Here is a 115,343-nt window from a genome sequence, read left to right on the forward strand (position 1 = left end):
TATTTCAAGCTTATTTTCTGGAAACGGATGGAAATTAGATAATGGCTCCATCATCAAAACCATTACCCATGCTGGTATTCGAGAAAAAATTGCATTGGCCACCGATCCTGCAGTTATTAGCCAATTAGAAGAAAATATTTTCTATATTAATATCGCTCGTTTCTTGCTTATTGGTTTGTTCATTTTTATTAGTTCACTGGTTTATATTGCATTCCAGAAAAGAAGACGTGAAGGAAGAGCTACTCTATAATTTTAAAAACCCACAAATATGAATACAGAAGCTTTAATCACAATGGTATTGACACAAGGGATTGTAATTTGCTTTACAGCCTATTTTTTCTATAAAGTGTTAACTATTAAACCAAAATCAGAACCAGATTCATTTTCAGAAAATGATGACGAAGATTTAGATCAACGCCAGTAAACAACCTAAAACCAAAACCCAACCGTAAACCAAGTGTGATGATCCTTAGTTTCAGGCGACCAACTATGTTTAACTTCAATTGGTCCAATTATCGTCTCCAAACCATAGCCTAAAGCATAACCTGAATATCGAGGACTTTGATACCAATCATCTGAATCAAATAAATTGTTGCCAACATTGGCATAGTTTGCCGAAAAGTTCAAATGGTTTTTCTTGAAGAGTTCATAATCAAGCGTAAAAGTGCTTTTTAGAAAACTATCACCTACGATACTCAGCGGTTCATACCCATAAAAATGCTTGAAATTATTGATTTTATTGAAACCATATCCTCCTAAAACAAAATCCAAGAAAGGATTAGTTTCTTCGCCAATAACAAAACCACCTTCCGCACGAAGCACAAATGTTAACTTGTTTACAAGAGTTCGAGCAAATCCAAAATCCCCTTTCACATACGAAAACCGACTGAAATCCTGCTCCAAATTCGAAGAATAAATAAAACTTTGAATGTCTCCCGAAAAATACCATCCATCTGAAGGAAAATAAAAATCATCAAGTGAATCATATTTTATATAACCTAGAGCATTGAAATAGCGGTTATTCTCCAAATCTTTCGAGGCTTCTTCAAGTGTTTGAGATTTGATTTTGATGTTTTTTAATTCTACTCCCACACCAACGATGAATTTTTGCTTGAATATTGTTTGGAAATAAACCTGATTTGTGAAATCTTCAAAATCAACATTCAAAGAACTCAAATCAGAATCTCCAAAAACATTTTCAACACTTTCATCATTAAACACATTTCGATTAAAAGAGTTGTATCTCGATCTAAATCCGAAACTCCAATAAAAACCATTGTCGATATAATAATCAAAATTGTAGCGGAAGTTATCTCCTAAAATCACATCCAAAGCTGCGACATCATTCTTAAAAAGCAACTTCTTTTTAGTAAAATTTACCAATACAGCACTTTTGTATAAATCATCATAATGAAGTCCGAATCGCAAAAAAGTCTTGGTTGAATTTTCCACCAATTTTAAATCAAAAACATCTTTGCCGTCTTTTTCCTCAAAAGAATAGCCCATCGAACTAAAGTTTTGGGTGGCATTCAAATTATCAATTCCTATTTTCAAATCCTTATAGGTAATCTTACTATTTGCTTTAAATCCAAGTTTTCCTAGTACATAAGCACGAGTATAATTTTCGAGTTTGTTGACCTTAATATCACCAATTGTCAAGGTATCAATAACGCATTTTTGGATTTCCTTATTATCCCTTTTATAATCCGTTCCAAGTTCTTTAATTTTTTCATAGACCGAAAAACTCGCTTCTTCTCCTCGTTGAATAATATCCTTTCCTTCATCAAAAGAAATTACAGTAAAGTTTTTTATGTCGGGTTTTATGTAAATATCCGTCTGCTGTTTTTTCTTATTCATTTTATCAATCATTTGAAGATTAGATATTTGAATCAATATTCGTGTAGCATTATTGAGCGACTTTCTGTCCTTTAAATCATCTTGAACATCCACACCAATGATAATATCAGCCCCTAATTTTCGCACCTCCTCAATTGGATAATTATTAGCCACACCTCCATCAATCAACATTTTATCATCAATCAAAACAGGAGAAAACAACGATGGAAATGTAGCACTAGCCAACATAGCTTGGGGAAGATAACCTTTGCCTAAAATTACCTGCTGACCATTCTCAATATCCGTTGCGATACACAAAAAAGGAATTGGAAGATTTTTGAAATCCCTAACGTGTCGCACATTATGAGTGAGTTGATTTAAAAGATTATAGATGTTTTGCCCTTTCGAATAAGCATTTGGAACACCTATTTTGAAATTCTCAAATGGAAGCGAAATCGCGTATGTTTCATCGTTTTTTTTCTCATAAAAATTCTTGGAAGATCTTGGAATATAATCCCTAACAACGGCATCAAAATCTGTAATTTCAAAGATAGAATCAATTTGATGAGCCGTGTAACCTGATGCATACAAGCCACCAATAATGGCTCCCATACTCGTTCCGCCAATGTAGCTAATTTCTACTCCAGCTTCTTCAATTACTTTCAAAACACCAATATGAGCGAGACCTTTTGCCCCACCACCACTCAAAACCAATCCTACTTTTGGCTTTTTATCATTCTCCTTTTTTTGCGCAAATGCTGTCAAGCAACTGCAAAAAAGGAAAATAAAAAGTATGCTTTTTTTCATCGTATAGACTTAATTATTAGTGGTTTGGTAAAAGTCTGAAATTTTTTTGGCTTTTGAAAGTCCTACTACTTCAGATATTTCTTTTTCAGTAGCCAATTTCAATCTTTTAACAGACTTGAAATGTTTAATTAACGTTTGCATTGTTTTCTCTCCAATTCCAGGGATACTTTCGATAGACGAGTTCAAAGCCGCTTTGCTACGTTTGTCACGATGAAACGTGATGCCAAATCTATGGGCTTCGTTTCTCAATTGTTGGATAACCTTCAATGTTTCGGACTTTTTGTCCAAATATAAAGGAACGGAATCGCCTGGATAGAACAATTCTTCGAGACGTTTTGCAATTCCGATAATGGCAATTTTACCTCTCAAATTCAAATCATCTATACTTTTCAAAGCCGATGAAAGCTGTCCTTTTCCTCCGTCGATAATGATGAGTTGAGGCAATGGCTGATTTTCATCCAAAAGACGTTTGTATCTTCTATGCACTACTTCTTCCATCGAAGCAAAATCATTCGGTCCTTCAACGGTTTTGATATTAAAATGACGGTAATCTTTCTTACTTGGTTTTCCGTCTTTAAAAACTACGCAAGCCGCTACGGGATTTGTTCCTTGAATGTTCGAGTTGTCAAAACATTCGATGTGGCGAGGTTCTTCGTGAAGTCGCAAATCCTTTTTCATCTGTGCCATAATCCTGTTGGTATGGCGATCTGGATCTACTATTTGCATCTGTTTCATCTGGTCCATCCTGAAAAACTTTGCATTTCGGATCGATAGTTCCAAGATTTGTTTCTTGTCGCCCAATTGCGGAACAGTCACTTTAATGTTTTCACCCAAATCCACTTCAAACGGAACGATAACTTCTTTTGATAATAAATGAAAACGTTCCCGCATCTCGATTATTGCCAATTCTAGAAGTTCTTCATCAGTTTCATCAAGTTTTTTCTTGAGTTCCATCGTATGAGAACGGATAATCGATCCGTGAGAAATTTGAAGAAAATTCACATAAGCTGCAGCTTCATCGGAAATAATCGAAAAGACATCCACATTTGTAATTTTCGGATTCGCCACCATCGATCGCGATTGATAATTCTCTAAAACCTCAATCTTCTCCTTTAATTTTTGAGCTTCTTCAAACTCCATATTTTGAGCCAAAATGGTCATTTTCTTTTTAAAATCTTTCAAACTTTCTTTGAAATTTCCTTTTAAGATTTCCCGAATGGCATCTACTTCTTGTTGATAATTTTCTAGTGATTCATGACCTTCACATGGGCCTTTGCAGTTTCCAATGTGGAATTCCAAACACACTTTGAATTTTCCGCTTTCGATGTTTTTCTGATTCAAATCATAATTGCAGGTTCGAAGCGGATACAATTCTTTTATCAGATCCAAAATCGTATGAACGGTCTTGAAACTAGTATAAGGTCCAAAATATTCCGAACCGTCTTTTATCATTCTTCTGGTAGAAAATATTCTCGAAAACGGTTCTTTTTTAATGCAAATCCACGGATAACTTTTATCGTCCCGAAGCATTACATTATATCGCGGTTGGAGTTTTTTGATGAGATTGTTTTCCAGTAACAAAGCATCATTTTCCGTTGGAACCACAATATGCTTTATAGTTACAATCTTCTTTACCAAAACGTTAGTCTTGGCCGTGTCGTGAATCTTATTGAAATAGGAAGAAACTCTTTTGCGTAAATTTTTGGCTTTGCCAACATATAAAATCTTCCCTTCCTTATCATAATACTGATAAACTCCCGGACTGTCGGGCAAGGTTTGGATTTGTAAAGCTATCGGAGGTAAAGTCATAAATGCAAAGTTAATGAAATGTGATGACGAAATGCTTCGTAAATTGTAACCACATTGAGAATTTAACTACTTTTATGTTTTTGAAATTTATATGAAGAAACACAAACCGACGCCAATCACTATTTTAGGGGAAACCATCCTTCCCGGAGAAAGCAAAACCATCAATATGGAAATTGCCAAACTCCACACCACGACCAAATTAAAAATCCCAATCATCATTGAACGTTCTAAAATTGAAGGTCCGATTGTGCTTTTTTCTGCTGGAATTCATGGAGATGAAATCAATGGTGTTGAGATTGTGAGGCAAATTATAATTCAAAAAATCAACAAGCCCAAAACGGGAACTATCATCTGTATTCCTGTGATTAATATTTTTGGTTTTGTAAACAAATCACGCGAATTTCCTGACGGAAGGGATTTGAATCGCATTTTTCCAGGAAGCAAAAACGGTTCGCTAGCTTCACGTTTTGCCTATCATATTTTGAAAGAAATCATGCCAATTGTAGATTATTGTGTCGATTTTCACGCTGGTGGAGCGAGCCGTTTCAATGCTCCCCAAATCAGGATTGTCCCCAATAACGATGAATTGAAAAAACTGGCCGATATTTTTGATGCTCCTTTCACTTTATATTCCAAAAACATTGCAGGTTCGTTTCGAAATTCGAGCGAGAAACTCAATGTAAAAATGTTGCTTTTTGAAGGCGGGAAATCATTGGACATCAACAACGATATTGCACAAGAAGGCGTGAATGGAGCCAAACGTGTTTTGGATTATTTAGGAATGCTGAATCCAAAACAGAAAGCTTTGCAAAAAGAGACACCCACCATATACATCGAAAAATCGAGCTGGGTCCGGGCTAATAAATCAGGATTGTTTTTGGATTATAACAAAATTGGTTGCTATGTCAAGAAAGGCTTTGTTTTGGGAGTCATTACAGATCCTTTTGGCAAATTCGAGCAAAAAGTGAAAGCTCCAAATGACGGTTATATCATCAATGCAAATCATTCGCCGATTGTATATCAAGGAGATGCTTTGTATCATATCTCGAATATAATTACTTCAGAAAATGAATAAAAAAGAACTCCGAATCAAATATAAAGAATTAAGAAAATCGCTTTCTGATGAGGAAATTGAGGAGAAGAGTTTGGCTGTAGCCAATAGATTAATCCACCTTCCGATTTGGGAAAAAAATTATTTCCATATTTTCCTTCCGATTACCGAGCAAAAAGAAATCGATACCGAATTTATCCTGCATCTTTTAGCAGGAAAAGACAAAGAAATTATTGTTTCCAAAAGTGATTTCGAAATCAGAAAAATGACCCATTTCCTTTTGACCGACAATACTAAAATCAAGAAAAACGAATACAATATTCCCGAACCTGTTGATGGAATTGAAGTTCCCTCAAGTAAAATTGAGGTGGTTTTTGTTCCGCTTTTGGCTTTTGATAAATTAGGAAATCGCGTGGGTTATGGCAAAGGTTTTTACGACAAATTCCTTTCAGAATGCAAAGAGGATGTCCTGAAAATAGGATTATCCTTCTTTGAAGCAGAAGAAGAAATTACGGATATTTTTGAAAGCGATATACGACTGAACATTTGTATCACCCCTTCTAAAACCTATCTTTTCGACTAATTGGCGTATCTTTATAAAAAATAAAATTTTATGAAAGTATCCCAATTATTAAAAGTCCTCGTTATTACTTTACTAATGAGTTTCGCCTTTTCCAGTTGTAGTGCAGGAGTTGGAATAGGAATTCCTAACAAATCGGCAAAAAGAGTTCCGCCTGGTCAAGCAAAAAAAGCAGCTGGAGCGAAAAGTGCCAAAAAATTTGCACCTGGACAGAATAAATAAATCTATTTACTCTAAATTATTCTTGAAAAAAGTATCCTGTTCGTTATGATTCGGTGCGAAAGCTCTTTTGTTGAAAAAGATTAAGATTCCGACACCAGTAGAAATCGCCATATCTGCTACATTAAAGATAGCATTGAAGAAAGTAAAATGCTTTCCACCCCAAATTGGCATCCAATCTGGTAATTGATAATTATCGATGATTGGAAAATAAAACATATCGACTACTTTTCCGTGAAAAAGTGTTCCATAGGGATCTTCTGAAAATAATGTGGCAACTTGACCGTGACTGTGGTCAAAAATAAGTCCGTAGAAGACAGAATCAATAATGTTTCCAAAAGCTCCCGTCAAAATCAAAGCTATCGCAACAATTAAATAATTTGAGCTACGGTTTTTTACCGACTCGTTTAGCCAATATCCAATACCGCAAACGGCAACCAATCTAAAAAGTGTCAAGAAAAGCTTTCCGTAATCGCCCGGGATTTCAACCCCCCAGGCCATTCCGTCATTTTCAATGAAGAATATTTGGAACCAATTTTGTCCAAATACCTTTATTTTTTCTTCTAGAACAAAATGGGTCTTGATGTATATTTTTGATATTTGATCGATTACCAATAATAAGATAACCAGCAAATAAGCTTTCCTTAATGACATTTTTATTTTTTTGAATTGCAAAAGTAACGAAATTCCAAAAAAGAAATTCCAAATTCCAAAAAAGAAATTCCAAATTCCAATGGATTACTCAAGGTAATTATTGGTATTTGGAATTTGATAATGGTCTTTTTTTTGAATTATCGTTGCAAGTTTTTCGCTTCGATGCTCATTGTAGCGTGAGGAACAATTTTCAATCTTTCTTTACCGATTAATTTTCCTGTTACTTTACAAACACCGTAGGTTTTATTTTCTACTCTGAAAAGAGCATTTTTCAAATCGCGAATAAACTTCTCTTGACGGATGGCCAATTGAGAATTTGCTTCCTTCGACATGGTTTCACTTCCTTCTTCAAATGCTTTGAATGTTGGCGATGTATCATCCGTTCCATTATTCAAATCATTCATATAAGCACTCTTGATCAAATCTAAATCAGATTGTGCTTTCTGTATTTTATTTAAAATAATCTCTTTGAACTCTGCTAAATCAGCATCCGAGTATCTTGCTACTTCATCAACCATAAGGGGGTTATTTTATAATTAATATTTTTGTTTTTATATCATCAAACTCAATTTCTATTCCATTTATTATTTCGTCTTCAAAAATCATCACCTCTGTTAAGGTTTCTGACTTGATATAAGCTTCATTTTTAGTGATTGCTTCTTCCAAAACGCCACTTTTTTGCAAATGAACGGTAATTTTATCCGTAACCTCAAATCCAGAATCTTTTCTAATGTTCTGAATTCTGTTGACAAGCTCTCTTGCTATCCCTTCATTTTTTAATTCTTCAGATATTGTAATGTCTAAAGCAACCGTGATGTTTCCTGAATTTGCAACCAACCAGCCTTCAATATCTTGGGATGTAATTTCTACATCTTCTTTGGTTAAAGTTATGCTATTTCCTGATAATTCAATAATTGTGAAACCACTGGTATCCAATTGGTTGATTTGTTCCTGCGATAAACTTTGTATCTGTTTGGAAATCAAACCCATATCTTTACCAAAACGTGGCCCAAGAGTCTTAAAATTAGGTTTTATTTGCTTGATTAAAATCCCCGAAGCATCGTCTAAAAGTTCTATTTCTTTCACATTAACCTCCGCTTTTATGAGGTCGGAAATGGCTTCGATTTCGGCCTTGAAATTAGCGTCAAGTACTGGAATCATTACCTTTTGCAACGGCTGACGCACCTTTATCATTTCCTTTTTTCGGAGTGATAAAACCAATGATGAAATGGTTTGTGCTTTCTGCATTTTGCTTTCTAACGATTTATCAACAAAGTTTTCAACTTGTTTTGGAAATTCCGCCAAATGTACACTGTCAAAATTTTCCGACTGTGTTGCCTGTGTTAAATCTCTGTAAAGCTTGTCCATAAAGAACGGAGCGATTGGAGCACCTAGTTTTGCAACGGTCAAAAGACAGGTATAAAGGGTCTGATAAGCCGCGATTTTATCTTGGGCATATTCGCCTTTCCAGAAACGTCTTCTGCACAAACGCACATACCAGTTGCTCAAATTTTCCTGAACAAAATCAGAAATGGCACGAGCCGCTTTTGTAGGTTCGTATTCTGCATAAGCATCATCCACCACTTTTATCAATGTATGCAATTCGGATAAAATCCAACGGTCGATTTCTGGTCTTTCGTTTAACGGAACTTCTGCTTCTGCATATTTGAATCCGTCGATATTGGCATATAAGCTAAAGAACGAATAGGTATTGTATAATGTTCCAAAGAATTTTCGACGCACCTCAGCAACTCCTTCGATGTCAAATTTCAAGTTGTCCCAAGGATTAGCATTCGAAATCATGTACCAACGAGTAGCATCCGGACCGTATTCTTTAATAGTTTCGAAAGGATCGGTTGCATTTCCTAGACGTTTGGACATTTTTTGTCCGTTTTTGTCTAAAACCAAACCGTTTGAGACTACATTTTTATAAGCGATTTTATCAAAAACCAATGTTCCGATTGCATGCAAAGTATAAAACCAACCTCGAGTTTGATCTACACCTTCTGCGATAAAATCAGCTGGAAAATCTTTGTTCTCGTCAATCTTGTCTTTATTTTCAAAAGGATAATGCCATTGAGCATAAGGCATTGCACCAGAATCGAACCAAACGTCAATCAGGTCGCTTTCGCGTTTCATTGGTTTTCCGGAAGCCGAAACCAATGTGATTTCATCTACTACATTTTTATGCAAATCGACCAAATCATAATTTTCTTCCGACATATTTCCGATTTCGAAACCTTTGAAAGGGTTTTCTTTTTGGAAACCCGCTTCGATTGATTTTTCTATGGCGTTGTATAATTCTTCGACAGAACCAATCAATACTTCTTCTTTCTTGTCTTCGGTTCTCCATATTGGTAACGGAATTCCCCAATACCTTGAACGGGAAAGGTTCCAGTCGTTGGCGTTTTTCAACCAATTTCCGAAACGGCCTTCGCCTGTAGATTTTGGTTTCCAGTTAATCGTGTCGTTCAAATCGAACATTCTGTCTTTTACATCCGTCACTTTGATGAACCAAGAATCTAATGGATAATATAAAAGCGGTTCATCTGTTCTCCAGCTGTGTGGGTAACTGTGAACGTATTTTTCGACTTTAAACGCTTTGTTTTCTTCTTTTAAACGGATAGCGATTTCAACATCTACTGATTTTTCTGGAGCTGTTCCTGCATCATAATATTCGTTCTTCACATATTTTCCTGCGAAATCGCCCATGTGTGAAGTGAATTTTCCTTGCAAATCTACCAATGGAACCGGAGTTCCGTTTTCGTCTAAAACCAACATTGGTGGCACTTCTGGCGTTGCTTCTTTGGCAACTTTCGCATCATCAGCACCAAAAGTTGGAGCCGTGTGAACGATTCCTGTTCCGTCTTCCGTGGTTACAAAATCTCCCGAAATTACCCTAAAAGCATTTTCTGGATTTTGGTAAGGTAAAGCGTAAGGTAATAATTGTTCGTATTTGATTCCGACTAAATCGGCACCTTTTGCTTCTGATAAAATTCTATACGGAAGCTGTTTATCTCCGTTTTTCACTTTGTCAAAATCTGCATCGTCTTCGCTTGCGAAAAATCCTTTTCCGAATTGTTTTCCAATTAAATTTTTAGCCAAAACAACATTTATCGGTTCAAAAGTATATTGGTTAAAAGTTTGAACTAAAACATAATCGATTTTTGGGCCAACTGTCAAAGCGGTGTTAGAAGGCAAAGTCCAAGGGGTTGTTGTCCAAGCCAAGAAATGTACATCTCCAAAGCCTTGTAAAAACGAAGGCAATGTTTCTGGCAATGTCTTGAATTGTGCCACAATCGTAGTATCTGTGACATCTCTGTAAGCTCCCGGCTGGTTTACTTCGTGGGAAGACAATCCAGTTCCTGCTTTTGGAGAATACGGCTGGATCGTGTAACCTTTGTACAACAAACCTTTATCGTAGATTTGTTTCAAAAGCCACCAAACCGACTCCATATATTTTGGCTTGTAGGTTACATAAGGATCTTCCATATCTACCCAATACCCCATTTTTTCGGTAAGGTCGTTCCACACGTCGGTGTAACGCATTACTGTTTTTTTACAGGCTTCGTTATATTCTTCGATGGAAATGGCTTTTCCGATATCTTCTTTTGTGATGCCGAGTTCTTTTTCGGTTCCCAATTCTACTGGCAAACCGTGAGTGTCCCAGCCTGCTTTTCTTTTTACCTGAAAGCCTTTTTGGGTTTTATAACGACAAAAAATATCCTTAATCGCACGAGCCATCACGTGGTGAATCCCAGGCAAGCCATTTGCTGAAGGCGGCCCTTCAAAAAAGACGTAGGGTTGGTTTCCTTCGCGTGTGGTAACGCTTTTCTCGAAGATGTTTTCTTTTTTCCAGAAATCAAGTACTTCAGACGCTACAGTTGGCAGGTCAAGTCCTTTATATTCAGTAAATTTTGTACTCATTTTATCGTTTTCTTAAATCAATTTGCGAAAGTAATAAATAGTTGGGAGTTATGGGTTATGAGTTATGAGTTTTTGGGTTTTGAATATTGGTTTTACCAAATATTAAATAATAGAGCATCAAAAATGTTTTTTTACCATATAAGGCAAGCAAGTTCATTTAAGTTGAATTTTCTTCGTTGGTTCGTTCGCGTGAGGGATTGAAGTGGAAATCCTTTTCTTTTTTTTCTTTAAAAAAAGAAAAGATTACTTCACATTACTTTTATTTTCAGAGGAGTTCAGTGAACTACGTTTGATAACGGAAAGCCCGACAGCATTTTCAAAAAGGCTATGGACAAACTGAATTTGCCTTTTTGAAAATGGTGGCACGCCCAAATTATGCAAAAACTTCTTTTAGCACATCTAATGATTTTGGTTTCCTGAAACCATCTAGATGCAAGGTGTAATAATCAATCAGTATTTTGAGTAAAATTTGTCTTTCGACGGATGCGAAGATTTTTTGGTCGCTGTCGAATTTTAAATTCATTAGTCGTTTTAGCAGATGGGTTTCGTGTTCGGAAAGGCTACTGACGGCGTGAAAGGGTGTGAAAACGCCTTCGATCATTTCGAAGAATTTTGAATCTGAATCTGAATTATCGGGATAGAAACCCAGGTATTTTGTGGTTTCCAATAATAAAATTAGATGAAAATTCGCTACTTCGTCATGGTTGTCGAGCCAAAGTAATGAGGTTTCGAGAAAGGCGAAAAAGTGTTCATTTTTTTCTTCTTCATGAATGCTATGGTGCAAGATTTCGGAGATAAACATGACAATCGTACTCTTCACAACATCAGTATGGATGGAATGAAACGGCGATGCGATTTTTATTTCCTTGAAGTTCTCGAGCGTTCCTTTGTTTTTATGGATGGCTTCGATTTCAAGAATAGAAAGTGGCTGAAAATAGGCAATTTTCTGGTTTGATTTTCGGCTGGAAAAAGCATCACGAACAAAATAGCTTTTGAGTCCGTCGGATTGTGTGAAGCATGTTACAATCAGGCTTTTTTCCTGGTATTTTAGGGACGAAATTACGATTGCTTTGGTTTTGATGTTCATGGGTTCAAGGTAATGGATACAGGGTTCTGGGTTGTCCTTCCTTGGACCATTTACCCTAAACCCCGAACCTATCTGACGATCATTACTTTTTTGACTTTTGTTTCCAAACCGTCTTGGGCTGAAATAAAAATCATGTAGACTCCCGAGGCAACTTTATATTTGCCGAAAGCTGTCGTATCCCATTCAATTGTTCCTCCTTCCGAAACTACTTCATGCACGAGATTGCCTTCGATATCGGTAATTTTTATTCTGGCTTTATCGAGCAATCCGGTGATTTTTACGGTTCCATAATATTCTGGACGAACTGGATTTGGATACACTTTTACATTTTGTAGATTATCGCTTCCGGTAGTGGAAAATCCTTTGAAGGAAACCATTCCTTTTGTTGTTGCAAAGAAAACTTCTCCTGTTATTGGATTGATGTCAATATCGTTAATGGAATTGCTGGGCAAAGGTGAATTGGTAATCGTAAATCGTTGAAGGGTTTCTTGTCCATTTGGAGAAACTTGGAAGACACCTGAATCAGCAGTTCCAATCCATTTGTTATTGGCACCATCGACAACAATATCAGTTATAAATTGTTCATATAGTAATTCTTGTGCTACATCTTCTTCTATAATAATAATAGGATTTGTTGTCATTTGATCTTCTGAAAGATATCTGTCGACACTGGATAAAACTCGTAATCCTTTAGTTGTTCCTATCCAAAGTTGATTTCGGTTATCAATTGCTATGGTTCTTGTGTTTCTAATGGGCAAATTACCTTCTTCTCCCGCTGTTATTATTTTGAAAACATTTGTTGTCTCGTTGAATGCCATCACCCCTTGAGTTGAAGCTAACCATTTGGTCCCATTCTTGTCTACCACCAATTGATCATAATTGATGTCTTCTGGATCATGAAAGTCATCTGTTGCAAAACTTTGCCATTGATTATTGGTTTTTAAAACTTTTAAACCGTTTGGCACCAAACTATTAGTGATCCATAAATTTCCTGTTTTGTCAAATGCGGCACCATTTATCCTAACGCTTATGTTTGTGCCGTCAAAGGTTAGTGTTTCCGGCCCATTTGGAGCAGAATTCGTTTGGTCGTATAAATAAATTGGGACGTCATTTTCTAGTTTTAATAGTCCTGAATGATGTGAACTTATGAAAACTTCATTTTGATTATTCGGATTGATAACAATTTTGGATAATGACTTAGCTCCAAGAACTTCTTCATAAGGTATATTGAGCCACTTGTTATTTACAAACTTGGAAATTCCATATTCGTTTACAGTCCCAAAAGAATCATAATTGAAAGGATTGTAAATGGCATCATAACCTCCAAAAACTGCCCATATATTTTCAGTCTTAGCATTTACCGCAAAAACCGCATTTTTTAGAGGTCCATCAGGACTCAAAAATTCGAAAGTAAAAGCGTTGTTGATTGTGGTAACAAGTAGTCCATTTTCTTCTGTTCCTATATAAACTTTATTATTGACAATAGTTCCACAAGTGAATTCAACAACTTGTTCCATAACTTGATTGGTATTAATTAGTGCGACTTGAGCCAATTGTTCATTATAGATGTACACATTATTTTGTGTAGTGATAATTAAAAAATCTTCGCTTTCGCGTATATCCAACGGTTGTTGAAGCAATTGAATAAAGGGTTGAAAAGTAGCACCATTGTATCTATGCATATTTGAATTTTGATTGACCGCCAACAGCTCGTTACCAATTGCCTCTATTCCCAACCAATTTCCAAATGCAATATTGATCCATTCGTTATAATCGATTAAGTTCTCGCTTAGAATATTTGCCCTTCTAATACCCGAAGAAGCAGTTGCAGCATAGATGAACCCGTTAAAAACTTCAGTTTGCAAGACTCTAATTTCGGCTCCATTATCGCCAATAAAATAGGTGTCACCAAATTGAAGGGTTTCCAAATTATATTGCACCACTCCAAAATCGCACGAGATATATGCAATTCCTTCATATTCTTGGATATGATTAATCCTTTTAATATTTGGTGGTATTTGCTTGTTGATGATATCGACAACGGTTTTCATACTTCCGTCGCTTTCGTTTACAACCATTAACAATCCGTTTTCATAACCTACCAATGTTCTATTAAAATTTTCGCTATGGTATAGGGTGGAGATTGTCTGACCTGGCAAACCGTCTATGGTATTCGTGGTTTTTATTTCGTTAGTAAGATTATTTAAGGAGAAAAAAGCATTTTCTGAAGCTGCAAAAACTTTATTAGTTGACTCAGCAACATCCTTAATTTCATTATAACTAAAATAACTGTTCCAGCTTTCACTGTTCTGAGAAAAACCTATTTGTATTGAGACAAGGAAAAAAAATGCTGGGAAAAAATATTTCATTACTATTTTATTACTAAGACAAATATACTACAAAACGAATTTAATTGATTTTTAATATTAAGATGGCAAAAAAAATGCTCTCAAATTGAGAGCATTTTCAAATTATAATAAGATTGCTAATTAAACAACACCTTGAGCAAGCATTGCATCAGCAACTTTTACAAATCCTGCAATATTTGCACCTTTCACATAATCAACATAGCCTGAAGCATCAGAACCATATTTTACACATGAAGCGTGAATATCTAGCATAATTCTTTTTAATCTTTCGTCAACTTCTTCTGAAGTCCAGCTTAATCTCAAAGAGTTTTGAGACATCTCAAGTCCTGAAGTTGCAACACCTCCTGCATTAGAAGCTTTTCCTGGAGCAAATAATATTTTTGCTTTTTGGAAAACCAATACTGCCTCTGGAGTTGATGGCATATTCGCTCCTTCGGCAACACAGATACATCCGTTTGCCACTAAAGCTTTTGCTTCATCTTCATTCAATTCATTTTGAGTAGCACATGGCAAGGCAACATCACATTTCACTTCCCATGGGCGTTTTCCTTCTACGAATTTAGCAGATGGATATTTTTTCAAATAGTCACTGATTCTACCTCTTAATTCGTTTTTGATTTCCATTACATGAGCCAATTTCTCAGCATCAATTCCGTCAGCATCATAGATATATCCTGATGAATCTGACATTGTAACTACTTTACCTCCTAATTGAGTTGCTTTTTCTGCAGCATATTGAGCTACGTTTCCAGAACCAGAAATAACTACAGTTTTTCCTGTGAAGCTATCACCTCTTGTTCCTAACATGCTTTGTGCAAAGTATACATCACCATATCCTGTAGCTTCAGGACGGATTAATGATCCTCCGAAAGAAATTCCTTTACCAGTCAAAACACCTGTAAATTCGTTTCTTAATCTTTTATATTGACCAAACATATAGCCAACTTCTCTTCCCCCAACACCGATATCTCCAGCAGGAACGTCAGTGTTTCCACCGATATGCTTTGCTAATTCGGTCATGAAAGCTTGGCAAAAACGCATTACTTCGTTATCCGATTTTCCTTTTGGATCAAAGTCAGCTCCACCTTTTCCTCCACCCATTGGCAAAGTAGTTAAACTGTTTTTGAATGTTTGCTCGAAAGCCAAGAATTTCAAGATACTCAAGTTTACAGATGGATGAAAACGAATTCCTCCTTTGTATGGTCCGATGGCAGAGTTCATCTGGATACGGTATCCACGGTTCACTTGAGTGTTTCCAGCATCATCAATCCATACAATACGGAAAGTGATGATTCTTTCGGCCTCAACCATTCTTTCCAGAAGCATTTTGTTCTGGTATTTTTTATTTTCTTCAATAAACGGAATTACTGTTTCAGCAACTTCGTGTACAGCCTGCATGAATTCAGGCTCGTTAGGGTTTCTTTTAGCAACTGCTTCAACAAAAGATTGAATACTTTGTGACATGATTATTAAGTTATTAACGTTTGTGAAAACGTTTTCGTTTGATGAGACAAATATACATTTAATTGAAATATGGTGGTATCTTTTTTTGTATTCTCAGTAAAATTATTCTTTTGTTAAGAAATCTTAATGAAAACACTCATTATTACTATCCTTTAAAGGTTTTTGTGGCATTTTATCTTGAAAATCAAGTATTTCATCGATATAATTTATAAGTCCTATATGTTTTTTATATATTTGCCGATATTTACAATTGAAAATTTTTGATCATGCCAAAAAAAATATTAACTCTTTTAGTTATTATAATTAGCTATTACTCTGTACAGGCACAATATGGGAGAACCTATCAAGAAATTGGTATCATGGCAGGCCCTGTATTTTTCCAGTCAGATTTTGGTGCTAGGGGCGAAATTGAGAATGCGATCAAAAACGTAGGTATTTCTGGAGGAGTTTTCTATTATTTATCTTTAAACAATGACCGTTCGACCTTTTCTGATAATTTTAAAATTCGCTTAGAAGCTTCTTTTATGAAAGTGCAACTCCAACATTATGGTAAATATGTTGAAGCATCGACAGATTTTGCTCGAAAATTAAGAGGTATGAATACTACCCTGTCTGCAGGAAATGTTGGATTCCAACTTGAATATTACCCTTTTAAAACGGATGATTATAGTGGAGCTACTTTTAGTCCTTATATTAGTGCTGGAGGTCAATTAACAAGCTACAATGCAAAGGCTTATTCTAAATTAGGCCCTATTGGAACACCACAAGTTGTTCCTGTAAAATATGTAGATGGTTTTAAAAATTCTTCTGGATGGGCAACTTCGGTTACTGCAAGTATGGGTTTTAGATATAAACTAAATGATTATAATGCAATTATAGTTGATGGTAGACTTCAATATTATTTTACAGATTGGATGGACGGAATGAATCCTGATAGAAGAACCTACACTGAAAATAAAACAAACGACTACTCTGCAACCTTAAACATAGGCTACGTTTATTATTTCAATTAATTTATTCCTCTTTTTTCTATTCTCCTTTTTCGGCTAATTTCCTTTCAAGTTCTGCTTGAAATTCCTCCATTACGGGTTTCATCGTGCTTTCTGGAATATCGGCAATTCTGATATACATCAGTCCATCAACAGCATTGTTGAACAACGGATCCACATTAAAAGCTACAACTCTGGCATTTTGCTTGATGTATTTCTTGATCAATACTGGCAAACGCAAACTTCCTGGTTCTAGTTCATCAATTATTTTATCGAATTTATTTAAATCAGATTCCGCTTCGTCAAAAATAAAATCCTTATCGGCGTCTTTCAATTTTACCTTATATTCTTTTTTAGGATGAATATATTGTGCAATGTAAGGATCATAGTAATTGGACTTCATGAACTCAATCATCAACGATTTCGAGAAATCCGAAAATTGATTGCTAATACTCACACCTCCAATCAAAAATTTATGTTCTGGATAGCGTAAAGTTGTATGCATAATTCCTTTCCAAAGCAAGAATAAAGGCATTGGCTTTTGCTGGTATTCCTTTACAATAAAAGCCCTTCCCATTTCGATTGATTTATGCATCATATCGAAAAGTTCGGGTTCGAAGCGAAAAAGTTCATGCAAATAAAACCCTTCGATTCCATACTTTGGGAAAATTTCAGATCCTAATCCCATCCTGTAAGCTCCAGCTATTTTTTGTGCTTCTTCGTCCCAAAGGAACATGTGGTGATAATATTTGTCGAATTTATCAATATCGATCGATTCATTTGTTCCTTCGCCCACTTCTCGGAATGTAATTTCTCTTAACCTTCCCAATTCATGAAGAATATTCGGAATTTTATCTGCTTGAGCGAAAAAAACTTCATAATTCTTGCTTTGCAATAATCGGCATTCAAGTTTTCTTAAGTTAACAACTTCTGCCACAATTTTTTCATGGTTTGCAGCTGTAACAATTTCTTTCGGACTTTTTGGTAATTTTAAAGTTGGAGTGGTCAAAAGCTTGGATTCCTTCTCGAAAGGATTGGCAAGCATATAGGTTTTCTTTCTTAAAAATTCTGAGTACTCCTCAATTGTTTCGTATTCATTTTGTTCCGAAACAGAGATAGGTTTACCGATTCGAACTTTTATAATTCTATCTTTCTGAGTCAATAGTTCCGAAGGCAATTTAGCCGTTCTAAGTGTTCCTCCCAATTTGGACAACAAATAAAATAACCTACTGTTTTTTGCATGAAAATAAATAGGAACAACCGGAACTTGGGCTTTTCTAATAACTTTGATTGCACCTTCTTCCCAAGCTTTATCTACTACTAATTTGCCATCTTTATAAGTAGAAACTTCTCCGGCAGGAAACATTCCCAGAGGTTTTCCATCGCTCAAATGACGCAAAGTTTCCTTGATTCCAATAACACTAGATTTTGCATCCTTATGATTTTCAAAAGGATTTACTGGCATAATATAAGGTTTCATAGGATCAATTCTATGCAAAAGAAAATTAGCTATGATCTTGAAATTTGGCTCTCGCTCAAGCATTAATTTCAATAACAAAATCCCATCAATTCCTCCCAAAGGATGATTGGAAATAGTGATATAGGCCCCGTCTTTTGGCAAACGCTTTAGGTCTTCTTCTGGAATTTCAAATTTTATCTGGAATTCATCTAATATAGCATTCAAGAACTCAACATCTTTTAAATGCTTGTTCCTGTCATATACATCGTTTAAAGTGGAAATTTTTAAGACTTTCATCAGTAACCATCCTGAAAAAGTTCCAAAAATCCCATATTTTTCAGTGTTTATTGCTTTTGCAACTTCTTTCGCGGTTACTAAACCCATTTATGTATTTAATTTATTTGGCAAAAACAAAGATAGCAAAACTTGTTTAAAATTGACCTTTGTTTATTGAAGTTTCAAAATTCTTTATTTGATTCTGAATGATAGTTTTTTATAAAAATCAAACCTTTTTACCTACTTTTGAAAAAGACAAAATTTTATTCAGAATGAAGATTATTTCTTATAATGTAAACGGTATTAGAGCCGCAATTTCAAAAGGTTTTATCGATTGGCTACAACAAGCAAATCCAGATGTTATTTGTCTTCAAGAGATCAAAGCAACTCAAGATCAGATTCCAGTTGAGGAATTTGAAAAAGCTGGTTACCCCTATCATTACTGGTTTTCTGCACAAAAAAAAGGATATAGTGGTGTGGCAATATTGTCGAAAATAAAACCAAACAATGTTGTTTTTGGGACTGGGATTGATTATATGGATTTTGAAGGTAGAAATCTCCGTTTAGACTTTGATGATTACTCAGTTATGAGTTTATATTTGCCTTCGGGAACAAATATTGCCCGACTCGATCATAAATTCATGTTCATGAGGGAATTTCAGGAATATATTACCGAGTTGAAAAAAGAAATTCCAAACCTGATCATTGGTGGAGATTACAACATTTGCCACGAAGCGATTGATATTCATGATCCTGTTCGAAATAAAACTGTTTCGGGATTCCTTCCAGAAGAAAGAGCTTGGATTGATTTGTTTATGAAAAATGGCTTCACGGATAGTTTCCGTCATTTCAACAAAGATCCCCATCATTATACTTGGTGGAGTTATCGAGCTGGAGCTAGAGGCAACAACAAAGGCTGGAGAATCGATTATATTTTAGTGAGTAATATCATCGAAAACAAATTGCAAAGAGCTTTGATTTTACCAGATGCAAAACACTCTGACCATTGTCCCGTAATGATAGAAATTGAATAAAAATGATAAATTAAATATTTGAAAAATGATAAAAAGAGTTTCCATAGCCTTGCTTGTTTTGGCTTTATCTTCATCTTGTGTATCGAAAAAAGTGTACAACGATTTAGAAAATAAATTTGCCAACCAAAAAAAAGAAAACCGCAAACTAGCTGATGATAATGAGGAATTAACAAAGGCAAAAAATCAATTAGAGCTAGACCAATCTTCTTTACAAAAGGAATATGACAAGCTAAAAGCTGAACGCGACAAACTCCTTGCTGATTATACTGCATCAAACAACAACCTGAAAAACTTGGAAAATTCCTATAGTGCTTTGGAGAAAAATAGTGATGATGCCTTGAAAACCAACATGGACAAAAACCGTGAATTATTGGCACAATTAGAAGCAAAAGAAAAAGCCTTGGCTGCCGAGCAAGAGCGTCTTAACAAACTGATGGCCGATTTCCAAGAGCGTTCTAACCGCGTTGCTGAACTCGAAGGAATGATTTCCTCAAAAGAAGCCGCCATGAAAAAACTAAAAGAAACCCTATCAAAAGCTTTGAATGCTTTCGAAGGAAAAGGCTTGACGGTCGAACAGAAAAACGGGAAAGTCTATGTTTCGATGGAAAACAAATTGTTGTTTCAAACCGGGAGTTGGGCCGTTGGTTCAGAAGGTAAAAAAGCCGTTACCGAGTTAGGAAAAGTGCTAGCCGATAATCCAGACATTTCCGTTTTGATTGAAGGTCATACTGATAATGACAAATTTGCTGGAGCAATGGGGCAAATCGAAAACAACTGGGATTTATCTACAAAAAGAGCAACGGCAATTGTTGGAATTTTGGCTGAAAATAAAGCCATCAATAAACAAAATCTGACTGCTGCAGGAAGGGGAGAATATTCGCCTTTGGCTGCAAATGATTCTGCCGAAGGAAAAGCCAAAAACCGTAGAATTGAAATTATCTTGACTCCAAAACTGGATGAAATTTCGAAGATGTTGAATGAGCTTTAATAGTTTACAAATTAAAAAAAGGCGGTTGAAAATTTCAACCGCCTTTTTTAATATCTATTTTTAAACCTATCTCGGTGTCAACCAACCTTGAGGATTGGCATAAGTAGTATTCTGAGAAATCATAAATTTCAAAACCGTTTTTCCGGTATCACCACTAGTCCTGATTTTTCCGATGGCTTGTTTACGGCTCACTTTTTGTCCTTTACTAACCGATACGCTACTCAAGTTATGATAAATGGTAAAGAAATCTCCGTGCTGTATCATAACCGATTTTTGAACTGGTGAAACATAAATCACACTGTAGACTTCACCATCAAAAACCGCTCTCGCCTCTGCACCGGTAATTGTGGAGATTTCAATTCCGCTACTATGGACCGTCACCGATGGTACTTCCGGATGCGGTTGATTTCCAAATTTCAACGTCACATCACCTCTTTCTACAGGCCAAGGTAATCTTCCTTTATTGGCTTTAAAATTATCCGAAATAATTTTTGCTTCAGGCGTTAATACAATTTTCGATGAATTCTCTGTAGCTTTTGTGGTTGCTGCAGATGTTTTTGGATTTGCTTTTTTCGCGGCAGCTGCTGCTTTTCTATTGGCTTCGGCAATCGCTTCCTTGATTAATTTATCAATTTTTTGATCAATTACTCTCGTTTCTTGCTGTTTTTTCTTGATTTCAGCAGCAATTTTCTTTTTATCTTTCTTGATCGAATTAGCTAGTTTTTCTTGTTCCTGCTTTTCTTTTTGCAAGGCCAATCGTTCTTGTTCTTGCTCCTTGATTATTTTTTGCTTTTCTACTTTTTGAGCATCTAGCTTTTGATTTAAATCTGCAAGTTTGTCGCTTTTAACTTTAATTTCATCTCCTTGTGTTTTTCTATAACTCGCATATTGTTTCATATACTGAGCTCTTTTATAGGCTTGAAGAAAATTCTCTGAAGACAAAAGAAACATGGCTCGGCTTTGTTCGGATCGGCTTTTATAGGATTTCACAATCATTTCGGCATAGTCCTCTTTCAAATCTTTCAATTCGCGATTGAGCTTGTTGATGGCGAGTTGGTTGAGATACATTCCGTCCTTTAAAATTCGGGCTTGCTTTTCGGTAGTTTGAATTAAATTTTCACGCAGTCTAATTTTTTCTTTTTGCTGAATAATCGTTGTCAAGACCGATTTTTGTTTCTGGTCTTGGCTTTTCAACAAACGTTCTTGTTCTTGAATTTCTTTTAAAAGCTGTGCTTTTCGCTGTTCCAGTTTCTCTTGTTGAGTCTGGCTCCACGAAAGTGAGGTCATTATGATAAAAAGAAAAGTAAGAATGTATTTCGACATATTATAAAAATATTTATGCAAATCTAATCAATAAAAATTCTATCAAAGCCATCCGGAACGCTATAAGGGAAAGAAATTTCCTCATTAAAAGTAGCCGACTTGTATTCTATATCAATTTTCGTTGTTTTGTTGTCCTGCAATGCCTCAATGATTAATTGTGTTGGCAAAATAACTTCTGGATAATCCTTATGATTCGGATAACTCACTTTCAACATCCTGTTTTTTGTCTTTTGGCTAATTTCCTGCCTTTTGATTAAAAATTGTGATGCCTCAAAAAAGAACGCTTTTTCAGTATTTTTATTGGATTGATCTTCCAGTTTATATAGTCCTTCTTCAATTGAAGCTTCATATTTCCCTTTGTTCAAATCATCGAAAGCTTGGCCTATTAGCATGTTTTGAACTTTTTTAAAATCCAAATCGGTTCCAAGCCATTTGCTTAAAGTCGAATAATCGCCTTCAAAATATTTGTTTCCGGATTTTTCATAATATTTAACCTCTTTTGGAGTAATCAAAGCTTTTGCCACGGTGTAACCAAAAACGCGAACACTCAACAATATTTTTTCGTCTTTTTGGATTCGAACATCAGCCGATACATTCAGGCTTTGCTTTTCGTCCTTATATTCGACGTCCGCTTTTATGTAGGCTGTTTTGAAATCCTTTTTTACCGCATAATGATTGGAAACAATTTTATCAGCACCCATCTTTTTGGTTGCTGTAGCTTCGGCAATCACGGTTTTGGATTTACAGGAAATTATAGATGTAAAAAAGGCAAGAAGCATCACATATTTCCAAGCTTTATTCTTCCTTATATTTTTCATAACTGTTTTATTCTTTTAATAATTTATCGGCTTTTAGAAAATAGTTTTCTTTCTTCTTCATGTCGCCCAAACCATTATAGGCTTCACCTAATTGTATATTAAAATTAATTTCCAGATTTTTATTTTCTACCAAATAATCGATTCCTGTTTCCAAGATATCTTTTGCCTTTTTGAAATTTTTCAATTGATTGTTGGCCAAACCTGCATAGTAATAAAATTCAGGATTAGACGGAAACAACTCCATCATGTTTTCAGCATTTTTAGCAAGCTCTTTAAACTGTTGATTTTCGGCATAAGCCTGAAACAAAAGCATCGTGTTTCCTAGATTAGTGGGATTGCTACTTTGTTCCATTTCATAATATTTAATGGCCTTGTTCCAATCTTTTTTATTTTGATAAAACTTCCCAATTTCCTTTGCAACATCTACTTCATTTTCGTTTTCAAAATAGGCAATTGCTTTTTCCAAAGCAGCTTCATATTTTGGATTATTGGTAACAAAAATCAAAAACTCATTTAAAATTCTGTGCTTAATTTTATCATCAACTTCATCACTATCAAGTACTTGATTCATTGAAGCAACTGCTTTATCGCCATCATTATTATTGAGATGAAATTTAAAAAGACTCACTTGAGCCCAATCCGAACTTGGAATTTCCTTTTCCAATTGTTTGGCAACTTCAAGCGCTTTTTCTTCTTCATTACTATTTGAATACAGATAAATCAGGGAAATGTAGTTGGCTTCTTCTTTTGGATGCTTTTTGATTAACTCTACCAGATTTTCCTTCTCGCTTCCTTGGTATTTTGCAGTTTGCAGAATTTGCATTTTATAGCCATCTCTTTTTGCAGATTTGCCTACATTTTCATTCAAATCATTGATTAGAGCCAAAGCCTTGTCAAATTGTTGGGTGTACATGTAAAGCGAAACTAGGTCTTCCTTATATCCGGGATCAAATTCGATGAGCTTCGTTACAATAATGATGGACTGATTATAGTCTTGTGTTTGATAGCAAACATCATACATTCCGTTCCAATACCATTTGTTTGAAGGGTCAATTTGTGCTGCTTTTTCGAAAGACTCATAAGCATCTTTATACCCTTTTATTTTGAGATAATTTTTACCTAGCTCATTGTAAACAATTGGATTTTGAGGCTCCAGTTTCAAACATTTTTCTAATGCTTCAATTGCCTTATCATGATTTTCGATTCCTTTTTGCTTTAAAGCTTCAAAGAAATGTTCCTGAAATGCATCGGTTTCCAAACCAATAGTTTCGGGTTCTGCTTGTGCAAAAACCGAATTTGGATTGGAAAACAACATTCCGAATAATAGGATTAGGGCAATTTTTTTCATTTAAATTTATTCTAAAACCGAATAATCGCCAATACTGATCGAAGTAAAATTACCATCAAAGCTGGCGTGACTTCCAATCATGGCATTATCCAAATTAGCATTTTTGATATAAGAATTATGTTGCACAAGGCTGTTCTTGATAGTCGAATTTGTGACGTGAGATCCTTTTCCAAGCGACACATTTGGGCCTACAGTTGCATTGATTAAGATAACATCTTTATCGATAAAACAAGGCGGAACAATCGTTGAATTTTCTAGTTTCACATTAGAATCAACCAAGTTTTCACCATCATTGTGCAAAAACCCAAGCATTCTTCCATTGGTTTCAACTGTAACATTTTTGTTGCCACAATCCATCCATTCATCGACTTTACCTGGTACAAATTTCATGCCTTTTGCCATCATTTGCTTAATTCCGTCGTTAATTTGATATTCGCCACCATGAATAATGTTGTTGTCTAAAACCAGTTGCAGTTCATTTTTCAAAACGGCTACATCTTTGAAATAGTAAATACCAATTACGGCAAGATCCGATACAAATTCTTTTGGTTTTTCTACCAATTCGATGATTTCATTATTTTCATTCAAGTTAATAACGCCAAAAGCTTCTGGTTCATCCACTTGTTTTACCCAAATCACGCTATCGGCGGTTTGATCTAGATCAAAATCGGCACGAATTAATGTATCTGCATAAGCGATAACGGCTGGACCGCTCAAAGAATCCTTGGCACACATAATAGCATGGCCTGTTCCTAAAGCTTCATTTTGATAATAAATAGTTCCTTTTGCACCCAATTTTTGAGCAATAGCAATTAGGTCATCTTCTACTTTCTTACCAAAACTTTCGTGGATTACAAAAGCCACTTCCTCAATATCTTGATTTAAAACACCTGCAATATCTTCAACTAAACGATGCACGATTGGTTTTCCTGCAATTGGAATTAGTGGTTTTGGTACTGTTAATGTATGTGGTCTTAAACGAGAACCACGTCCTGCCATCGGAACTATTATTTTCATATTATTTCTTATTAAAGGATTAAAAGATTTAAAAATTACAAATCAGAATCTTTAAATTTTTTACTCTTAGAATTATTACTTTTTATTTAAACACTAAGCTCACAATGCTTTTTCGCAAAGTTCACAAAGCCGGAAAACTGATTACTGAAAACTGTTACTGCCTACTATTTCACTCCCGTACTACCAAAACCTCCTTCACCTCTTGTCGTTTCAGACAATTCGTGAACTTCAGTCCATTCGGCACGTTCGTGTTTCGCAATGATCAATTGGGCAATTCTTTCGCCGTTTTCGACAACGAAAGGTTCATTGGATAAATTTACTAAAATCACTCCAATTTCTCCACGATAATCTGCATCAACTGTTCCTGGTGAATTCAGGACGGTGATTCCTTTTTTTGCCGCAAGGCCACTTCTTGGTCTAACTTGTGCTTCGTAGCCAATTGGCAATTCTATAAAAAGGCCAGTTTTGACAATGGCTCTTTCCAAAGGATTTAGTGTGATTGATTCTGTGAGATTTGCTCTTAAATCCATCCCTGCTGAAGCGATTGTTTCATAATTTGGCAACGGATGTTGTGACTTATTGTTGATTTTGATGTTCATTATATCGGGTTTAAGCTTTTCTTTTTATAATTTTATTTAATGTTTCTTTTTCGTTGTAATATATGAAATACGTGAATAGGATTATCAATGGAATGCCAACAAAATAATTTTCTCTAAAGAAATAGAACGAGAGTACTGAAAATAGTATTGAGATTCCCAAATAACCTCCAATTTTTTTCATGTCATACGGAACTGGATAGTATTTGTTTCCAAGGATATAGGAAATTATCATCATACTTCCGTAGGCCACGATTGTTGCAATTGCTGAACCCATGTATCCATTATGCCCGTTTTTATCAAAGTAAGGAATCAAGAAAAAGTTTAAAAGTAAAGTCAAAATTGCTCCAACAATAGAGATATAAGCTCCAATTTTAGTCTTATCCGTCAACTTATACCAAACCGATAGATTGTTATAAATCCCGAGGAAGAAATTTGCCAAAATAATTAAAGGAACTACTTTCATAGCACCCCAATATTCCTTGTTGGGAAGTAGAAAATACTTTAATAGATCTGCAAAAACAATAACCCCCAAAAGAATCAAGGAACCAAAAATGACAAAATATTTTGTAATGTTGGCATAGGTTTGCTTTGCATTTTCTGAACTTGCGTGACTAAAAAAGAATGGTTCAATACCTAATCTAAATGCAGTTGCATATAAAACCATAAACAATCCTAATTTATAACAAGCAGAATAAGCTCCAACGGAAGATTCCGCAATGTCTTCTGGTAGAAGATAACCTAAGATGATTTTATCTAAATGCTCATTTACAGCAAATGCAATTCCTGCAATTAGAATTGGAAAACCGTAATACATCATTTTCTTCCAAAGTTGAAAATCAAAATGCCACTTGACGTGTAAATAATTAGGCGAAAGCACTACAAAAGTGACCAAACTCGCAATTAAGTTTGCCATAAAAATATAGCCTATCTGGAAATTTTCGAAATATAATGTTGCTAGAAATGTATCTGGGTTATTTTGTGCGATTTGCGGAAGATAGAGTAAGAAAAACAAGTTCAACGCCATATTGATGACCACGTTTCCTATCTTGATTACAGCATAAACAATTGGTCTTTGTTCGGCTCTTAATTTAGAAAATGGAATGATAACCAAGGCATCTAAAACCAAAATCCAAATGGCATAGGTCACATATTCGACTTCCACATTTATCCAACTGGATAGTGTATTTCTAAAAAAAAGCGAAAGGAATAAAAATCCAATCGAAGTCCAAAAAATGGAAATGGTAGAGGTTTCTATTACATCTTTTTTATTGTCTTCTGAATTATAAAAACGAAAAAAAGCAGTTTCCATTCCGTAGGAAAGAGTCACGTTGAAGAAAATCATAAAAGCCAAAAGTATGGTAACTTGCCCATAATCAGCAGTTACAAGATTGTCCGTATGAATTCTTACCAATAGAAAACTCAGCATTCTCGGTAATACCGTGGCGAGTCCGTAAATGGCTGTTTGTTTGAAAAGATTTTTATATAAACTCAAGGTGTGTTTCGTAATTTGTAACAAAAATAACTATTTCTTTGGGTTTTTAAGTCGGTAATGTTTTAATTTACATATTCACAATTAATATATTTATTTGAAATCATACACTTCTATAATGAACAGAATTATTTTTTCGCTTATTTTTCTTTTAAACCTTCAAATCTTGTTTGGACAAGAATTTCCTAAAGCCAAAAAAACACCAAAAACGGTCACGAAACATAACATTTCATTTGTAGATGATTATTCTTGGCTGGAAGATATGCGTTCTAATGAAGTGAATAATTGGTTGGACGAGCAAAATAAAATTGTTGATGAGCATCTTAAAGGAATATTCGAGATATACAATCCTTCTACAACTATTAAAGAGTATGACAAATTAACCACCTACAGAATTCCAGAACGAAAAGGAAAATATTATTATTCCTATTATCGCAAGGAAAGCAAATCTTCGTCCTTGTATATGCGAAACAATGTCGATGATAAATCGGTTGAAATTATCGACCCCAACACCATTTATGAGGATAAAATCGTAACCCTCAGCAACCATTATCCTTCGGGAAGTTCAAAATATCTGGCCTATAAAATCCGAATTGATGGAAGCGATAAGGAAGAAATTCGGTTTTTTGATTTGGATAAACGAGAAAAAATGGAAGACATACTATACAACGTGAAATTTTCGAATGTTTCATGGAATGGCGATCTTGGTGTTTTTTATAAGAAGAATAACAACCAGCAACAATTTGCCAAGGATTCTACCTTCCAATTGTTTTATCATAAAATTGGTTTCAAGCAAGATGATGATGAACTTGTTTATGATGGCGCTAATGATGAAAGCAATATTAGTTTTTTTACAGCTTGGGAAAAACTTTTTGTTATAGAAAACGACAAGAATGATGTTTCAAAAAACTATTATTATGGCAATTTAAAAGACGAGAAAATGGTTCTGGAAAAATTTATTGAAAATGATTCCACCAATTTTAAATTCTTGAGTTATAAAACCAATCGGGTTTATTATTCGACCCGAAAATATAATTGGGGCGAAATCCGTTCTTTTGATTTGAATAATCCCGCAGAAAATTCAGTTGTTGTTCCACAAATTTATAATCATCTTTTACAGAAATCGCTTTTCTACAAGGATTATATCATCTGTAAATATAAAACCATAGGTAAAAATTATTTTATAGTGTATGACTATAACGGAAAAATGATTCGGAAAGTTGAAGTCCAACCGGGTTTAGATTTAGAAATTATTTCTTTTGATTCTTGGAAGAAAGATATTTTTTATGGCTCTTTTTCTTATGTTGACCGATATGAAAATCATAAATTCAATATCGATACTGGTGCCGATATTCTTTTCTTTACAAAATCAAATCCTGCAAAGCCAACACTTTTTCCCTATAATCATTTTGAAACCAAGACGATCAGCTATAAAAATAGAGACAATATTGATATTCCAATCACGATTGTTTATAAGAAAGGAATTGTTTTGGATGGAAACAATCCTACGTTATTGAAAGCCTATGGCGGTTTTGGAAAAGTCAATATTCCCAGTTATGATACGGGTTTAATTTATTTTCTAGAAAATGGTGGTGTTTTCGCTTATGCAGAAATTAGAGGTGGTGGCGAAAAAGGAGTAAAGTGGCATACTGACGGAATGGGTTTGAAAAAGATGAATTCCTTCAATGACTTTATTGATGCCGCTGAATTCTTAATCAAAGAAAAATACACCACTCCAAACAAATTGGCCATCACGGGAGCTTCACAAGGAGGGTTATTGGTTGGAGTAGCAATGACCCAAAGACCCGAACTGTTTAAGGTTGCAATTCCAGATGTAGGTGTTTTTGATATGGCAAATTTCCACCAATATTCAATCGGAAGATTTCATTATGATGAATATGGAAATCCCGAAAAAACAGAAGATTTTAAAGCGATGATGGACTATTCACCTTATCACAACATCAAAGACGATGTGAATTATCCAATAACATTAATCATCACCTCCGAAAATGATGACAGAGTTCCGCCTGTTCATTCCTATAAATTTGCCGCAAAGTTGCAAAATAGGACAGCTCAAAAGAATCCTGTTTTCATCAAAACCTTAAAAAAAGCCGGACACTATGGTAACAATTCTAGCTATGAGAATAGAATTCAGGAAAAGTCAGAGCTTTATGCTTTTCTTTTGTACCATTTAAACCAATAAAAAAGCCGACATCTCTGTCAGCTTTCAATTATAGTTAGATAAAATATTATCCTTTTAAAGCTTCAGCTCCACCAACGATCTCTAGGATTTCGTTAGTAATCGCTGCCTGACGAGCTTTGTTATAAGTCAGTTTCAATTGATTTCTCAACTCAGTTGCATTGTCAGTTGCTTTGTGCATCGCCGTCATACGAGCTCCATGTTCTGAAGCGAATGAATCTCTAATAGCTTTGTACAATTGTGTTTTTAATGATTTCGGAATCAAAGTCAGGATGATTTCTTCCTTCTCTGGCTCAAAAATATAATCTCCCGTTGAAGCAGGCGTTTCAGAAACAATTGGCGCCAATGGTAAGAATTGTTCCGTTTGAACGATTTGAGTTGCGGCATTTTTAAATTGGTTGTACACCAATTCAATCTTGTCGTATTGTCCAGACGTAAACTTTTCGGTTAATGTTTGGGCAATTTCAGCTACATTTTCAAAAGTCAAACTATCAAAAACAGCACTTTGATTGTCTGTAACTTTACAGGTTTTACCTAGAACATCGTTTCCTTTTTTACCGATAGCAAAAACATCAACTTGCTTTCCAGCATAAAATTCTGTGCGGTTTTTAACTTCCTTGATTACATTGGTATTGAAAGCTCCGCATAAACCTCTGTTTGAAGTTATGGCAACAATCAAAACCTTTTTTACTTCACGTTGTGTTGTAAATTCTCCTCCAGTATCACCTTCAAGTGTAGCAGAAAGATTTTGTAATAACTCGGTTAATTTTTCGGCATAAGGTCGCATTGCTGTGATTGCATCTTGTGCTTTTTTCAACTTTGCTGCAGAAACCATTTTCATCGCAGAAGTAATCTGCATCGTTGATGAAACGGAAGTAATTCTATTACGGATTTCCTTTAAATTTGCCATTTTCTTATGGATTCAGGGTCTTTGGTTTAAGGTACAAGGTATTGGGAAATCCCTGAACCTTGTACCATAAATCTTGTACCTTATTTTAGTTATATTTCGCTGAAACTTCTTTCGCCACGTTCTCGATAACATCAGTAATTTTGTCATCAAGTTTACCAGCTTTTAAAGCATCAAGAGTATCTCTGTGTTTTGCATTCAAGAATTCCAAGAAATCTTTCTCGAATTCTTTTACTTTATTTACAGGAACATTTCTCAACAAGTTTTTAGAACCTGCATAGATAATAGCCACCTGATCTTCAACAGTATAAGGATCGTTCAAGCCTTGTTTCAAGATTTCAACGTTTCTCTTACCTTTTTCAATTACGTTCAACGTAACCGCATCAAGATCAGAACCGAATTTAGCAAACGCTTCCAATTCACGGAATTGTGCTTGATCCAATTTTAAAGTACCTGATACTTTTTTCATTGATTTGATTTGAGCATTACCTCCAACACGCGATACCGAAATACCTACGTTAATAGCAGGACGAACCCCAGAGTTAAACAAATCTCCATCAAGGAAAATCTGTCCATCGGTAATCGAAATTACGTTTGTTGGGATATATGCAGAAACGTCACCTGCTTGAGTTTCGATAATTGGCAAAGCTGTTAATGAACCACCACCTTTAACGATTCCTTTGATAGAATCTGGCAAGTCATTCATGTTTTTAGCGATGTCATCATTAGCGATAACTTTACAAGCTCTTTCTAATAAACGAGAGTGTAGGTAGAAAACGTCTCCAGGATAAGCCTCACGACCCGGTGGTCTTCTCAACAAAAGAGAAACCTCACGGTATGCAACTGCTTGTTTAGACAAATCATCATAAACAATTAATGCTGGACGACCTGAATCTCTAAAGTATTCTCCGATTGCAGCACCTGCCATTGGAGCATAAACCTGCATTGGAGCAGGATCAGAAGCATTTGCAGCAACAATAACCGTGTAAGCCATTGCACCTTTTTCTTCTAACATTTTAGCGATTGAAGCTACAGTTGAAGCTTTTTGCCCAATTGCAACATATATACAGAATACAGGCTGACCTGCATCATAAAATTCTTTTTGGTTTAGGATAGTATCCAAACAAACTGTTGATTTACCAGTTTGACGGTCACCAATCACAAGCTCTCTTTGTCCACGACCAACTGGGATCATAGCATCAACTGCTTTTACTCCTGTTTGCAATGGTTCAGTAACTGGCTGACGGAAGATAACTCCAGGAGCTTTTCTTTCCAATGGCATTTCATATAAAGTTCCACCGATTGGCCCTTTTCCGTCGATAGGAAAACCAAGTGTGTTCACGATACGACCTACCATTTCTTCACCTACTTTTAGAGAAGCGATACGTTGTGTTCTCTTAGCAGTTGAACCTTCTTTGATACCTGTTGATGGTCCTAAAAGTACCACACCCACGTTATCTTCTTCAAGGTTCAAAACGATAGCTTCAAGACCGTTATCGAATTCTACTAACTCTCCGTATTGAACGTTTGATAACCCGTAGATACGAGCGATACCATCTCCAACATTCAAAACTGTTCCAACTTCTTCCAGCGTTGCACCAGATTCAAAACCTGATAATTGCTTTTTTAATATTGCTGAAATTTCAGCAGGTTTAATTTCCGCCATAATTATATAAATAACTAGTTACTTAATTCTCTTTTTAAAACTTTTAATCTATTGGCAATTGAAGCGTTATATTGCTTGTCGCCTATTGTCAAGATAAAACCACCAATGATAGACTCATCAACAATATTCTCAATGGTAATCTTTTTATTTGAAAACTCTCTGATTTTTTCAGAAACTTTGGCTTCAAGAGCTGCATCCAATGGAATAGCTGTTGTAACCTTTGCCACTTCAAAACCGTTCATTTCATTCGATTGCAAAACATATTGTGAAGCAACGCTTTCTAAAATCTCGAATCTTTTGTTTTCGAACAACAAGTGAAAAAGACCTTTGGTCACTCCATTTGCTGAAGCAAAAACTTCTGTCAAGGCACTTTCTTTAACGTTTACAGAAATCGTTGGGTTTTGAATAAAAGTACTCAATTCCTCGTTTTCATTAATTGTTGAAGAAATCAAAACCATATCATTATAGACTTCTGTGGCAACACCTTGTGAGATGGCCAAGTCTAAAATTGCTTTCGCATAACGAATTGCTGCTCTAGTTCCTGACATATTAGTTTAATTTTACGTCACCCAACATTTTCTCAACCAATTTGGTTTGAGCTTCTTTGTTAGATAATTCGTCTTTCAATAATTTTTCAGCGATATCAAGAGATAATGATGAAACTTGAGCTTTCAATTCAGCCATAGCTGCATTTTTCTCTGCTGCAATTGCTGCTTTAGCTTGCTCGATCATTCTTTCTCCTTGAAGTTGAGCTTCTTGTTTAGAATCAGCAATCATTTTGTCTTTCATTTCACGTGCTTCTTTCAATAAAGCATCACGTTCCATTCTAGCTTCTTGCAAGATGCGTTCGTTATCAGCAGTTAAATTTTGCATCTCTCTACGAGCTGCTTCTGCAGATGCCAAAGCATTGTTAATCGATTCCTCACGGCTTTTTACAGCTCCCAAGATTGGCTTCCAAGCAAATTTTGCCAAAAGAAAGAAGAAAACAATAAAGATAATTGTTGTCCAAAAAATTAAACTCTCTGGTGAAGTTAATTGCATAAGATTGTATATTTAAATTTGTTTGTCTTTTTTAAAAAAACTTCCTGGAGCCAACCGCTACAGGAAGTTTTAGTTTTAATTAAGCGATTAACGCAACAACTACTGCGAAAAGTGCAACACCTTCAATAAGTGCAGCAGCAATAATCATAGCAGTCTGGATTTTTCCAGCAGCTTCTGGTTGACGAGCGATAGCGTCCATTGCAGAACCACCAATTTTTCCAATACCAAGACCTGCACCAATTACAGCTAATCCAGCTCCGATTCCAGCTAATACCATAATACTAAATTTATATAGTTAATAATTAATAAAACACAAATTAATGATGATCGTGCTCTGCTACAGCCTGACCAATAAACAATGCAGATAACAACGTGAAGACATAAGCTTGCAACGCTGCAACTAGCATTTCTAGAACACTCATAAACAATACAAACGCTCCAGAAATTGGAGAAACCGCAACTGTATCAAATATAAAGATTAAGGAAACTAAACTCAAGATGATGATGTGACCTGCCGTGATGTTTGCAAACAAACGAATCATCAAGGCGAAAGGTTTTGTCAACATTCCGATAATTTCTACAGGAACCATGATTGGTGCTAACCAAAAAGGAACTCCTGGTGTATTGAAGATGTGACCCCAATAATCTTTGTTTCCGCTGAAAGTTGTAACCAAGAACGTAATAAATGCCATTACAAAAGTAAAGTAGATATTCCCTGTCAAGTTAGAACTGAAGGGGAAGAATGGAATCAATCCGATAAGGTTGTTGATCCATATAAAGAAGAAGATTGTTAGAAGATACGGCATGTATTTTCCGTATTTTTTTTCTCCAATATTTGGTCTGGCGATTTCGTCTCTAACAAAAGTTACCAATGGTTCCAAGAAACCAGCGATTCCTTTTGGTGCTTTTGGGTTCTTCTTGTATGATCTTGCAACTGCAAGAAACAACAAGAATAATATGATGGTTGACATCAGCATTGAGAACACATTCTTTGTGATTGAAAAATCTAAAGGTCTTGCATCAAATGCAAAAGCTCCGTTTTTTCTTTCTTCTTCTGTCAATGTTTCAAATTTATCTTTGTAGAAAATTACTTCTTTGTAACGCACCAATTCTTGTCCGTTTACATCCACAACGTGATGACCTTCATTGTCGTGGTGGAATTTCTCAGAAGAAAAAATTTCCAAACCATTATTAGTCCACAAAATAACTGGAAGGTAAAATGAAATTGGATGTCCGCCCCAATCTGCAATGTGAAATTCGTGAGCATCTCCAATGTGAGAATTGATTAATTCTGTAGCATTGAATTCTTTTTCCTCGTGAGCCGCTTCACCGTGGTGTTCAGCAACAGCTTCAGTGGTAACATGAGTACTGTCAACAGCAGGATTAGCAAATCCAACGAACGGAATACATGCTACAATAGCAGCGAATAAGAACTGAAGTGGTTTATTTGAAATTACCATTATTAAATTGTGTATCTAATTTTACGTTTCAAAAATTTTTGCAAAGGTACATATTTAATTCACAATTGAAAATATATCAATTAATTTTTAGAAAATAAGCGTTTGATTGTGCAATTTCGTAATAATGTCATTCTTTAGGTCTTGTTTATTAAACGAATTGCAAAAATTGTCTCAAAAAATAAAAACAAAAAATAGGGAATAAAAAAGGTTGCAACATCAGGAATACGGTCAATTGTGTCGGATTGTATCAACGGAATTAAAAAAACCACAGCCGCCATCATCTTTACCACACTAATTCCCATGAAGCTGTAACCGGTATAATCGGGGAAATTTTTGTTTACAAAAAGTAAAAAAAGATAGGATAGTATTGTAACTACAATATGAAAAATATAAATACTTAGGGTAGAATAGAAAAAAACCGTGTCTTTAAAAAGAGTTGTCACAACAAAATATTGTATGACAAATAGCACAATCGAAAATGGCAGAAAATATTTTATAAAGTTAACGAATCGAGACATTATTATTTATTTAGATTTTTAACCTGCCTTATAACATTATATAGTGCGATAAAAACAGAAAATAGCGATAATATTATCGTAAAAATAGACGAATTGGTGTATTTTTCATCGAGCCAAATACCAAGATAAGTGAATGCAAAAATGATTACCCCCATTTGAATTGGAATGTTCATCATCATGATCCATTTATTAAACGGTCTTTTGTTCGGGTCCTGATTCTCCATCGTTGGGTTTTGGGTTTTTGATATTGGGTCTCATAAAACAGGATGCACTAAAATCGGCTCCAGGTTCTACTGCTAGTTTTCCGCAGATGACTTCTCCGTGAATACTGGCTTTTGATTTTACGTTCAGGATTTCTTTAACCTCGATTTTTCCGTCAAATTTTCCTTCGATATCTGCGTTTTTGCAAATAATATCGCCGATGACACTTCCTGCCGGACCAATTACTATCTTTCCTTTTGAAGAAAAATTTCCAACAAGTTCCCCGTCCAATCGAAAATCGGCTTGCGAAATGATATCGCCTTTTATAAGCGTTCCTTCTACAATTCTATTGGTTTTTCCTAAAAGGTCTGTATAAGTTTTGGGGCTTTTCTCAAACATTTTTATGGCTTTTTCGGTTCTTCTTCGTCTTTTTCTTGAGGTGGTGTTGGCACTTGCAAAGATGGTGATTCTTTTTGCTGAGTTGTCGGTCTCGCTTTTCTAGAAGGTTTTTCGGGTGATTTGTTAGTATCCGTATTCCCTTGATTAGTTTTTTGAGTCTCTTTTTGAATGTTAGTTCCCGCTGGAGAAACTGGATCGGTACTTACTGGAATGGGTTCTTGTTTTGGACGAGGCTTTAGATATTCTTCCAGATTTTTCTTGATCTGTACAATCTTATAATTCTCACTCGAAATAACAATTGCCGTTTCGGTAATTTTATAATCTTTGTAGTCTCTCAATATCGTCAAAATATCATTTGCATTCACTTCATTATCCATACCGTGAATCACTAAAAAGTTTTCCGTCATGGTATAAATATCTGTAGAGTAAGTCAGCTTTTGAGCCGTTCTTTCGGTTGTGAATTTCTTTACTTTCTCGATTAAAACTTTTGTTTTCGGATCTTCGATATTGGTAAATTGGTAGAGAATATTCCAATTCTTTGCAGGTTCGGCATCAAATTTTAATTTTTCCAAATACGGAATATTTTTTGCCAAAAGCTGTTCAGCATCTTTACCTTCGGAACTGTTTGGATAATTCAACGCCACGAAATTCAATACTTTTTTATATTCTTCTAACCCTTTTAATTTTCCTATCGTATGGGCTTTCAATAACTCAAATTTCGAAACAATATCTTCCCCAGTATATTGATCGATTGCAGCTTCGGCTTCTTCCAAAACCGTAAACAAGTCGCCTTGTTCATATTTGGCATACAAATTATTGTACCTTGCTTCTGGCGATTGGCTCAAAGCTGTTTCAGATGGATTACTACTGCTCAAAATTTGAGCATATCTTGATTCTGGATACTTAGAAATGATTTGGTTTTTCATTACAACTGCCTTGTTCGGATCGATTATTTCATAGATCTTAAACAAATGATACATCGACGGAAGAATCAATCGTTCTTCAGGATTGTTTTTTAGCAACTGCTCCAATTTATTGGCTGCCAATTGATATTCCTTAAATTTTTCCTTATAAATAAGTCCTAACTGGTAATAGGCAAAATTTCTTTCCTTGGCAAGCTCGTCAATTTCTGTTTGCTTTGTTGGAAGTTGGCTAATATAAAAATCCGTAGTATACCTTGGATCTTTGGCTTTTTCGGTTTCTTTTTCTTTAGCATTTTCTACATCAGCGACAGCATCTTCATCTTCTTCTTCATCAACTGTCTTGGATTGTCCTGCCGAAAAACGCCAATTATCCTGCAAGGCCCGTTGTCCCCATTTTTTCCTGAATTCGTTTTTCCCATAGGAAACGGTCGTGGGATTATAGAAATAAAATTGAGTTGTAGCACTTGATGGTCGAGGTCCCAAATCTTGAGGTGGAGCTATTGCAGATCTTGAATCGTCTTTGGTACTTGGATTATTATTTTGTTTAGGGTCTCTGGATGCAACATCGCCGTTACCCGAATTATTTAAGCGTTCGGCAATTTCCTGACGTTTTTTTTCTTCGGCAGCGGCTTTTTCATCCGCTATTTTCAGCTTGGTGATATACTCATCAAAATATTGCCTTCTTCCTGCATCCGACAAGGCAACCAAATTTAGAATACTGTCATTTTTTTGTGCAATTGCCTCATATTTAATGACGTCCTCAAGGTTTTCTCTTTTCTTTTTGATGTATTTATGTTCACGAGTCCTTGCATCCAATTTCACCAATGTGCTGTCATAATATTTTCCAGCTGTTGGATATTTTGCATTATCAAAATAAATCGTGGCTAGATTTCTATAGTTAGAAGCTGCCAAATATTGATCTTCAGATTTTGCTCGAAGTGAAACATTGTAGTACTTTATAGCCTGCTTGTCATTTTTTTGAGCATCATAGAACAAAGCCATTTGGTGGTTGATAAAATCCAAAAATGGTCGGTTTTCTCGGTCTTCTAATAAATCATTGAATTTTTCTACAAAGGCCAAAGTGTCGCCTGTTTTGAAGTTAAATTGTTTCGCTTGCTGCAAATGAGCCTGAATCACATAGCGTCTTGGCGATTTTCTATTCATGTCAATCACCGATTGATAAGCCACAAATGAGCTGTCTTTTTGACCCAATTCATCAAAAACTTGACCCAGGATAAAACGGTATCTTGCTTTTTCTTCGTTTGATTTTGTAAATTCGGTAGCCAATCTCAATTTGGCGACAGCACTATCTTTTTCTTGCAAATTGAGGAAAGCTTGAGCCAGAGTTGCATTTGCATCAGCAAAAATCTGATCCTTGAATTTTATTTCTTTTAATAATCTTCTCAGGTTGGTTACCGCCAATGCATCGTTTTCCATTCGCATATTGGTTTTTTCCCTCCAAATTTTCACTTCGTAGATTTTATCGCTTTCTGGATATTTGTATAAAACATAGTTGAAGGCTTCCAGAGCGGGAACAAATCGCTGATCATAATACCTCGATTTTCCAAGCAACAGGTGAGCTTCATCCATTTGCGGATTTTTCTCTTTTCCTTCAATATTCATTGAGCGTTTTTGGATGGCCTTGGTGGCTTTTTCTTCGGCACGTTCAAAATTGGCATTTTTTTGAACGTCTCCAGGCATTTTGTTTTCCTTAGATACGGTCATTCTTTCAACCGGAAGGCGTTCCCAAAAATTGTCTTTGTATTGTAATTTTAATTCTTCGACGCCTTTTTCCAAAGCAACGTTTCCGTGATAAAGCACGTTAAATTTGGTATTCAAGGCTTGGAATTCTCGATTTACCCACTTGTCTTTTTTGGTAGAACAAGCAATGATTAGGACAACAAATAGCGAGAGTGAAAGATATTTTAGTATGCTGGTTTTCAATTTCGAAACGTTTTTATTTATTATGTAGCGCTACATTTTTATTAGTCATTTGCATTTTACTTGGCTTTTTTTCAATCGCGTTTAAGTGATGCTCATTTCATAACTTTCAAAACACAATTTTAGTATAATGACTGGTAAAAATACGTTTCTTTTTGATATGTGGAAAAAAAAGGTTCTTTTTTTGTTTTGGACGATTCATTGATCCAACCTTTTAAAAAAATAAAACCATTAAGAGATTAAGAAAATTAAGCTGTTGTGACGACTTAATTTTCTTAATTCCTTAATGGTTCAAAAAAATTATATATTTTTAAACTGCGAAAAAAGCTTCGAGTTCTCTTAACGTTTCAGCCGAAGTTTGAATGTCTTTTACGATTTCGCCTTTGTGAAGTGCCACAATTCGGTTTGAAACCTCAACAGTATGAAGCAAATCATGGCTGGAAACCAAAACGGTTACGTCTGGATTATCGGCCAAATCCTTTATGATTTTTTTCAAACGAAATTGTGTCGTTGGATCTAAATTGGCAAAAGGCTCATCGAGAATGACTACTTCTGGATTACCAATCAAGGTTGCAATAATTCCCACTTTTTTCTGATTCCCTTTTGAAAAATCGCGTATGTATTTCTTGCTGTTCAGTATTTCTCCATTGAAAAATTCCTCATGCTTTTTTAACAAAGCATCTACATCAGCTTTATTTTGACCGCGTAAATCACCGATAAAATAAAAATATTCTTCTGGCGTAAGGTATCCGATAAGGAAGCTTTCATCGAGGAATGAAGCCGTAAAGGATTTCCAATTTTCGCTTTCGCTTACGATTACATTATTGTTGTTGATTTTTCCAGAATTTGGCTGAATCAAATCTAATAATAGACTGAAAAAAGTGGTTTTTCCGGCACCGTTGTTTCCAACGAGTCCAAAGCTTTCGCCTTTTTTAATTTCCAGATGGTCCAGTTTTAGTACGGTTGTTCCGTTATATGATTTTGAAAGGTTGTTTACTTGTATCATTTTTAGAAGTATTTTGGTTGTGGTTTATGCAGTTTTTTGTTTGTAAGATTCCAAAGTGGCATATTTCTCTGATTTATAAATTCTTTCGATCAAAGTGAAAGCCTTGTTTTTGAAAGCAAATCCGAGAATTCCAGCAAGTGCTACGAAAACTAATCCCATATTTGGAGAAATCAGGTAATGTCCGAGAGCATAAACTCCCATTGGCACTAACAATTGTGGGAGTGAAATCAGTAAAGTTTTTACATTATAGGCTTTTTTATCACCAAAAGCACCTTTGCTTGAAGCCAAATCGATTGGTGTTTTTGTGTAAGCTCCACCAAGAAGTACAAGGTGTGAATTGACTCCGATGTTGTAAATTGCCCCAACAACAATCATCAAATAAATGTGCAATCCGAAATAAAGATAGAAAGAAGCTAAAACCGTTGTAACTCCAGTTGCAATAACCATTAACCACCATTTTGAACTCAAATAATTTCTATAGGAAATATTCTGTGTCATCATTAAAGGATAATAAGCACTGTCCCAACTCGGAACAAATTGTCCGAACGTGATAAGAAATCCACCCGAAACAAACACGCCAGCAAACATATACATCACAGGGTTATCATAGCTTTCGATTCCGCCACTGAAAAACAGCAAACCATAAAATAAAAACAAGACACTCATTATGACAGTGGTTTTTGAACGCTTGTTTCTTTTGATAAGTTTAATATCATTTTTCAAGAAAGTTCCCAAAACACCGAATTGATTCAACCAAGTTAGGTTTTCAGTTTTGGCAATATCGTGTTTTGAAGCAAGGCCTGCATCCAGATACAAATTGCTTTTGAAATAGTTAAATGTGATGTAATACAATCCTACCAAAACTACAATTGGAATTAAAAACATCCATTTTGTATGGAATAATCCGTCGAAGAAAAACACAGTATATTCAGTTACATCAAAAAGTTGATAGTATTGAGAAAGTCCAAAAGCGGCCAATACGACGAAACCAATTATAAAAAGATTGTCCTTGTTATTCAATAAAATATTCAAGAAATTATTGATGTAAAGTAATGCTGTTATCGACAAATGCCAGAGGATAACACTCAGAATATCGTATCCTTCAACTAATAAAATGATTGAAAATGGAACGAATAAAAATCCGTGAACCATATTAAAAAATGACAGATAGGTTTTTCCTAATGAAAAATTGACAATTGTAGAAGCTTTGATGGGTAAAGTCAGCAACGGCCTGATGTTCATTACTGGTATTTTTTGTAATAGAAGCCTAATCACCAAATCCATAACAAAATAATAAATCAGATATTTATTGATGACATGCAATGGATCTGGAAAATTATCCTCTAATCCATAATAGGCCAAAAAAGCTAATCCAACAAACATCACAGCAAAATAAATTGCTCCAAAAATCATCAATATCTTAAGTGCAAGATTTTTCGCGAACGAAGCCGATCTGAAAAAGGCTTTCCATTCAAGCATTAAAAATTTTTTAATCATAGTGTTTTAGGTTATTTGGTTTTAAAGGTAAGTAGATGTTTTTGATTTTTTGTTACAGGTTAACTTGCGATTTCATATTCTGGATAAGTCGCTAGAAGATATTCTTCGGCTTTGGAAGGAATTAAAACCAAGACAATATATTCGAGCAAAATGAATACAATCAATAAAAAACTACATACCAACAAAAACCATTCGGAATAATTTATGCCTTCAAAATGAATTGAAAATTGAATGGGTAAATTTATGAATCCAGTAAAGGAACCATAACCAAAGATAATGTCTTTAAACAGCCATTTTTTCCCCGATTGTTTGTTATTCCGTTTGATGTTTCTTGAAAGCGACCATAAGCCTATAAGACAAGCCAATGCTGTAAGGACAAACAGAATTTGAAGTATCAAAAAACTTTCTTGAAAGGATTTTAGCATATAAAAAACAATTCCGATAGCTAAGAATGTGAGGACGATTTTCGGTATCGAGAAAAAGTTCTTCAACTCACTCAACACCAAACGACTGTATTTCTTGTTCAAAACAGCCTCTCTTTTTTCTACTACATCCATAAAACCGAATACTCCAAATTTTTTAAATTCGAGATGCAACGCTTCCTCGAAAGTGAGTTTCGGGTTTTGTTTCCATTCGGCTTCAATGGCATTCGCCAAATGATCTACCAATTCGGTTTGCAAGTCATACCATTCCACATAATGCTGGCGAGTGAAGGTATAAAGTTGTTCGATTTGTTGTTCGCTCAATTTCATCTCAATAACTCAATTTAGGGTTCACAATATTTTGCATGTTCTTTATAAATTCTTCCAATTCTGCTAATCGATTCACGGTTTCAGTTGTTCCTTTTTCCGTCAGCTTATAATATTTTCGCATTCGATTATCCACCTTTTCAACTTCAACATCCAGCAAACCTTCTGCTTCCAATTTGTGCAAGGCCGGATACAAAGCTCCTTCGGTAATGTTCAATTCGCCTTGGGTAATTTCTTTTACCTTTTGCGTAATTTCATATCCATACATCCTTCCTTTTTCTTCTAAAAGTCTCATAATGATAGTATTGAGGCTTCCTTTATACAACTGTGAGTTCTTCATAACTTAAAATTTGAAATACAAATATACATAAGTTTCTTATACATAACAAATTTAGGTATGTAAATCTGACAATTATCATTTTTAGAAACCTTCAGCATTTAGTATCTTTGCAAAAAATCAAATCAATGTCGTCATTTTATAAATTGAATATAAAAGAAGTGAAACGCGAAACCCAAGATGCGGTTTCGGTGCTTTTCAATATTCCAACAGCATTACAACCTAACTATACTTTTAAACCCGGACAATATGTAACCTTAAAACTTACGCTTGACGGACAAGAAATTCGACGTGCCTATTCTATCTGTTCATCGCCAGAAAGTGGCGAATTGAGAATTGCCGTAAAATCAGTAAACCAAGGTGTTTTCTCCCAATTTGCCAATAAGGTTTTAAAAGCTGGAGATTTACTGGAAGTGGGCCATCCAGAAGGAAATTTTACTTTCGAACCAAATCCTGAACGCCAAAAAAACTATGCCGCATTTGCTGCAGGAAGCGGAATTACTCCGGTAATGTCCATAATCAAAACGGTTTTGAAAGGTGAGCCAAAAAGTACTTTTGTATTGATTTACGGGAACAAAACACCCGAAAACACCATTTTTCATCAAGAACTTCACGACTTGCAACTGCAATTTGTAGGCAGATTTTTTGTGCATTTTGTTTATAGTCAGGCAAAAATTGAAAACGAATTATTCGGAAGAATCGAACGTTCTACCGTAAATTTTGTACTCAATAATAAATATAAAACGTTAGAATTTGATAAATTTTATTTGTGTGGTCCAGAAGAAATGATCAACACAGTAAACGATGTCTTGAAAGAACACAACATCCCTGAGAAAAACATCAAATTCGAATTGTTTACGACTTCTGCAAAAGAAAATACCATTTCAGAATCATTAGAAGGTCATACAAAAATTACGGTTTTGGTTGATGATGAGGAAACAACTTTCGAAATGTCGCAAAAACAAACCTTGCTTGATGCAGCTCTAAAACAAGGACTTGATGCTCCATATTCTTGCCAAGGCGGAATTTGCAGCAGTTGTTTGGCAAGAGTTACCACAGGATCAGCCGAGATGAAAAAGAATTCTATCTTGACCGATGGAGAAATTGCTCAAGGCTTGGTTTTAACTTGTCAAGCACATCCTACTTCGAGTGAGATTTATGTTGATTATGATGATGTTTAAATAGTTTTCAGTCGCAGTTTTCAGTAAAAACTGTGACTGAAAACTGCGACTGTATACTAAAAAATGAAAAAGCCTCGCGATTTCTTCAAGACCAATCCTGCTCTTCTGGATGAACCAGAAGTTGAGGCCCTTTTGGACTATTGCGAAAGCTTGGAAAGTGAATTAGTCGATTTTAAATTCGAGAAAAACAACAACAAGGAATTGATTTTGCTCGATATGATCAAGGAAGTTTTGAAGGGTTGCAATGCTCTGGAAAAAGAACAGAAAGAGCACGAACGTTTTGGTTTTGAAGCTCCAGATTATCAGGAAACGATTTCGAATTTAAAAAGTTATATCCACGAAATTTGCAGGATCAATAAGATTTGGCTTTGATTTGGTTAATCACTGCTTTTTTGATTTCCAAATAAAACCATCCAAGACATAATGTGTGAATTGCGGAACCGTCAAAAGCGGTACCAAAATTAATTGCCATTGAACGAAATAGTCAAATCCTTGACTGAAATTGAAATGCTCATTCCAAACTAAAATTTCCCACAGGTATTCTTCTGAAAAAGCAAAGAAAAGCAAGATCCCAACATAAGTGAAAATCCCGATCAAACTCGAAAGTTTTGGGATTTTAAACGAATGATTGCTTTCTTTTTGATTGAAATAAATCAAAGCCATATACGGAATTCCGTGAGAAACTACATTTAATAATGTAAAAATCAAATCGTTGTTGAAATAGACAATTCCAAAATACCAAGAAAGAAATGTTCCGATGATGATGACGTTTTTTGGGATATTGAAATACTTCTTTTTGATTGAAAATAAAGTAGTCCTGAAAATGTAAAACCCTAAAATCGAATAATACATCCAAGTGAAAAATTGAAGCAATTCTGGGTTTTGATACGTTAGAAATTCATTTTCAACAAACCAAGTGAATTTTCTTGGCGAACTCATAAACCAGAAAATCATCGGATAAACCGTTGCCGCATAAATAAAAAGATTGTCGAAAAAAACACTCCATTTGGTTTTGATCTCCATTCGAGCATACAATCGCATAAAGCCGTATTGTTGTCTAATAAAATGAAAAACAGCCACATAAGCCAAAACCGACCAAAAGACTTTTGCTCCAAATAAAAACAAAATAAATCCAATTACAAAACAGATTATTGGCAAGTAAATCAGTAGTTTTCGCTTCTTCTTGAATTCTTCTTTTACAAAATACGTCTTGAACAAAGTGGCATAAACGTGTGCGACATCTATAAAGACAATCAGCAAAAGCCAAGTAAAAAACGAATGGTTTTCTTCGGCTTCTTTTAAGAAATTCTGAAAAAAGAATACGATTGAAAGTACCAGGAGTTGTGGCATCAAGATAAAAATCGAATCCGTTTTTGGATTATTAAGCCACGGTTGTTTCATCTAAAAGTTGATTTACAGTATTAATTCCTTGGTGAAAAGCTTCTTCAAAAATAGAAATTCCAGTCAAATCACTATGTGCAAAAAAGATTTTATTTTCAATAGATTGTGAAGCTTCTTTTCTACTATTTCCAGAAATAAATCCAGGAACGGGACTGATCATTCCGTGTCCAATTCTTTGAATATCTATTTCTTGAATCAAATTTTCAATATCAGGATGGGCAATTTTTAAATCGTTTATTATCATCTCTTTCCAAAATTTTTCAGGTTTAGAAAGCAATTCTTTTCTTGATTTTTTTAAATCTTCTGATGAAAAACTGTAATAATAAGTAATTACTTTTTTCTCTTGAATCTGACCTAAATTTTGGTGTTGGTTGAAAATATAACCCAAACCTTTTGCCCCATAAATCACATTGTCCCAACACAACGGAAAACTGTCGTTGTCGTTTAAATTATCGACCGTCAAAGTTGCCAAAAGCCACGGAGCATAATGAAAATGCTTCGAGATGTCCTTCCGTTCGGGCAATAAATAACCATTTATAAATTGTGGTGTTGCAAAAATTACCTTGTCCGAAATAATTTCAAAACTTTCTTTTTTCGCATCGTCAAAAACTTTTACACTGACTTTATCGCCAACCGTTTTTGCTTCATAAACCAAGTGATTTGTCAAAGTTTTGTCTTTTGAAAAAGCTTTTAAATGTGTGGTCAATCTTGCATTTCCTTCGGGCCAAGTCAAAACGTTTTCGGTTTTATCTTTGGTTGAATTATGTTTTCTGGAAGCAAAATAATGGATTCCAGCCCAAGAAGAAACAAATTCGATTCCCAAACCAAAATCATCTCGGCAGCAATAATTTACATATTCAAAAAGTTCTTCGGAAGAAAAATTATGTTCCAAAAGCCACTCTTTCATGGTAATTTTATCCAAGAAATTGAAGCTTTTATCTGTTGAAGAACTGCTTATCGGAATATCAAAAATGAATTTTCCATCATTCCCTTTTTTTGCCCTAAAATCGGTCATCATCTCAAAAAATCGACCGAAATCATCTTCAGCGGCTTTTGAAATTCCAAACTTTGGCACTAAGCTTTCCTGCCAAGTATTCTTTATAAATAAACGTTCTTGTGGCATGAACGTTAATTGTTCTTCATCAAAAATTGGAAAATTATCTTTAAAACCGGTAATGATTTTCGATTCTTGTAGAAACTGGATCACTTCTTTATCGTGAATATTAGGCAATGGAAGATAATGAGCTCCTAGTGGATATTTTGAATGTTTATTTTCTCCGTTTCGGGAATTTCCACCTGTATTTTTCTCTAATTCTAAAATAAGAAAATCCTCAATTCCTCTTTTTTTGAATTGCCTTCCAGCAGATAAACCAGCAATTCCTCCCCCAACAATCAAGTAGGGAATTTCGATTGTTCGGGAAATTTTCGGAAAATCTTTTGTTCGAAGTCGATGTCCTAAAATGTGATTGGTTCCTGAAAGTTTTATGGCAAAAGTGATTACTTTTTCCTGACAAGATTGCAGAAACGAGGGAATTGATGCCAAGAGAATTCCGGCAGAAACTGATTTTAAAAAGGTCCTTCGTGAGTTCAAATTATAGTTTTCCCCATTCTTCATCGAAATATCGCACTAAAATTTGATTATCCAACCGATTGATTTCCAAATCATTTGCTATCATATCTTTTGGAAAAAAATTTAGCTTTTTATATTGATAATCATAATACCTCAAGTTGGTTGCCTTCCTTTTTATTTGGCTGAAATCATTTTTCAAATCATTTGAAGCGATAGAAAAACCCCATTCTCCAAACGACGGAACATAAACATGATAAGCATCGGCATTCGGAAAAACTTCCTTAACAGTATTGTTGATACACCAGAAAGATTTTGGAGCAAAATAAGGCGAAGTAGTTTGGATGACAATTACGGTTTCTGATTTTGTAATGTTCTGTAATGATTTATAGAAATTTAGCGAATATAATTTGCCCAAACTATAATTGGACGGGTCGGGAAAATCAATAATGATGACGTCAAATTTATTCTTTTCTTCCTTTGTCCATAGAAAAGCATCGCGGTTAAAAACTTTTACTTTTGGATTGTTCAGGGAGTTTTCGTTAAATTTTTTCAGGATGGTGTTGGTTGCGAAAAGCGTGGTCATTCCTTCATCCAAATCGACCAAAGTGATTTTTTTTACTTCTTTATATTTCAATATTTCCCGAACAGCTAATCCATCTCCACCTCCTAAAACCAATACGTTTTCAATACTTTTTGCATTCGCCATAACTGGATGAACCAAAGCTTCATGATAGCGGTATTCATCGGCAGAACTAAACTGCAGGTTGTTGTTCAGGTATAATTTATAATCGTTTTTGGTGTGTGTCAAAACAATTCTTTGATAGGGAGTTGCTTTGGTAAAAATGATGTTTTCTCCGTATAATTTTTGTTCCGAATATGAAAGAATTTTGTCGGAAAAAAAGAAAACAAAGAGCAAAATGGAAAAGGCAAGAATCGCCTTGAATTTTAAAAGTGCAGGTCGTCTCAGCTCTTTTGAAAGTAAAAAACACAATGCGATGGCAACCGAAACATTGATCATTCCGAAGAAGAGTGAAGTTTTCATGACGCCTAATTGTGGCACCAAAACTAGCGGAAATAGTACCGAGGCCAAGAGAGCCCCGATGTAATCAAAAGTAAAGACATTTGAAACCAAGTCGCTGAATTCTACTTTTTCCTTTAAAATATTCATTAAAAGCGGGATTTCCAGACCAACCAAACAACCTGTGATGAAAACCAAAAGGTAAAGTATAAACTGGAAATAGTCGACTTTGTCGAAAAGTATAAATAAAATCACCGAACTTAATCCGCCAATAACACCTACTAAAATTTCGATTTCCACGAAAGTATTCAGCTGGTTTTTCTTGACGAATTTTGCAAAATAGGAACCAATTCCCATCGAAAATAAATAAACTCCGATTATAAACGAAAACTGCTTGACCGAATCTCCCAGAAGATAACTGGCCAAAGTTCCGGCTACCAATTCGTAAATCAATCCACAGGTGGCGATTACAAAAACGGCAAAAAGAAGCAGGTATTCAAACTTCAGGAAGTTTTTAGCCATGAATTGCGGCACTAATGATTAATGAGATTCCAAGGATGAAAGCTCCAAAAACAATAGCCAATGCGATATTCTTGTTGTTCACAAGCTCCTTCCAAGTGTTTTCTGGAGTCAGTTTTTCTAAAATCATGTAGCTGATGATTAAAACTATTATTCCAATTCCAGAAAAAATAAGTGAATTTACAATTCCTTTTAATGCGATATATTCCATACTTTTTAAATTTATTTATGATAAAAACGTGAAACCCCTACACGTCCTGAATTGTTGGTATTTGAATTGGCTTTTTCGGTCGAAACGCAATCGCAAATTCTATTTCCAGAAATCGTGAAAAACAGAAACATTCCATAAACCGCAACCCCAATAAGGAGTGGCCATTTATTATTGAAGATAAATTCTTTAACATTCATACTTTCAATTATTCAAACGGAGAATAGTCACTACTTTCCCATCTTCGTTGTTCAAAATTTTTATTCGCAAAAAAGAGAATAAGCAAGGTAATTCCCATTGCTAAAGCGGAAATAAAGAAATTCCACAATGAGGGTTCTTTCCAAACCACATTCACACTAAGGACTTCATTGCTAGAGTCAGGTTGTTTTTGAGGCGTGATTACTAGATGGTATTTCCCTTCGGCAACCCCACAAATATTAAATTTTTCGCCTTGACTCCCTTCACTCCAGCTTTCACCTCCTTCATATCCGTGGTAATATTCTAGGTCTTTGTTTGCATATTCTTCTTCGTTCGTTTTTTCATTTACAAGAGCAACCTGTGCATTTGCCCAAGAATTATTCACATCAGAATGGATGGAAATTGTCATTGGTGCTGAACCACCTTCCAAGGTAAACGATTCCGAAACATAATCCTTCCCAACATAGTCAGAAAAAGCGAAATTTTTGGAAAGTATATGGGTTTCCGTTCTGTTTTGGTTTACAAAAATTTGTGTGATTAGAATTAAAATCGCCACACAACAAAAAACTATCGCGGTATTTGAAAAATTAAACAGAAAAGGTTGAACAGCTCCAACACCCGATTTTAGAGGAAGATCTTGGTCTGTAAATGCTTTTTTTACTTCTGCTTTTGAAAAGTGTCTTCCGAAATAGGTGGTTTGCTTGTTATTAAACTCTTCTATCGAAACAATAAATGGTGGTTTTATATATTCCGCCATTTGAATTGTTGATTTTGAAATGGCATCATCAAAAAAACCATAGGCACCCACAATTATTGCATCTGTATATTCATACAAATTATAAGTGATACTGTTATGGGTCAATACTTGGAATTTTCTAGAAATATCATATTCATCCGGAACTTCTTCCAATAAAATCCAATGACCGTCTGATTCTGAAAGATAACGGTATGTATCATCTTTGGCTTTTAAAGTATATTCTCTCCAATAAAAGGTTTGATAAACTCGTTTAATGATTATTGCAATTATCTCATATTCAACATCTTCTATTGTGCCTTTTTGTCCAATTTTTAGGAGCGGAACTATCGAAGTATAATTGTATTTCTCCTTCGGAATCAATTCATTATTCTTAAAATAAAACAATGATTTGCATTCGAGACAACCAAAGGTTCTTATCTCAATAGTATTTTCAATTGAAGTTGATGTGCCACATTTTATACAGTTTATATGCATCTTCTATCGGTTAACTTCAACTTCCTTATTAATTTTAGCATCAAAAAATGTGACATACTCTTTTGCAATATCCCGAACTTTTTGGGTATTGTCTTGAGAATAATTGCACAAGTAAATATCCAAAGCCAAGTTCTTATTTTCAGGCCAAGTATGGATACAAATGTGCGATTCCATCAAACAAAATGCAACTGTATAACTCTGATTATCAAAAACATATTTTGTAAAACCCACTTTTTCAAGTTGGTGTTTTTGAAGGATTTTTTCAGTAAATTGAATGAATTGCTCTACTTCAACGAGTTTTTTGGTGTCTTCGGTTTGAAGCGTTAGGAGAATATGCAATCCCAAAGGATTTTCCTGAACAATCATAAATATGTTTTTTGAATGTTTTTGTAGAAGCCGAAAATAGGGAATTTTCTTTTATCTTTTTAAAGAAAGTAAAAAACTATTAATTTAATCTTAAAGTTAAATTTATTTTTTCTACTATTTCTTCTGATTTGATGCTTCTCATCGGATCCTCATACCCTTCCACTTTTTTATTTCCGTAAACCGAGGTAGGTAATTTTGGAAATTGATTTCGATCCGAAACCAAAGCACTTACTAGAGGTTGATTAAACGGCAAAAATCCGGCAAAAGGATGAGTCGCACCCCAAAGCGTGAGTACTTTTACACCCAGCATTGCAGCAATATGAGCGTTTCCAGAATCCATAGAAAGCATTACATCAAGATTTGAAATGAGCTCTAATTCTTGTTTGAAAGTGATTTTTCCTGCAATTACAAATACGTTTTCTTTTCCTTCTGCAAATTGGTTCAGGATTTGAATTTCCCTATTTCCTCCACCAAAAAGTAAGATTTTATTTTTCTTATTTTCATGCAACAAATCAATAACTTTTTGCATCAAATCTTGTGGATAAACCTTGGAATCATATTGAGCAAAAGGTGCAATTCCGATCCATTTTTGTTTTTTTTCTCCAATTAGATTGATGATTTCCTCGTCCATTTTTTGTTTGGATGGAAAAACCGGATTCGATAAATCGATTTGAAAACCAAGTTCTTCAAACACTTTCACGTGCCGTTCAAACATTGAAGTTACGGGTTTGAAAATTTTATTTTCAGCTCTTGTCAAGGCTTTTTTTTCCGCTCTGCCTTTGTCAACCGAAGCTGTTTTTTTTCCGCTCAAGGCAAAAAGCGTCCGGACAACTTTAGAACGTAAAACGTTATGTAAGTCGGCAAAAGCATCAATATCAAGCTTTCGCAAATCATTGAACAATCGGATTAATCCCAAAAAACCTTTATGTCGTTCTTTTGCATCAAATGCAAAAAAGTCAAGATTTGGAATATCATCAAAAAAAGGCTTGAAAAAAGGCCGTGAAATAAACGTGATTCTTACCTCAGGATGTTGCTTTACAAAAGCCCTGATAACAGGAACCGTCATCGCGACATCTCCCATTGCGGAAAGTCGGATGACGGCTATATGTTTGTTTTTTTTAGACAATTTACTTGTCGTAGAATTACTTTTTATTCTGATACAAAACTGGATTCAATTCATCGTCATTGTACATTTTCATCTGCTTGTACACTTTCATAAATTTATCGCCATTTTCTATATCTTGCAACAAATCATCGATTGCTGTTGACAAATCGGTTCTTTGTTCTAGTAAGATATTTAATTTTGCCTGACATTTATCTCTGTGGTCTTGTGACGCTTCTGGACGAGTTGCTTCTTCATGCATGTGATAGATTTTCAAGGCAAGAATCGACAATCTATCGAAAGCCCAAGCCGGACTTTCAGAATTGATTTTTGCATTGTCCTTTACTTTTACATGACTGAATTTCTGAAGAAAATAACTGTCTATATATTCCACCATATCTGTTCTTTCTTGGTTGGAAGCGTCGATTCTCCTTTTTAACGTAAGTGCAGCAACCGGGTCGATATTCGGGTCACGGATGATGTCTTCAAAATGCCATTGAACCGTGTCAATCCAATTTTTGAAATACAACAAATGCTCAAATTTATCCTTCGGAAAAGGATTTTCTATAGGCTGATCTACATTGTCGAACTTGTGGTAGTCCTGAATACTTTGCTCAAAAACGGAGTATGCTAATTTTGAAAACATATCTTTATATTTAAAAGACAAAGATACTTTTTATACTTTTATAACCTAAAACAAATTCAATCAGTTTATGCAAATTCATTACTTATCAGAAGCCAATAGTGTCCTGAATCATTTCTTGGGTCAAATTCGGAATGTAAATGTTCAGAAAGATAGTATGCGTTTTCGACGAAATATCGAACGTATTGGTGAAATTATGGCCTATGAATTAAGTAAGGACTTGCATTATAAAGCTATCGAAATCCAGACGCCACTTGGAATAAAAAAGACAACAGAAATTGAAGATGATTTGGTTTTGTGTTCGATTTTAAGAGCTGGATTACCTCTTCATTTGGGATTTCTGAATTATTTTGACAGTGCCGAAAATGGTTTTGTTTCGGCTTATCGCAATCACTATAATAACGATGATGCTTTTGAAATCAGGGTTGAATATCAAGCAATTCCAAGCATTGAAAATAAAAATCTGCTTTTAATTGATCCAATGCTTGCTACTGGACAATCTATGGTGGCCGTTTTCAAGAAGCTATTGGAAAAAGGAACTCCAAAGGAAATTCATATTGCCGTTGTGATTGCTGCTCCTGAAGGAATTGCCTATTTGAAGCAACATCTTCCAGATTATTGCCATCTTTGGGTAGCGACTTTGGATGAAAAACTAAACGAGAAAAACTATATTGTTCCAGGTTTGGGTGATGCCGGGGATTTGGCGTATGGAAACAAACTTTAATTTGAAATGATTTTTTGATCGAAGATTTTTGATTTCTTAATCATTGTTAAAGAACTCCTTACTTCCTTACTTACAATTGCAAGAAGAATGATAAAAAGCTAAGTCCAACTACTAAAATAGCTGTTGCTTCTTTGGTCCATTTTACTTGAATTCCTTCGAAATAGCCTGTTGCCATAACGGCTAATGGCATGAAAGTATAAAGCAAAATGCTGTTGTTTTTATCGGGCGAAACTACATAAACTGCAAATCCGATAAAGAAGGTAATGATGATTTTTTTGTAGGAGTTGTGGTGAATCAGTGGTCTGCTTGGCAGGGAAACAATTTGTGTGAAAAGAAATAGGGCTGTGATAGCAACATAAATGGAAAGTGCGATGTTTTGGAATTTATTGGTAAAGTAATTGAAATCGAAACTGAAATAGGCTTTTTCCAATAGCCTATCGACTAATGTTTTATCGAATATAAAGGCGAATAACAGGAATATTATTGCCACGGTAAAAAAGGCTATGTAAGGCAAAACCCAGTTTCTATAATCTCTTGCAACGTGCAGTATAATGGAAACAAAAACTAAAATAATGAACAAGATACTCCAAAAATGAAACAATGCTGCTATGAAAATCCATAAAGAGGCGTCGAATATTTTTTCTTTTGGCGTGACCAATGATTGTAGCGAAATTAGTCTTCGCAAGGCCAAAAGAATGAAAAAATTTGAAATGATTAGGCTTGAAGTCCCCAAAGTGGTTGGAAACAATATCAAAAAACTGAAAAAGAACAGGAACGGAAACGTATTGTCTTTACTGAGTCCGTTTTTTTTGGTGATGAAATTCGAGATGAAAAGCGAAGCAACCAATAACAATAATAGCACTCCTTTATTGGCAATTTCCATGCCTGAATCGATACTTGCAACGTCTTTTAATTGGTAGAGAAAGAAGCATACAATTAGCAAGGTTGTGACCAAAATGTAATTAAATGGTCTTGATTTGCTAAAAATAGTTGTAATCATAAGGATATTTTATACTTTTGTAATTGTAAATATAATACTTGTACTAAAAATGAAAGCATTTTTTGAAGGAATACAGTCTTTATTCGTTGATTTTTTATTCTTGCCTTTAGATTTTCTAAGAGAATTGGAATTAACTAGTTGGTTCACTGCCAATCTTTTGAATTGGATTTTTATGATTATCTGTGCTTATTTTATTGTTTATTGGATCAAACAATTGAAACTGCACAAATCAAACAATGACGAATTTCAAGATACTACGGCTCACTCTTTCTTAAAGTAAAAAGTCTCCTAACCCCAAATGGGAATTAGGAAACTTCAATATTAAAGGTCGAAACCGATATCTTTTCTAAAATACATCTTATCAAAATTTAGTTTATCTATGTTTTGGTAAGATTTTCTTATGGCCTCTTCGAAACTTTCTCCGAATGAAGTTACGGTTAAAACTCTTCCTCCGTTACTCACAACTTGACCATTTTCGGTTTTGGTTCCTGCATGAAAAACGATAGAATCCTGAACCAGTTCTATTCCAGAAATCGCTTTTCCTTTTTCATAATCTTCCGGATATCCGCCAGAAACAACCATGATGGTTGTGGCACTTCTTTCGTCGATTTCAAGAGTTGCTTCATCTAGTTTTTCATTGGCTACAGCCACAAATAACTCAACCAAATCTGATTTTAATCTTGGAATGACTACTTCTGTTTCTGGATCACCCATTCTCACATTGTATTCAATTACATAAGGATCGTTATCCACAATGATTAGTCCGATGAATACAAAACCTTTGTAGTTTATTTTATCATGATGAAAACCGTCGATTGTAGGTTTTACAACTCTGTTTTCTATTTTTTCAAGCAATTTGGCATTTGCAAACGGAACTGGAGAAACAGCTCCCATTCCACCAGTGTTTAAACCTGTATCGCCTTCGCCAATTCTTTTATAATCTTTTGCTGTTGGAAGAATTTTATAATTTTTCCCGTCTGTTAAAACAAAACAGCTTAATTCGATTCCGTCCAAAAATTCTTCGATAACGACTTTTGAACTTGCAATTCCAAATTTTTCATTCAGCAACATATTGCTTAATTCGAACTTGGCTTCATCCAAATCGTGAAGGATCAAAACACCTTTTCCGGCCGCCAATCCATCTGCTTTTAAAACATAAGGCGGTTTCAAGGTTTCCAAGAAATGAAATCCTTTTTCTATATTGTCTTTGGTAAAACTTTGATAAGCTGCAGTTGGAATTCGGTGGTTCAATAAAAATTCTTTTGCAAATTCCTTACTTCCTTCTAATCTAGCACCGGTTTTTGAAGGTCCGATTACTGGAATATTTTTCAAAAATTCATCATCTAGAAAGAAATCGACAATTCCAAGAACCAAAGGATCTTCTGGACCAACGACAACCATGTCTATTTTTTCGGCAATTACTAATTTTTTTATTTCTCCAAAATCAGTTGGAGAAATGTTTACGTTTGTTGCAATAGTTTCGGTTCCTGCATTTCCAGGAGCTACAAAAAGCTTGTCGCAAAGTGAACTTTGAAGCATTTTCCACGCCAAAGCGTGTTCTCTTCCTCCTGAACCAAGTAGTAAAATTGTCATTTTAGTGTTGTTTTAGTTGTTAGGCAAAAATAGGTCGTTTTGGCTTCAAATAATAATTTTTTAAGCATTTACTAACTTATTTTTGAAATAGAAGGATTCATTTTCTATTAGAAATAAATATATTTGTTGGGAATTTTTTAACAAAAAGCGATGAGCGAGATTTGCAAGAACTGTAGTAATGAAATTGTCTTAAATTTTTGTCCAAACTGTGGCCAAAAAAAGGCAAAACGTATTGACAAAACGTATATTAAAGATGAGCTTCAATATACGGTTCTACACATGAACAAGGGTTTTTTGTATAGCATTAAAAAAATCCTAAGAGGTCCTGGAAAAACCGCTAGAGAATTTGTAGAAGGAAACCGTGTGAACCATTACAAACCTATTCTTTTGGTTTTCGTAGTGGCGGGTATTAGTGCTTTTTTGACTAATACATTGATTCATCCAGATGAAATTATGGCTAGATTTTATAAATCCCAAAACCTGCCAGAGATCCAAGAGAAAATGAATATTATTATGTTTTCTTTTATTTACAAGTATTACGCAATAATAATGTTAGCAAGTGTTCCAATTATGGCTTTCTTTACTTGGTTGGCATTTAAGAAATGGGGGTACAATTACTATGAAAATGTTGTGATTACAGCTTATTCCCTGGTTTTTTTACAAGTCTTAACCATTCTTATTGTAATTCCACTTCAATACGCTTTCAAGGATAACCTGCATTTGTTTATGATAATACCAACAATCATTTCGATGATTATCATGATTGGAACTTTTATATGGTTTTATATAGATTTATATAATCAAAAAAGTGCTGGTGATGTTATTTTGAGATTGTTACTACTTGCTGCAATACTGTTTATAGTTTACATACTGCTAATTATTATAGCTATCATAGTTGGAGTTGTATATGCGATGTCAACAGGTATTGATCCTAAAACCTTTTTTCCAGCACCTAAATAATGCTAAAACTCTTTGACCTTTCTCTAAAACTTTCCGGTTTCCCGATAGAGGAAGGCAAAAAACAGTTTGAAGAAATTCTGTCGGTTCCAGAAACTGCATATGAGGCTTTTTTAGAAGAAAAGAAAAAGGAAATCGTCAACTTTCATCTTCAAAATAATGCATTCTACCGAGATTTGAATGGTGGTGGAACTTTCAATATTTGGAATACTTTACCGGTTTTAACCAAAAAAAATCTTCAAAAGCCTTTATCAGAAAGGCTTTCAAAAGGATATTCTGAGAAAAATATTTTCGTTAATAAAACCTCTGGTTCAAGTGGCGAGCCTTTTATTTTTGCCAAAGACAAATATGCTCATGCTGTAACTTGGGCTTCTATAATTTATAGATTCGGATGGTTTGGTGTTGATTTTAACACTTCCTATCAAGCTCGCTTTTATGGTATTCCAAAGGATTTTATCGGATACAGAAAAGAACGTTTGAAGGATTTTTTAAGCAAAAGATACCGCTTTTCTATCTTTGATTTATCTGATGCCGTTTTAGAAAGAGTGTTGCTGAAATTTGAAAAATCGGAGTTTGATTATATCAACGGTTATACGAGTTCGATTGTCTTATTTGCCAAATTTCTTAAAAAGAAAGATATTATTCTAAAAAATATTTGTCCAACTTTGAAAGTGTGTATGGTAACTTCCGAAATGCTTTTTGAGGAAGACAAAGTACTTTTGCAAACCCAATTCGGAATACCGATTGTGAACGAATATGGTGCTTCTGAACTAGATTTGATTGCATTTCAGAACCCTAAAGGCGAATGGCAAGTAAATGCCGAAACACTTTTTGTAGAGATTTTAGACGAAAACAATCAGCCCGTTCCAAATGGAAAAGAAGGCCGAATTGTGATTACCTCTCTTTTCAACAAAGCCCATCCTTTTATTCGATATGATATTGGCGATATTGGAATTTTGGATGAAAAAAGTACTTTCAAGAAACCCATTCTGAAACAATTAATCGGCCGAACCAATGATGTTGCAGTTTTGCCAAGCGGAAAAAAATCGCCCGGATTGACCTTTTATTATGTTACCAAAAGCATTATTGAAGACGATGGAAATGTGAAGGAATTCATCATCAAGCAACTAAAAATAGATTCTTTTGAGGTAGAATATGTTAGCGAAATAGAACTTTCTGAACCTCAAATCAAGAAAATTGAAGAGGCTATCAGTTTGTACTTAGAGCCAAATTTGAATTTTACTTTTATCCGAAAAATTTCGTTGGAAAGAACAAACAGAGGAAAATTAAAGCAGTTTATATCCCTTTTAAAATAATATATGGAAAACGAAATGTACCTTTCTGAAGAAACAATTTCTAATAAAATTTATTTTATCAGAAATCAAAAAGTAATGCTTGATAGAGACTTGGCAAAACTTTACGGGATTGAAACTAAACGATTAAAAGAGCAAGTCAAACGAAACTTATCTAGATTTCCTGAGGATTTTATGTTTGAATTATCAAAAGACGAATTTGCAAATTGGAGGTCGCAATTTGTGACCTCCAATTCTGATAAGATGGGATTACGTTATGCTCCAATGGCATTCACAGAACACGGAGTGTTAATGCTATCAAGTGTTTTGAATAGCGACAAAGCCATTCAGACGAATATCCAAATCATGAGGATATTTTCAAAAATTCGTCAGATGCTTCTGGATACTACCGATTTAAAAATTGATATTTTACAGATTCAGAAAAAACTGGAGAACCATGATAAAAATATCGAGTTGGTTTTTAGCTATTTGGATGAATTAACAGAGAAAAAAGAAAGCCAAAAACCAAGAAACAAAATTGGCTACAAAAAATAAAGGTTTTATTAATTTCTATACTTTATAAAACCGCGATACATCCATTGCAACATATAATAAACCGACTGGAAAACGTTCAATTTTTCGACTTCTCGGTAAAACTGCCATTGGTATTTGAGTAATTTCGACTTGTTTCTGGAAAGTGAATTTTCCCGAATCCTGTAAATAGCTTGCGTTTCCTGAATACCATAGGCAAACGGAATTTCTTTTAAATATTGCAACCAAAGTCCCATATCTTGACGCTTGAAAATTTTGGGCATCTTTTTTTTGCCTAAAACTTCGATGTCAATAAAAGCGGTCAAACAACTGATGGAATTGGTTTTGAGAATATCAGTATAAGTTACTTTTTCGGGAACGATAAAATCTGAATAGACAAATTCGAGGTTTTCATTCGATCTTTTATAGGATGAAAATACAAAATGAATATTCGTTTTTTTTATGGTTTGGATGCTGTTTTCAATAAATGTTGGAAACCAAATATCATCTGCATCGAGAAAAGTCATGTATTTCCCTTTTGCATTCTCAATCCCAATATTTCGGGCTTTTGCAGGACCAACATTTTGCTTTTGAGGAAAAAATTGAATTCGGTTGTCTCGTCTTGCAATTTCATTTATGATTTCAATCGTATTGTCCAATGAACCATCATCTACAATTAGCATTTCCCAATTTTGATGCGTTTGATTTTGAACCGATTGGATCGTTGCTGAAATGAATTTTCCAGAATTAAAAGTAGGCGTTATTATGGATACTAAAGCTTCCATCAGTAGGCTTTTTTATCACCTTTGACTGCATTGACAACGGTCATGAAAATGATTTTCAAATCCAATAAAATCGACCAATTTTCCATGTAGAAAATATCATATTTTACTCTGTAAATGATATCCTTGTCGTTTTCTACTTCGCCACGAAATCCATTTGTTTGGGCCAATCCTGTAATTCCAGGCTTGATAAAATGCCGCACCATGAATTTATCGACTTTCCGAGCATACATTTCTGTATGGCTCACCATGTGTGGCCTTGGCCCAACAACCGACATATCCCCTAGAAAAACATTAAAAAATTGTGGTAGTTCGTCGATGCTCGTTTTTCGCATTAATCGACCTGTTTTGGTAATTCGGGGATCATTTTTAGAAACCTGTTCAATATCAGCGATTGCATTGAGTCGCATCGAGCGAAATTTGTAGCAATTGAATTCGTGATAATTGAGTCCGTTTCGCATTTGCTTGAAAAAAACTGGTCCTTTGGATTCCATTTTTATGAAGATGGCCAAAATCGGGATCAACCATGAAAGTACTCCAACAATGATAATCAATGAAAATATGATATCGAAAATCCTTTTGATCCATTGATTAATAGGGTCGTCAAGCGGAATATCCCGCAATGATGCAATTGGAATGATACCGTAATAATCAAGTTTCATATTTCGCCCAAAAACTTCCTTTTCGTCAGGAAGAAATTTTAGGATCTTGAGATTGTTATCTGCAAAATCAATAAAATGATTAACCTGATTGATCGACAAATCACTCATGGAACAATATACCTCATCAATTTTATGTTCTACGACAAATGAAAAGCAATCGGAAATTTGTGTTTTTTTATCGCCTTCAAGGTTAAAAACCTTAACTAGCTGATAACCATAATCAGGATTTTCATTGAAAAAATCAGCCAAATGCTGGATCTTTTTTTCGTTTCCTATAATGACTACTTTTCTAAAATTCCCACCAAAAAGCGATCGGTATTTTCGAAGGAAATAATAAATAAAAAGTTTGAGAATTGCAATTGTTAAAATCGAAACTACAGTATATTCAAGTGTATCTTGCGAATTAGAATTTTTTACATAAAATCCTGAAAACGCATAACATAGAATTGTAAACAGAGCAAACTGTTTGGCAACTTTATTGCCGATTTCAACTACTTTTGTAAAGCGATAAACTTCATAGAAACCAACATTTATGGCAATTATAATCCACGAAAGTGAAATAAAAACCATAAAATAAGGCGAACAAAAAGCGTCAGAAAGCATCAAAAAGGAAAACAAATTGATGATTGCCAAATCCAATAGATATGAAAATGGCCTGATGTAACCTGAATATCTTCCTGTTTTATTTTTCATTCATTAAAAAATATACTTTGAAAAGTCTTTGTGTTCTTCTTTCAATAATTCTTCGGAAGACAATGATTTGAAATATTCATAGGTTAGTTTCATTCCTTCTTGGCGAGTAATTTTAGCTTCCCAACCCAAAATCTCTTTCGCTTTGGTTGTATCCGGTTGACGTTGCATGGGGTCGTTTATGGGCAATGGGTGATATGCCACTTTTTGATTGGTTCCAGTTAGCTTGATAATTTCTTCGGCAAAATCCTTGATGGTTATTTCGTCTGGATTACCAATGTTTACGGGCAAGTGATAATCAGAATGCAGTAATCTGAAAATACCTTCCACTTGATCCGTTACATAACAAAAAGAACGTGTTTGCATTCCGTCACCAAAAATGGTCAGGTCTTCCCCTCTTAAGGCTTGACCGATAAAAGCTGGAATTACACGACCATCATTGAGTCGCATTCTTGGTCCATAGGTATTAAAAATTCTAACAATTCTGGTCTCTACGCCATGAAAAGTATGATAGGCCATCGTGATGGATTCTTGGAAACGCTTGGCTTCGTCATAAACCCCCCTTGGTCCGATGGTGTTTACGTTTCCGTAATATTCCTCGGTTTGGGGATGCACCAATGGATCTCCATACACCTCAGATGTAGAAGCGATTAAGATTCGTGCTTTTTTAACCCTTGCCAAACCTAATAAATTATGAGTTCCAAGCGAACCTACTTTCAAGGTCTGAATTGGAATCTTCAAATAATCAATTGGGCTTGCAGGTGAAGCAAAATGCAAGATATAATCTAAATTCCCAGGAATGTGTACAAATTTTGTAATGTCATGGTGATAGAATTCAAAGTTTTCGAGCTTAAACAGATGCTCGATATTTTTTAAATCACCTGTTATGAGGTTGTCCATCCCAATAACATAATAACCTTCAGCAATAAACCTGTCGCAAAGGTGGGAACCTAAAAAACCTGCCGCTCCCGTAACTAGAATTCTTTTCATAATGATGGCTTTAATACTTTCTTTTGCATTCTAACCGCGTTGAAGATGCTGTACAGCACAACAAAAAACACAATGCCTCTTTGCCTGCAAAAAAAGGATTCGGTCAAAAATAAGATTATCATGGTTAGGGAAAAAACAATATGCAGGAAATTTTTGTCGGCTATTGCATTTTTAATATTGAAAACCAACATTGCTACTAAAATCAGGAAACCAAATATTCCCAATTCGGCAAAGGTTTGAACATATTGATTATGAAAGTTGAAATCGCCATAACCTGGATATAAATTATGTTCTTCGGTTTTTTTTCGGATATTCTCTTGTGAAGCTTCCAATCCTAAACCAGTGAAAAATATATTTTGTTCTTGGAGCATTTCACCAAAAATTCTTGTTTGATAAATTCGCATGGCGGTTCCAGGAAAAAAATGATTCTGTTCAAACTTTTCGTTGTTCCAAGCTTGATTAAGACTAACATTATAGACATTTCCGTTTCCTATATCTTCGTTTAGCGTGTTGTCTACGAAAGCGGTTTCATATTCGATTAAAAAACGCTCTCGAATTTCTTTTACAAAAACCAATGAAAAAACCAAAAAGGCTGTTACGGAGGCAATTGTTAGCAATTTCACGCTGTTTTGGGTCTCTGCAAAATAGATATAGAAATAAATAATGAGCAGGAAATCAATGAAAATGATGCTTTTTGACGAAAGTAGAAAAATAAACACCGCCAGTATAAAAATGGATATCTGTTCTAAGAGCGTTTTTCCTTTTCTCGAAATGAAATAAAACATCGCAAATGAAGCAAAAACGGCAACATAAATTGCATTTAAGTCCAAGGTCACCAACTCATGGTAGAAAAAAACGGCCTTGTTTCCGGTTTGGATGAAGCGTACTATAGCATTTCCAAAATAAAACAAAGCATACAGCACCATTCCAAAACTATAGTATCTGAATATTTTTTGAGTATCTATTTTCGCAAGATTTGGTACAAGTAAAAAAGCCAACGGGATGAGAAAAAACAACACCTCTTTTTGAAGTCCAGACACAGTTGCTTGTTGATCTCTGGTCCAAATTAAGGATAAAACCATCAGCAAATAAAGAAAGATCGGAAGGATTAGTGCCTTATTGAAGTTGAATTTAATTTTGTGTAAAGTAGAAAAACAAACGCCTAAAAACAAAATACAAGCAATACTCCCGAAAATATATTTCAAAGGAATTGATAGTAGAATTATTGCTAAAAGATAAACGAAAACCTGTGGATGTTTGCTTAAATTACTGATTTTCAGAGATGCACTTTTCAAATAATTGTAAATATTCGCCATTTATTTTCTCCCAATTGAATTCGCTTGCAATAGCGTCAAAGTTGTTTTGAATAACCTGCAAGTTATCATTTTTTTTGATTCTTACTGTTAAATTTTTAACGTCTTCGGGATTCTTAAAATAAAATGCATTTTCTTTTAAAATAGCCTTGTTGAAATCGTTATCATGAGCAATGATTAAAGCTCTTGATGCGATGGCTTCTAACAAAGATGGATTGGTTCCTCCAACGGAGTGTCCATGAAAATAGAGGTTTGAAAAATACCGCAAATTATCGAGATGCTTCAGGTTATAAACCGCACCTATGAATCGGATATTTTTATTGGCTGTGTATTTTTGTTTTAAATAATTCCCGAATTTAGTGTTATGATTACCAATAACGAGAATGGTTGCTTGATTATTGCCTAAAACAATGCCGTCGAGTATCGTTTCGATGTTGTTTTCGGGTTCAAGCCTAGCGAGAATCATATTAAAATTGTACTTCTCTACATTATATTCCTTCAGAATTTCTTCTTCTGGTTGCTCAAAAACGTGAGCTCCATAGGCAATATAAGTTGATGGTTTGTTGTATTTTTCGATTATGTATTTTTGAATTCCGAGAGAATCTGAAATTAAATAATCGCTACTTTTTACGGCAAGTCTTTCGGCAAATTTCAATACGTTTTGAACCGTTTTTGAATATTTGGTTCGTTTCCATTCCAAACCATCCATGTTGGTGATGATCAAGGGCTTTTTTGGAAGTAGAAAATACCAAACCGAGCTGCTGGTATAACCCAATTGCAAGATGATATCGAAATTTCGCTTGCGAGAATCTAATATGCAATTTAAATCATATATGAACTGTCCTGCTGTTCCAATCTTGAATTCAGGATCATAACAATGAATCAAATTAACACCTTTAAAGGTTTTTTCCTGATAAGGATGGTTGTGCGAATTATAGACATACACTTCGTGTCCTTTTGCTGCTAGATATACTGAAAAAAACTCTGCAAATTGTTCGAAACCTCCGTAATGATTGGGAACTCCTCGGGTTCCTAGTATTGCTATTTTCATGAAAGGTTTGTTTTTTCAGTAAGCAAAAATAGGTAATTTAATTCTTGGAGAACAAAAATAATCCTATTCAAATTATGTTGTTTATGGTTTTTTGTTAATGTCACACAATTAACTGAAAATGAAATTTGATAATCGTTTTTATTAAACATAAATTCCTATTTTTGTCAGTAACTAACGTTATACATCTTGTCATGATTAACTTTGAATACCTTGAAAATAATTTAGATAAACTCCGTATAGAATATCTTGCAGCTCAACCTTTTCCTCATTTAATTATTGACGGCTTTTGTGATGAAGAAAAATTAGTTAAAGCATACGAAAGTATCCCTGAACTCAATAATAAAAGTCGTGATTATGCTTTTGCTAATAATAAATTTGAAAAATCCAACTATAAAGAACTTGGTTCAGAATTAGCAGAATTGCATAGTGAATTACTTTCTGAAAGGTTTAATAAAATATTGTCTTACATTACAGCTAAAACCATTTTTGTTGATCCTAAAAATCATGGTGGTGGGTTGCATCAAGGAAAAAAGAATAGTTTTTTAGACATGCACTTGGATTTCAATTATCATCCAATTAATAAAAATTGGTACAGAGAACTAAATTTATTATTGTATTTGAACAAAGACTGGAAGCCGGAATATAAAGGCGGTTTGAGAATTAAAGATTTAAGAACCAATCATGAAGCCGAACTTGATGTTCCCTTTAATAGATTGATTATTCAACAATGTGCACCCTACACGCTTCATGGCTATGATATGACTAATTTTCCTGAAGGAAGATATAGAACATCCGTTGCTACTTATGCTTATCAAGTTCATGAAAGATTGATTGAAGAACCAAGAACTACAGACTGGTTTCCTTCAAAAGATGCGTCTTTCTTGAAAAAGCAACTGGCTAAAAATTATAATTTTTTAGTGCAAACTAAGAATAAATTTTTTGGTAGTGGGACTGCTAAGAATCAGTAATTATTGATTGTTAGCGGTTTCATAGGCCTTTAATGTTTTTAAAGCTGCTTTTTCCCAAGTATATTCTCTAAGTATTTTTGCTTTTAATTCTTCATCAAAAGGTGTCGAATATGCATTATCAATTGCCTCTTTAATCGAATTGACATCATTTGGTTGGCAATAAAAAGCGTAGTTTTCAAAATATTCTTCCGTATCCCCTTTTTTTGTTACTACAATATTACAACCCATTGCTGCCGCTTCTATGGAAGACAGTCCGGGAGTTTCCATCCAACTTACTAAAGCATGGACCTTCGCAACTTGATATAGTTCTTTTAATTCTTCATGGGGAATTGGTCCTAAAAAAAATATATTTGATCCAGCCTCAGCATGAACTTGATCTACATATTTCTTTTGATTTTTAGATTCATTACCAACTAAAACTAAAGTATATTTTGTGTTTTTTACGGCTCTAATTAAATTTAAAGTTGATTTTCTTCCTTCAATTCTGGCAGCACAGAGAATACAGTCCTTGTACTTTGCATATTTACTGTTTGTATTGACTTTTGAATTATCAAAAACCGCTTTGTCAATTGAGTTTGGGACAACTTCAAAATTATATTCTTTTAATTTGAACTCAGCTGCAACTCTTTTCATTTCGGAAATTGAATTAGGTAGAAATACATCAACATTTTTTGTTATGTCTTTCATTAATCCGTAATAACCTCTAAATAATAGTTTTTTTACACCTTTGTGAAATCGATTCTCATGATAATGTCTGATAATAATTTTCAAATAACCAATTTGATAGGGAGATAGAATATTAGCAAGCTTTTGAGCTAAGCCTCCTCTTGCTTTTCTTTCATATTCAGTATAAAGACCATATATTGTTGAAAGCACAACTTTTTTATTTTGTTTTTTCGCATTTACACACTGCAAGTAAATATCTTGAGGATCCATTAAATTGAATAGGTGTACCACATCATAATCTGTTAAATCAGGTTCAAATTCCAATGAAATATCCACTTTTACTCCTAGTTTTTCAAGATATTCTTTGGTTTTTTGGATTTGAATCAAGTCACCACCTGGAGCTGTATAAAGATTTGTTCTAGTTTGAAAAAGGACTTTCATTTAATAATGATTAATTCTATACAAATATAGATATTATTATTAGTTTTACATTTTAATCATGATTCTTAATGAAGAAAATTCTATTCCTTTTTGGTACTCGTCCAGAAGCAATTAAAATGTGTCCTTTAGTTAAAACTTTCTCTTTGGATTCTAACTTTAAAGTCAAAGTTGGAGTTACTGCCCAACATCGAGAAATGCTAGATCAGGTTTTGGATTTTTTTAAAATTAAAGTAGACTATGATCTAAACATAATGAAGCCAAATCAGAGCTTGCATGAACTAACAGCAAGCTTGATTTTAAAGATAACAGAAGAAATTCTTTATAAAGAGGAATTCGATTATGTTTTTGTTCAGGGCGATACAACAACCGTATTAGCTGGAGCTTTAGCTTCTTTTTACAAGAAAATTAAAATTGTCCATATTGAAGCGGGTCTAAGAAGTTCAGATATTTATTCGCCATTTCCAGAGGAAATGAATAGGGTTTTGACTTCTAAAATTGCTTATTATCATTTTTGTCCCACGCAAACTTCTGCAGAAAACTTATTTAAGGAGAACATTAATGATAATGTTTTTGTAGTAGGAAACACTGTAATTGATGCTTTATTATTAGGTCTAGAAGAAATTAAAAATTCTTCAAAAAAAGATTTGATTGAAAAATATGAAAACATTGATTTTTCTAAAAAAAATCATCTTAGTAACTTGTCACAGACGGGAGAATTTTGGAAAACCTTTTGAAGAAATTTGCGATGCTTTATTAGAAATTGCAGATTCATTTAAATATGATGTTCAAATTATATATCCTGTTCATTTAAATCCTAATATCAAAGAAATTGCACACGCAAAATTAATCAGAGAAAATATTAGATTAATTGCTCCTCTAGATTATCCTGATTTAATTTGGATGATGAATAATTCTAATATCATCTTAACTGATTCTGGTGGAATTCAAGAAGAGGCTCCAAGTTTAGGAAAACCCGTTTTAGTGTTGAGGGAAGTAACCGAACGAATGGAGGGGGTTGATGCAGGAACGGCAATACTTGTTGGTTCAAAAAAAGAAAAAATAGTTACTGAAACTTCAAAACTTTTGACTGATAGCTCTTATTATTCGAAAATATCAAAAGCCGTAAATCCTTATGGTGATGGTACTACTAGTGAGAAAATAAAAGAAATTATTTTAACTCATGGACATTAGTCTTCAATAAATACTCTCTCATTGCTATAATCAGTCCTATTATTATTGATTTGTTATCTAATTTAAAATATACACCCATAAAAACCCAAGTTGATAAAATTAGAAATACAGCGGTTCCCATTAATAACATATTTATATTATTAATTATTGGATATTCACTTCTTTTTTGTTTGTAAAGTAGATATAAAAATACAATCAATAATAGAACTCCGAGTAATCCTGATTTCAAAAATATAGTCATAAATCCATTATGAGCAACAGCAAAATGAGTAATTATTGAACCATCTGTTGTATATATTTTTTGACCTATTTTTACTGTAGAGCCTATTCCCTTTCCAAAAACGATTGCTCTAGTACCTTCCGCTGAGACTCTCTTAACTGTAGTTATATTTTCGAATGATCGATAGTTATCATTAAAATCTTTCCAGTCATCTTTATTAATTTTTGTTTTAAAAGCTTCTTCCGGAGCTATTTTAATTTTATACATCAGCGCCTCAATTCCTTTTCCATTTCTCTTGGGATTTGAATAATATATTGTACTATAACTTAACAAAACGGCAATAACCGTAAAACTTAGCACTTTTACTGATTTTCTTGTAAGTACGTAATAACCTTTTATACCAAGTATTAAGATGGCTAGTTGTAGAAAATTTGTTCTCGCTAAATACATAAAAACAGAAAAGCCAATTACAAGCAGGTATACTGTCCTTGTCTTTTTATCTATTTCAATATTGAATTTACTACTAAAAAGCAGTAATACAAAAACGTATACTTCATAGTCGCTAAAAAAACCTGCTTCATATCTAATTAAATTCATATCAACACTTTGATATTTGATGAAAGCTGCAAATATTAAAATTATATGTATTGCTGAAAGTATTAATCCTGCATTTATAAAAACATCAAAATTTTTACTTTTAAATTTATCGAAAATCTGATATCCAACTAATAAACCTAAAATGGGTTTTAATAGATATGTAAAGTCTTTGATGACCGAAAACGTTGGATATTCGTAAAATAATGTTGATAATGTTGCTGTTATTAGGACAACTGAAAAAAGGCCTATAAAATTAACTATCGTTGTAGAATATTTTTTTTTTAACGTTACCAGTACAGTAAATAACCATATTAAAAAGGTAACTTCATAATTTGGAAAAAATGAAGATACTATGCAAAGGATATATAAAAAACTATAAAAATTAATTTTCATTGTTTGCTATCTTTTTGAAAAACTGTTTGGTAATATAAATAAACAAATACTACTTCTGATAAAAAAACAGAGACTATAACTCCTGATAAATCAAAGAATTTAGAAAACAGTAAAATTGTAACCAAATTAAAGATGGTTACAAAAATTGTAATCTTAAAATAAATTTTATTGTTATGGAAGCCAAACATTAATTGTTCTAATGATAACGAAAAAACCATTGCTATTGGTATAATTAATGCCATTTGAAAGGTTCTTTGCAAATGCTCCATCACATTGACTTCTACTCGAAAAAAAAACAATACATTTTGACTAAAGAAAAACAATATCAAAGCGGAAAAAAAAACTCCAGAGAACAAAACTGCTACATATCTTTTCCAATACGTTATCGCTTCCTGTTTATTCTCAATTAATCTAAAACACAATTGTGGGTAAAAAAACTTAAGAAAAACTTGCGAAAATGTCCTGTAAAGAGATATAACCTGATCAACAATTTTATATTGTCCCGCTAAAGTAAAACCAAAAAAGTAACCTACGATAAAAAGTGGGGAAAGCTGTCTAATGGATAAGAATAATTGCGAAATACAAAGTGAGGAATCATTCTTTAATGTTTCAAAAATCAGATTAAAATCTACTGGCAATAACTTGAAATTATTTTTTCTAAATATGAAAATCAAGCCTACAATGTTGACAATTAAAGAACTTAAGCCTAGAAATAAATTTACATATATATAATCATCGACAACTTTAATAGTGGCAAAAATTAAAATGACATAAATAACTTTTGAACATGCATTCACAACACTTGATATATAAAAGTTTTCTAATCCTTGAAGAAACCAAACAGGATTAAAAACTTGAGCAAATACAATCATTAAAGAGAATGAAAATAATTTTATTTCATTATGGAAGTAGGGAAAGAGAAACACACATACGGCAGCTATAGTGGCTGAAATAATAAATAAAAAAAATTTGGTATAGAGTGTTGATACTAATTCGTGTTCTAATTGTTCTGGATTATTTCTGGATTCTGAAATTTTTTTTATTCCCTTAATATCAAATCCATAATCCACAATCAAAATGAAAAATAAGGCAAATGAAAAAGCAATTCCAATTTTTCCGAATCCATCCAAATTACAAACATATATTAAATAGGGTGCAATTAAAACAGGGGTTACTAAATTAAAAGCTTGGCCTAATCCATAGACAAGGAATTTGTTACTAAATTTTCCAAAAACTTTTTTAATTAGCATTCTTTAGGAGGTTATATCCAAAAATGAATCATTACGGGTTTAGGTTCTTCTCCATGTATTCCCTTTACAATATAATTATATTCTGGAACGAAACTTTTAATTAAAGAGATAATTTCTGTTGGATTGTTCTGTTTATGATAGGTTGTTATGGCAATTTTAGGTCTGTTTTTAGTAATTGTTTCCTTAGCTCCTTGCAACATTTCATATTCAAAACCTTCAATGTCAGCTTTTAAATAGGTTATTTTATTTTGTCCAATTAAAGTATCAATAGTTTCTACATCAATGCTTCTGTTGGAAGTACTATTGCTTGAAATTTGTCCGTCTAACGAATCCTCATTGAAGAAAACTTTATCTTTCTTGGCTCCTACTGCTACATTAAAAATGGTTGTCTTCTCAATATCCTGTTCGAATGTTTTCAAAAGAGATTTGAAGAAATACTGACTTGGCTCAATCATATAAACATGAGTGCACTTGTCTACAACTGCCAAAGGGAATAAACCCTCTGCAGTTCCAATATCTAGAAGAATATCACCTTTGTCAATTGTGGTTTTTTCATGCTGATAATAATGCCAATCTTTTGTGTCAAAAGTTTCCGAAGTAACCTGATAAATGCCTGATATAGAAAATTTTTTAGGCCAATATAGATCCCTGCTTAAATTATGAAAAGTTACTTTATAATATTCATCAATAGATTCAATACTTTGGATAAATGTTTTTGCAATAGTATCAACTTTTGGTTTGGCTAAAAATTTTAATAATTCAATAAAGCCAATATTGTTTTTAGTATGAAATAACCAATAAAATATAATTCTTATTCTTCTCATTATGTATCGAAATTAAAGATGTAAGACACCTCTTTTTATAAAATCAAAAGTAACTAAAAAAAAATACCTCATTGGGTAATGAGGTGTTTTTTTACAATATTCTATATTTTTACCTATATATTTTTTCAAGCTCAAGTTTTAAATTTTTCCTGAGTTAACAACTGGATCATAAATGCCATTGGTGTCTTTCTTTGTTAAAACTTCTCCTGTTGCTTTATATTTGATTTCAATCGAATTATTAGGAATAAAATAGGTTTCAAAAATCTAGATGGATTTATATCAATTTTTTTATCTAAATATTCTATTTTCATTCATTTTAAATTATTGACTATAGAAAAAAGACAGCCTTAATCATCATAAAAAAATTAAATTTTTCCCTTATGGCAAATTTCATTTCTTTCTTTTAAAATAAAAAGCCACATTTTATTGTGGCTGTATATTACTTTATAAGTTTTTGAATTTCATTAAACAGTGGTAAGTCTGAATAGAAAAGCGGGTCATATATGCCACTTGACATTTTCATTGGTTTAATTAATCCCGCAACACCGTTTTCAACTTTAATGCTTTGATTTGGAACAAAATAATTAAAATATAAGCTTCCTTTAGCTTCAAATTTTTTGTCCATATAACTCATAGTGAAATTATTAATTGTAATTTCTTTTTGATTGCTATTTGTTCCAAAATCCATTCTTATATAAGTAGGAATAACATCTTCCGGGAAAGTAAATACAATATCTTGAGCACTAGTATTACCTTTCACATCCACCCAAATTGAATTTTCCTCTTGATAAGGAGCTGAATGACCTGGCACACCAAAAGCTTCTTCTGTATAATATAGCTGAAAACTATCATTTTCGTTTACAACCGCATTCAAAATTACTTTGAAATTCTTGTCGACTTCTTCAGTCTTTACAGCATCTAGTGATTTTTCATCTTTACAGCTAATTGTCAAACTAGCCAGTGCCATCAATGTTATAAAAAAACGTGTTTTCATAATTAAGATATTTTTGGCAAAAATATGTATTTATGTTAAACTAAAAAATTATTTCCTATAAAAATCTCCTCTTGAAAAATATTTTTCTACAAAGCAATTTACTAATATAAATAAGTTGCCGCTTCTTAGTTCTTTGATCTTTAGTTTCGATTCCTTCATCCTTTCATTTATTGTTGAATACACATTTTATTTCAATACATTTGCTACAGATAAATAATTCAAAATGAAAAAAGAGCATCAACAATTATTTTTATACATTTTTTCTATTCTTGTTGCAATAATTACCTATGGCTTTGCACTTACAAATTTTAGTTTAACTGTTGATAGTGAAATGCCTGCTTGGGATCCCAATCCTTTAAATTTAGGGCGTTGGGGACATTATTTTCTGCGGTTTTATGTATTTAATGGTTTACTCCCTTATTATACCTTGTTGTTTGGACTTATCTTTCTTGGAATTACAGCTGTTGAAATAACCAAGATTTTAAACATAAAAGGTATTTATACGTATATATTCTGTTTGTTGTTTTTAAGTTTTCCACAACACGCCTATCAGCTTGTTTTCACAATGCAGGCAGACGCTGTTCCTCTTGGATATTTTCTTGGAACAATGAGTATCAGCTTGTTTTTAAAACAATCTAAAATTGGATGGGTAAAAATCCTTTTTAATGTTTTTTCAGTTTTATTTCTTGCGAGTACATTTGCTATGAACCAAGCGTTGATACTTGTTCCTTTTGTACTATATATGCTTTATTTTTTTGTACAAATCAACAATTCTGAAACAGATGTTAAAAAAGAATTTAAAAAAGCATTATCTTTTGCGGGTTGCTTTGCAATATCAGTATTGGTGTATCTATTAAGCGTTAAAATATTTGTGAACTCTGAAAACAGTGCGTATTTTTTAAATAGTTATGCAAGTGGAAACACATCTAATCCATTTATCGATTTCTTCAAAATATTAGCAGATAACATAACTGGTAATTTATATTATGGTGAGAAACCATACATTTTGGTCTTACTGGGGCTTCTTATAAGTTTAATTTTGTTTGTAAAAGAGAAGAAAAATGCATGGCTAAAAAGTTTGATTTTTGTTGTGCTTCTCATTGTCCCTTTTACAATGTCCTTTTTTATCAGAAGTGGCTGGCATCCACCACGTATTTATGTGAGTTCTCCTTTGGTTTTTGTCTTTGTGGTAGTTTTTGTGTTGCAAAAAATACCAAAACAGTATTACAATCAAGTGCTTTTTGCAAGCATGTTACTTTTTTTATGGAATAGCTATTATGTAACTAATTTGTTTTATACGCAAAACAAGATTTTTAAACACGATCTCGAAATCGCCAAAGATATTAGTCGTAAAATCAATTCACTTGAGGGATTTAATGCTGAAAGCGATTTCGTTTACTTCTACGGAGGATTGCCAATGAGTAATCACGAGAAATTAATATTGCCAAAATCTGAAGTTTTTGAAAGTTCTATTTTTCGTTGGGATAATGGGAATAATTGGCGAATTTTTAACTTTTTTGCATTCAATGACATCTTGTATTATCGTTTTTTAGATAACGAAGAATCATTTAACAAAATAAAAGATAGTTTACAAACAATGCCAGTTTATCCACTAAATGGCTCTGTGAAAAAGATAGAAAATGTAGTAGTCATAAAATTAAACAATGAGAGAGGTGCCTCTTTAGCTGAGTGGGAAAAATAACTTATTGTTTTTCTTGTTATTCATCGGTTTCGCTTTGAATTATTTTATCAACAATAAATAAAGGTCTGTTTTTAACTTGATTGTAGATTCTCAATACATATAGCCAATTAATCCTAAAGAAATCAACTAGACACCACTAAATAAAATTATAGCCAAAAAAGTAGCAGAAAAACCCTGCGGTACGTCATTATAATATATTTTTCTATAAATGTTATAAGAAAGTAGATTAAAGAAAAAACAATGGTGATAAAACCTAAACGTGCAATAATCCTTACTGGAAAATCACTAAAATTAAAAATCCCATCAAACGCTAGTTAAACAATTTAGTCCAGCTGTATTTAGTTTCTCCTGCTTGACGTTCGTCCCTGTCATACTCAAAAGCAATTTGCTTGAAACCAACCCAAGCTCTCATCCCTCTTAGATATCGGCTTTGTTCAGGCATTTTTGATATTATCAACTACCCTTCTGCTGAACATTGAAAAGTCACCACTGTCGATCGGTATTCGGTATGTTGATATTCAAAATATTACCTTTTAAAAATAATTTAATATTGGTGATAGACAGGACTAACTGGAAATTTGGCGAGAAAACATCAACATTTTAATGCTCGGGGTTAGCTATAGAAATGTTACTTTCCCATTGATGTTCAAAATGCTTGACAGAATGAGGTAACTCTCATAATCAAGAAAGAGTTGAACTCATAAAACAACATGTTGACTGGTTTGGACAAGATACAATTGATTGTATTTTGACCGATAGGGAATTTGTTGGAGAGAAATGGTTAGAATTCTTGAATGATGAACAAATAAGATATTATATTAGAAATAATTTCAAGACCTATTCTTATCAAAAAAACAAAGAAATTCCATCCTTCTGGTTGTTCAATAATTTAAAAAATTAGAGAATTTTATCACTATCCAAGAATTGTAGAAATGCATGGGTAAAGATGTTATCTTTCTGGGAAAAAGCCATTGACAGAGATGGAAAAATGTAGTTTTTAATCATTGTTTCGTTCAATAAACCAGAAAAATCAATGGAATATTACAAACATAGATGGCAAATTGAAACACTTTCTAAAGGATTTAAAAAGTAGTGGATTCAATATTGAAAATACTCATGTTACTGATTTAGAAAGATTAACAAAATTATTTTCATTAACCATGATTGCCTTTGTTTGGTGTTACAAAATTGGAGATTATATGGATGAAAATATCCGAAAAACAACAATAAAAAAGCATGGCAGAAGAGCAGTAAGTGAGTTCAAATATAGGTGAGACTATTTGTCAAAATATCTAATAACCGGATTTATGTCATTGGATATTAATCTATCCTGTTTTTTGTCATATACTTAATCTTTTTAATTAAAAATATAATTACTTTTACCAAATATATACATCATTTAAAATAATGACTCACAAAAAAATTTCAATTATCGTACCTGTTTATAATTCTGAAACTTTTTTGAATATTTTGGTTGAGGCTATTGATATTGAAAAAAAAAGAAACAATTGGAATTTAGAATTAATTTTAATAGACGACGGAAGTAAGGATTTAAGTTTTAACAAAATTAAAGAGCTAGCTGACTCCTATTCTTATATAAAAGGGATCAAACTCTCCAGAAATTTTGGCCATCAAATTGCCGTAAAAACTGGTCTTACACATTGCTCTGGTGATTACGTCGCTATTATTGATGATGACTTGCAAGATCCTCCAAGCCTACTTCCACACTTTTTTTCATTTTTGGATTCAGGATATGATGTTGCCTACGGTGTTAGGAAGAAAAGAAAAGAATCTTTTTTAAAAAAATTAAGTTATTCTTCTTTCTATAAGATTTTAAAAAAAATAAGCAATACAGAAATTCAGATAGATAGTGGCGATTTTTGTGTAATGAAAAAAATAGTGGTTGAGAATATGTTAAAGGTTCAAGAAAAAAAATCCATTTCTTAGAGGAATAAGGGCTTGGCTTGGATTTAAGCAAATTGGTGTTGAATATGAAAGGCATGCAAGAATTCAAGGAGAATCAGGCTACACCTTAAAGAAGTTATTAAAGATAGCTAAAGATGGTATTTTTTCATTTTCAAATGTACCTATCCGCTTAATTACATTTATGGGCACGGCTGGATTAATTTTTGCTGTGGTGTATTCGATTTATATTCTTTATGAATCAATTTTTAATTTGATTCCTGTCAAAGGCTATGCTTCACTGACTATAATAATTTCATTTTTTAGTTCTTTGATATTAATTTGTTTAGGTATAATAGGCGAATATATTGTTCGTATTTATGACGAAGTTAGAGACAGGCCTTTTTCTGTTATTGAAGAATCTATAAACTTACTGTAATGAACATAGGTATTGTTGGATGTAATGGATTTATTGGAAAGCATTTAAGTGTAGATCTATCGCAAAATAAAAATATTTCCCTAAAATTGTTTGGTAGATCTGACACCAATAATACTACTGCTGAAGCCCCTTATTTTAGTTTTAATATTGAAAATACTGCTGATATTATTAAAAATTTTGAGGGTCTTGATCTTATTTATTATTTAGCGTCTGACTCAATTCCTATTACAAGTTGGGAAAATCCTAAAATAGAAATAGAAAAAAATCTTTTGCCTTTTCTAGATTTTTTAGAATTAGCAAATAAGTCTAATGTTAAAAAAGTGGTTTTCATATCGAGTGCTGGTACTATTTATGGTTGCTCAAGTGAGAGCTTAAATGAAAATGCAAATAAGTCTCCATTTTCTCCATATGGTATAAACAAGTTAACAATGGAGTACTATTTGAATTATCATCAAGAAAAAAACAATCTTCAATTTGATATCTTTAGAGTTTCAAATATTTACGGGGAAAATCAGCAAACAAATAAAGGCCTAGGAATTATTAATACTTTTTTAGAAAACATAGTACATAAAAAAGATATAAAAGTATACGGTAATGGAGAAGCAATAAGAAATTACATTTACATTAAGGATGTTGTCCGTTTCATAAAAACTTCCATTGAAACCGATTTATCTGTATCAAGCATTTACAATCTTTGTTCAAATGATAATTTAAGCATAAACCAACTATTAAAACTTATAAAGTCAACCGTATCAGAAGATTATAAAATAATTTATATTGAACAAAGGAATAGTGACAATCCTTTTATCGCATTAGATAATTCGAAAATTAAATTAAAATTTCCCTTGATTCAATTTACATCAATGACCGAAGGAATCGAAAGATGCTATATTCACATCAAAAACACAATCAAAGTATAAATTTTAGCGAGAGTAGAGTTAAATAAACCATTAAGGACACAAGGATATTTATGCCAAGCTCACAAATTTGTGTCGTCTTGTAAAGACCATTTGTGGTCATTGTGGTTTATCTACAATATTCATACACCCGAGACAGATAGTATTTTACCAATAAACTTTTAACTATAACCGAGCAATTAGGCAGACTAAATCAATTTTCTGTCCCAGAGACTTACTTCAACCCCAAAAACCTCTTTAATCTTACTTTTATCCAAAACACTGTAACCAGGTCGTTTGGCAGGCGTTGGATAACTTGAGCTAGGAATTGCCTGTAAATCTATTTCCATTTTATTAATTTCAAATATTTTTTTAGCAAAATCATACCACGAACATTGTCCTTCGTTGCTGAAGTTGAAGATTCCAAAGTTATCGGTTGTAGGTTGTAGGTTGTAGGCTAGTATAATTTTCATTAAGGCTTCCGCCAAATCTACAGCGTTTGTTGGAGTTCCTATTTGGTCGTTAACTACTGAAAGTGAATCTCTTTCAGCACCCAACCTCAACATCGTTTTCATGAAATTATTTCCAAATTGAGAATACACCCAAGAAGTCCTGATAATAAAATGTTTTTCCCAAATCTTTTGGATCGCTTTTTCTCCATCCAATTTTGTTTGTCCATAAACTCCTGTTGGATTTGGAAGATCTTCTTCGGTATAAGGTTTTGATGCCTTTCCGTCAAAAACAAAATCGGTAGAGATATGAAGCAAAATGGTATCAAACTCTTTGCAAACCTTCACCAAATTTGCCGCTCCTGTCACGTTTATTAAATGTGCTTTTTCAGGTTCGCTTTCGGCTTTGTCAACTGCTGTGTAAGCTGCTGTATTGATACAAAAATCGGGTTTTGTTTCGGCAAAAATGTTTTTGCAATTCTCTAAATCGGTGATATTTAATTCCCCTGAAGTATAAAAATGAAACTCGATTTCAGGATAATTTGGAGCTATAAATTGCAACGATTGTCCCAATTGGCCCGAAGCTCCTGTTACTATAACTACCATGCTTTCTTCGCGTTTTCGAGGGTTGGTAAAATTTGGTCTTTCTCTGAAATGATCAATTCATCACCTTTAAAGTGCCATTCGATATTGAGAGCTGGATCATTAAAAATAATTCCGCCTTCGGATTCCTTGTTATAGAAATTATCGCATTTATAGAAAAAAGTAGCCGTTTCACTCAACACCAAAAATCCATGTGCAAAACCTCTTGGAACAAAAAATTGCTTTTGATTTTCTCCTGAAAGCAAAATGGCAACATGTTGTCCAAATGTTTCAGAATCTGGACGAATATCAACTGCAACATCCAAAACTTCGCCCGATAAAACCCGAACTAATTTTGCTTGAGCATGTTCGCCTGTTTGATAATGTAACCCTCTCAAAACGCCTTTTGACGAAAAAGATTGGTTGTCTTGCACAAAATGAATTTCCTGACCAATTCCTTCCTGAAAACGCTTCTCATTGAAGCTTTCCATGAAGTAGCCTCTTTCGTCTTGTATTATTTTGGGTTCGAGGATAAAACATCCTTTTAGTTTTGTTTCTATAAAATTCATAGTTGTTCGAATTCAATGGCAATTTCAAAAATCAATTTCAATGTTAAAAACTTGAAAGCTGAAATTTTAAAAATTATATGATGCTTAGCAAATGCTTTCCGTAGCCGCTTTTTAATAATGGTTCGGCTAATTTCTTCAACTGTTCACTATCAATGAAACCCATCTTGAAAGCGGCTTCTTCGATAGAACCAATTTTTAGTCCTTGTCGTTCTTCGATGACCTGAACAAATTGTGAGGCTTGCATCAAGGAATTGAATGTTCCGGTGTCAAACCAAGCGGTTCCGCGATCGAGAATGCTCACTTTTAGTTTTCCTCTTCTCAAATATTCTTTATTGACATCGGTAATTTCAATTTCACCCCTGTTGCTTGGCTTTATATTTACTGCAATTTCTACAACGTCATTATCGTAGAAATAGATTCCTGGAACGGCATAATTTGACTTTGGTACAAGCGGTTTTTCTTCAATAGAAAGCACTTTACCGTTTTCGTCGAAATCTACCACGCCATAACGTTCTGGGTCGTGAACATGGTAGGCATAAATTATTCCGCCATCGGGGTCATTATTTGCTTGGAGCAAATCAGAAAGACCTGTTCCATAAAAAATATTATCCCCTAAAACCAAGGCCACTTTATCATTTCCTATAAACTCCTTTCCAATTATAAAAGCTTCGGCAAGACCATTTGGATGTTCCTGAACTGCATATTCAAAACGACATCCCAATCGTGTTCCATCTCCTAACAATTGCCTGAAAAGGGGTAAATCATGAGGCGTTGAAATAATAAGTATTTCGCGAATTCCCGACCAAATCAAAGACGACAAAGGATAATAAATCATTGGTTTGTCATAAATGGGCATCAATTGTTTGCTAACCGCTAATGTAAGTGGATGCAAACGCGTTCCTGAACCTCCTGCTAAAATAATTCCTTTCATACTATCTTAGTTTGCTGCTTTTTCTTTATATCTTGCCGATTGTGTTTTGTAAAATCCTAAAAATAACTTTCCGCAAATAAATAGAAATATTAAAAATAGCGGTAAAATTAGTTTGCTAGAGGATGCTTTCTCCATATTAGTTATCACACTAATATCCTTAATGATTTTTTGGTAGTTGACCAATTGAACTCGGTTATTACCTTGTTCGCTCACAAGATTATATTTAGCCTGTAACACCTCATCAATCTGAGTGTTTTCATTATAGTAGACCAAATTACCACTCCTTTGAGTATTGTTAACATTACCTGCAAAACTATTCAGAACGTCATTGATTTGATTCAACGTTTGGTCATTATACTGGATTTTGATCTTAACATTCTCGACCACATTTTTTTGGATCACTTTGAAATATTCGCTATCATTGAGGCTATTTAACAGCGGCTGAATGGTGTTTTCATCTGTTGCTACTCCTTTAGTAGAAAATGTAATACTATGATAAGTATAATTCTTACTGGTAATTTTGTCCTTCAAGACCTTATCTATGCTTCCGTCATCGGCCATCAACTTTAATAGATCAAAATTTTCCTCCCTGTCTCTAATAAAGTTGTAGGGATCTACAATTGGCTCGATTTCTAATTTAGATATCTTCTTTGGATATTTTAAGCCTAAATTTTTCAAGAAAGTCGTATCGCCTTCCTTAATTTTTGAATTGATTAAATTAATTTTTGCATACAAATAGTCAGCACTTCCAAAATTAGGAATCACAATGATTTCATGGTCATAGGACTTTTTAGTCTTGTCTAAATAATAACCTAAAGCAACACCAATTATAAAAAGCAGTACAATGATGATCGCATTTTTGATAAAAAAGTGGATGCAATTAAAAATAAAACCACCCAAATTCTGAAAACCTTGATTGATTTTTCTAGAAATCTGTGACAAGTCAATTTCTTGATCTTCTGAAGTATGCCTTGGAGTTGTACTCATTATAACTTAATTATTTTACGTTAAAAATTTGTTCTAATATTTTAATGGTAATTAAATAGGTCGGTTTTACACCTGTTGTTCCCAATCCGCCCGAAGCCAGTGTACTTCCTGTTTCCAGAGGATTATCCGAAGCATAATAGGCATATCTCACCTTCACATCTGGATTGATACTTTTTCTAATTCGCGAAGCCGATTGAATGGCTTTTTGATAATAAGCTCCCTCCATTTCAAGTCCGATAACACCCCAAGTCGAATCGTGAAAAAACTTCAATAAGTCTTTATTTTGCAACGAAGTTCCTAAAACCGTAACCATAGGTCCTGCAAAAACAGCAATGTCATTTCCTTCAAACATATCGGCTGTCAATTCATTATCAAACCAATAATTATCAGCTGTTCCTTCGTTGATATGGGCCGATGGAATCATGATGTCTCCCTTTCCTCCTTCTAAAATTCCAGCTTTTCCCATGATGGAAACCGAAACCACATTCAACAACACTTTCTTGTCTTTGGATTCTTTATAAGGCTTCAACAACTCATCAACAGTTTCATAAGCTTGTTCTCCAAACGCATAATCCATCACAATTATTACTGGCATATTTTCGCCTGGTTGTGCCTTTGGAAAAGCCGATTTCTTCCAATCGATTTTCGCTGTGTCAAAAATCTGAACATCGATGTTAGTTCCAGATGTGTCGGGTAGCGAAATCATACCGTGTTGTTTGGCAAATTCTTCTACCTTGTCCCGAACTTCATTGGCTCCAGCCTTGCTTAATTCTTCAAAAATAAAGAAATCTGATTTATCCTTAAATTTTGTTTTCAAAACATGTGTCGCAAAAATCGAATTCATCACACTGTGCATGTTGGCACTGATAATATGAATGGGGCGGTTGAGCAAATCATTGTCACGCAACACTTCCTTGATATTGGTTGCCCAAATTTCTCCATGGATATGATGCCCCAATCGTTCTCTCAAAATTGGACTGAACGTGATGGTTCTTTTTTTGTTTTCCAAAACCTCTTCCAATGCCAATTTCCCCAGCCAATAAATGACGTGCAAGAAACGATCTGGTTTTTCTGCCGTTCCAAAAGCATCATAAATATCCAATATCTCAATAAAACTTCTTCCTAAAATATTAGAAACATGTGAAATTGCTTTTTCCTTATCGTTTTGGGATAATTTTTTAGATTGGGTTACCACTTCTTCCAGCTTTTCCCAATCACGTGTTACTTCTCCATTTTCATCGAGCAAAACACTGTCTTTGATTTTATGGGATTCGATGAAAATAAAGGTCAAATGCGTCAAGATATCATAAATGTCCGAACGTCCTCTCGTGATTTCAACGTTCATTTGTTCATCGTCAATGCGGTAACAATTTCTTTTTCTTTTCGGAGGAACTATTGCCTTGAAATGCGATTTCGAATAGCCTTCATCCGAAGTTAGATTGATAAATCGACATTCCTCAATTCCAACAGGAAGTCGTTCAATAACATATAAAAGTCCGTTTAATTCAACTTTTTCTTCGGCAATCGTTCCATAAATTTCTGGTCTCAATTGCACTAACGATTCACGAAGTGTGTCACCCGAAACTCCCATTGGTTTATAGAATCCTCTATTAAACAAATGACGCATCGTGATGTAAAGTCGCTCAATCGCTGCCGATGATTCTTGAGCTCTGGAGCGTGTAATGTTTTTAATTTCTTTCATTCTTATTCTTTTCTAACCCACAAATGTAGGTTTTTTATTTTTATTTTGTTAAAATAGGATCTGGTACGTGAATATATCAATCTAATTTAACTAAGATATTTACACACTAATTCCACAAATTTACACGAAAACTCAGCTGTTAAAATTCCACGAATTTACTAAAGTCAAAAAAAATCAGGTTTAAATTGTTTTTATGTTTCTATTAATTCGTGACAATTGGTGAAATTCGTGTCTTCTTCAATCCGTTAATATTAAATTTATATTCGGTTCATAAACGCTCCGAGTTGTGGAATACGGATTCAATTCTTCTTTTGTAAGCTTAATCCATCTTCCTCCAGAATAACTAAACAAATAGTCTCTTTCAACGGAATTATAAAGCACTAATGGCGAATAGGTTATTTGTTTTTTGGTCGTGTTGGAATTATAATCCGTGATGGCTTTTTCTAATTTATTCTTTTCGATAATCAATTTTTCGAAGGCAACAAAGATTCCATTTTCGGGCATTTGGATATTGAATTCACTGATATCAACCTTGTGTTTAAAAATCCCTTTTTGCAGTGTCACGATATAATTTTTGCTTAATAATTCTTCGCCTGGAAATCCATCTTCATCCACTTCATACAGATGCAACTTTATGGTGGCATCTTCTACTTTGCTATCGGTCAATATGGTTACTTTCTGGATCCATTTGGTTTTTTTATATTCTTTTTGATACGGGAAAAATTTCGCATCCATTCTCGGACCGTTGTCAAAAGCTTCCTGGATGACGCTTTTGGTCTTGCCGATTTCAAGCTGTCTTTTCTCCTTTTTATTGGTGATAACTACCTCTCCAAGTTCTAAAGCCGAAGGCGACAAACTCACCAATTTTGCCTCCGAAACTTTCACTACTTTTCGCTCATATCCCAAAACCGAAAAAACCAAATTCTTCTTCTGGTCATTGGTATTGATTGTGAATTCACCATTTTCTTCGGCCGTTGTGCCAATGTTTTCATTTTCGACCCAAACGCTAACGTAAGCGATTGGTTGACCTGTGATGCTGTCTTTTATAATGCCTTTGGTTTGTGCATGCGAAAAATAAAAAATAAAAAAAATAAAAATCACTTTCATTTAGTTGCCGATTGTAATGTTAACTGATGGTACTAAATATTTATTATGATATTTTTTCATCAGTATATTTCCAAAACTGTTGGGGTTTTGTATTGTGGTGATTGTAGATTTTTGCCATTTATTATCAATTCGTTTATGCCACCCAACAGCTTCTTTAATTGGAACTAATGGAATATCTGGCTCATAACTCATCCATTTTCTTGTTGTTTTATTACCATTTTCGTCCTTAAAAGTAGATTCTTCATAATACTTATTCTGTTCTAATTTTAATTTTTCAAAAACAATAAAAAAACCGTTTTTTGGAATTGCGATTTTCCTTGCTGATAAATCAATAACATTTTTTACATTTCCTTTTTTTACCTCTACGATAATTTCTTCTGATAAGATCCTTTCGCTAGGCGAACCGTCTTCATTACTTTCAACAAGATAAACCCGAATAACGGCATTTTTATTTTTGGATAGTGTTTTGAACTTCAACTCCTTAATAAAAGGATAACTCTCTCTTTCTTCTTCAGAAAAATTGAAATAAATTCCGTCAACAAAATAATTCATATGATACCTAAAACCACCAGACTCATAATATCCCAATTCCTTTTTTTGCTGAACTGGATTTTTCTTTATGACAACTTCGTCAAGATGTATCGGAACCAATTTCAAGACAACTTTCTCCGCTTCTGTGGCTTTTATTGTTTTGGTTTCAAATCCTAATGCTGAAAAAATTAAGTTTTTCTCCTGATCCTTAATTTCTAAACTAAAATGACCATTTTCTTCTGTGGTGGTGACAATATTTCCATTTTCGATCCAAATATTTACATACGGAATTGGCTTATTATTTTCATCCACAACTAAGCCTTTCGTCTGCGAAAAACCTAAAAAACCCATCAAAAGAAACACTATGAACAATCTTGTGTCTTGTTTCTTGCCTCTTGTTTCTTTCATCTTTTCTCTAATTCATCCACAATTTTTCGATCGTTACTTAACCTCGGAATTTTATTTTGTCCGCCTAATTTTCCTATCGATTTCATATAATTTTGAAAACCGTTTTGGGCAACTCTTGAGATAACAAGTTTTCGCAACACCTTCCCTACGATCAAATCGTCATAGTAGATGTTTTGTTTTCGCATCGCGTTGTCTATCGCTTCCGCAAAATGCTCTAAGTTGTCTGGTTCTCCCGAAGTTTCAGTATCAAATTCTATGAACCATTCATGGTACGGAAGCCCTTCGCTTGGAGCGATTTGTGGAGCAACGGTAAATTCGTTGACACGGATGTTCGTTCCTTCCATCGCTTCGTTCAAGGCTTCCTCTACTTCTTTCCCAATGACGTGTTCGCCAAAAGCCGAAATATAATGCTTGATTCTTCCCGAAACAATCACACGATAGGGTTTCAAGGATGTAAATTGAACCGTGTCGCCAATGTTGTAGCCCCAAAGTCCGGCATTGGTCGAAATGATCAATACATAATTCACTCCCAATTCTACTTCGCCAATCGTATATCGCTTCGCATTTTCTTGAAAAAATTCATCCGATTTTATAAATTCATAAAAGATTCCTGCCTTCAAAAGCAGCAACATTCCCTTTTCTTTTTGTGAATCTTGGTAGGCAAAAAATCCTTCTGAAGCCGGAAAAAGTTCAATCGAATCGACTTTTCTTCCGATAAGGTTTTCAAATTTCGCCCGATACGGTTCATAATTCACACCGCCATATATAAACAGATTGAAGTTCTTGAAGATTTCGCCAACCGGCTTATTCGCTTTTTCTTTCAGTTTTTCAAAATACATCTGAACCCAAGAAGGAATTCCAGAAATTACTGCCATATCTTCGTTGATGGTTTCTTCGACAATGGCATCTACTTTGGTTTCCCAATCTTCGATGCAATTGGTTTCCCAACTTGGCATTCGGTTTTTTTGCAAGTATTTCGGGACAAAATGAGCTACGATTCCCGACAAGCGTCCGAATTGAATTCCGTTTTTTTCTTCCAAAATAGGGCTTCCTTGGAGGAAAATCATCTTGCCTGAAACAAAATCGGCGTTTCCGGTTTCGTGAATGTAAAGCAGAATAGCGTTTCGGGCTGCTTGGATGTGAAACGGCATCGACTCTTTGGTTAGCGGAATATATTTTGCTCCAGAAGTAGTTCCAGAAGTTTTGGCAAAATAGAGTGGTTTTCCTTTCCAGAGAATATCGGGTTCGCCTTTCACTACTTTTTCGATGTAGGGTTTCAGGTCTTCATAATCGCGAACAGGAACTTTTTTTGCAAAATCTTCGTAGGTTTTAATCGTATCAAAATGATGGTCCTTGCCAAACTGTGTGTTTTTCGCTTGACGGATCAAATCCTTGAACACTTTCTGTTGGGTAGCAACAGGATCATTAGCCCATTTTTGGGTTTTATCATATATCTTTTTTGCAAAAATCTTGGCGGCGATGTTTTTTATTTTCATTTTTTTTGAGCGTTGTTTGGGTTAGCCCCGATAATAGCGGCATCCTTTTTTCTGGAAATTTTTAGATTTTTTTTCTAGAAAGAGCGACCTGCGGAAGCTCCTTTCTAGAAATTAAAATCTTAATTTCTAGGAAAAAGATAAAGCGGATAGCGGGAATAGCTCCCGATACTTCGGGGATAAAATCATTATTCAAAGGCTATAAATTGTGTTGGATCGATGGGATATCCTTCTTTCCAGAGTTCAAAATGCAAATGTATTCCGGTGGATTGTTCGCCTGTTGATCCGGCAATTCCAATGACTTCGCCGGTTCTAACGGCATCTCCTTGTTCGACAGTTAGTGATTCACAGTGTTTGTAGACGGATAATAACCCGTCGTTGTGGCGTAAAATGGCTACGTTTCCGTTTGTTGGCGTCCAATCGGCAAAAATCACGGTTCCGTTTGCTACTGCTTTTATGGGTGTGTTTTTTGGCAATGCTATGTCTACTGCATAATGCTTGTTTTTTGCACTATAACCTTCGGTAATGTGGCCTTTTACGGGTGCAAAAAGTACTGTGGCAACCTTTGGAGTAGCTTGTTCGAAGAGATTATACTTGTCTTCAAGGGCTACCTCATCACGCAGTTTTTGTTCGGCTTCTGATGGCGAAAGGTTCAGTTTTGAAAGGTCGTCAGTATTTCCGGCCATGATCGAATCCTTGCTGATATGGGCAAAATCGACATCGCCTGTCAGCACTTTTCGGATGGAAGCGATATAGGCTTCGTTTTTTTGCAAGGCGGCCGAAAGCGAATCGGATTTCAACGCCAGTTCGGTTGCTTCTTTCTTGAGCTTTGAAGAGGAATAACCCGGAATGTATTCGCGAAGCGGTGTAAAAGCGATGATAAAAGTGGTGACAAAAATGATGATGATTGCTCCAAGTGTGGCTACGACAAAGACATTCATCAAGGTGAGTTTCAGCGAAAAGATTTCCTCAAATGTGTCTTCGTTCAAAATCACCAGTCGGTTTTTTGTGAACAATTTTTTCTTGATGATTTGTCTTTTTAGTCTTTTACCGGACATAGCTGGGGTTTATGGAACAAATATAGCAATTTAATGTTTTTTGTTGATTTTGAAATCGTAAAGAGATTTGATTTAAATTATTTTACACGAATTGCACGAATTTACACGAAAATTAAATGTTGCTGATTTCACAAATCTTAAAATTTAGTTGGTGCAAATTCGTGCAATTTGTGTCGAAAAAATTGATACAATCGAAGCTTTAACGTTCTTTATGATAAATAATTGTAGTGCAAAACGAAGTAAAACGAATTTCTGTTTATCTTTGTGGCATATTTATACAAATTCGCGAAAGCATAAATTTATACATTATGGGAAGATTTGGAGTAACGGAGTGGGTTCTGGTTATTGCTGTAATTTTATTATTATTTGGAGGTAAAAAAATTCCAGAACTGATGAAAGGTCTAGGAAGCGGTATTAAGGAATTCAAGAATGCAGCAAAAGGAGATGAAAACCAACCCGCATCTAAAAAAGAAGAAGAGAAAAAATAAAAGTAAAGCTTTCCAGAAATGGGAAGCTTTTTTTATTATAGCTGATTCATAATGGATGAAAATCTCTGTCTGTCGGTAGACAGATGTGGCAAAAAACTTTACCCCTGTATTAAAAACCAAACCGATAATTTTCTAACTTAGCTCTAACCAACAACTTAAAAATTATCAAAATGAAAATCGTAAAAACAATCCTTTGTGTTCTTTTCGGACTCATGTTTATTAATGCCGGTCTGGACAAATTTTTCCATTATATGCCAATGCCTGAGCTAGAGCCAGAAATGATGAAGCTTTATGAAGCCTTTGGAACCATAATTTGGCTGATGCCTCTAATAGGTTTTATTGAGCTTTTGGGTGGTTTGCTGTTTATTTTTCCGAAAACTAGAGCATTGGGAGCCATCGCCATCCTTCCGATAACTATTGGAATCATTATTCATAATGCTGTTTTCATGCCCGAAGGCTTGGCTATTGCCGGACCATTCTTCCTGATTAACATTTGGATGGTTGGAGATAATTGGAGGAAATATAAACCGCTGTTTAGTTAGAAATATCTATAAAAAATATAAAAATTGCACTAATTTTCACGAGAGTATTTGTGAAAATTAGTGCAATTTGTGTCTATAAGCTTTTCTTTTTTTAATTTTTACAAAATCATCGTCAGCTGAATCCTCTTCCTATCCTCATCAACTTCAGTAACCTTCACCTGAACATGCTGATGTAACTTCACCACCTCGTTCACATCGCTCACAAAACCTTCCTTCAATTGCGAGATATGCACCAGTCCACTTTCCTTGATTCCGATATCAACAAAGCAACCAAAATTGGTAATATTGTTTACAATTCCAGGCAAAACCATCCCCGTTTTCAAGTCCTTGATTGTTTTTACAGTACTATCAAACTCAAAAACCTTGGCCGATTTTCTCGGATCCAATCCTGGCTTTTCAAGTTCCTTGATAATATCTTTTAATCCAAGCAAACCAATTTCGGATGTGATATAATTTTCAGGCTTTATCAACGCTGTTTTTTCTTTATTTGCTATCAAATCATTCACGGAGAGCTTCAAATCCTTTGCCATTTTCTCCACAATCGGATAGGCCTCAGGATGAACCGCCGAATTATCCAACGGGTTTTTTCCTTCCTTGATTCGGATAAAAGCCACACCTTGCTGATAGGCTTTCTCTCCCAAACGAGGCACTTTCTTCAACTGTTTTCTATCCACAAATGGTCCGTTTTCCGAACGGTAACTCACGATGTTTTCGGCCAGCTTCTCTCCTATTCCACTCACATAACTCAACAAATGCTTGCTTGCCGTATTGATATTGATTCCAACCGAATTCACACAACGAACCACCACCGTGTCCAGTTCTTCCTTCAATTTTGTCTGGTCCACGTCGTGTTGGTATTGCCCTACTCCTATTGCCTTTGGATCAATTTTCACCAATTCTGCCAACGGATCGCTCAAACGTCGTCCAATTGAAACCGAACCACGAACTGTCACATCATAATTAGGAAATTCTTCCCTTGCAATTTTCGAGGCTGAATACACCGAAGCTCCTGCTTCTGAAACAATAAACACCTGAACAGGCTTATCGAAAGCTATTTTCTTGATAAAAAATTCGGTTTCACGTGAAGCCGTTCCGTTCCCAATCGAAATCGCGTCAATCTTATAGGCATTCACCATCGAACGGATTTTTTTCATCGCAATCGCATCTTCCTTTTGTGGAGCATGCGGGAAAATGGTTTCGTTATACAACAAATCACCTTTTTCGTCCAAACAAACCACCTTGCAACCACTTCTAAAACCTGGGTCAATTGCCAAAATTCGCTTTTCGCCCAAAGGTGGTGCCAACAACAACTGACTCAAATTATTGGCAAAAACCTGAATCGAATTTGCATCGGCCTTAGCTTTTGCTTCCTGCAAAGCTTCATTAGAAATCGCCGGATGTAACAATCTTTTATAAGAATCCTCAATCGCTAATTGAATATGGGAAGTGCTAGAATTCTGACCTTTCAACACCAATTCGTCAATAATATCAAAGGCCTCATCTACATCCACTTCAATTTTAAATTTGATAAAACCTTCGTTTTCCGCCCGAAGCATTGCCAACAATCGGTGTGATGGAGCTTTTGTGAACGGTTCCGACCAGTCGAAATATTGGTTGAATTTCTGGGCATCAGGTTCGTCTTTTTTGGTTTTTACGACTTTCGTCGAAATGTTCGCTTTTCGCTGATATAATCTTCGGAGTTGTTTTCGAACATAAATATTTTCGTTGATCCATTCGGCAATAATATCACGGGCTCCTTGAAGTGCATAATCTTCGTTGATGATGGTTGAATTCAGGTATTTGCTTGAAATAAACTCAATATCATCATTATTTTGAGCCATTAAAATCTTGGCCAAAGGCTCCAAACCATTCTCTCGCGCCACATCGGCCTTGGTTTTTTTCTTCTTCTTATACGGAAGATAAAAATCCTCCAACTCGTTCAAATCAAAGCTATTGCTAATTTTTTTCTCCAACTCAGGCGTCAAGGCTTTCTGTTCTTCAATCGATTTTAAAATGGCTTCTTTTCGTTTCACAATCGTCTCATATTCCTTCTGAAGCTTTGCAATTTGCTCAATCACCACCTCATCAAGATTACCCGTTTGATCCTTTCGATAACGTGAAATAAACGGAATCGTGCAGTCTTCGTTTAAGAGTTGGATAGTGTTTTCGATGTTTTTTGGCGTTGTCGAAACCTGTTGTTTTATAAAATCTATATTGGTCATCTAATTTGGATTTTTTTTTAGCGAAAATAATATCTTTACCGCTAGATTTAATGAAATGGAAAATTTATTTGCCTTCTTTTTAATAGTAAATGTGGTTGCTTTTGTTGTTGCAGGTTACGACAAATATCTAGCCGTGAACAACAAATTTAGAATTCCTGAAAAAAGCCTTTTCACACTTGCTATTTGTGGCGGTTCGTTAGGAATGTTATTGGCGATGCTAATCTTCAGACATAAAATCAGTAAGACTTCTTTTATTGTGAAATTTTCGGCTATTTTCTTGTTGCAAATTGTTTTGGTGGTAGCTAAATTAAGTGATAAAATCTAGATAATTATTTTTACTAATCACTTCAAAACTCGCTTCTGGATAGGCTTTCCCGAAGGCTGTCGGGATTTTTGCTTTTCTGTTTTCATTCCATTTGAATTCAAAACCTGTCAAATTTCCACTTTCTTCTTCGAGCCAGTCTAATTCTTGCTGATCGTATGTTCTCCAAAAATAATTGGAAACGCTTTTTTGGGTATAATTTTGGTATTTGATCCGTTCCGAAGCCAAATAATTTTCCCACAAAGCACCAACGTCTGTTCTGGAATCTAGTCGTGTGAAATTCCCAATTATCGCATTCCTAATTCCGTTGTCATAAAAATACCATCGGTTGGATTTTGTAATTTCCTTGCGTAAATTTCGGCTAAAACCTGGCACTTTATAAATTACAAAAACTTTCGAAAGTAAATCTAAATAGCTTTCAACAGTGTTTTTAGAAATACCCAAATGTTTGGCCAATTCCTGCAACGAAACTTCCTGACCTACTTGAAAAGCAATCAATTTCAGTAAATCTAAAATTTTATTCGATTGCTTGATGCCTTCATATACCAAGATATCTTTCAATAAATAGGAATTTATAATTTCCTTCAGATAATCAATTTTATCCTTCCAATCTGGGTATTGCTCCAATTCTGGATAGCTTCCAAAAAGCAATCGTTCTTCGAGTTTGGTGATGGTTTCTTTGTAATCTTCGTATTTTGAAAATTCCATTTGAGCAAACGGAAACAAATAAATGGTGTTTTTTCTTCCCACCAATGGTTCGCCTAATTTATTAGACAAATCAAAAACCGAGGAACCAGTTGCAATCACTTTTATACCTTCAATAGAGTCTACTATTAGTTTTAAAATCAATCCGATTTCGGGAATATTTTGAGCTTCGTCAATTATAAGAAGTTTTTTATCGGCCAAAAGGCGTAAATAATTACTTACAGAACGCTCTTTTAATAAATTAGCATCGTCTAAATCTTCACCATTCAGTTGTAAATAATCTGTTTTTGAAATGGTTGAAAGATAGTTTTTGATGAAAGCCGTTTTTCCAACACGTCTAGCACCCAATAAAATCAAGACTTTATTAGGTAAAACTTTTTTTGAAAATTGTGTATGAATTTGTCTTTCGATAAAGTTCATAGGTAATTTGTATAAAATTATCATACAAATATACTTAAAAAATGTAAATTTAGTCAGTACGTTGACGGAATTAATGTAAATTCAGTCAGTACGTTGACGGAATTAATGTAAATTCAGTCAATATAAAATAAAAAAAACCAGTTTTTAATAAAATTAAATTAAAAACTGGTTTTTTTATATGTAAAAAGAAACTTACTGACAAGCAATCTTATTCACTCGTGTAGCGTGTCTCCCGCCTTCAAATTCAGTAGTTAGGAAAGTATCTACCATTTCAACAGCTTGATGAACCGAAGTAAATCGGGCCGGTATACTGATGATATTAGCATTATTATGTTGGCGAGCTAAAACCGCAATTTCTTTCATCCAGCAAAGAGCTGCACGAATGCCTTGGTGTTTGTTAGCCGACATTGCAATTCCATTTCCGCTTCCGCAGATGATAATTCCAAAATTTACTTTGCCACTCTCAACATCTTCTGCAACTGGATGTCCAAAATCTGGATAATCAACACTATCAGAAGTATCTGTTCCATGATTGATTACTTCATATCCTTTTGCTTCTAAAAAAGTTACAATAGCCTTTTTATATTCTGGTCCAGCGTGGTCGTTTCCTATTGAAATTCTCATATTATAAATAAGTGTTAGTTGTGTCGTGCAAATTTACCGCAACCTTTATCATATACCAAAATAAAACCTATAATATTTAGGGTTTGACTCTCAGAAAGTTAGAGTTTATGAACATTACAATTATTTAATATTGAAGTGTTTAATGTAATTAAATTGTTAAAATATTATAATGTTAATAGCATTTTCTAATTGCTTGATAATCAGTTTACCTTAAATTAACATTATTTGTTGATAACTAAAGATAGAATTTTAGAAGTATTTTTTGGATGTGAGATAAAAAAGTCTAATGCAAAACTCGATTTTAAAATCCTAATTTAGTTTCGGTAATTTTTAGAAAAGTTATGAATACTTAAACCAAAATTATTAACAGTAATTAACAAGGAAACTTATTTACAAAATCAACATATTTTCTATTATCAACGATTGTTAACAAACTACAAAAAATGATTAAAAATGAAACGATTAACCTAATTTAGGTATGTTAACAAGTCTGTATAAGTAGGGAAAACTCTTTTCGCCTACACTAAAATAGAAACTTATTGCAACTATTAACACGCTATAATAACCATCAAAATTTTAAATTAATTTAATCTTTTCTTTTTGTTGTATTTAATATATGTTGAAAACTTCAAATTGTTTAAACGATTTTCAAATCATTGTTGTCTTTAAGTTCATCTAAAATTGATTGAACCGTTTCAAAATCGTTGGGATGTACTTTAAGTTTGATGCCTCCCAAAGCATTGGAGTAAAATGGAGCAATGGATGACATCGTTTCGTTCTCGAAAAAATATTGAATTTCTTCTTGATCCAAAATATGTTTCAAGACTACAATCTCGTGAGTATAATTGAATACGGCAATCGTTCTGAAATCTTTCATCTTTGAATTTTCATAAAGGTATTAAATGTTAGCTTTATATTAAAAACTCTTCGCTTATAACTCATAACTTAGAACTATTTTGTATTTTTCAGCATTATTAAGAAAAGAATTATGAGTAAGATACCTAGAAAATTAGGGAAAAAAGAGAAGGATTTCTCTGGAAAAATTTTAAAAATATTGTCGCAAAATGCTAATAGAGCATTCAATTATAAGCAGATAGGTGCTATTTTAGAATTAAACGATACCAAAAGCCGGAATGAAATCATTAAAGATTTAAAGATTTTGGCTTCACAAAAAAAGATTATTGAAACCGAACCTGGAAAGTACTTGGTTAAAGCCATCAGTCAAGATTATTACGAAGGAACGATTGATATGACGAGTCGGAAAACAGCTTATTTCATTTGTCCAGATTTTGGTGAAGATGTTTTTATTCCAACCAATAACTTGAATCACGCTTTGGATAAAGACAAGGTGAAAGTCTATGTATACAATCGCAGGAAAGGAAAACGTCCTGAAGGTGAAGTGATTGAAGTGGTAGAAAGAAATAAAACTGAATTCGTTGGGGTGATTGATATCCAAAAGAATTTTGCTTTCGTTTCTACTGCAAATCCAAAAATGTACACCGATATTTTTATTCCAAAAGATAAGATTGGCGAAGCTGAACAAGGCGATGTGGTTTTGGTTAACATCGAAGATTGGCCCAAGAAAGCAGATAGTCCATTTGGATCTGTTTTGAAAGTACTTGGAAAACCAGGAGAACATAACACTGAAATACACGCTATTTTAGCCGAATATGGACTTCCTTATGATTTTCCTATAGAAGTTGAAGTATTCGCCCAAAAAATTGATACATCGATTCAGGAGAGCGAAATTGCCAATCGTCGCGATATGAGAGATACCTTGACGTTCACGATTGACCCGAAAGATGCAAAGGATTTTGATGATGCATTGTCGTTCAAAAAATTAGAAAATGGTAATTACGAAATTGGAATCCACATTGCCGATGTGTCTTTTTATCTGCAGGAAGGAACCATTTTGGATGATGAAGCCTATCAACGTGGAACTTCGGTTTATTTGGTGGATAGGGTAGTACCAATGCTTCCTGAAGTGTTGTCAAATTTTGCCTGTTCGCTTCGACCGAATGAAGAAAAATATACGTTTTCGGCTATATTTGAAATTAATGAAAAGGCTCAGGTTATTAACCAATGGTTTGGTAGAACAGTAATTTATTCGGATCAACGTTTTGCTTATGAGGAAGCTCAACAAATCATTGAAACTAAAGGAAATGTAATTCCTCAGGAAATATCCATTACCGGAAGTGAATATGTGGTAAAAGATGAAATTGTTCAAGCGACTTTAAAACTAGATGAATTAGCCAAGATTTTAAGAAGAAAAAGAATGGCAGAAGGAGCAATTTCTTTTGATAAAGTAGAAGTAAAATTCAACCTGAATGAAGAAGCAGAACCAATCGGAGTGTTCTTTAAAGTTTCAAAAGATGCCAATCATTTGATTGAAGAATTCATGCTTTTAGCCAATAGAAAAGTGGCGGAATACATCGGAAAACAAAAGAAAACCTTTGTATATAGGATTCACGATGAACCGGATGAAAGTAAATTAATGAGCCTTCAAACCGTGATTTCTAAATTTGGATATAAGATAAATTTCAGAGATAAAAACGAAATTTCTAAGTCATTGAACACTTTATTGCAAGATGTTCAAGGCAAGAAAGAGCAGAATATGGTCGATACGTTAACCATCAGAACAATGAGTAAGGCGAAGTATTCTACTGAAAATATTGGTCATTATGGCTTAGCTTTTGATTATTATTCACATTTTACATCTCCAATTCGTCGTTATCCTGACGTGATGGTGCATAGATTACTTCAGTTTTATTTAGATGGAGGAAAATCTGTGAGTCAGGAAGATTACGAAGAAAAATGCGTTCATTCCTCTACAATGGAAGGTTTGGCGACTAATGCCGAACGTGATAGCATCAAGTATATGCAGGTAAAATACATGCAGGATCACAAAGATGAAGAATTTTTAGGTGTAATTTCTGGAGTAACCGAATGGGGAATTTATGTAGAAATTGTTTCCAATAAATGTGAAGGAATGTGCAGAATCCGTGAAATAAAAGACGATTATTACACGTTTGATGAAAAACAATATGCCTTGGTTGGAGCTGTAACTAAAAATTTATTACAGCTTGGTGATGAAGTTATTGTAAAAGTAAAAAATGCAGATTTAGTAAAGAAACAACTTGATTTCCATTTTATTAGAAAAAACGAATAAAATAAATTACTATGAAAAAGATAACAATTATAATGCTATTGATGAGCAGTTTAGGTTTTGCTCAAGTCACAAAAAATCTTGGAGAATTTACTGAAATCAATGTTTTTGACAGAATTTCGGTTGAATTGATTCCGTCTTCAGAAAACAAAATTGAAATAAAAGGGGATAGGGCAGGAGAAGTAGAAATTGTGAACAACAACGGAAAGCTGAAAATTAGAATGAAGCTAAAAAAGTTACTTGATGGTGAAGATATTTCGGCTAAATTATACTATAGAACCCTTGAAAGTATAGATGCCAGCGAAGGTTCTTATGTTATTGGTGATGACCCTATAAAACAATCTTTTATCGAGGTCAATGCAAAGGAAGGTTCAGAAATCAGATTAAATATTGATGTTGAAAAAGCAGAATTAAGAGCTGTAACGGGTGGAATTTTACAGATAAAAGGTTCAGCAACTAATCAAACGGCTTCTATTGGAACAGGAGGAATTCTTCGCGCCAATGGTTTAGAAACTTCACAAACTACTGTTACGATAACAACTGGTGGCGAAGCTGATGTTCGTGCAACAGAGCTTGTTGATGCAAAAGTTAGGGCTGGAGGCACCATTACCGTTTTTGGAAGCCCTAAACAAATCAACAAAAAAACAACGCTAGGAGGAAGTATCAACGAAAGCAAACGTTAAGGTTAAAACATTAAATTGTAAATTTTTAAATTATATTTGTGTTTCCTACACTATAATTTGAGTTGATGATCCAAGATATTTTGCTAGCCATTCCGCTAGGTATTCTTTTGTGTTTTATGATTGGTCCGGTATTTTTTGTACTATTGGAAACGGCTGCTGTTAAAGGATTTAGAGCGGCAATGGTATTCGATTTAGGTGTTGTAACTGCCGATTTTGTTTTCATTGCAATTGCCTATTTCAGTAGTTATCGACTTATTAACAACATTAAAGATGAACCTGCATTATTTATCTTCGGAGGATTGATAATGGTAACTTATGGCATCATTTCCTATATAAAATTAAAAAGAGCCTCAAAAAATATTGACGAAACGGTAGAAGTAGAGCTCATTAAGAAAAACTACGGAAGTCTTTTTGTAAAAGGTTTTCTGTTGAATTTCATCAATGTTGGTGTTCTAGGTTTCTGGTTATTAATTTTCATCACATTCGGTCCACAACTCGAGTTGAAAACATCAAGACTAATGCTCTTCTTTACTTCAGTAATTGCTACTTATTTAGCGGTTGATATCATTAAAATGCTATTAGCAAAGAAGTTAAAAAATAAAATGACACCTCCCAATATTTTAAAAATAAAAAAGATAACGAGTATCATTCTAGTTATTTTTGGAGTAACCATAATGCTTCAGGGTTGGTTTCCAAGCGACCAGAAATTGGTTAAGAAAGCGTTGGAAAAGATTGAACCACATCATTCTAATTAAATTTAATACCAACTATTAGCTGGGATTTTTTATTCATAAATATTTCATTTTCAATATATAACTTAAAAATCCTTATTTATAGGGAATTTTTCAAACCTGCTATCCAACTACTTTTATTGTAATTAATTTTTAAACAATTACAAGATGAAAAATGTAAAAAATTATTTCAAATTATTAGTGGTAGTTGCACTTGTATTTTCTGCATTTGGATGTGAAGCAGATGAAGAAGGCGATGATATTGACAACGATCCAAGTTCAAGTTTTGAAGGAAGTTGGAAGCGAGAAAATATGGAAACGTATGTGAAATTTGTGGGCTCGAATGCGATTACTTGTTCGGGAGGAGTTGAAACTGTTGGATCTTTTAATGCTTCCGAGCCTTCAATGACGTTTGTAATTGGAGAAGAAGTGATTAAATTTCCACTAAAAGTGAACGGAAATACACTATTAGTAGGAGTTCCTAATCAAGCTCTTGAAACCCACAATGCACAAATTTATTACAAATCAGATGCATTTCCATGTGACGGTGGAGGCGGTGGAAGTGGTGAAGAGAATATTATGTTTTGGATAGGTTCTGACTTAGGCTTTGGAAGCATAAGTGTAACCTTGGAAGGTCAGGGTTCTGGAAGCATCACAAGTTACTACGGTAGTTCACCCGATTGTGGAGCTTCTGGTTGTGCTAATTTTACTGTAGCTCCTGGAACTTATAGTTTTAGTGCAAGTTGTGGAGATTATACTTGGGATGGTTCAATCACAGTTACAGAAAATCAATGTTCTAAGATGCAGTTGACGCTTTAATTTTTCGTTAGTTACAGCTTTTTCCTGCAAGGTTTCCAAAACCTTGTAGGTTTGCTTTTTTTCACCTACAAGGTAAAAAAAAGACCTTGCAGGATTTTTGAAAAGAATCGGATTCGAATCCTATCTTTCATTAATTTTTTCTAAAAATTTAAAATAAAAAAACCTCCAAGTTTCCTTGAAGGTTTCAGAGGCATCGTCCGGATTCGAACCGGAGTAGGAGCTTTTGCAGAGCCCAGCCTAGCCGCTCGGCCACGACGCCATTACTAGTTTGGACGGCAAATGTAACTAAAAAGTTTAAAAGTTTAAAACTTAAACTTCAAAAATTTGGAATTTGTTTTTTGTTGTTTGGAATTTTAACTTCTGTATTCTTCCATTTCAATCGTAACCATCTCAACATCACCACCAATGGGAGGATTTACTTTTGAAACCGCCAAAAGTATTCTTGAAACTTCTGGAATTTCACTAAAGATTCTTTTGATGATTCGATGTGCAACGTGTTCTAAAAGCTTCGAACGAATGGCCATTTCTTCCATAACAATCTTGTTTAAAAGCACATAATCTACGGTATCGGCCAATTCATCTGAAGCTGAAGATTTGCGTAAATCGGTTTTAATTTCCAAATCAACCACATAATCTGATCCAATTTTACTTTCTTCAACAAGACAACCGTGGTAGGAAAAAGTGCGAATATTTTTGAGTTTTATAGTTCCCATAGCGAGTTTAAGGTTTGAAGTTCAAAGTTAAGAGGTTTCCGTGCTTTTTTAAACAACTTTAAACCTTAAACTTTAAACATATTTCTATCTTTGTCAAAAGTTAGAAAATTATTTATGTCAGCAGAAGAGAAATCATTGAATTTCATTGAACAAATTATCGAAGAGGATTTAAAAAACGGTTTGTCAAACGACAAATTACGTTTTCGTTTTCCGCCCGAACCTAATGGTTATTTGCACATTGGACATGCCAGTTCGATAGCACTAAATTTTGGTTTAGGAATTGATTATCAAGCACCTGTAAACCTTCGTTTTGACGATACAAATCCAGCAAAAGAAGAGCAGGAATTTGTAGATGCCATCAAACGCGATGTAGAATGGTTGGGTTATCAATGGGCCGAAGAATGTTATGCTTCCGATTATTTCCAGCAATTATACGACTGGGCTGTTACATTTATCAAGAAAGGTAAGGCGTATGTTGACAGTCAATCTTCTGAAGCAATGGCCGAACAAAAAGGAACACCTTCAACCGAAGGTACAGACAGTCCGTTTAGAAACCGCTCTGTAGAAGAAAATCTGGATTTGTTCGAAAGAATGAAGAACGGTGAATTTCCTGATGGAACTCATATCCTTAGAGCTAAGATAGATATGAAGTCTAAAAATATGTTGATGCGGGACCCAATTATGTACCGTATTTTGCATAAACACCACCATAGAACTGGAAATGATTGGTGCATTTATCCTATGTATGACTGGGCTCATGGGGAAAGTGATTATTTAGAAGGAATTTCACATTCTTTCTGTACACTTGAATTTTTGCCTCACCGAGAATTATACGATTGGTTTTTAGATCAGATTTACGATGAAAATAAAGTTCGTCCAAAGCAAAGAGAATTTGCCAGACGAAACCTTTCGCATACCGTTGTTAGTAAGCGAAAATTATTGCAATTGGTTACAGAAAAGCATGTCAACGGATGGGATGATCCGAGAATGTCAACCATTTCGGGTTTAAGAAGAAGAGGTTATACGGCTAATTCATTGCGAAATTTTGCCAATACAACTGGTATTGCTAAGCGTGAAAACTTGATTGATGTTTCGGTTTTGGAATTCTGCATCCGGGAAGATTTAAACAAAACGGCTCCACGAGTTATGGCGGTTTTAGATCCTGTAAAGGTTGTAATTACCAATTACCCAGAAGGAAAAGAAGAGTGGCTTGACGCCGAAAACAATCAGGAAGATCCAAATGCTGGTTTCAGAAAAGTACCACTTTCAAGAGAAATTTTCATCGAAAGAGAAGATTTTATGGAAGAGGCACCATCCAAGTTTTTCCGTTTGACTTTAGGTAAAGAAGTTCGTCTTAAAAATGCCTATATCATTAAAGGAGAAAGCGTTGTAAAAGATGCTGAAGGAAATATTACTGAAATTCATGTTACCTACGACACGGACAGTTTAAGCGGAAGCGGAACAGAAGCAAGCCAAAGAAAAGTTTCAGGAACATTGCATTGGGTTTCTATCCAACATGCAATTGAAGCAGAAATCCGTTTGTATGATCGTTTGTTTACCGATGAAGCTCCGGATTCTCATAAAGAAAAAGACTTCTTGGAATTTGTAAATCCAGATTCTTTGAAAGTGATTACAGGTTATTTGGAACCAAGTTTGGCTACGGCTAAAAACGAAGATAAATTCCAATTTCAACGTTTAGGTTATTTTACTGTTGATAAGGATTCTACAACAGATAAATTAGTTTTCAACAGGACTGTTGGACTAAAAGATGCTTGGGAAGAGAAAGGTAAAAAAGAAGAAAATATCATCAATGCTTCTTTAAAAGACATCAACAAATATTTTAAAGTTGAGTATGATGAAAGGAGAGTTATTGAAAAAGCAATAGGAGAAAACATTGCATCGGTTTCTAATTTCAGCTTGCTTCAAAATACCTTGAAGAAGAACATCAACAATAATAAAAGTTCATTATTGTTTGCAAACTGGCTTTTGAAATATTCTGATACGATCAAATTTTCGGATGTAGAAGAAGAAACATTGCAAAAATTATACAACATGTCTTTGAAAAGTGAATCATCTTTTGTTCGATTTGAAACCATTCAAAATTTAAAGAAAGATGTTTCGAATCTTGAAAACTTCAAAACACAACTTTCCGATTTGAAAGCTTCTGAAAAAAACGAAGAAGTTCAAAAATTACTTTCTGAAATATAATTTTCAAAGAATAGATTTTATAAATGAAAAGCTCACTTAACCGTGGGCTTTTCTTATTATATGTTTTATCTATCAAATAGTAATTTTATATTGTTTTTGCAGATTAAAAGTGGCCTCTATAAATCTTTTTTAAAGAAAAATTAAAAATTTTTGATAACGGAATATCACTTCTTGCGAATCCTTTTAAAATCAAGCCTAAAATCAAGTTTGATAATTCGTAAACTTACTTTAACGGGCTCTTAACAGCAAAATGATACTAAACTTCGTATCTTTAAAATCATAACAATTAAAAACAAAAATTATGTCAACTAACGATAGCGGAAAAACAGTTTTGGCACTTTTAGCAGGTGCGGCAATTGGAGCAGGATTAGGAATTTTATTTGCTCCAGAAAAAGGTTCGAAAACCAGAGAGAAAATCAAGGAAGGTTTTGATGAAAAGAAAAATGAATTCAAGGATAAATTTGATGAATATTCTGAAACTATAAAATCGAAGTTCTCAAAATCAAAAGCAGATCTTGAATCAAGTTTTGATGATTTGGTTGCAAATGTAGATGATAAGGCAGAAGATGTAATTGCAACTTTAGAAAGAAAGCTGGAAGAATTAAAAGCTGCTGCAGCTAAAAAATAACAATATGGTTTTTGAAAAAATAAAAGAAAATACTCAGGATCTGCAAGATCAGGCCAAAGGCTATTTGGACAGCAATGTTGCCTATTATAAATTGTGGTTTTTTAAAATTGCAATGAAATCGACAACAATGATCCTGAAAATCTTTTTGCTAGCTGTAATGCTTGTTATGGTAACAGTATTTTTTTCTGTAGCAGCAGCAATTGCGATTGGGTATGCCTTAGATAATTTTGCCTACGGATTCTTAATAATTGGTGGAGTTTATTTGATTTTAAGCTTTCTCATTTATAAAATTCAAGATAAGATTGTTGAAGGTCCAATCCTTGAACGATTTTCTGAATTCTTTTTTAACGATTAAATCTTTGATATGGAAAAAAAGAAATATAGCTCGTATGAAGAAATTGATCGTGATTTAGAGATTCTAAAGATTGAAAGAGAAATTCATTATCAAAAGCTCACACAAAGTTTTGATAATACAAAAGATAGTCTGAATCCTGCCAATATGATGGGAAGTGTTCCAAAAATGGCTTTAAGTGTTTTGGGTGGTCTTTCAGGACCTATAAAAAGTCTTGGTGTTTCCTTTTTACTCAAGAAATTATTTAAATTATAAAAACAAAAAAGAGGCCGTTAAAGCCTCTTTTTTTATTTCAATTCAGAATATTAAATACTTGAATCATAATCATCAGCATTCAAATCTTCATTTTCTTTTAGATTTTTATAATCTTCAGAAGGTTTGAAATCATCTGCTTTCTTGTCTTTTTTTGTTGTTCTATGGCTTCCTTTTTTCATTGCCTCACCAATTTGATTCGAAGCGGTAAACGAAGCAACCATATTATTCAACATGTCACTTCCGGCTTGTGGAGAATTAGGCAGCAAGATCAAGTTTGAATTTGTATCGGCTCCAATTGCTTGCAAAGTATCGTAATGTTGTGTCACGACAATCAATGCAGAAGCTTCTTGAGAGTTGATTCCAACCTTGTTCAAAACATCCACACTTTCTACCAATCCACGAGCGATTTCTCTTCTCTGATCGGCGATACCTTGTCCTTGAAGACGCTTGCTTTCGGCCTCAGCTTTTGCTTTCGCCACGATTCTAATTCTTGAACTTTCTGCCTCAAATTCGGCAGCTGTTTTTTCTCTATCGGCAGCATTGATACGGTTCATGGCATTTTTAACTTGAATATCTGGATCAATATCGGTCACCAACGTATTGATGATGTCATAACCATAAGTCGTCATGGCTTCGTTCAATTCACGTTTCACAGCGATTGCGATATCATCTTTTCTTTCAAAAACATCATCCAATTTCAATTTTGGAACTTCAGCTCTCACAACGTCAAATACATAAGCGGTAATCTGATCGTGTGGGTATTCTAATTTATAAAATGCATCATAGACTTTGTCTTGGATTACCTTAAACTGAACCGAAACTTTCATTTTCACGAACACGTTGTCCTTGGTTTTGGTTTCGATGATAACATCTAACTGTTGGATTTTCAAATTCACACGACCTGCAATTCGATCTACAACCGGAATTTTAAGTTGCAACCCCGAATTTCTAACGCTCAAGAATTTTCCGAAACGTTCAATGATAACGGCAGTTTGCTGTTTTACAGTAAAAAAAGAAGAAAGGAATAGGAACAATCCTAAAACGAGAAAAACAATAAAGAATACATTCATTTTGTTTGTGGTGTTAATTGATTACTTATAGTTGTACGGAAGAATTGTAGGAAAGTTACAAAATATAGTTTTATAAGCATCTAACGCTTTTTTTAAAACCAAAAACCCTTTCAAAGCCTCAAACTCTGAAAGGGTTTTTTATAATTCTTAAAAAGATTACAAACGTTCAATAGCTTTTTCAATCCTACTAATCGTTTCTTCTTTGCCGATCAGTTCAACGATATCAAACAAATGAGGTCCTTTTAAAGCCCCAACAAGGCTCAAACGGAACGGTTGCATCACTTTCCCCATTCCAATCTCGTTTTGCGTCATCCATTCCTTTACGATCGTTTCGATGTTTACTGATGTAAAATCTTCAATTCCATTCAAAACAGCAATCAGGTTTCGCATCAATCCAGGCGTTTCTTCCTTCCAATTCTTCGAAGCTTTTTCATCATAGGATGTTGGAGCCACATAAAAGAAATCACTCAATTCCCAGAAATCCGAAACGAAATTGGCACGTTCTTTTATCGAGGCAACAATTTTTACAAGTGTAGTATAATCAACATCAATTCCTTTTTCATACACAATAGGAGCGAAGGCTTTCGCCAAATCATCATCGTTTTGTTGGATCAAATATTGATGGTTGAACCATTTATTTTTCTCCGGATCAAATTTGGCACCAGCTTTATGAACGCGGTTCAAATCAAATTTTTCTGCCAATTCTTCTAACGAAAATAATTCTTGATCTGTTCCATCGTTCCAACCAAGTAAGGCCAAGAAGTTCACAACCGCTTCCGGGAAAAAACCTTTTTCTCTATAGCCAGACGAAACGCCTTCTTCAGTTTTCCATTCTAAAGGAAACACAGGGAATCCCATTTTATCACCATCACGTTTTGATAATTTTCCGTTTCCAACTGGTTTCAAAATCAATGGCAAATGAGCAAATTCTGGAGCTTCCCAGTTAAAGGCTCTGTACAACAAAACGTGCAACGGCATCGATGGCAACCATTCCTCACCACGAATCACGTGCGAAGTTTCCATCAAATGATCGTCTACAATATTCGCCAAATGATAGGTTGGCATTCCATCACTCTTGAACAAAACCTTGTCGTCAAGCAAATTCGTATCAAATTTTATATCTCCTCTGATGATGTCTTTTAACTCTAAAATTTCATTTACAGGCGTTTTAAAACGAATTACAAAGTCTTCACCATTTGCAATTCTTTCAGCCGTTTTCTCTGCAGAATTCGTCAGCGAGTTATCCAATTTCTCCCTAACGGAATGATTGTAAATAAATACTTTTCCTTCCTCTTCAGCATTCTTACGCAACTGATCCAAATCTTCCGATGAATCAAAAGCATAATAAGCCCAACCCGAATTGATCAAGTTGTCAGCATATTGTTTATACAAATCCTTTCTTTCGCTTTGACGGTAAGGACCAAATTTTTCATTCTTTCCAACCGTTTCACTTGGAGCAATTCCAAGCCATTCCAATGCTTCCATGATATACTGTTCAGCACCCGGAACAAACCGATTTTGGTCGGTATCCTCAATTCTCAAATAGAAAACGCCACCGTGTTTCTTGGCAAACAAATAGTTGAACAATGCAGTTCTCACACCGCCAATATGTAGAGGTCCAGTCGGACTTGGTGCAAAACGCACACGTACTTGCTTCGACATTTTTTGTAAATTTTGATGCAAAGATACGGTTTCAATTAAGTAATTCGAAAATTAGATAATTTGAAAATTTCAAAACGCTCATTGATTTTTAATTTCAGAAGCACAACTTTAGGCATTTGTTTGATCCATTTTCCAGCTTTCCGTTGCAATCTTTTCTTTTTTTAAAGAAAAAAAAGAAAAGGATTTCCTCTTCAATCTGGGCTAGGGAAATTCTTTAGGTTGCTTTTAAACCATTTTTTCTCCCAACTTCTATCTTCCAGCTTCCCTCTTTTTTTAACATTTTCTTATTCATATAAATTATTACTTTTATCGGTTACAATAAAAAGCCATTACGATTTGGAAAATAAAGTATTGATTTATCAGAAATTAGAAGCTTTCATTAAAAAGTTTTATACCAACGAACTCCTCAAGGGATTGATTTTCTTTGTGGGATTAGGATTGCTATATTTGTTTTTCACCCTGATTGTCGAATATTTCCTTTGGCTAAAGCCAACTGGAAGAACCATTTTATTTTGGACATTCATTGTCGTTGAATTATTCTTGTTGATGCGATTCATCTTGTTCCCACTTTTTCAATTGTTCAAATTAAAAAAAGGAATCAATTACTCGGAGGCGTCCATTATAATCGGAAATCATTTTACGGAAGTAAGTGACAAACTTACCAACTTCCTTCAGCTTTCAAACGACAACAATCAATCGGAATTGCTTTTGGCTTCTATCGAACAAAAGGCAAAAACGTTACAACCAATTCCGTTCACAAATGCTGTAAATTTCAATAAGAATAAAAAATTCATTCCGTTGGCTTTGATTCCAATTTTGTTTTTTGCATTCTTTTATATTTCTGGGAATAGCAATCTGATTACGGATAGTTTCGATAGGGTAGTGCATTATCAAAAACAATTTTCGCCACCGGCTCCGTTTGAATTTATTATTTTAAATAAAGACCTTCAAACCGAACAAGGAAATGATTTTGTTTTGCAAATCAAATCCGAAGGAAAAGTAGTTCCAGAAAATGCCATGATTTTCATCAACGACGAAAGTTATTTTATGGAAAGTACTAAACCTGGAGTTTTTGAATATCGTTTTACAAAGCTAATCGAGAACACAGCGTTCCACGTGAAAGCAAACGAAGTTACTTCATCGGATTATGAATTGAAAGTAGTAGCCGTTCCAACGATTGCCAATTTTGAAATGGTTTTGAATTTTCCATCGTATCTGAATAAGAAATCAGAAACTATCAAAGGAACCGGTAACGCTATTGTCCCAGAAGGAACAAAAGTAACGTGGAAAGTCAATGCAATGGCTACAAATGCAGTTGAATGGACAGACAGTAAGACGATTAGCCGTTTTTCTGCTAATGAAAACAGCTTTCAACTGTCAAAAAGTATCAATCAAAACACAGATTATCAGATTCTTACTTCAAACGAAAAGGTGAAACATTATGAAAAACTGAATTACCAGATTTCGATTGTAAAGGATCAATTCCCAACAATAGCGGTAAATAATGCTCCTGACAGTTTAAGAGTGGATAAAAGCGTTGTTGTGGGGCAAGTTTCGGACGATTATGGATTGTCTAAATTGCAAATTGTTTATTATCCGAGGAACAAACCCGAAGCTGGATTGAAGTCTCAAATCTCCGTTAAGAGGGATGTCTTCGATCAGTTTATATTTTCATTTCCAGGAAATCTTCCGGTTACCGAAGGTGTTTCGTATGAATACTATTTCGAGGTTTTTGATAACGATGCCTTGCACAATTTCAAGAGTACAAAATCTTCCGTATTTGCAAATCGCATAGAAACCGAAGAGGAAAAACAAGATAAGTTGATGCAGCAGCAAAATGACAACATCAACAGCATGGAGAAGTCGTTGAAGAATCAGGACAAGCAATTATCTGAATTGGATAAGCTTCAAAAAAGCAATAAAGAAAAAGACAACCTTGAATTTAAAGACCAGCAAAAAGTAAACGAGTTCTTGAAACGTCAGCAGATGTTGGATGAAAAGATGAAAGAGTTTGCCAAGAAAATAGAGGAGAATCTGGACAAAGTTAAGACCGATAAAAAAGATGAATTCAAAGAAGAGCTGAAAAAACGTATTGATGAAACTCAAAAGGATTTAGAAAAAAACAAAGAACTTTTAGAAAAACTGAAGGAACTTAACGATAAGATCAATCAGGAAGAATTGTATGAAAAAATGGACCAGCTCAAACAAAAATCTAAAAACCAGACCAAGAGTTTGGAACAATTGGTTGAACTGACAAAGCGTTTTTACGTAGAAAAAAAGGCGGAACAAATTGCTGATAAATTAGACAAGCTTGCCGAAAAGCAAGACAAGTTATCGGAACAAGGCAAAGAAAATACAACCGAAAAACAAGAAGAAATAAATAAAGAATTCGACAAGATTCAGGAAGAACTAAAAGAACTCGATAAAGACAACAAGGAATTGAAATCACCAATGGATATTCCTATGGATGAAGAAAAGGAGAAAAGTGTTGAGGAAGATTTGAAAAAGGCTTCAGAAGAATTGGGTAAAGATAAAAAAGAAAAAGCCAAACCAAAGCAAAAAAGTGCCTCTAAGAAAATGAAAGAAATGTCAGGCAAAATGTCTGCAGGAATGCAAGCTGGTGAAATGGAACAATTAGAGGAAGATATTGCAATGTTGCGTCAAATTTTAGACAATCTTTTAGCGTTTTCTTTCTCGCAGGAAGACTTGCTTGGTCAGTTTAAATCGCTGAAAAGAGGTTCGCCTTCTTTCAATAAAAACCTAAAACTGCAACAAGATTTGCGTTTGCAGTTTCAACATGTAGACGATAGTTTATTTGCCTTGTCACTTCGTCAACCTAAACTGGGTGATGGAATTACGAAAGAAGTTGGCAACGTTCATTACAACATTGATAAATCATTAGAGAGTTTAGCTGATGCTAATATTGGAAAAGGAATTTCACATCAACAGTACACCACTTCATCAGCAAATAAATTGGCAGATTTCTTGAGTGATTTGCTAAACGGTATGCAAATGCAGATGTCGGGAATGGGACAAGGAAAATCTGGTAAAGGCCAAGGCGAAGGAATGCAACTTCCAGATATCATTAAAAAACAAGGAGAGCTTGGCGAGAAGATGAAGAAAGGAATGGAGAAAGGAAAGAAGCCAGGAGAGAAAGAAGGAGAAGGTAGTGAAGGTGAAAAAGGACAAAAGCCTGGTGAAAAGCCAGGACAATCTGGAAAACCTGGACAAAAAGGGCAGAATGGTCAAGAGGGTGAAGGTGGAGAAGATGGCGAAGGAAATGCTGGAGAAATAATGCAAATCTATAAGGAGCAAAAACAACTTCGTGAAGCTTTGCAAAAGGAATTAAACGAAAAAGGTCTAGGCGGAAATGGTCAGAAAGCATTAGATGAAATGAAGCAAATTGAGAAGCAATTATTGAATCAAGGTTTTAAAAATGAAACATTGCAGAAGATTTTAAATCTCAATTATGAGTTGCTCAAATTAGACAAAGCCATCCAGCAACAAGGAGAAGAACAAAAACGTCAGGCACAAACTAATAAAAAGGATTTCAACAATACTACAAATGCCCTTTCGCCAGCCTTGAAAGATTATTTAAACAGTATCGAAATTTTAAATAGACAAAGCTTACCTTTGCGGTCGAATTTTAATCAAAAAGTTCAAGAATATTTTAAAAAGAATGATTAGTTTCAATTACGAATCCGACTTTGAATTAGACAATGAAACTGCTTATGCAGATTGGTTGTCTAAGGTAATCGTGTCGGAAAACAAAAAGGAAGGAGATATCAACTACATCTTTTGTGATGATGAATATCTGCACAAAATCAATGTCGAATACCTTCAGCATGACACCTTAACGGATATTATTAGCTTTGATTATTCAGTAGGGAACGAATTGCATGGCGACATATTTGTTTCTGTCGAAAGGGTAGAGGATAATGCCAAGGATTTCAATGTTTCTTTTCAAGAAGAATTGAAACGTGTTTTAGTTCATGGGGTCTTACACTACTGTGGATATAAAGATAAATCAGAGGCAGATGAAGCTTTGATGCGTCAAAAGGAAGAAGAAAAAATGTTGATGTTCCACGTGGAACTGTGATTTTTTAGGAGCGAAACGCTTGGGCTTTTTCAGAATCCATTTTCCTGCTTTCCACAATATCTTTTTGTTTTGAACCCCAAAACAAAAAGGATATTTGCTCCAATCAGGGCTAGATAATAAATTATAAACTGTTCCACGTGGAACAATAAAATAAAACTGAGATTTAGTAATTCTAAATCCCGAATCCCAAATAAATAATGTTTCAAGAAGAATACGATGTAATTGTGGTTGGTGCTGGCCACGCTGGTTCAGAAGCAGCGGCAGCGGCAGCCAATATGGGTTCCAAAACTTTGCTCGTTACTATGAGCTTGCAAAACATTGCCCAAATGTCTTGCAATCCGGCAATGGGAGGAATTGCAAAAGGACAAATCGTTCGCGAAATTGATGCACTTGGAGGTTACTCCGGAATCATTTCAGACAAGACCGCCATTCAATTCAAGATGCTGAATAAATCAAAAGGCCCAGCAATGTGGTCACCAAGAGTGCAAAGCGACAGGATGCGTTTTGCAGAAGAGTGGCGATTGATGTTAGAGCGAACACCCAACCTTGATTTCTATCAGGAAATGGTGAAAGGATTGATTATCGAGAACGGGAAAATTAAAGGAATTAAAACTTCTCTTGGAGTCGAAATACGTTCGAAAGCAGTTGTTTTAACCAATGGAACATTCTTAAACGGATTGATTCATATTGGCGAAAAACAATTCGGAGGAGGTAGGGCAGGTGAAAGTGCCGCTTACGGAATTACAGAAGATTTGGTTAAAGCAGGTTTTGAATCGGGCAGAATGAAAACAGGAACACCGCCACGAGTTGACGGTCGATCTTTGGATTATTCGAAAATGAATGAAGAAAAAGGCGATGCGAAACCAGATAAATTTTCGTATTCTGATGAAACCAAACCATTGGCGATTCAGAAGTCGTGTTATATGACCTATACTTCTTTGGGTGTCCACGATATTTTGCGTGAAGGTTTTGATCGCTCACCCATGTTCAATGGTCGAATAAAAAGTCTAGGGCCACGATATTGTCCATCTATTGAAGATAAAATAAACCGTTTTGCAGACAAGGAAAGACATCAATTGTTTGTAGAACCTGAAGGTTGGGATACTGTAGAAGTATATGTAAATGGTTTTTCTACATCACTTCCAGAAGACATTCAGTTTAAGGCTTTACGTTCGGTTGCAGGTTTTGAAAAGGTGAAATTCTTTCGTCCAGGTTATGCAATTGAGTATGATTATTTCCCGCCTACACAATTGAAGCATACTTTAGAAACTAAATTAGTCGAGGGATTATATTTTGCAGGACAAATAAACGGAACAACGGGATATGAAGAAGCAGCTTCCCAAGGATTAATGGCCGGAATTAATGCACATTTAAAAGTGCATGAAAAAGCGCCGTTAATTCTGAAAAGAGATGAAGCTTATATTGGAGTTTTAATTGATGATTTAATCACAAAAGGAACAGAAGAGCCTTATCGAATGTTTACCTCTCGTGCAGAATATAGAACGCTTCTTCGTCAAGATAATGCCGATTTCAGATTAACACCAATGTCGTATGAAATTGGTTTAGCTTCAGAAAAGCGTTTGAGAAGAATGGAGCATAAGCTAAAAGAATCGGAAAAGATGGTTAATTTCTTCAAAGAAACGAGTATTTCTATGGCGGAAATGAATCCAATCCTTGAAGCTAAAGAATCGGCTTTGGTGACACAATCCGATAAAATGTTCAAAATATTTTCTCGACCTCAAATCGATTTGGAAGATATGATGAAGTTTGACAAGGTAAAAGAATATGTTGAGCAAAATGATTTGGATCAAGAAATACTCGAACAAGCCGAAATTCAAGTAAAATATTCGGGTTATATCGAAAAGGAAAGAAATAATGCGGATAAGCTAACGCGATTAGAGGATGTGAAAATCCCTGAGAACTTTGATTACAATAAAATAAAATCAATGTCGATTGAGGCAAAGCAAAAACTGAGTCATATTCGACCTGTAACCATCTCTCAAGCTTCAAGAATTAGTGGGGTTTCGCCGAGCGATATTTCAGTATTATTAATTTACATGGGAAGATAATTAAATGTTTCACGTGGAACGAATTTTGTTAAAGCTTATGTATAAAGGGAAGTTGTCGGTATTTTTAATGTTTTTTATTGTTTTAAGCTGTGGAATAGCTAGGCAGAAATATGTTATCGAAGATTATACAATTGTGCCAAATGCTAAGGAAATAATAGGAAATAAAGGCTTGCATGCTTTTGTGTTCGAGAATAATAAAAAGATACTTCCGTTTCAACAATTTATTGCAAATAAATATAAGTTGAATAATTATCAGGAAAAAGAGTTTTGGGTTACCATTGATCAAGATCAATATAAACTCATTGTATATGACAACGATGAAGTGATAAAATACATCAATACCAATGATTTTACTTTAGCAAATCAAGATCCAGAAGTTTTAAACATCGGAAATCAAGCCGATTTTATTGCAATTTCAATGATCAATTCTAGAAATGAAGATTGTCTTGAAGAAGGATCACTTTATGAAAACATAGCCGTTAAATATTTAAAACAATTAAAAGAAGAATTTTTGAGTAATGGTAGATAGTACTAAAAAAATATATTTAACAGTAAAAGATTATACCGTTTCTGGTGAGACTTTCGGTCTTTACCGTGATGAAAAAAAGGATATGCTGATCACATTTCCAAGACCAAACGAAAACGATTTGCATCAATATTACGAAAGTGAAAAATACATTTCACATACTGATGGAAAAGGATCCTTGTTTGAAAAACTATATCAATTCATCAAGAAATTTGCTTTAAAAAATAAAGTTAATTTGATAAATGATTGGCACCCAAATAAAGGAAAACTGCTTGATATCGGAGCCGGAACAGGCGATTTTTTGGCTTTAGCCAAATCTAACGGTTGGGAAATTACCGGAATTGAACCAAGTGCAAAAGCCAAGTCAATTGCAGAAAAAAAAGGTGTACCCTTTGCAGATTCATCTCAAGTCTTAGAACAACATTCTTTTGATGTAATTACAATGTGGCATGTTCTAGAACATGTTCCAGAATTAGAGGAGCAAATTAAAGAATTAAAAAGACTCTTGAAACCAGAAGGTACCATCATAATCGCAGTTCCTAATTTTCGATCATTTGATGCAAAATATTATAAACGATTTTGGGCAGCATTCGACGTTCCTAGACATCTTTGGCATTTTTCTAAAAAAGCAATAAAATTACTTTTTCAAAACGAAAAGATGAAAGTGGAAAAAATTCTTCCAATGAAATTTGATGCTTTCTACGTGAGTTTACTTTCTGAAAAGTACAAAACGGGTTATATGAATTTTTTCAAAGCATTCTACATCGGATTAAAATCAAATTATAAAGCAAAGAAAAGATTTCAATATTCTTCACTAATTTATGTCATAAAAAACACGAAAAACGCAAATAAAAGCCCTGAATCGCCGATTACACATTAAAACGAGCAATTAGACCAAAGAAGAATAAAGTGAGCTTAAAGGCTTTTATTTTAATTCGTTTTCAATTGTAAATAACTATTTCAAATTTCAGTTCAATAAGAAATAACTATAAAGCAAAAACAGGATTAAAAACACTAAAATTTTTAGTTTTACAAAGCATCAAGATATTTTTAGTATTTTTGAAACCAATAAAAAATTAACATATAACTTTTAGAATGAAAAAATCATTTTTAATTATCGCATTGGCACTTTCGATTATCTCTTGTAACCAAGAAACAAAAACAACAGAAGCTGCAGGAATCAAAACAGCCTACATAGATACATCAAAACTTATGGATGAATACACAGAATCCAAAGATGTTGAAGCAAAATATAAAGCAAAATCTGAAGAGGCTGCAAAAAAGTTCGAAGTACAAGAAGCGAATTTTAAAGCTGATGCTGCTTATTTTGAAAAAAATGCACAAGCAAATGGTCAAGCTTGGGCTCAACAAAAAGGTGCAGAGTTGCAACAGAGACAACAACAATTGCAATATGCTGCACAATCTTTAGGACAACAATTGCAAATGGAATTGGGTACCGAAATGGATACACTTGTAAAAAGCGTGAAGAAATTCATCAAGGATTATGGCAAGGAAAAAGGGTATGATTATGTATATGGAACAGGTGAAACAGCTTCAATTTTATATGCAAAAGACAGCTATGATATTACAGACGAAGTAATTAAGTTGTTGAACGAAAAATATACAGCAGCCGGAAAAAAGGAAGAAACTCCAGAAACTAAAAAGGAAGAAAAGAAATAATTCTTTTAGTATAACTCAAAATGCCTTTCAATTCGAAAGGCATTTTTTTTTTGCTAAAGAGTAAAAAATTTTAAGCTAAAATTTTTTACTTTAAATGAAAAATCTATATTTTTATTCCCAACAAAAATTATTCGCCACATGGAAACTATTTCAGAAGCAGCGGCTTATACGCTAAAATTTATCAATCAAACACATCGCTCCATTTTTCTAACTGGAAAAGCAGGAACCGGAAAAACTACACTTTTAAAGGAAATCATTCTGACTACACATAAAAATGTTGTGGTGGTCGCGCCAACAGGAATTGCAGCTTTAAATGCAGGAGGCGTGACAATTCATTCGATGTTTCAACTGCCTTTCGGTGGATTTATTCCTGCTAATAATGTTGATGCTCATGTTACCGATCGGGTTAAATTTGAGACAAAAGACACGCTTCGAAGACACTTTAGAATGAGTGGACAAAAAAAAGCGGTAATTCAAAACATGGAACTTTTGATCATTGACGAAGTCAGTATGCTTCGGGCAGATCTACTGGATGCCATAGATTTTATGCTGCAAAGCGTTCGAAAAAAACGAGTTCCGTTTGGAGGCGTTCAGGTGCTTTTCATTGGCGATTTATTGCAATTACCACCCGTTGTTCGGGATGAAGAATGGCAAACTTTACGCAATTATTACACCGGAAAATTCTTTTTTCATTCGCATGTAGTCCAGCAAAACCCACCACTTTACATTGAACTTTCGAAGATTTTCCGTCAAACGGATGATCAGTTCATCTCCGTTTTGAACAACCTTCGAAACAACGAAATTTCACAAAGCGATATTGCGGTTTTGAACCAATATGTTCAACCCGATTTTGATTTAAAGGCAAACAAAGGCTATATCAAGTTAACGACTCATAATGCTAAAGCGGATGCCATAAATGCAGACTCTTTGGATGAGTTGAACGGAAAATTAATAAGTCTGAAAGCCGAAATTGTAGATGATTTTCCCGATAAGATTTTCCCGATTGATGAGTATTTGCATCTAAAAATAGGTGCTCAAGTGATGTTTGTTAAAAATGATTTATCATTTGAAAAAAATTATTTTAATGGCAAAATGGGCTTCATAGAATCTGTTTCAAGCAATGAAGTTCGAGTTCATTTTCCTGAAGAAAATAAAACAATTGATGTTGAAAAATACGAATGGAAAAATATCCGCTACTCTGTAAACGCCATGACCAAGGAAATAGAGGAGGAGGTCCTGGGAACATTTGTGCATTATCCGATAAAATTAGCTTGGGCGATAACTGTCCATAAAAGTCAAGGATTGACATTTGACAAAGCTGCATTGGATGTATCACAAGTTTTTCTTCCTGGGCAAGCTTATGTTGCTCTTTCACGTTTACGTTCTTTAAACGGCCTAATTTTGCTTTCTCCGTTGCGGATGAATGGTATTTCGAGTGATAAGGACGTGATGGATTATGCTCAACATAAAGCCGAAGAAACGCTTTTAGAACAATCTTTGGAGCTAGAGACCCGAAAATTTATCCACAATTATTTGATTAACACCTTCGAATGGAGCGATTTGATACAGGAATGGCGAAATCATCTGTACAGCTATAAAGAAGATGCGGAGAAATCCGAGAAATCAAAGCATGTTATCTGGGCCAAAAAACAAGCAGCCATTATTTATGATTTAGAAAGTCCAGCACAAAAATTTATCTCGCAATTGAATAAGCTTTTTTCAGATAAAGATTTAGATTACAACTACATTTCTGAAAGGATAAATGCTGCTTTTAATTATTTTTTAAAACCAATTGACGATTTGGTCTATGAAATTTTGTGGAAGATCGAAGAAGTAAAAAAAGCCAAAAAAGCAAAAGGGTTTTATGAAGAACTGTTGGTTTTAGAAGAACTGCAAATCAAGGCTGTTTTGAGGTTATTGAAAGCCAAAAGGTTGATTGAAATTGTAGTTTCGGGGGAATTGATTTGCAAAGAAAATTTGGCTACAGATGAAATAAAAAATTACAAGATCAAGAAGATGGAACGCCTGCGTGAAGATTTCAAAAAGGCCAATATCACACTCATTGAAGATGATGTTGATGTGCAACGCTATACTTCTAAGAAGAAAGAAAAATCAGCAATACCAAAGAAAGCTACAACGGAAGAAACCTATGAATTGTGGTTAAAGAAGCATTCTATTCAAGAAATAGCCGAGCTTCGAAAACTTACGACTCAAACCATCAGTGGACATTTGGCAAAACTAATTGAAGCAGGAAAAATTCAGCTTACAGAAATTTTGCCTGATGATAAAATAACCGAATTGGCCGAAGCATTTTCAGGTTATACCGAAGCTTCACTAATTCCTTTAAAAGATAAATTTGGAGATAAATTCTCTTGGGACGAATTGAAACTGTTCAAGGCAAGTTTAACTCAACCAATAACACGCTAAAACAGCTGGAATAAAGTAAATTACAATCGTTCTTGCACCATCATAATCTTTGGCCATTCGCTGACCCACTAATAAAAAGAGTAAAGTAATGCAGGAAAAAACAGCTCCATAGAGACCAAATGTTCTTCCGTTATTGAGTAACAATTGAATGCAACCCGAAACACATAAAATCCCCGAAATTAATTCCAAAATCAAAATCAAAAACAAAGAAAAAGGCACCATGTTTTTGATGGGTGTTGTCTCAAAATGTCCTTTAAGCCAGTCCAAATTATCTTTCCAATACATGGTTTTGTCATAGGCCGATTGTATGAAGGTAACTGCTAAAAGAACTAATACTAAAATAGAGGCGATGTTGAACATGAGTTTTATTTTTTATGAATTAGACGTGTTAATTTTATAGACAAATCGGTCAAGATAATCTTTGCATTTCCGTTTCTCTCGATATGGTAGATCGCATCCGAAAGTTCCTTGAAGATATCTTGAATGTTATTGCCATTTACAAAAGGAGCAAAATTCTCTAATTTGAATTTTTCGACCCTTGGTTCCATATATACCAAATTGGTTGTTTGATAGTTGAGCAACAAAGCCTGACGAAACATATCAATACAAAATTGCAAAAATTTCTTTTGCGTTTCCCTTCCCAAAGTGGCAATTTGTTCACTCCACTGAATTAAATCATTGATGGCACTTGCATTTCCTTTGGCTCTAAATGCCGCCCGAACCCATAAAACAAACCATTCTTCAAAAGGCAATTCCTCGCCATCTTCGTGCAACAAATGCAAAGCCTTGTTGAAATTTCCTTGGGCTTGATGGGCTATTTTTTTTGCCGTTCTTGGATCCATGTTTTCACGCGAAACCAAGGTTTCGGCAATGATATTTTCATTTAAACCATTAAAATGCAACACCTGGCATCTAGAACGTATTGTTTGAATGATATCTTCTTCATTTTCAGAAATCAAAATGAATAAGGTTTTGTCAGTTGGCTCTTCGAGTAATTTTAATAATTTGTTTGAAGAAGCGATATTCATCTTGTCGGCCATCCAAATGATAATCACTTTATAACCACCTTCGTATGATTTTAGTGCCAATGATTTCAAGATCGATTCAGCATCTTCAACCCTGATTTCGCCTTGCTTGTTTTGAACGCCTAAGATGCGATACCAATCAAACAAACCGCCATAAGGATGCTGCTGAATAAAACTTCTCCATTCGGTTAAGAAATCAATACTTTTGGGTTTTGTTTTTACATTTTCGGTTGTTACCGTTGGGTAAATAAAATGCAAATCGGGATGCGAAATACTTTCAAATTTCAAGTTGCAACTCTCGTTTCCGCCTTCATTTTCAGTTCCGATATTGTTGCATAAAATATATTGAGCATAAGCAATCGCCATTGGTAAAGTTCCACTTCCTTCGGGACCAATAAACAATTGAGCATGAGGAATCCTTCCTGATGCCGCACTTTTTGTCAGATGACTTTTGATGTATTCCTGTCCTAAAATTTCTGAAAACTGCATAGGACAAAGATATTTAAAAAGTAGGATTGAAAGAGTAAAGGATTGAAAGATTTAAAGATTATGAGGATTCAAGGATTAAAAAAACAGGGAGATTGAAATATAAAACTT

The 115,343-nt window shown here is 34.3% G+C and carries 110 protein-coding genes and 1 tRNA gene (1 of these 111 cut by a window edge); 41 read left to right on the forward strand and 70 right to left on the reverse strand.

Annotated elements, in window-relative coordinates; all coding sequences use genetic code 11:
• Both G508_RS0101840 and G508_RS20195 read left to right on the forward strand, forming a co-directional pair.
• Nucleotides 1-250, forward strand: partial view of a sodium-dependent transporter gene (locus G508_RS0101840; protein WP_026703726.1) — the 3' portion only. The gene continues 1,421 nt to the left of window position 1, outside the view; the window shows 250 of its 1,671 coding nt (coding positions 1,422-1,671); its start codon lies off the left edge, out of view; its stop codon occupies nt 248-250.
• Nucleotides 251-268: 18 nt separating this feature from the next.
• Complete coding sequence (locus tag G508_RS20195; protein WP_169628006.1) at nt 269-424, forward strand: hypothetical protein; 156 nt, start codon at nt 269-271, stop codon at nt 422-424.
• Nucleotides 425-429: 5 nt separating this feature from the next.
• Here G508_RS20195 and G508_RS0101850 read toward each other — a convergent pair whose 3' ends face one another.
• The gene (locus G508_RS0101850) at nt 430-2,643 is read right to left on the reverse strand and encodes a patatin-like phospholipase family protein (RefSeq protein WP_026703727.1); all 2,214 of its coding nucleotides are present in this window, start codon (nt 2,641-2,643) and stop codon (nt 430-432) included.
• A 9-nt stretch (nt 2,644-2,652) separates the two neighbouring features.
• A complete protein-coding gene (uvrC, locus tag G508_RS0101855; RefSeq protein WP_026703728.1) occupies nt 2,653-4,452 on the reverse strand; it encodes an excinuclease ABC subunit UvrC in 1,800 nt (599 codons plus the stop codon).
• A gap of 91 nt (nt 4,453-4,543) precedes the next feature.
• On the opposite strand from uvrC, the gene G508_RS0101860 reads away from it, so the two are divergent.
• The 3 genes from G508_RS0101860 to G508_RS19955 are packed head-to-tail and all read left to right on the forward strand — an operon-like array spanning nt 4,544 to nt 6,305.
• Complete coding sequence (locus tag G508_RS0101860) at nt 4,544-5,527, forward strand: succinylglutamate desuccinylase/aspartoacylase family protein (RefSeq protein WP_026703729.1); 984 nt, start codon at nt 4,544-4,546, stop codon at nt 5,525-5,527.
• Nucleotides 5,520-6,086 carry a 5-formyltetrahydrofolate cyclo-ligase gene (locus G508_RS0101865; protein WP_026703730.1) on the forward strand — a complete coding sequence of 189 codons (567 nt, stop codon included), beginning with the start codon at nt 5,520-5,522 and terminating at the stop codon, nt 6,084-6,086. The genes G508_RS0101860 and G508_RS0101865 overlap by 8 nt, the downstream gene beginning before the upstream one ends.
• Before the next feature lie 30 nt (nt 6,087-6,116).
• Nucleotides 6,117-6,305, forward strand: coding sequence for a hypothetical protein (locus G508_RS19955; RefSeq protein WP_026703731.1), 189 nt, complete (start codon nt 6,117-6,119; stop codon nt 6,303-6,305).
• 6 nt (nt 6,306-6,311) lie between these two features.
• Here the strand turns inward: G508_RS19955 and G508_RS18405 are convergent, their stop codons facing one another.
• The 6 genes from G508_RS18405 to gdhA form a co-directional block, all read right to left on the reverse strand.
• The gene (locus tag G508_RS18405) at nt 6,312-6,956 is read right to left on the reverse strand and encodes a lipoprotein signal peptidase (protein WP_051197384.1); all 645 of its coding nucleotides are present in this window, start codon (nt 6,954-6,956) and stop codon (nt 6,312-6,314) included.
• A 137-nt stretch (nt 6,957-7,093) separates the two neighbouring features.
• Nucleotides 7,094-7,474 carry a TraR/DksA family transcriptional regulator gene (locus G508_RS0101880; protein ID WP_026703732.1) on the reverse strand — a complete coding sequence of 127 codons (381 nt, stop codon included), beginning with the start codon at nt 7,472-7,474 and terminating at the stop codon, nt 7,094-7,096.
• A 7-nt stretch (nt 7,475-7,481) separates the two neighbouring features.
• Nucleotides 7,482-10,883 (reverse strand): isoleucine--tRNA ligase, encoded by a 3,402-nt coding sequence (gene ileS, locus G508_RS0101885; RefSeq protein ID WP_026703733.1) that lies wholly within the window; start codon nt 10,881-10,883, stop codon nt 7,482-7,484.
• Between the two features lie 373 nt (nt 10,884-11,256).
• Complete coding sequence (gene recO / locus G508_RS0101890) at nt 11,257-11,970, reverse strand: DNA repair protein RecO (RefSeq protein ID WP_026703734.1); 714 nt, start codon at nt 11,968-11,970, stop codon at nt 11,257-11,259.
• A gap of 68 nt (nt 11,971-12,038) precedes the next feature.
• A complete protein-coding gene (gene porZ, locus G508_RS0101895) occupies nt 12,039-14,339 on the reverse strand; it encodes a type IX secretion system anionic LPS delivery protein PorZ (RefSeq protein WP_026703735.1) in 2,301 nt (766 codons plus the stop codon).
• Between the two features lie 120 nt (nt 14,340-14,459).
• The gene (gene gdhA, locus G508_RS0101900; protein ID WP_026703736.1) at nt 14,460-15,803 is read right to left on the reverse strand and encodes an NADP-specific glutamate dehydrogenase; all 1,344 of its coding nucleotides are present in this window, start codon (nt 15,801-15,803) and stop codon (nt 14,460-14,462) included.
• Nucleotides 15,804-16,069: 266 nt separating this feature from the next.
• On the opposite strand from gdhA, the gene G508_RS0101905 reads away from it, so the two are divergent.
• Nucleotides 16,070-16,816 carry a THC0290_0291 family protein gene (locus tag G508_RS0101905; RefSeq protein WP_051197386.1) on the forward strand — a complete coding sequence of 249 codons (747 nt, stop codon included), beginning with the start codon at nt 16,070-16,072 and terminating at the stop codon, nt 16,814-16,816.
• 16 nt (nt 16,817-16,832) lie between these two features.
• Here G508_RS0101905 and G508_RS0101910 read toward each other — a convergent pair whose 3' ends face one another.
• Complete coding sequence (locus tag G508_RS0101910) at nt 16,833-18,635, reverse strand: GNAT family N-acyltransferase (protein WP_026703738.1); 1,803 nt, start codon at nt 18,633-18,635, stop codon at nt 16,833-16,835.
• A gap of 164 nt (nt 18,636-18,799) precedes the next feature.
• Between G508_RS0101910 and G508_RS0101915 the strand changes: the two genes are divergently transcribed.
• Both G508_RS0101915 and G508_RS0101920 read left to right on the forward strand, forming a co-directional pair.
• Nucleotides 18,800-19,561 carry an exodeoxyribonuclease III gene (locus G508_RS0101915; protein ID WP_026703739.1) on the forward strand — a complete coding sequence of 254 codons (762 nt, stop codon included), beginning with the start codon at nt 18,800-18,802 and terminating at the stop codon, nt 19,559-19,561.
• A 25-nt stretch (nt 19,562-19,586) separates the two neighbouring features.
• Nucleotides 19,587-20,549: an OmpA/MotB family protein gene (locus G508_RS0101920; RefSeq protein WP_026703740.1), complete on the forward strand. Its 963-nt coding sequence runs from the start codon at nt 19,587-19,589 to the stop codon at nt 20,547-20,549.
• Between the two features lie 66 nt (nt 20,550-20,615).
• Here G508_RS0101920 and G508_RS0101925 read toward each other — a convergent pair whose 3' ends face one another.
• The 6 genes from G508_RS0101925 to G508_RS0101950 form a co-directional block, all read right to left on the reverse strand.
• On the reverse strand, nt 20,616-21,872 hold the full coding sequence (locus G508_RS0101925) for a murein hydrolase activator EnvC family protein (RefSeq protein ID WP_026703741.1): 1,257 nt from the start codon (nt 21,870-21,872) through the stop codon (nt 20,616-20,618).
• A 23-nt stretch (nt 21,873-21,895) separates the two neighbouring features.
• Nucleotides 21,896-22,690: a DUF4292 domain-containing protein gene (locus G508_RS0101930; protein WP_051197387.1), complete on the reverse strand. Its 795-nt coding sequence runs from the start codon at nt 22,688-22,690 to the stop codon at nt 21,896-21,898.
• 7 nt (nt 22,691-22,697) lie between these two features.
• Entirely contained in the window at nt 22,698-24,038 is a 1,341-nt protein-coding gene (locus G508_RS0101935) for a tetratricopeptide repeat protein (protein ID WP_026703743.1), read from the reverse strand.
• Nucleotides 24,039-24,044: 6 nt separating this feature from the next.
• The gene (locus tag G508_RS0101940) at nt 24,045-25,055 is read right to left on the reverse strand and encodes a sugar phosphate nucleotidyltransferase (protein WP_026703744.1); all 1,011 of its coding nucleotides are present in this window, start codon (nt 25,053-25,055) and stop codon (nt 24,045-24,047) included.
• 164 nt (nt 25,056-25,219) lie between these two features.
• Entirely contained in the window at nt 25,220-25,654 is a 435-nt protein-coding gene (gene dut / locus G508_RS0101945) for a dUTP diphosphatase (protein ID WP_026703745.1), read from the reverse strand.
• Between the two features lie 10 nt (nt 25,655-25,664).
• Entirely contained in the window at nt 25,665-27,146 is a 1,482-nt protein-coding gene (locus tag G508_RS0101950) for a lipopolysaccharide biosynthesis protein (protein ID WP_026703746.1), read from the reverse strand.
• Nucleotides 27,147-27,261: 115 nt separating this feature from the next.
• On the opposite strand from G508_RS0101950, the gene G508_RS0101955 reads away from it, so the two are divergent.
• Nucleotides 27,262-29,346, forward strand: a complete 2,085-nt coding sequence (locus tag G508_RS0101955) for a prolyl oligopeptidase family serine peptidase (RefSeq protein WP_026703747.1) — start codon at nt 27,262-27,264, stop codon at nt 29,344-29,346.
• Between the two features lie 46 nt (nt 29,347-29,392).
• Here the strand turns inward: G508_RS0101955 and atpG are convergent, their stop codons facing one another.
• The 14 genes from atpG to G508_RS0102020 form a co-directional block, all read right to left on the reverse strand.
• Entirely contained in the window at nt 29,393-30,253 is an 861-nt protein-coding gene (gene atpG, locus G508_RS0101960) for an ATP synthase F1 subunit gamma (protein WP_026703748.1), read from the reverse strand.
• Nucleotides 30,254-30,338: 85 nt separating this feature from the next.
• Nucleotides 30,339-31,916: a F0F1 ATP synthase subunit alpha gene (gene atpA, locus G508_RS0101965; protein ID WP_026703749.1), complete on the reverse strand. Its 1,578-nt coding sequence runs from the start codon at nt 31,914-31,916 to the stop codon at nt 30,339-30,341.
• Between the two features lie 14 nt (nt 31,917-31,930).
• On the reverse strand, nt 31,931-32,464 hold the full coding sequence (gene atpH, locus G508_RS0101970) for an ATP synthase F1 subunit delta (RefSeq protein ID WP_026703750.1): 534 nt from the start codon (nt 32,462-32,464) through the stop codon (nt 31,931-31,933).
• Nucleotide 32,465: 1 nt separating this feature from the next.
• On the reverse strand, nt 32,466-32,957 hold the full coding sequence (locus tag G508_RS0101975; protein ID WP_026703751.1) for a F0F1 ATP synthase subunit B: 492 nt from the start codon (nt 32,955-32,957) through the stop codon (nt 32,466-32,468).
• A 79-nt stretch (nt 32,958-33,036) separates the two neighbouring features.
• A complete protein-coding gene (atpE, locus tag G508_RS0101980; RefSeq protein WP_026703752.1) occupies nt 33,037-33,234 on the reverse strand; it encodes an ATP synthase F0 subunit C in 198 nt (65 codons plus the stop codon).
• A 40-nt stretch (nt 33,235-33,274) separates the two neighbouring features.
• The gene (gene atpB / locus G508_RS0101985) at nt 33,275-34,417 is read right to left on the reverse strand and encodes a F0F1 ATP synthase subunit A (protein ID WP_026703753.1); all 1,143 of its coding nucleotides are present in this window, start codon (nt 34,415-34,417) and stop codon (nt 33,275-33,277) included.
• 134 nt (nt 34,418-34,551) lie between these two features.
• Nucleotides 34,552-34,935 carry a hypothetical protein gene (locus G508_RS0101990; RefSeq protein WP_035693828.1) on the reverse strand — a complete coding sequence of 128 codons (384 nt, stop codon included), beginning with the start codon at nt 34,933-34,935 and terminating at the stop codon, nt 34,552-34,554.
• A 2-nt stretch (nt 34,936-34,937) separates the two neighbouring features.
• On the reverse strand, nt 34,938-35,159 hold the full coding sequence (locus G508_RS19740) for an AtpZ/AtpI family protein (RefSeq protein ID WP_084625900.1): 222 nt from the start codon (nt 35,157-35,159) through the stop codon (nt 34,938-34,940).
• On the reverse strand, nt 35,125-35,535 hold the full coding sequence (locus G508_RS0101995; RefSeq protein ID WP_026703755.1) for a bactofilin family protein: 411 nt from the start codon (nt 35,533-35,535) through the stop codon (nt 35,125-35,127). The genes G508_RS19740 and G508_RS0101995 overlap by 35 nt, the downstream gene beginning before the upstream one ends.
• A gap of 2 nt (nt 35,536-35,537) precedes the next feature.
• Nucleotides 35,538-38,402 (reverse strand): type IX secretion system periplasmic lipoprotein PorW/SprE, encoded by a 2,865-nt coding sequence (gene porW / locus G508_RS18410; protein ID WP_157485857.1) that lies wholly within the window; start codon nt 38,400-38,402, stop codon nt 35,538-35,540.
• A gap of 307 nt (nt 38,403-38,709) precedes the next feature.
• On the reverse strand, nt 38,710-39,405 hold the full coding sequence (locus tag G508_RS0102005; RefSeq protein WP_026703756.1) for an ABC transporter ATP-binding protein: 696 nt from the start codon (nt 39,403-39,405) through the stop codon (nt 38,710-38,712).
• 24 nt (nt 39,406-39,429) lie between these two features.
• A complete protein-coding gene (locus tag G508_RS0102010; RefSeq protein WP_026703757.1) occupies nt 39,430-40,902 on the reverse strand; it encodes a DUF5687 family protein in 1,473 nt (490 codons plus the stop codon).
• A 59-nt stretch (nt 40,903-40,961) separates the two neighbouring features.
• Nucleotides 40,962-41,654 carry a hypothetical protein gene (locus tag G508_RS0102015; protein ID WP_026703758.1) on the reverse strand — a complete coding sequence of 231 codons (693 nt, stop codon included), beginning with the start codon at nt 41,652-41,654 and terminating at the stop codon, nt 40,962-40,964.
• A gap of 1 nt (nt 41,655) precedes the next feature.
• A complete protein-coding gene (locus G508_RS0102020) occupies nt 41,656-41,991 on the reverse strand; it encodes a PadR family transcriptional regulator (protein ID WP_026703759.1) in 336 nt (111 codons plus the stop codon).
• A 125-nt stretch (nt 41,992-42,116) separates the two neighbouring features.
• Here G508_RS0102020 and G508_RS0102025 point away from each other — a divergent pair, with 125 nt between their 5' ends.
• Both G508_RS0102025 and G508_RS0102030 read left to right on the forward strand, forming a co-directional pair.
• A complete protein-coding gene (locus G508_RS0102025; RefSeq protein ID WP_026703760.1) occupies nt 42,117-43,169 on the forward strand; it encodes a ferredoxin--NADP reductase in 1,053 nt (350 codons plus the stop codon).
• 63 nt (nt 43,170-43,232) lie between these two features.
• Nucleotides 43,233-43,541, forward strand: a complete 309-nt coding sequence (locus G508_RS0102030) for a hypothetical protein (protein ID WP_026703761.1) — start codon at nt 43,233-43,235, stop codon at nt 43,539-43,541.
• Between the two features lie 9 nt (nt 43,542-43,550).
• Here the strand turns inward: G508_RS0102030 and G508_RS0102035 are convergent, their stop codons facing one another.
• From G508_RS0102035 to G508_RS0102075, 9 genes are all read right to left on the reverse strand, one after another.
• A complete protein-coding gene (locus tag G508_RS0102035; RefSeq protein ID WP_026703762.1) occupies nt 43,551-44,570 on the reverse strand; it encodes a hypothetical protein in 1,020 nt (339 codons plus the stop codon).
• A complete protein-coding gene (locus G508_RS0102040; RefSeq protein WP_245569831.1) occupies nt 44,551-46,161 on the reverse strand; it encodes a flavin monoamine oxidase family protein in 1,611 nt (536 codons plus the stop codon). Before G508_RS0102040 ends, G508_RS0102035 begins: the two co-directional genes overlap by 20 nt.
• Before the next feature lies 1 nt (nt 46,162).
• Entirely contained in the window at nt 46,163-47,680 is a 1,518-nt protein-coding gene (locus G508_RS0102045) for a polyamine aminopropyltransferase (RefSeq protein WP_026703764.1), read from the reverse strand.
• Nucleotides 47,673-47,888 (reverse strand): DUF350 domain-containing protein, encoded by a 216-nt coding sequence (locus G508_RS0102050; RefSeq protein WP_026703765.1) that lies wholly within the window; start codon nt 47,886-47,888, stop codon nt 47,673-47,675. The genes G508_RS0102045 and G508_RS0102050 overlap by 8 nt, the downstream gene beginning before the upstream one ends.
• Nucleotides 47,889-47,899: 11 nt before the next feature.
• Nucleotides 47,900-48,085, reverse strand: a complete 186-nt coding sequence (locus G508_RS0102055; protein ID WP_026703766.1) for a hypothetical protein — start codon at nt 48,083-48,085, stop codon at nt 47,900-47,902.
• An 8-nt stretch (nt 48,086-48,093) separates the two neighbouring features.
• Nucleotides 48,094-49,314 carry a DUF4178 domain-containing protein gene (locus G508_RS18415; RefSeq protein ID WP_084625901.1) on the reverse strand — a complete coding sequence of 407 codons (1,221 nt, stop codon included), beginning with the start codon at nt 49,312-49,314 and terminating at the stop codon, nt 48,094-48,096.
• 3 nt (nt 49,315-49,317) lie between these two features.
• Nucleotides 49,318-49,680, reverse strand: a complete 363-nt coding sequence (locus G508_RS0102065; RefSeq protein ID WP_026703767.1) for an S-adenosylmethionine decarboxylase family protein — start codon at nt 49,678-49,680, stop codon at nt 49,318-49,320.
• A 79-nt stretch (nt 49,681-49,759) separates the two neighbouring features.
• Nucleotides 49,760-50,761: a glycosyltransferase family 9 protein gene (locus G508_RS0102070; RefSeq protein ID WP_051197414.1), complete on the reverse strand. Its 1,002-nt coding sequence runs from the start codon at nt 50,759-50,761 to the stop codon at nt 49,760-49,762.
• Nucleotides 50,762-50,822: 61 nt separating this feature from the next.
• Complete coding sequence (locus G508_RS0102075) at nt 50,823-51,428, reverse strand: DUF4254 domain-containing protein (RefSeq protein ID WP_026703769.1); 606 nt, start codon at nt 51,426-51,428, stop codon at nt 50,823-50,825.
• Between the two features lie 67 nt (nt 51,429-51,495).
• Here G508_RS0102075 and upp point away from each other — a divergent pair, with 67 nt between their 5' ends.
• Nucleotides 51,496-52,149: a uracil phosphoribosyltransferase gene (upp, locus tag G508_RS0102080; RefSeq protein ID WP_026703770.1), complete on the forward strand. Its 654-nt coding sequence runs from the start codon at nt 51,496-51,498 to the stop codon at nt 52,147-52,149.
• Nucleotides 52,150-52,219: 70 nt separating this feature from the next.
• On the opposite strand, the gene G508_RS0102085 is transcribed toward upp, so the two are convergent.
• Entirely contained in the window at nt 52,220-53,149 is a 930-nt protein-coding gene (locus tag G508_RS0102085; protein WP_026703771.1) for a hypothetical protein, read from the reverse strand.
• A 49-nt stretch (nt 53,150-53,198) separates the two neighbouring features.
• On the opposite strand from G508_RS0102085, the gene G508_RS0102090 reads away from it, so the two are divergent.
• Nucleotides 53,199-53,429 carry a DUF6341 family protein gene (locus G508_RS0102090; RefSeq protein ID WP_026703772.1) on the forward strand — a complete coding sequence of 77 codons (231 nt, stop codon included), beginning with the start codon at nt 53,199-53,201 and terminating at the stop codon, nt 53,427-53,429.
• A 41-nt stretch (nt 53,430-53,470) separates the two neighbouring features.
• Here the strand turns inward: G508_RS0102090 and purD are convergent, their stop codons facing one another.
• Nucleotides 53,471-54,742 carry a phosphoribosylamine--glycine ligase gene (purD, locus tag G508_RS0102095; RefSeq protein ID WP_026703773.1) on the reverse strand — a complete coding sequence of 424 codons (1,272 nt, stop codon included), beginning with the start codon at nt 54,740-54,742 and terminating at the stop codon, nt 53,471-53,473.
• Between the two features lie 279 nt (nt 54,743-55,021).
• On the opposite strand from purD, the gene G508_RS18420 reads away from it, so the two are divergent.
• From G508_RS18420 to G508_RS0102110, 3 genes are read left to right on the forward strand one after another with little or no spacing between them, the layout of a single operon-like run.
• On the forward strand, nt 55,022-55,702 hold the full coding sequence (locus G508_RS18420) for a DUF3667 domain-containing protein (protein ID WP_169628007.1): 681 nt from the start codon (nt 55,022-55,024) through the stop codon (nt 55,700-55,702).
• On the forward strand, nt 55,702-57,015 hold the full coding sequence (locus G508_RS0102105) for a phenylacetate--CoA ligase family protein (protein WP_026703774.1): 1,314 nt from the start codon (nt 55,702-55,704) through the stop codon (nt 57,013-57,015). The genes G508_RS18420 and G508_RS0102105 overlap by 1 nt, the downstream gene beginning before the upstream one ends.
• A gap of 3 nt (nt 57,016-57,018) precedes the next feature.
• Nucleotides 57,019-57,546, forward strand: a complete 528-nt coding sequence (locus G508_RS0102110) for an ORF6N domain-containing protein (RefSeq protein ID WP_026703775.1) — start codon at nt 57,019-57,021, stop codon at nt 57,544-57,546.
• Between the two features lie 8 nt (nt 57,547-57,554).
• Here the strand turns inward: G508_RS0102110 and G508_RS0102115 are convergent, their stop codons facing one another.
• From G508_RS0102115 to G508_RS0102135, 5 genes are all read right to left on the reverse strand, one after another.
• Nucleotides 57,555-58,307: a glycosyltransferase family 2 protein gene (locus tag G508_RS0102115; protein WP_026703776.1), complete on the reverse strand. Its 753-nt coding sequence runs from the start codon at nt 58,305-58,307 to the stop codon at nt 57,555-57,557.
• The gene (locus G508_RS0102120; RefSeq protein WP_026703777.1) at nt 58,307-59,659 is read right to left on the reverse strand and encodes an exopolysaccharide biosynthesis polyprenyl glycosylphosphotransferase; all 1,353 of its coding nucleotides are present in this window, start codon (nt 59,657-59,659) and stop codon (nt 58,307-58,309) included. The genes G508_RS0102115 and G508_RS0102120 overlap by 1 nt, the downstream gene beginning before the upstream one ends.
• A 3-nt stretch (nt 59,660-59,662) precedes the next feature.
• Nucleotides 59,663-60,646, reverse strand: a complete 984-nt coding sequence (locus tag G508_RS0102125; protein ID WP_026703778.1) for a UDP-glucuronic acid decarboxylase family protein — start codon at nt 60,644-60,646, stop codon at nt 59,663-59,665.
• Nucleotides 60,643-61,686 carry an O-antigen ligase family protein gene (locus G508_RS0102130; RefSeq protein ID WP_169628008.1) on the reverse strand — a complete coding sequence of 348 codons (1,044 nt, stop codon included), beginning with the start codon at nt 61,684-61,686 and terminating at the stop codon, nt 60,643-60,645. The genes G508_RS0102125 and G508_RS0102130 overlap by 4 nt, the downstream gene beginning before the upstream one ends.
• 226 nt (nt 61,687-61,912) lie before the next feature.
• Entirely contained in the window at nt 61,913-63,010 is a 1,098-nt protein-coding gene (locus tag G508_RS0102135) for a DUF1972 domain-containing protein (protein WP_026703780.1), read from the reverse strand.
• 191 nt (nt 63,011-63,201) lie between these two features.
• Here G508_RS0102135 and G508_RS0102140 point away from each other — a divergent pair, with 191 nt between their 5' ends.
• A complete protein-coding gene (locus G508_RS0102140; protein WP_026703781.1) occupies nt 63,202-63,978 on the forward strand; it encodes a 2OG-Fe(II) oxygenase in 777 nt (258 codons plus the stop codon).
• Here the strand turns inward: G508_RS0102140 and G508_RS0102145 are convergent, their stop codons facing one another.
• Nucleotides 63,979-65,085 carry a glycosyltransferase family 4 protein gene (locus G508_RS0102145; protein ID WP_026703782.1) on the reverse strand — a complete coding sequence of 369 codons (1,107 nt, stop codon included), beginning with the start codon at nt 65,083-65,085 and terminating at the stop codon, nt 63,979-63,981.
• Nucleotides 65,086-65,153: 68 nt separating this feature from the next.
• Here G508_RS0102145 and wecB point away from each other — a divergent pair, with 68 nt between their 5' ends.
• Nucleotides 65,154-65,819 (forward strand): non-hydrolyzing UDP-N-acetylglucosamine 2-epimerase, encoded by a 666-nt coding sequence (gene wecB, locus G508_RS20525; RefSeq protein ID WP_342662943.1) that lies wholly within the window; start codon nt 65,154-65,156, stop codon nt 65,817-65,819.
• Complete coding sequence (locus G508_RS20530; RefSeq protein WP_342662944.1) at nt 65,743-66,276, forward strand: UDP-N-acetyl glucosamine 2-epimerase; 534 nt, start codon at nt 65,743-65,745, stop codon at nt 66,274-66,276. The genes wecB and G508_RS20530 overlap by 77 nt, the downstream gene beginning before the upstream one ends.
• Here G508_RS20530 and G508_RS0102155 read toward each other — a convergent pair.
• From G508_RS0102155 to G508_RS0102175, 4 genes are all read right to left on the reverse strand, one after another.
• Nucleotides 66,254-67,486, reverse strand: coding sequence for a hypothetical protein (locus tag G508_RS0102155; RefSeq protein ID WP_026703783.1), 1,233 nt, complete (start codon nt 67,484-67,486; stop codon nt 66,254-66,256). The two genes, G508_RS20530 and G508_RS0102155, sit on opposite strands and share 23 nt — an antisense overlap.
• The gene (locus tag G508_RS0102160; protein WP_026703784.1) at nt 67,483-68,736 is read right to left on the reverse strand and encodes a lipopolysaccharide biosynthesis protein; all 1,254 of its coding nucleotides are present in this window, start codon (nt 68,734-68,736) and stop codon (nt 67,483-67,485) included. Before G508_RS0102160 ends, G508_RS0102155 begins: the two co-directional genes overlap by 4 nt.
• Before the next feature lie 11 nt (nt 68,737-68,747).
• The gene (locus tag G508_RS19375) at nt 68,748-69,560 is read right to left on the reverse strand and encodes an FkbM family methyltransferase (RefSeq protein ID WP_051197393.1); all 813 of its coding nucleotides are present in this window, start codon (nt 69,558-69,560) and stop codon (nt 68,748-68,750) included.
• Between the two features lie 439 nt (nt 69,561-69,999).
• The gene (locus G508_RS0102175) at nt 70,000-70,554 is read right to left on the reverse strand and encodes a hypothetical protein (RefSeq protein ID WP_026703785.1); all 555 of its coding nucleotides are present in this window, start codon (nt 70,552-70,554) and stop codon (nt 70,000-70,002) included.
• Between the two features lie 223 nt (nt 70,555-70,777).
• On the opposite strand from G508_RS0102175, the gene G508_RS0102180 reads away from it, so the two are divergent.
• A complete protein-coding gene (locus tag G508_RS0102180; protein ID WP_026703786.1) occupies nt 70,778-72,256 on the forward strand; it encodes a glucosyltransferase domain-containing protein in 1,479 nt (492 codons plus the stop codon).
• A gap of 310 nt (nt 72,257-72,566) precedes the next feature.
• On the opposite strand, the gene G508_RS20475 is transcribed toward G508_RS0102180, so the two are convergent.
• Complete coding sequence (locus tag G508_RS20475) at nt 72,567-72,698, reverse strand: hypothetical protein (RefSeq protein WP_281170201.1); 132 nt, start codon at nt 72,696-72,698, stop codon at nt 72,567-72,569.
• A 619-nt stretch (nt 72,699-73,317) separates the two neighbouring features.
• Here G508_RS20475 and G508_RS18440 point away from each other — a divergent pair.
• The 3 genes from G508_RS18440 to G508_RS0102205 all read left to right on the forward strand — a co-directional run bounded on the left by G508_RS18440 (nt 73,318) and on the right by G508_RS0102205 (nt 75,517).
• Entirely contained in the window at nt 73,318-73,530 is a 213-nt protein-coding gene (locus tag G508_RS18440) for a hypothetical protein (protein WP_157485858.1), read from the forward strand.
• A gap of 133 nt (nt 73,531-73,663) precedes the next feature.
• The gene (locus tag G508_RS19380; protein ID WP_051197397.1) at nt 73,664-74,203 is read left to right on the forward strand and encodes a glycosyltransferase family 2 protein; all 540 of its coding nucleotides are present in this window, start codon (nt 73,664-73,666) and stop codon (nt 74,201-74,203) included.
• A 393-nt stretch (nt 74,204-74,596) separates the two neighbouring features.
• Nucleotides 74,597-75,517 (forward strand): NAD-dependent epimerase/dehydratase family protein, encoded by a 921-nt coding sequence (locus G508_RS0102205; protein WP_026703787.1) that lies wholly within the window; start codon nt 74,597-74,599, stop codon nt 75,515-75,517.
• 185 nt (nt 75,518-75,702) lie between these two features.
• Here the strand turns inward: G508_RS0102205 and rfbD are convergent, their stop codons facing one another.
• From rfbD to G508_RS0102250, 9 genes are all read right to left on the reverse strand, one after another.
• Entirely contained in the window at nt 75,703-76,548 is an 846-nt protein-coding gene (gene rfbD, locus G508_RS0102210) for a dTDP-4-dehydrorhamnose reductase (protein ID WP_026703788.1), read from the reverse strand.
• Entirely contained in the window at nt 76,542-77,093 is a 552-nt protein-coding gene (gene rfbC / locus G508_RS0102215) for a dTDP-4-dehydrorhamnose 3,5-epimerase (RefSeq protein WP_026703789.1), read from the reverse strand. Before rfbC ends, rfbD begins: the two co-directional genes overlap by 7 nt.
• Before the next feature lie 73 nt (nt 77,094-77,166).
• Nucleotides 77,167-78,024 carry a glucose-1-phosphate thymidylyltransferase RfbA gene (rfbA, locus tag G508_RS0102220; protein WP_026703790.1) on the reverse strand — a complete coding sequence of 286 codons (858 nt, stop codon included), beginning with the start codon at nt 78,022-78,024 and terminating at the stop codon, nt 77,167-77,169.
• Between the two features lie 6 nt (nt 78,025-78,030).
• Nucleotides 78,031-79,011, reverse strand: a complete 981-nt coding sequence (locus tag G508_RS0102225; protein ID WP_026703791.1) for a hypothetical protein — start codon at nt 79,009-79,011, stop codon at nt 78,031-78,033.
• Nucleotides 79,012-79,021: 10 nt separating this feature from the next.
• On the reverse strand, nt 79,022-80,713 hold the full coding sequence (locus G508_RS0102230; RefSeq protein WP_026703792.1) for a DUF6909 family protein: 1,692 nt from the start codon (nt 80,711-80,713) through the stop codon (nt 79,022-79,024).
• Between the two features lie 237 nt (nt 80,714-80,950).
• Nucleotides 80,951-81,820 (reverse strand): carboxypeptidase-like regulatory domain-containing protein, encoded by an 870-nt coding sequence (locus tag G508_RS0102235; RefSeq protein WP_026703793.1) that lies wholly within the window; start codon nt 81,818-81,820, stop codon nt 80,951-80,953.
• Nucleotides 81,821-82,759, reverse strand: coding sequence for a carboxypeptidase-like regulatory domain-containing protein (locus G508_RS0102240; RefSeq protein WP_026703794.1), 939 nt, complete (start codon nt 82,757-82,759; stop codon nt 81,821-81,823).
• Nucleotides 82,756-84,255, reverse strand: a complete 1,500-nt coding sequence (locus G508_RS0102245; RefSeq protein ID WP_026703795.1) for a GH3 auxin-responsive promoter family protein — start codon at nt 84,253-84,255, stop codon at nt 82,756-82,758. Before G508_RS0102245 ends, G508_RS0102240 begins: the two co-directional genes overlap by 4 nt.
• A 185-nt stretch (nt 84,256-84,440) precedes the next feature.
• Entirely contained in the window at nt 84,441-85,310 is an 870-nt protein-coding gene (locus G508_RS0102250; RefSeq protein WP_026703796.1) for a M23 family metallopeptidase, read from the reverse strand.
• A gap of 308 nt (nt 85,311-85,618) precedes the next feature.
• Between G508_RS0102250 and G508_RS0102255 the strand changes: the two genes are divergently transcribed.
• Nucleotides 85,619-85,798, forward strand: coding sequence for a Sec-independent protein translocase subunit TatA/TatB (locus G508_RS0102255; protein ID WP_026703797.1), 180 nt, complete (start codon nt 85,619-85,621; stop codon nt 85,796-85,798).
• Between the two features lie 170 nt (nt 85,799-85,968).
• A complete protein-coding gene (locus G508_RS0102260; protein ID WP_026703798.1) occupies nt 85,969-86,340 on the forward strand; it encodes a DoxX family membrane protein in 372 nt (123 codons plus the stop codon).
• A gap of 98 nt (nt 86,341-86,438) precedes the next feature.
• Here G508_RS0102260 and G508_RS0102265 read toward each other — a convergent pair whose 3' ends face one another.
• A complete protein-coding gene (locus G508_RS0102265) occupies nt 86,439-88,562 on the reverse strand; it encodes a Tex family protein (protein WP_026703799.1) in 2,124 nt (707 codons plus the stop codon).
• Nucleotides 88,563-88,617: 55 nt separating this feature from the next.
• Here G508_RS0102265 and G508_RS0102270 point away from each other — a divergent pair, with 55 nt between their 5' ends.
• Entirely contained in the window at nt 88,618-88,887 is a 270-nt protein-coding gene (locus G508_RS0102270) for a DUF1294 domain-containing protein (RefSeq protein ID WP_026703800.1), read from the forward strand.
• Here G508_RS0102270 and G508_RS0102275 read toward each other — a convergent pair.
• From G508_RS0102275 to G508_RS0102285, 3 genes are all read right to left on the reverse strand, one after another.
• The gene (locus G508_RS0102275) at nt 88,870-90,009 is read right to left on the reverse strand and encodes an ATP-binding protein (RefSeq protein WP_026703801.1); all 1,140 of its coding nucleotides are present in this window, start codon (nt 90,007-90,009) and stop codon (nt 88,870-88,872) included. The two genes, G508_RS0102270 and G508_RS0102275, sit on opposite strands and share 18 nt — an antisense overlap.
• A gap of 192 nt (nt 90,010-90,201) precedes the next feature.
• Nucleotides 90,202-90,633, reverse strand: coding sequence for a ribose 5-phosphate isomerase B (gene rpiB / locus G508_RS0102280; protein ID WP_026703802.1), 432 nt, complete (start codon nt 90,631-90,633; stop codon nt 90,202-90,204).
• A gap of 637 nt (nt 90,634-91,270) precedes the next feature.
• Complete coding sequence (locus G508_RS0102285) at nt 91,271-91,510, reverse strand: DUF2007 domain-containing protein (RefSeq protein WP_026703803.1); 240 nt, start codon at nt 91,508-91,510, stop codon at nt 91,271-91,273.
• A gap of 111 nt (nt 91,511-91,621) precedes the next feature.
• Between G508_RS0102285 and rnr the strand changes: the two genes are divergently transcribed.
• From rnr to G508_RS0102305, 4 genes are all read left to right on the forward strand, one after another.
• On the forward strand, nt 91,622-93,802 hold the full coding sequence (rnr, locus tag G508_RS0102290; protein ID WP_026703804.1) for a ribonuclease R: 2,181 nt from the start codon (nt 91,622-91,624) through the stop codon (nt 93,800-93,802).
• Nucleotides 93,803-93,813: 11 nt separating this feature from the next.
• Entirely contained in the window at nt 93,814-94,482 is a 669-nt protein-coding gene (locus G508_RS0102295) for a head GIN domain-containing protein (protein WP_026703805.1), read from the forward strand.
• Nucleotides 94,483-94,547: 65 nt separating this feature from the next.
• Entirely contained in the window at nt 94,548-95,237 is a 690-nt protein-coding gene (locus G508_RS0102300) for a LysE family translocator (RefSeq protein WP_026703806.1), read from the forward strand.
• Between the two features lie 144 nt (nt 95,238-95,381).
• On the forward strand, nt 95,382-96,032 hold the full coding sequence (locus tag G508_RS0102305) for a hypothetical protein (protein ID WP_026703807.1): 651 nt from the start codon (nt 95,382-95,384) through the stop codon (nt 96,030-96,032).
• Between the two features lie 188 nt (nt 96,033-96,220).
• Here the strand turns inward: G508_RS0102305 and G508_RS19960 are convergent.
• A tRNA-Cys gene (locus G508_RS19960) sits at nt 96,221-96,291 on the reverse strand.
• Between the two features lie 94 nt (nt 96,292-96,385).
• Nucleotides 96,386-96,745: a dihydroneopterin aldolase gene (gene folB / locus G508_RS0102310; RefSeq protein ID WP_026703808.1), complete on the reverse strand. Its 360-nt coding sequence runs from the start codon at nt 96,743-96,745 to the stop codon at nt 96,386-96,388.
• Between the two features lie 114 nt (nt 96,746-96,859).
• On the opposite strand from folB, the gene G508_RS0102315 reads away from it, so the two are divergent.
• The 4 genes from G508_RS0102315 to G508_RS0102330 all read left to right on the forward strand — a co-directional run bounded on the left by G508_RS0102315 (nt 96,860) and on the right by G508_RS0102330 (nt 100,188).
• Nucleotides 96,860-98,953 carry a glutamine--tRNA ligase/YqeY domain fusion protein gene (locus tag G508_RS0102315; protein WP_026703809.1) on the forward strand — a complete coding sequence of 698 codons (2,094 nt, stop codon included), beginning with the start codon at nt 96,860-96,862 and terminating at the stop codon, nt 98,951-98,953.
• A 301-nt stretch (nt 98,954-99,254) separates the two neighbouring features.
• Nucleotides 99,255-99,581: a YtxH domain-containing protein gene (locus G508_RS0102320; protein ID WP_026703810.1), complete on the forward strand. Its 327-nt coding sequence runs from the start codon at nt 99,255-99,257 to the stop codon at nt 99,579-99,581.
• A 4-nt stretch (nt 99,582-99,585) separates the two neighbouring features.
• Complete coding sequence (locus G508_RS0102325; protein WP_026703811.1) at nt 99,586-99,936, forward strand: hypothetical protein; 351 nt, start codon at nt 99,586-99,588, stop codon at nt 99,934-99,936.
• A 9-nt stretch (nt 99,937-99,945) separates the two neighbouring features.
• Nucleotides 99,946-100,188, forward strand: a complete 243-nt coding sequence (locus G508_RS0102330; protein ID WP_026703812.1) for a DUF6327 family protein — start codon at nt 99,946-99,948, stop codon at nt 100,186-100,188.
• 50 nt (nt 100,189-100,238) lie between these two features.
• Here the strand turns inward: G508_RS0102330 and G508_RS0102335 are convergent, their stop codons facing one another.
• A complete protein-coding gene (locus G508_RS0102335) occupies nt 100,239-101,258 on the reverse strand; it encodes an SPFH domain-containing protein (RefSeq protein WP_026703813.1) in 1,020 nt (339 codons plus the stop codon).
• Between the two features lie 156 nt (nt 101,259-101,414).
• On the reverse strand, nt 101,415-102,920 hold the full coding sequence (gene gltX / locus G508_RS0102340; protein ID WP_026703814.1) for a glutamate--tRNA ligase: 1,506 nt from the start codon (nt 102,918-102,920) through the stop codon (nt 101,415-101,417).
• Between the two features lie 336 nt (nt 102,921-103,256).
• Here gltX and G508_RS0102345 point away from each other — a divergent pair, with 336 nt between their 5' ends.
• From G508_RS0102345 to G508_RS0102375, 7 genes are all read left to right on the forward strand, one after another.
• Nucleotides 103,257-106,607, forward strand: coding sequence for a DUF4175 family protein (locus G508_RS0102345; protein ID WP_026703815.1), 3,351 nt, complete (start codon nt 103,257-103,259; stop codon nt 106,605-106,607).
• The gene (gene ybeY / locus G508_RS0102350; protein WP_026703816.1) at nt 106,600-107,019 is read left to right on the forward strand and encodes an rRNA maturation RNase YbeY; all 420 of its coding nucleotides are present in this window, start codon (nt 106,600-106,602) and stop codon (nt 107,017-107,019) included. Before G508_RS0102345 ends, ybeY begins: the two co-directional genes overlap by 8 nt.
• Before the next feature lie 197 nt (nt 107,020-107,216).
• On the forward strand, nt 107,217-109,088 hold the full coding sequence (gene mnmG / locus G508_RS0102355) for a tRNA uridine-5-carboxymethylaminomethyl(34) synthesis enzyme MnmG (RefSeq protein WP_026703817.1): 1,872 nt from the start codon (nt 107,217-107,219) through the stop codon (nt 109,086-109,088).
• Nucleotides 109,089-109,140: 52 nt separating this feature from the next.
• Entirely contained in the window at nt 109,141-109,617 is a 477-nt protein-coding gene (locus G508_RS0102360; RefSeq protein WP_211223369.1) for a hypothetical protein, read from the forward strand.
• Complete coding sequence (locus G508_RS18450) at nt 109,607-110,494, forward strand: class I SAM-dependent methyltransferase (RefSeq protein WP_051197401.1); 888 nt, start codon at nt 109,607-109,609, stop codon at nt 110,492-110,494. The genes G508_RS0102360 and G508_RS18450 overlap by 11 nt, the downstream gene beginning before the upstream one ends.
• A 215-nt stretch (nt 110,495-110,709) precedes the next feature.
• The gene (locus G508_RS0102370) at nt 110,710-111,294 is read left to right on the forward strand and encodes an OmpH family outer membrane protein (protein WP_026703819.1); all 585 of its coding nucleotides are present in this window, start codon (nt 110,710-110,712) and stop codon (nt 111,292-111,294) included.
• 138 nt (nt 111,295-111,432) lie between these two features.
• Complete coding sequence (locus G508_RS0102375) at nt 111,433-113,721, forward strand: helix-turn-helix domain-containing protein (protein ID WP_026703820.1); 2,289 nt, start codon at nt 111,433-111,435, stop codon at nt 113,719-113,721.
• Here G508_RS0102375 and G508_RS0102380 read toward each other — a convergent pair.
• Together G508_RS0102380 and G508_RS0102385 are read right to left on the reverse strand one after the other, a co-directional pair.
• Nucleotides 113,698-114,081, reverse strand: coding sequence for a hypothetical protein (locus tag G508_RS0102380; protein WP_026703821.1), 384 nt, complete (start codon nt 114,079-114,081; stop codon nt 113,698-113,700). The two genes, G508_RS0102375 and G508_RS0102380, sit on opposite strands and share 24 nt — an antisense overlap.
• 5 nt (nt 114,082-114,086) lie before the next feature.
• Complete coding sequence (locus tag G508_RS0102385) at nt 114,087-115,235, reverse strand: DNA polymerase III subunit (protein ID WP_026703822.1); 1,149 nt, start codon at nt 115,233-115,235, stop codon at nt 114,087-114,089.
• Nucleotides 115,236-115,343: the final 108 nt, after the last annotated feature.

The sequence above is a fragment of the Flavobacterium soli DSM 19725 genome, assembly GCF_000422705.1.
GTDB lineage: Bacteria > Bacteroidota > Bacteroidia > Flavobacteriales > Flavobacteriaceae > Flavobacterium > Flavobacterium soli.

Excerpts from the sequence above, each read along its gene's own strand:
- G508_RS0102005 (WP_026703756.1), bottom strand. The coding sequence starts at position 39,405 with ATGATACAAGTAAACAACCTTTCAAAATCATATAACGGAACAACCGTA.
- G508_RS0102105 (WP_026703774.1), top strand. The coding sequence starts at position 55,702 with ATGCTAAAACTCTTTGACCTTTCTCTAAAACTTTCCGGTTTCCCGATA.
- wecB (WP_342662943.1), top strand. The coding sequence starts at position 65,154 with ATGAAGAAAATTCTATTCCTTTTTGGTACTCGTCCAGAAGCAATTAAA.
- ybeY (WP_026703816.1), top strand. The coding sequence starts at position 106,600 with ATGATTAGTTTCAATTACGAATCCGACTTTGAATTAGACAATGAAACT.
- G508_RS0101955 (WP_026703747.1), top strand. The coding sequence starts at position 27,262 with ATGAACAGAATTATTTTTTCGCTTATTTTTCTTTTAAACCTTCAAATC.
- atpG (WP_026703748.1), bottom strand. The coding sequence starts at position 30,253 with ATGGCAAATTTAAAGGAAATCCGTAATAGAATTACTTCCGTTTCATCA.
- G508_RS0102055 (WP_026703766.1), bottom strand. The coding sequence starts at position 48,085 with ATGAATGTTAAAGAATTTATCTTCAATAATAAATGGCCACTCCTTATT.
- G508_RS0102260 (WP_026703798.1), top strand. The coding sequence starts at position 85,969 with ATGAAAATCGTAAAAACAATCCTTTGTGTTCTTTTCGGACTCATGTTT.
- G508_RS0102330 (WP_026703812.1), top strand. The coding sequence starts at position 99,946 with ATGGAAAAAAAGAAATATAGCTCGTATGAAGAAATTGATCGTGATTTA.
- G508_RS0102270 (WP_026703800.1), top strand. The coding sequence starts at position 88,618 with ATGGAAAATTTATTTGCCTTCTTTTTAATAGTAAATGTGGTTGCTTTT.
- G508_RS0102230 (WP_026703792.1), bottom strand. The coding sequence starts at position 80,713 with ATGAAAGAAATTAAAAACATTACACGCTCCAGAGCTCAAGAATCATCG.
- G508_RS19375 (WP_051197393.1), bottom strand. The coding sequence starts at position 69,560 with ATGAGAAGAATAAGAATTATATTTTATTGGTTATTTCATACTAAAAAC.
- G508_RS0101880 (WP_026703732.1), bottom strand. The coding sequence starts at position 7,474 with ATGGTTGATGAAGTAGCAAGATACTCGGATGCTGATTTAGCAGAGTTC.
- G508_RS0101865 (WP_026703730.1), top strand. The coding sequence starts at position 5,520 with ATGAATAAAAAAGAACTCCGAATCAAATATAAAGAATTAAGAAAATCG.
- atpA (WP_026703749.1), bottom strand. The coding sequence starts at position 31,916 with ATGGCGGAAATTAAACCTGCTGAAATTTCAGCAATATTAAAAAAGCAA.
- G508_RS0102035 (WP_026703762.1), bottom strand. The coding sequence starts at position 44,570 with ATGAAACAACCGTGGCTTAATAATCCAAAAACGGATTCGATTTTTATC.
- G508_RS0102320 (WP_026703810.1), top strand. The coding sequence starts at position 99,255 with ATGTCAACTAACGATAGCGGAAAAACAGTTTTGGCACTTTTAGCAGGT.
- gdhA (WP_026703736.1), bottom strand. The coding sequence starts at position 15,803 with ATGTCACAAAGTATTCAATCTTTTGTTGAAGCAGTTGCTAAAAGAAAC.
- rpiB (WP_026703802.1), bottom strand. The coding sequence starts at position 90,633 with ATGAGAATTTCAATAGGAAACGACCACGCTGGACCAGAATATAAAAAG.
- G508_RS0101910 (WP_026703738.1), bottom strand. The coding sequence starts at position 18,635 with ATGGGTTTAGTAACCGCGAAAGAAGTTGCAAAAGCAATAAACACTGAA.
- G508_RS0102245 (WP_026703795.1), bottom strand. The coding sequence starts at position 84,255 with ATGAAAATAAAAAACATCGCCGCCAAGATTTTTGCAAAAAAGATATAT.
- G508_RS20475 (WP_281170201.1), bottom strand. The coding sequence starts at position 72,698 with ATGCCTGAACAAAGCCGATATCTAAGAGGGATGAGAGCTTGGGTTGGT.
- G508_RS0102265 (WP_026703799.1), bottom strand. The coding sequence starts at position 88,562 with ATGACCAATATAGATTTTATAAAACAACAGGTTTCGACAACGCCAAAA.
- G508_RS20530 (WP_342662944.1), top strand. The coding sequence starts at position 65,743 with ATGAAAACATTGATTTTTCTAAAAAAAATCATCTTAGTAACTTGTCAC.
- G508_RS0101905 (WP_051197386.1), top strand. The coding sequence starts at position 16,070 with ATGCCAAAAAAAATATTAACTCTTTTAGTTATTATAATTAGCTATTAC.
- rfbD (WP_026703788.1), bottom strand. The coding sequence starts at position 76,548 with ATGGTAGTTATAGTAACAGGAGCTTCGGGCCAATTGGGACAATCGTTG.
- mnmG (WP_026703817.1), top strand. The coding sequence starts at position 107,217 with ATGTTTCAAGAAGAATACGATGTAATTGTGGTTGGTGCTGGCCACGCT.
- G508_RS0102250 (WP_026703796.1), bottom strand. The coding sequence starts at position 85,310 with ATGTCCGGTAAAAGACTAAAAAGACAAATCATCAAGAAAAAATTGTTC.
- G508_RS0101920 (WP_026703740.1), top strand. The coding sequence starts at position 19,587 with ATGATAAAAAGAGTTTCCATAGCCTTGCTTGTTTTGGCTTTATCTTCA.
- rfbC (WP_026703789.1), bottom strand. The coding sequence starts at position 77,093 with ATGAATTTTATAGAAACAAAACTAAAAGGATGTTTTATCCTCGAACCC.
- G508_RS19955 (WP_026703731.1), top strand. The coding sequence starts at position 6,117 with ATGAAAGTATCCCAATTATTAAAAGTCCTCGTTATTACTTTACTAATG.
- G508_RS0102110 (WP_026703775.1), top strand. The coding sequence starts at position 57,019 with ATGGAAAACGAAATGTACCTTTCTGAAGAAACAATTTCTAATAAAATT.
- G508_RS0102385 (WP_026703822.1), bottom strand. The coding sequence starts at position 115,235 with ATGCAGTTTTCAGAAATTTTAGGACAGGAATACATCAAAAGTCATCTG.
- G508_RS0101975 (WP_026703751.1), bottom strand. The coding sequence starts at position 32,957 with ATGCAATTAACTTCACCAGAGAGTTTAATTTTTTGGACAACAATTATC.
- G508_RS0102275 (WP_026703801.1), bottom strand. The coding sequence starts at position 90,009 with ATGAACTTTATCGAAAGACAAATTCATACACAATTTTCAAAAAAAGTT.
- uvrC (WP_026703728.1), bottom strand. The coding sequence starts at position 4,452 with ATGACTTTACCTCCGATAGCTTTACAAATCCAAACCTTGCCCGACAGT.
- G508_RS0102045 (WP_026703764.1), bottom strand. The coding sequence starts at position 47,680 with ATGGCTAAAAACTTCCTGAAGTTTGAATACCTGCTTCTTTTTGCCGTT.
- rfbA (WP_026703790.1), bottom strand. The coding sequence starts at position 78,024 with ATGAAAGGAATTATTTTAGCAGGAGGTTCAGGAACGCGTTTGCATCCA.
- G508_RS0102315 (WP_026703809.1), top strand. The coding sequence starts at position 96,860 with ATGTCAGCAGAAGAGAAATCATTGAATTTCATTGAACAAATTATCGAA.
- upp (WP_026703770.1), top strand. The coding sequence starts at position 51,496 with ATGCAAATTCATTACTTATCAGAAGCCAATAGTGTCCTGAATCATTTC.
- G508_RS0102175 (WP_026703785.1), bottom strand. The coding sequence starts at position 70,554 with ATGAAAACACGTTTTTTTATAACATTGATGGCACTGGCTAGTTTGACA.
- G508_RS0102285 (WP_026703803.1), bottom strand. The coding sequence starts at position 91,510 with ATGAAAGATTTCAGAACGATTGCCGTATTCAATTATACTCACGAGATT.
- G508_RS0102240 (WP_026703794.1), bottom strand. The coding sequence starts at position 82,759 with ATGAAAGAAACAAGAGGCAAGAAACAAGACACAAGATTGTTCATAGTG.
- G508_RS0101860 (WP_026703729.1), top strand. The coding sequence starts at position 4,544 with ATGAAGAAACACAAACCGACGCCAATCACTATTTTAGGGGAAACCATC.
- G508_RS19380 (WP_051197397.1), top strand. The coding sequence starts at position 73,664 with ATGACTCACAAAAAAATTTCAATTATCGTACCTGTTTATAATTCTGAA.
- G508_RS0102135 (WP_026703780.1), bottom strand. The coding sequence starts at position 63,010 with ATGAAAATAGCAATACTAGGAACCCGAGGAGTTCCCAATCATTACGGA.
- G508_RS0102300 (WP_026703806.1), top strand. The coding sequence starts at position 94,548 with ATGATCCAAGATATTTTGCTAGCCATTCCGCTAGGTATTCTTTTGTGT.
- G508_RS0102305 (WP_026703807.1), top strand. The coding sequence starts at position 95,382 with ATGAAAAATGTAAAAAATTATTTCAAATTATTAGTGGTAGTTGCACTT.
- G508_RS0102025 (WP_026703760.1), top strand. The coding sequence starts at position 42,117 with ATGTCGTCATTTTATAAATTGAATATAAAAGAAGTGAAACGCGAAACC.
- G508_RS0102235 (WP_026703793.1), bottom strand. The coding sequence starts at position 81,820 with ATGAAAGTGATTTTTATTTTTTTTATTTTTTATTTTTCGCATGCACAA.
- G508_RS0101925 (WP_026703741.1), bottom strand. The coding sequence starts at position 21,872 with ATGTCGAAATACATTCTTACTTTTCTTTTTATCATAATGACCTCACTT.
- G508_RS0102375 (WP_026703820.1), top strand. The coding sequence starts at position 111,433 with ATGGAAACTATTTCAGAAGCAGCGGCTTATACGCTAAAATTTATCAAT.
- G508_RS18405 (WP_051197384.1), bottom strand. The coding sequence starts at position 6,956 with ATGTCATTAAGGAAAGCTTATTTGCTGGTTATCTTATTATTGGTAATC.
- gltX (WP_026703814.1), bottom strand. The coding sequence starts at position 102,920 with ATGTCGAAGCAAGTACGTGTGCGTTTTGCACCAAGTCCGACTGGACCT.
- G508_RS18415 (WP_084625901.1), bottom strand. The coding sequence starts at position 49,314 with ATGCATATAAACTGTATAAAATGTGGCACATCAACTTCAATTGAAAAT.
- G508_RS0101935 (WP_026703743.1), bottom strand. The coding sequence starts at position 24,038 with ATGAAAAAAATTGCCCTAATCCTATTATTCGGAATGTTGTTTTCCAAT.
- G508_RS0101990 (WP_035693828.1), bottom strand. The coding sequence starts at position 34,935 with ATGTCTCGATTCGTTAACTTTATAAAATATTTTCTGCCATTTTCGATT.
- purD (WP_026703773.1), bottom strand. The coding sequence starts at position 54,742 with ATGACAATTTTACTACTTGGTTCAGGAGGAAGAGAACACGCTTTGGCG.
- G508_RS0102030 (WP_026703761.1), top strand. The coding sequence starts at position 43,233 with ATGAAAAAGCCTCGCGATTTCTTCAAGACCAATCCTGCTCTTCTGGAT.
- G508_RS0102015 (WP_026703758.1), bottom strand. The coding sequence starts at position 41,654 with ATGAAATTGAGCGAACAACAAATCGAACAACTTTATACCTTCACTCGC.
- atpB (WP_026703753.1), bottom strand. The coding sequence starts at position 34,417 with ATGGTAATTTCAAATAAACCACTTCAGTTCTTATTCGCTGCTATTGTA.
- G508_RS0102065 (WP_026703767.1), bottom strand. The coding sequence starts at position 49,680 with ATGATTGTTCAGGAAAATCCTTTGGGATTGCATATTCTCCTAACGCTT.
- atpE (WP_026703752.1), bottom strand. The coding sequence starts at position 33,234 with ATGGTATTAGCTGGAATCGGAGCTGGATTAGCTGTAATTGGTGCAGGT.
- G508_RS0101930 (WP_051197387.1), bottom strand. The coding sequence starts at position 22,690 with ATGAAAAATATAAGGAAGAATAAAGCTTGGAAATATGTGATGCTTCTT.
- G508_RS0102115 (WP_026703776.1), bottom strand. The coding sequence starts at position 58,307 with ATGGAAGCTTTAGTATCCATAATAACGCCTACTTTTAATTCTGGAAAA.
- porZ (WP_026703735.1), bottom strand. The coding sequence starts at position 14,339 with ATGAAATATTTTTTCCCAGCATTTTTTTTCCTTGTCTCAATACAAATA.
- G508_RS0102255 (WP_026703797.1), top strand. The coding sequence starts at position 85,619 with ATGGGAAGATTTGGAGTAACGGAGTGGGTTCTGGTTATTGCTGTAATT.
- G508_RS0102020 (WP_026703759.1), bottom strand. The coding sequence starts at position 41,991 with ATGAAGAACTCACAGTTGTATAAAGGAAGCCTCAATACTATCATTATG.
- dut (WP_026703745.1), bottom strand. The coding sequence starts at position 25,654 with ATGAACATCAAAATCAACAATAAGTCACAACATCCGTTGCCAAATTAT.
- folB (WP_026703808.1), bottom strand. The coding sequence starts at position 96,745 with ATGGGAACTATAAAACTCAAAAATATTCGCACTTTTTCCTACCACGGT.
- G508_RS0101995 (WP_026703755.1), bottom strand. The coding sequence starts at position 35,535 with ATGTTTGAGAAAAGCCCCAAAACTTATACAGACCTTTTAGGAAAAACC.
- G508_RS0102370 (WP_026703819.1), top strand. The coding sequence starts at position 110,710 with ATGAAAAAATCATTTTTAATTATCGCATTGGCACTTTCGATTATCTCT.
- G508_RS0102125 (WP_026703778.1), bottom strand. The coding sequence starts at position 60,646 with ATGAAAAGAATTCTAGTTACGGGAGCGGCAGGTTTTTTAGGTTCCCAC.
- G508_RS0102050 (WP_026703765.1), bottom strand. The coding sequence starts at position 47,888 with ATGGAATATATCGCATTAAAAGGAATTGTAAATTCACTTATTTTTTCT.
- G508_RS0102140 (WP_026703781.1), top strand. The coding sequence starts at position 63,202 with ATGATTAACTTTGAATACCTTGAAAATAATTTAGATAAACTCCGTATA.
- G508_RS18450 (WP_051197401.1), top strand. The coding sequence starts at position 109,607 with ATGGTAGATAGTACTAAAAAAATATATTTAACAGTAAAAGATTATACC.
- G508_RS0102070 (WP_051197414.1), bottom strand. The coding sequence starts at position 50,761 with ATGGGAGATGTCGCGATGACGGTTCCTGTTATCAGGGCTTTTGTAAAG.
- G508_RS0102295 (WP_026703805.1), top strand. The coding sequence starts at position 93,814 with ATGAAAAAGATAACAATTATAATGCTATTGATGAGCAGTTTAGGTTTT.
- rnr (WP_026703804.1), top strand. The coding sequence starts at position 91,622 with ATGAGTAAGATACCTAGAAAATTAGGGAAAAAAGAGAAGGATTTCTCT.
- G508_RS0102090 (WP_026703772.1), top strand. The coding sequence starts at position 53,199 with ATGAAAGCATTTTTTGAAGGAATACAGTCTTTATTCGTTGATTTTTTA.
- G508_RS0101915 (WP_026703739.1), top strand. The coding sequence starts at position 18,800 with ATGAAGATTATTTCTTATAATGTAAACGGTATTAGAGCCGCAATTTCA.
- G508_RS0102010 (WP_026703757.1), bottom strand. The coding sequence starts at position 40,902 with ATGATTAAAAAATTTTTAATGCTTGAATGGAAAGCCTTTTTCAGATCG.
- G508_RS0102225 (WP_026703791.1), bottom strand. The coding sequence starts at position 79,011 with ATGAGTACAACTCCAAGGCATACTTCAGAAGATCAAGAAATTGACTTG.
- recO (WP_026703734.1), bottom strand. The coding sequence starts at position 11,970 with ATGAACATCAAAACCAAAGCAATCGTAATTTCGTCCCTAAAATACCAG.
- G508_RS0102205 (WP_026703787.1), top strand. The coding sequence starts at position 74,597 with ATGAACATAGGTATTGTTGGATGTAATGGATTTATTGGAAAGCATTTA.
- atpH (WP_026703750.1), bottom strand. The coding sequence starts at position 32,464 with ATGTCAGGAACTAGAGCAGCAATTCGTTATGCGAAAGCAATTTTAGAC.
- G508_RS18420 (WP_169628007.1), top strand. The coding sequence starts at position 55,022 with ATGAACAAGGGTTTTTTGTATAGCATTAAAAAAATCCTAAGAGGTCCT.
- G508_RS0102155 (WP_026703783.1), bottom strand. The coding sequence starts at position 67,486 with ATGAAAATTAATTTTTATAGTTTTTTATATATCCTTTGCATAGTATCT.
- G508_RS0102145 (WP_026703782.1), bottom strand. The coding sequence starts at position 65,085 with ATGAAAGTCCTTTTTCAAACTAGAACAAATCTTTATACAGCTCCAGGT.
- G508_RS19740 (WP_084625900.1), bottom strand. The coding sequence starts at position 35,159 with ATGGAGAATCAGGACCCGAACAAAAGACCGTTTAATAAATGGATCATG.
- G508_RS0102075 (WP_026703769.1), bottom strand. The coding sequence starts at position 51,428 with ATGTTTTCAAAATTAGCATACTCCGTTTTTGAGCAAAGTATTCAGGAC.
- ileS (WP_026703733.1), bottom strand. The coding sequence starts at position 10,883 with ATGAGTACAAAATTTACTGAATATAAAGGACTTGACCTGCCAACTGTA.
- G508_RS0101850 (WP_026703727.1), bottom strand. The coding sequence starts at position 2,643 with ATGAAAAAAAGCATACTTTTTATTTTCCTTTTTTGCAGTTGCTTGACA.
- G508_RS0102180 (WP_026703786.1), top strand. The coding sequence starts at position 70,778 with ATGAAAAAAGAGCATCAACAATTATTTTTATACATTTTTTCTATTCTT.
- G508_RS0102085 (WP_026703771.1), bottom strand. The coding sequence starts at position 53,149 with ATGATTACAACTATTTTTAGCAAATCAAGACCATTTAATTACATTTTG.
- G508_RS0102160 (WP_026703784.1), bottom strand. The coding sequence starts at position 68,736 with ATGCTAATTAAAAAAGTTTTTGGAAAATTTAGTAACAAATTCCTTGTC.
- G508_RS0102120 (WP_026703777.1), bottom strand. The coding sequence starts at position 59,659 with ATGAAAAATAAAACAGGAAGATATTCAGGTTACATCAGGCCATTTTCA.
- G508_RS0102380 (WP_026703821.1), bottom strand. The coding sequence starts at position 114,081 with ATGTTCAACATCGCCTCTATTTTAGTATTAGTTCTTTTAGCAGTTACC.
- G508_RS0102335 (WP_026703813.1), bottom strand. The coding sequence starts at position 101,258 with ATGAATGTATTCTTTATTGTTTTTCTCGTTTTAGGATTGTTCCTATTC.
- G508_RS20195 (WP_169628006.1), top strand. The coding sequence starts at position 269 with ATGAATACAGAAGCTTTAATCACAATGGTATTGACACAAGGGATTGTA.
- G508_RS0101940 (WP_026703744.1), bottom strand. The coding sequence starts at position 25,055 with ATGAAAATAATAGTTCCGATGGCAGGACGTGGTTCTCGTTTAAGACCA.
- G508_RS0102325 (WP_026703811.1), top strand. The coding sequence starts at position 99,586 with ATGGTTTTTGAAAAAATAAAAGAAAATACTCAGGATCTGCAAGATCAG.